This window comes from Pseudoalteromonas sp. PAST1 (genome assembly GCF_021532515.1).
Classification (GTDB): domain Bacteria; phylum Pseudomonadota; class Gammaproteobacteria; order Enterobacterales; family Alteromonadaceae; genus Pseudoalteromonas; species Pseudoalteromonas simplex.
This window is the reverse complement of the sequence record NZ_JAKGBH010000003.1, coordinates 57,672-170,715: the sequence shown is the minus strand read 5'-3', so window position 1 is coordinate 170,715 and position 113,044 is coordinate 57,672. Positions and strand designations below refer to the sequence as shown.

At 41.8% G+C, this 113,044-nt stretch carries 111 protein-coding genes, 2 rRNA genes and 1 riboswitch (1 of these 114 running past the window's edge); of the genes, 71 read left to right on the top strand and 42 right to left on the bottom strand.

Features of this window, described 5'->3' with window-relative positions; genetic code table 11:
* Window positions 1-5: 5 nt before the first annotated feature.
* From rrf (L1272_RS02555) to ung, 13 genes are all read left to right on the top strand, one after another.
* Window positions 6-120 (top strand): 5S ribosomal RNA (rrf, locus tag L1272_RS02555).
* A gap of 76 nt (window positions 121-196) precedes the next feature.
* Window positions 197-311, top strand: a 5S ribosomal RNA gene (gene rrf, locus L1272_RS02550).
* A gap of 558 nt (window positions 312-869) precedes the next feature.
* A complete protein-coding gene (locus L1272_RS02545; protein ID WP_062566688.1) occupies window positions 870-1,298 on the top strand; it encodes an FKBP-type peptidyl-prolyl cis-trans isomerase in 429 nt (142 codons plus the stop codon).
* A gap of 84 nt (window positions 1,299-1,382) precedes the next feature.
* Window positions 1,383-2,000: a histidine phosphatase family protein gene (locus L1272_RS02540; RefSeq protein WP_235372653.1), complete on the top strand. Its 618-nt coding sequence runs from the start codon at window positions 1,383-1,385 to the stop codon at window positions 1,998-2,000.
* A gap of 60 nt (window positions 2,001-2,060) precedes the next feature.
* A riboswitch (cobalamin riboswitch) is annotated at window positions 2,061-2,128 on the top strand.
* A gap of 103 nt (window positions 2,129-2,231) precedes the next feature.
* Complete coding sequence (locus L1272_RS02535; protein ID WP_235372652.1) at window positions 2,232-3,062, top strand: ABC transporter ATP-binding protein; 831 nt, start codon at window positions 2,232-2,234, stop codon at window positions 3,060-3,062.
* A complete protein-coding gene (locus L1272_RS02530; protein WP_152967167.1) occupies window positions 3,055-4,044 on the top strand; it encodes a FecCD family ABC transporter permease in 990 nt (329 codons plus the stop codon). The genes L1272_RS02535 and L1272_RS02530 overlap by 8 nt, the downstream gene beginning before the upstream one ends.
* A gap of 3 nt (window positions 4,045-4,047) precedes the next feature.
* Window positions 4,048-5,109 carry a nicotinate-nucleotide--dimethylbenzimidazole phosphoribosyltransferase gene (gene cobT, locus L1272_RS02525; RefSeq protein WP_054554240.1) on the top strand — a complete coding sequence of 354 codons (1,062 nt, stop codon included), beginning with the start codon at window positions 4,048-4,050 and terminating at the stop codon, window positions 5,107-5,109.
* A complete protein-coding gene (locus L1272_RS02520) occupies window positions 5,063-5,917 on the top strand; it encodes an adenosylcobinamide-GDP ribazoletransferase (RefSeq protein ID WP_235372651.1) in 855 nt (284 codons plus the stop codon). The genes cobT and L1272_RS02520 overlap by 47 nt, the downstream gene beginning before the upstream one ends.
* Window positions 5,914-6,441, top strand: a complete 528-nt coding sequence (cobU, locus tag L1272_RS02515; RefSeq protein ID WP_054554242.1) for a bifunctional adenosylcobinamide kinase/adenosylcobinamide-phosphate guanylyltransferase — start codon at window positions 5,914-5,916, stop codon at window positions 6,439-6,441. Before L1272_RS02520 ends, cobU begins: the two co-directional genes overlap by 4 nt.
* Window positions 6,441-7,925, top strand: a complete 1,485-nt coding sequence (locus L1272_RS02510) for a cobyric acid synthase (RefSeq protein ID WP_235372657.1) — start codon at window positions 6,441-6,443, stop codon at window positions 7,923-7,925. Before cobU ends, L1272_RS02510 begins: the two co-directional genes overlap by 1 nt.
* 9 nt (window positions 7,926-7,934) lie before the next feature.
* Entirely contained in the window at window positions 7,935-8,534 is a 600-nt protein-coding gene (cobO, locus tag L1272_RS02505; RefSeq protein ID WP_054554244.1) for a cob(I)yrinic acid a,c-diamide adenosyltransferase, read from the top strand.
* A gap of 1 nt (window position 8,535) precedes the next feature.
* A complete protein-coding gene (locus L1272_RS02500) occupies window positions 8,536-9,393 on the top strand; it encodes a cobalamin-binding protein (protein ID WP_054554245.1) in 858 nt (285 codons plus the stop codon).
* Window positions 9,390-10,082 (top strand): uracil-DNA glycosylase, encoded by a 693-nt coding sequence (ung, locus tag L1272_RS02495; protein WP_054554246.1) that lies wholly within the window; start codon window positions 9,390-9,392, stop codon window positions 10,080-10,082. The genes L1272_RS02500 and ung overlap by 4 nt, the downstream gene beginning before the upstream one ends.
* On the opposite strand, the gene L1272_RS02490 is transcribed toward ung, so the two are convergent.
* Together L1272_RS02490 and tal are read right to left on the bottom strand one after the other, a co-directional pair.
* Window positions 10,083-10,271, bottom strand: coding sequence for a DUF3545 family protein (locus L1272_RS02490; protein ID WP_054554247.1), 189 nt, complete (start codon window positions 10,269-10,271; stop codon window positions 10,083-10,085). It abuts the gene before it with no gap.
* A 186-nt stretch (window positions 10,272-10,457) separates the two neighbouring features.
* Window positions 10,458-11,408: a transaldolase gene (gene tal / locus L1272_RS02485; protein ID WP_054554248.1), complete on the bottom strand. Its 951-nt coding sequence runs from the start codon at window positions 11,406-11,408 to the stop codon at window positions 10,458-10,460.
* 222 nt (window positions 11,409-11,630) lie between these two features.
* On the opposite strand from tal, the gene yaaA reads away from it, so the two are divergent.
* Together yaaA and L1272_RS02475 are read left to right on the top strand one after the other, a co-directional pair.
* Entirely contained in the window at window positions 11,631-12,410 is a 780-nt protein-coding gene (gene yaaA / locus L1272_RS02480; RefSeq protein WP_054554249.1) for a peroxide stress protein YaaA, read from the top strand.
* A 117-nt stretch (window positions 12,411-12,527) separates the two neighbouring features.
* Complete coding sequence (locus tag L1272_RS02475; RefSeq protein ID WP_054554250.1) at window positions 12,528-13,463, top strand: mechanosensitive ion channel family protein; 936 nt, start codon at window positions 12,528-12,530, stop codon at window positions 13,461-13,463.
* A gap of 91 nt (window positions 13,464-13,554) precedes the next feature.
* Here the strand turns inward: L1272_RS02475 and L1272_RS02470 are convergent, their stop codons facing one another.
* Window positions 13,555-14,349 (bottom strand): DUF3800 domain-containing protein, encoded by a 795-nt coding sequence (locus tag L1272_RS02470; protein WP_054554251.1) that lies wholly within the window; start codon window positions 14,347-14,349, stop codon window positions 13,555-13,557.
* Window positions 14,350-14,661: 312 nt separating this feature from the next.
* Between L1272_RS02470 and L1272_RS02465 the strand changes: the two genes are divergently transcribed.
* Together L1272_RS02465 and L1272_RS02460 are read left to right on the top strand one after the other, a co-directional pair.
* A complete protein-coding gene (locus L1272_RS02465; RefSeq protein ID WP_054554252.1) occupies window positions 14,662-14,940 on the top strand; it encodes a type II toxin-antitoxin system RelE/ParE family toxin in 279 nt (92 codons plus the stop codon).
* Window positions 14,940-15,233 (top strand): HigA family addiction module antitoxin, encoded by a 294-nt coding sequence (locus tag L1272_RS02460; protein WP_054554253.1) that lies wholly within the window; start codon window positions 14,940-14,942, stop codon window positions 15,231-15,233. Before L1272_RS02465 ends, L1272_RS02460 begins: the two co-directional genes overlap by 1 nt.
* Window positions 15,234-15,497: 264 nt before the next feature.
* Here L1272_RS02460 and serA read toward each other — a convergent pair whose 3' ends face one another.
* From serA to L1272_RS02435, 5 genes are all read right to left on the bottom strand, one after another.
* Window positions 15,498-16,727 carry a phosphoglycerate dehydrogenase gene (gene serA / locus L1272_RS02455; RefSeq protein ID WP_054554254.1) on the bottom strand — a complete coding sequence of 410 codons (1,230 nt, stop codon included), beginning with the start codon at window positions 16,725-16,727 and terminating at the stop codon, window positions 15,498-15,500.
* A gap of 14 nt (window positions 16,728-16,741) precedes the next feature.
* Window positions 16,742-17,395, bottom strand: a complete 654-nt coding sequence (gene rpiA, locus L1272_RS02450; RefSeq protein WP_054554255.1) for a ribose-5-phosphate isomerase RpiA — start codon at window positions 17,393-17,395, stop codon at window positions 16,742-16,744.
* A 54-nt stretch (window positions 17,396-17,449) separates the two neighbouring features.
* Window positions 17,450-18,046, bottom strand: coding sequence for a 5-formyltetrahydrofolate cyclo-ligase (locus L1272_RS02445; protein ID WP_235372650.1), 597 nt, complete (start codon window positions 18,044-18,046; stop codon window positions 17,450-17,452).
* Window positions 18,047-18,059: 13 nt separating this feature from the next.
* Window positions 18,060-18,626: a hypothetical protein gene (locus tag L1272_RS02440; protein ID WP_235372649.1), complete on the bottom strand. Its 567-nt coding sequence runs from the start codon at window positions 18,624-18,626 to the stop codon at window positions 18,060-18,062.
* A gap of 118 nt (window positions 18,627-18,744) precedes the next feature.
* The gene (locus tag L1272_RS02435; protein ID WP_235372648.1) at window positions 18,745-20,262 is read right to left on the bottom strand and encodes a S10 family peptidase; all 1,518 of its coding nucleotides are present in this window, start codon (window positions 20,260-20,262) and stop codon (window positions 18,745-18,747) included.
* Window positions 20,263-20,762: 500 nt separating this feature from the next.
* Here L1272_RS02435 and L1272_RS02430 point away from each other — a divergent pair, with 500 nt between their 5' ends.
* The 5 genes from L1272_RS02430 to mrcB all read left to right on the top strand — a co-directional run bounded on the left by L1272_RS02430 (window position 20,763) and on the right by mrcB (window position 26,489).
* Window positions 20,763-21,992 carry a diguanylate cyclase gene (locus tag L1272_RS02430; protein WP_166341859.1) on the top strand — a complete coding sequence of 410 codons (1,230 nt, stop codon included), beginning with the start codon at window positions 20,763-20,765 and terminating at the stop codon, window positions 21,990-21,992.
* Between the two features lie 181 nt (window positions 21,993-22,173).
* The gene (locus L1272_RS02425; protein WP_054554260.1) at window positions 22,174-22,512 is read left to right on the top strand and encodes a P-II family nitrogen regulator; all 339 of its coding nucleotides are present in this window, start codon (window positions 22,174-22,176) and stop codon (window positions 22,510-22,512) included.
* A 9-nt stretch (window positions 22,513-22,521) separates the two neighbouring features.
* Entirely contained in the window at window positions 22,522-23,751 is a 1,230-nt protein-coding gene (locus tag L1272_RS02420) for an ammonium transporter (protein WP_054554261.1), read from the top strand.
* A 157-nt stretch (window positions 23,752-23,908) separates the two neighbouring features.
* Window positions 23,909-24,073, top strand: coding sequence for a YqaE/Pmp3 family membrane protein (locus L1272_RS02415; RefSeq protein WP_082389315.1), 165 nt, complete (start codon window positions 23,909-23,911; stop codon window positions 24,071-24,073).
* Window positions 24,074-24,164: 91 nt separating this feature from the next.
* Window positions 24,165-26,489, top strand: coding sequence for a penicillin-binding protein 1B (mrcB, locus tag L1272_RS02410; RefSeq protein WP_235372647.1), 2,325 nt, complete (start codon window positions 24,165-24,167; stop codon window positions 26,487-26,489).
* On the opposite strand, the gene L1272_RS23190 is transcribed toward mrcB, so the two are convergent.
* The 6 genes from L1272_RS23190 to L1272_RS02380 all read right to left on the bottom strand — a co-directional run bounded on the left by L1272_RS23190 (window position 26,473) and on the right by L1272_RS02380 (window position 35,547).
* Window positions 26,473-28,311: a methyl-accepting chemotaxis protein gene (locus L1272_RS23190; RefSeq protein ID WP_235372646.1), complete on the bottom strand. Its 1,839-nt coding sequence runs from the start codon at window positions 28,309-28,311 to the stop codon at window positions 26,473-26,475. The genes mrcB and L1272_RS23190 overlap by 17 nt on opposite strands.
* A 118-nt stretch (window positions 28,312-28,429) precedes the next feature.
* On the bottom strand, window positions 28,430-29,710 hold the full coding sequence (gene hemL, locus L1272_RS02400) for a glutamate-1-semialdehyde 2,1-aminomutase (RefSeq protein ID WP_138601779.1): 1,281 nt from the start codon (window positions 29,708-29,710) through the stop codon (window positions 28,430-28,432).
* A 72-nt stretch (window positions 29,711-29,782) separates the two neighbouring features.
* Window positions 29,783-30,799, bottom strand: a complete 1,017-nt coding sequence (locus tag L1272_RS02395; RefSeq protein ID WP_054554265.1) for an aspartate carbamoyltransferase — start codon at window positions 30,797-30,799, stop codon at window positions 29,783-29,785.
* A 104-nt stretch (window positions 30,800-30,903) separates the two neighbouring features.
* A complete protein-coding gene (locus L1272_RS02390) occupies window positions 30,904-31,338 on the bottom strand; it encodes a CopD family protein (protein WP_235372645.1) in 435 nt (144 codons plus the stop codon).
* Between the two features lie 20 nt (window positions 31,339-31,358).
* Window positions 31,359-33,041, bottom strand: coding sequence for a chloride channel protein (locus L1272_RS02385; protein ID WP_138601775.1), 1,683 nt, complete (start codon window positions 33,039-33,041; stop codon window positions 31,359-31,361).
* 130 nt (window positions 33,042-33,171) lie between these two features.
* A complete protein-coding gene (locus L1272_RS02380) occupies window positions 33,172-35,547 on the bottom strand; it encodes a diguanylate cyclase domain-containing protein (protein ID WP_199529508.1) in 2,376 nt (791 codons plus the stop codon).
* 179 nt (window positions 35,548-35,726) lie between these two features.
* Here L1272_RS02380 and erpA point away from each other — a divergent pair, with 179 nt between their 5' ends.
* The 3 genes from erpA (at window position 35,727) to L1272_RS02365 (ending at window position 40,334) form a co-directional block, all read left to right on the top strand.
* Window positions 35,727-36,065 (top strand): iron-sulfur cluster insertion protein ErpA, encoded by a 339-nt coding sequence (erpA, locus tag L1272_RS02375; protein WP_036966451.1) that lies wholly within the window; start codon window positions 35,727-35,729, stop codon window positions 36,063-36,065.
* Between the two features lie 100 nt (window positions 36,066-36,165).
* Window positions 36,166-37,257, top strand: coding sequence for an efflux RND transporter periplasmic adaptor subunit (locus L1272_RS02370; protein ID WP_235372644.1), 1,092 nt, complete (start codon window positions 36,166-36,168; stop codon window positions 37,255-37,257).
* Between the two features lie 2 nt (window positions 37,258-37,259).
* Window positions 37,260-40,334: an efflux RND transporter permease subunit gene (locus L1272_RS02365; RefSeq protein ID WP_235372643.1), complete on the top strand. Its 3,075-nt coding sequence runs from the start codon at window positions 37,260-37,262 to the stop codon at window positions 40,332-40,334.
* A 42-nt stretch (window positions 40,335-40,376) separates the two neighbouring features.
* Here L1272_RS02365 and L1272_RS02360 read toward each other — a convergent pair whose 3' ends face one another.
* Complete coding sequence (locus L1272_RS02360) at window positions 40,377-40,550, bottom strand: hypothetical protein (RefSeq protein WP_171043836.1); 174 nt, start codon at window positions 40,548-40,550, stop codon at window positions 40,377-40,379.
* A 320-nt stretch (window positions 40,551-40,870) separates the two neighbouring features.
* On the opposite strand from L1272_RS02360, the gene L1272_RS02355 reads away from it, so the two are divergent.
* On the top strand, window positions 40,871-41,110 hold the full coding sequence (locus L1272_RS02355) for a helix-turn-helix domain-containing protein (RefSeq protein ID WP_054554271.1): 240 nt from the start codon (window positions 40,871-40,873) through the stop codon (window positions 41,108-41,110).
* Between the two features lie 108 nt (window positions 41,111-41,218).
* On the opposite strand, the gene L1272_RS02350 is transcribed toward L1272_RS02355, so the two are convergent.
* From L1272_RS02350 to L1272_RS02335, 4 genes are read right to left on the bottom strand one after another with little or no spacing between them, the layout of a single operon-like run.
* Window positions 41,219-42,607 (bottom strand): AmpG family muropeptide MFS transporter, encoded by a 1,389-nt coding sequence (locus L1272_RS02350; RefSeq protein WP_235372642.1) that lies wholly within the window; start codon window positions 42,605-42,607, stop codon window positions 41,219-41,221.
* A 36-nt stretch (window positions 42,608-42,643) separates the two neighbouring features.
* Entirely contained in the window at window positions 42,644-43,261 is a 618-nt protein-coding gene (locus L1272_RS02345; RefSeq protein ID WP_054554273.1) for a peptidylprolyl isomerase, read from the bottom strand.
* 2 nt (window positions 43,262-43,263) lie between these two features.
* Window positions 43,264-43,815 (bottom strand): YajG family lipoprotein, encoded by a 552-nt coding sequence (locus L1272_RS02340; protein ID WP_054554274.1) that lies wholly within the window; start codon window positions 43,813-43,815, stop codon window positions 43,264-43,266.
* A gap of 13 nt (window positions 43,816-43,828) precedes the next feature.
* Window positions 43,829-44,962: a methyltransferase gene (locus L1272_RS02335; protein ID WP_235372656.1), complete on the bottom strand. Its 1,134-nt coding sequence runs from the start codon at window positions 44,960-44,962 to the stop codon at window positions 43,829-43,831.
* A 41-nt stretch (window positions 44,963-45,003) separates the two neighbouring features.
* On the opposite strand from L1272_RS02335, the gene L1272_RS02330 reads away from it, so the two are divergent.
* The 12 genes from L1272_RS02330 to L1272_RS02275 all read left to right on the top strand — a co-directional run bounded on the left by L1272_RS02330 (window position 45,004) and on the right by L1272_RS02275 (window position 56,592).
* On the top strand, window positions 45,004-45,591 hold the full coding sequence (locus L1272_RS02330; protein ID WP_138601767.1) for an alpha-ketoglutarate-dependent dioxygenase AlkB family protein: 588 nt from the start codon (window positions 45,004-45,006) through the stop codon (window positions 45,589-45,591).
* A 73-nt stretch (window positions 45,592-45,664) separates the two neighbouring features.
* Window positions 45,665-45,976 carry a BolA family protein gene (locus L1272_RS02325; protein ID WP_054554277.1) on the top strand — a complete coding sequence of 104 codons (312 nt, stop codon included), beginning with the start codon at window positions 45,665-45,667 and terminating at the stop codon, window positions 45,974-45,976.
* A gap of 420 nt (window positions 45,977-46,396) precedes the next feature.
* Entirely contained in the window at window positions 46,397-47,590 is a 1,194-nt protein-coding gene (gene fabV, locus L1272_RS02320) for an enoyl-ACP reductase FabV (RefSeq protein ID WP_054554278.1), read from the top strand.
* Window positions 47,591-47,938: 348 nt separating this feature from the next.
* The gene (locus L1272_RS02315) at window positions 47,939-49,282 is read left to right on the top strand and encodes a Na(+)-translocating NADH-quinone reductase subunit A (protein ID WP_235372655.1); all 1,344 of its coding nucleotides are present in this window, start codon (window positions 47,939-47,941) and stop codon (window positions 49,280-49,282) included.
* A gap of 4 nt (window positions 49,283-49,286) precedes the next feature.
* Window positions 49,287-50,489: an NADH:ubiquinone reductase (Na(+)-transporting) subunit B gene (locus L1272_RS02310; RefSeq protein ID WP_062566711.1), complete on the top strand. Its 1,203-nt coding sequence runs from the start codon at window positions 49,287-49,289 to the stop codon at window positions 50,487-50,489.
* Window positions 50,482-51,234 (top strand): Na(+)-translocating NADH-quinone reductase subunit C, encoded by a 753-nt coding sequence (locus tag L1272_RS02305; RefSeq protein ID WP_054554280.1) that lies wholly within the window; start codon window positions 50,482-50,484, stop codon window positions 51,232-51,234. Before L1272_RS02310 ends, L1272_RS02305 begins: the two co-directional genes overlap by 8 nt.
* Entirely contained in the window at window positions 51,234-51,866 is a 633-nt protein-coding gene (locus tag L1272_RS02300) for an NADH:ubiquinone reductase (Na(+)-transporting) subunit D (protein WP_054554281.1), read from the top strand. The genes L1272_RS02305 and L1272_RS02300 overlap by 1 nt, the downstream gene beginning before the upstream one ends.
* Before the next feature lie 10 nt (window positions 51,867-51,876).
* On the top strand, window positions 51,877-52,485 hold the full coding sequence (gene nqrE / locus L1272_RS02295; RefSeq protein ID WP_016708692.1) for an NADH:ubiquinone reductase (Na(+)-transporting) subunit E: 609 nt from the start codon (window positions 51,877-51,879) through the stop codon (window positions 52,483-52,485).
* Between the two features lie 19 nt (window positions 52,486-52,504).
* On the top strand, window positions 52,505-53,731 hold the full coding sequence (gene nqrF / locus L1272_RS02290) for an NADH:ubiquinone reductase (Na(+)-transporting) subunit F (protein ID WP_054554282.1): 1,227 nt from the start codon (window positions 52,505-52,507) through the stop codon (window positions 53,729-53,731).
* A gap of 112 nt (window positions 53,732-53,843) precedes the next feature.
* On the top strand, window positions 53,844-54,875 hold the full coding sequence (locus L1272_RS02285) for an FAD:protein FMN transferase (RefSeq protein ID WP_235372641.1): 1,032 nt from the start codon (window positions 53,844-53,846) through the stop codon (window positions 54,873-54,875).
* Window positions 54,876-55,211: 336 nt separating this feature from the next.
* A complete protein-coding gene (gene nqrM, locus L1272_RS02280; RefSeq protein WP_055020649.1) occupies window positions 55,212-55,424 on the top strand; it encodes a (Na+)-NQR maturation NqrM in 213 nt (70 codons plus the stop codon).
* A gap of 190 nt (window positions 55,425-55,614) precedes the next feature.
* A complete protein-coding gene (locus L1272_RS02275) occupies window positions 55,615-56,592 on the top strand; it encodes a transposase (RefSeq protein WP_235372640.1) in 978 nt (325 codons plus the stop codon).
* A 214-nt stretch (window positions 56,593-56,806) separates the two neighbouring features.
* Here the strand turns inward: L1272_RS02275 and L1272_RS02270 are convergent, their stop codons facing one another.
* On the bottom strand, window positions 56,807-58,162 hold the full coding sequence (locus tag L1272_RS02270; protein ID WP_235372639.1) for a M14 family zinc carboxypeptidase: 1,356 nt from the start codon (window positions 58,160-58,162) through the stop codon (window positions 56,807-56,809).
* Window positions 58,163-58,577: 415 nt separating this feature from the next.
* On the opposite strand from L1272_RS02270, the gene L1272_RS02265 reads away from it, so the two are divergent.
* The 6 genes from L1272_RS02265 to cyoE all read left to right on the top strand — a co-directional run bounded on the left by L1272_RS02265 (window position 58,578) and on the right by cyoE (window position 64,156).
* The gene (locus L1272_RS02265; protein ID WP_054554287.1) at window positions 58,578-58,997 is read left to right on the top strand and encodes a hypothetical protein; all 420 of its coding nucleotides are present in this window, start codon (window positions 58,578-58,580) and stop codon (window positions 58,995-58,997) included.
* 236 nt (window positions 58,998-59,233) lie between these two features.
* Window positions 59,234-60,148, top strand: coding sequence for a ubiquinol oxidase subunit II (gene cyoA, locus L1272_RS02260; RefSeq protein ID WP_054562298.1), 915 nt, complete (start codon window positions 59,234-59,236; stop codon window positions 60,146-60,148).
* A 2-nt stretch (window positions 60,149-60,150) separates the two neighbouring features.
* The gene (gene cyoB / locus L1272_RS02255; RefSeq protein ID WP_054554289.1) at window positions 60,151-62,139 is read left to right on the top strand and encodes a cytochrome o ubiquinol oxidase subunit I; all 1,989 of its coding nucleotides are present in this window, start codon (window positions 60,151-60,153) and stop codon (window positions 62,137-62,139) included.
* On the top strand, window positions 62,136-62,771 hold the full coding sequence (cyoC, locus tag L1272_RS02250) for a cytochrome o ubiquinol oxidase subunit III (RefSeq protein WP_054554290.1): 636 nt from the start codon (window positions 62,136-62,138) through the stop codon (window positions 62,769-62,771). The genes cyoB and cyoC overlap by 4 nt, the downstream gene beginning before the upstream one ends.
* Window positions 62,771-63,130: a cytochrome o ubiquinol oxidase subunit IV gene (gene cyoD, locus L1272_RS02245; protein ID WP_138600215.1), complete on the top strand. Its 360-nt coding sequence runs from the start codon at window positions 62,771-62,773 to the stop codon at window positions 63,128-63,130. The genes cyoC and cyoD overlap by 1 nt, the downstream gene beginning before the upstream one ends.
* A gap of 141 nt (window positions 63,131-63,271) precedes the next feature.
* Complete coding sequence (gene cyoE, locus L1272_RS02240; protein ID WP_054554292.1) at window positions 63,272-64,156, top strand: heme o synthase; 885 nt, start codon at window positions 63,272-63,274, stop codon at window positions 64,154-64,156.
* 81 nt (window positions 64,157-64,237) lie between these two features.
* On the opposite strand, the gene L1272_RS02235 is transcribed toward cyoE, so the two are convergent.
* The 3 genes from L1272_RS02235 to ettA all read right to left on the bottom strand — a co-directional run bounded on the left by L1272_RS02235 (window position 64,238) and on the right by ettA (window position 67,353).
* The gene (locus tag L1272_RS02235; protein WP_235372638.1) at window positions 64,238-65,146 is read right to left on the bottom strand and encodes a histone deacetylase family protein; all 909 of its coding nucleotides are present in this window, start codon (window positions 65,144-65,146) and stop codon (window positions 64,238-64,240) included.
* Between the two features lie 53 nt (window positions 65,147-65,199).
* The gene (locus L1272_RS02230) at window positions 65,200-65,565 is read right to left on the bottom strand and encodes a PilZ domain-containing protein (RefSeq protein ID WP_138600217.1); all 366 of its coding nucleotides are present in this window, start codon (window positions 65,563-65,565) and stop codon (window positions 65,200-65,202) included.
* 114 nt (window positions 65,566-65,679) lie between these two features.
* Window positions 65,680-67,353 carry an energy-dependent translational throttle protein EttA gene (ettA, locus tag L1272_RS02225; protein WP_054562291.1) on the bottom strand — a complete coding sequence of 558 codons (1,674 nt, stop codon included), beginning with the start codon at window positions 67,351-67,353 and terminating at the stop codon, window positions 65,680-65,682.
* A gap of 246 nt (window positions 67,354-67,599) precedes the next feature.
* Here ettA and L1272_RS02220 point away from each other — a divergent pair, with 246 nt between their 5' ends.
* The 4 genes from L1272_RS02220 (at window position 67,600) to L1272_RS23185 (ending at window position 73,627) form a co-directional block, all read left to right on the top strand.
* Complete coding sequence (locus L1272_RS02220) at window positions 67,600-68,547, top strand: homoserine O-succinyltransferase (RefSeq protein WP_235372637.1); 948 nt, start codon at window positions 67,600-67,602, stop codon at window positions 68,545-68,547.
* Complete coding sequence (locus tag L1272_RS02215; RefSeq protein ID WP_187491235.1) at window positions 68,537-69,604, top strand: homocysteine S-methyltransferase family protein; 1,068 nt, start codon at window positions 68,537-68,539, stop codon at window positions 69,602-69,604. Before L1272_RS02220 ends, L1272_RS02215 begins: the two co-directional genes overlap by 11 nt.
* Before the next feature lie 9 nt (window positions 69,605-69,613).
* Entirely contained in the window at window positions 69,614-72,244 is a 2,631-nt protein-coding gene (gene metH, locus L1272_RS02210) for a methionine synthase (protein WP_199530086.1), read from the top strand.
* 342 nt (window positions 72,245-72,586) lie between these two features.
* Window positions 72,587-73,627 carry a GGDEF domain-containing protein gene (locus L1272_RS23185; RefSeq protein WP_199530087.1) on the top strand — a complete coding sequence of 347 codons (1,041 nt, stop codon included), beginning with the start codon at window positions 72,587-72,589 and terminating at the stop codon, window positions 73,625-73,627.
* Between the two features lie 40 nt (window positions 73,628-73,667).
* Here L1272_RS23185 and L1272_RS02200 read toward each other — a convergent pair whose 3' ends face one another.
* Both L1272_RS02200 and L1272_RS02195 read right to left on the bottom strand, forming a co-directional pair.
* The gene (locus L1272_RS02200) at window positions 73,668-73,865 is read right to left on the bottom strand and encodes a CsbD family protein (protein ID WP_054554301.1); all 198 of its coding nucleotides are present in this window, start codon (window positions 73,863-73,865) and stop codon (window positions 73,668-73,670) included.
* Window positions 73,866-74,060: 195 nt separating this feature from the next.
* Window positions 74,061-74,828, bottom strand: coding sequence for a substrate-binding periplasmic protein (locus tag L1272_RS02195; protein WP_235372636.1), 768 nt, complete (start codon window positions 74,826-74,828; stop codon window positions 74,061-74,063).
* Window positions 74,829-74,997: 169 nt separating this feature from the next.
* Between L1272_RS02195 and hrpB the strand changes: the two genes are divergently transcribed.
* Window positions 74,998-77,418 (top strand): ATP-dependent helicase HrpB, encoded by a 2,421-nt coding sequence (gene hrpB / locus L1272_RS02190; RefSeq protein WP_235372635.1) that lies wholly within the window; start codon window positions 74,998-75,000, stop codon window positions 77,416-77,418.
* Between the two features lie 46 nt (window positions 77,419-77,464).
* Here the strand turns inward: hrpB and L1272_RS02185 are convergent, their stop codons facing one another.
* Both L1272_RS02185 and L1272_RS02180 read right to left on the bottom strand, forming a co-directional pair.
* Window positions 77,465-77,767, bottom strand: coding sequence for a helix-turn-helix domain-containing protein (locus L1272_RS02185; protein WP_138600233.1), 303 nt, complete (start codon window positions 77,765-77,767; stop codon window positions 77,465-77,467).
* Complete coding sequence (locus L1272_RS02180) at window positions 77,760-78,134, bottom strand: type II toxin-antitoxin system RelE/ParE family toxin (RefSeq protein ID WP_235372634.1); 375 nt, start codon at window positions 78,132-78,134, stop codon at window positions 77,760-77,762. Before L1272_RS02180 ends, L1272_RS02185 begins: the two co-directional genes overlap by 8 nt.
* A gap of 239 nt (window positions 78,135-78,373) precedes the next feature.
* Here L1272_RS02180 and L1272_RS02175 point away from each other — a divergent pair, with 239 nt between their 5' ends.
* Complete coding sequence (locus tag L1272_RS02175) at window positions 78,374-78,811, top strand: acyltransferase (RefSeq protein ID WP_138600237.1); 438 nt, start codon at window positions 78,374-78,376, stop codon at window positions 78,809-78,811.
* 4 nt (window positions 78,812-78,815) lie between these two features.
* On the opposite strand, the gene L1272_RS02170 is transcribed toward L1272_RS02175, so the two are convergent.
* A complete protein-coding gene (locus L1272_RS02170; RefSeq protein ID WP_235372633.1) occupies window positions 78,816-79,907 on the bottom strand; it encodes an alkene reductase in 1,092 nt (363 codons plus the stop codon).
* Between the two features lie 100 nt (window positions 79,908-80,007).
* Window positions 80,008-80,895 (bottom strand): LysR substrate-binding domain-containing protein, encoded by an 888-nt coding sequence (locus tag L1272_RS02165; RefSeq protein WP_194442603.1) that lies wholly within the window; start codon window positions 80,893-80,895, stop codon window positions 80,008-80,010.
* 110 nt (window positions 80,896-81,005) lie between these two features.
* Between L1272_RS02165 and L1272_RS02160 the strand changes: the two genes are divergently transcribed.
* The 7 genes from L1272_RS02160 to L1272_RS02130 all read left to right on the top strand — a co-directional run bounded on the left by L1272_RS02160 (window position 81,006) and on the right by L1272_RS02130 (window position 88,828).
* The gene (locus tag L1272_RS02160; protein WP_054554305.1) at window positions 81,006-82,187 is read left to right on the top strand and encodes an MFS transporter; all 1,182 of its coding nucleotides are present in this window, start codon (window positions 81,006-81,008) and stop codon (window positions 82,185-82,187) included.
* An 88-nt stretch (window positions 82,188-82,275) separates the two neighbouring features.
* Window positions 82,276-82,743, top strand: a complete 468-nt coding sequence (locus tag L1272_RS02155; protein WP_054554306.1) for a nuclear transport factor 2 family protein — start codon at window positions 82,276-82,278, stop codon at window positions 82,741-82,743.
* A gap of 293 nt (window positions 82,744-83,036) precedes the next feature.
* Window positions 83,037-83,627, top strand: coding sequence for a transcriptional regulator BetI (gene betI, locus L1272_RS02150; RefSeq protein ID WP_235372632.1), 591 nt, complete (start codon window positions 83,037-83,039; stop codon window positions 83,625-83,627).
* 1 nt (window position 83,628) lies between these two features.
* Window positions 83,629-85,092, top strand: coding sequence for a betaine-aldehyde dehydrogenase (betB, locus tag L1272_RS02145; protein WP_054554308.1), 1,464 nt, complete (start codon window positions 83,629-83,631; stop codon window positions 85,090-85,092).
* Window positions 85,092-86,762: a choline dehydrogenase gene (gene betA / locus L1272_RS02140; RefSeq protein ID WP_194442601.1), complete on the top strand. Its 1,671-nt coding sequence runs from the start codon at window positions 85,092-85,094 to the stop codon at window positions 86,760-86,762. The genes betB and betA overlap by 1 nt, the downstream gene beginning before the upstream one ends.
* 129 nt (window positions 86,763-86,891) lie before the next feature.
* Window positions 86,892-88,109 carry a choline transporter gene (locus L1272_RS02135; RefSeq protein WP_054554310.1) on the top strand — a complete coding sequence of 406 codons (1,218 nt, stop codon included), beginning with the start codon at window positions 86,892-86,894 and terminating at the stop codon, window positions 88,107-88,109.
* Window positions 88,110-88,120: 11 nt separating this feature from the next.
* Window positions 88,121-88,828: a TorF family putative porin gene (locus tag L1272_RS02130; RefSeq protein WP_138600250.1), complete on the top strand. Its 708-nt coding sequence runs from the start codon at window positions 88,121-88,123 to the stop codon at window positions 88,826-88,828.
* Between the two features lie 75 nt (window positions 88,829-88,903).
* Here the strand turns inward: L1272_RS02130 and L1272_RS02125 are convergent, their stop codons facing one another.
* The 3 genes from L1272_RS02125 to L1272_RS02115 are packed head-to-tail and all read right to left on the bottom strand — an operon-like array spanning window position 88,904 to window position 91,258.
* On the bottom strand, window positions 88,904-89,119 hold the full coding sequence (locus L1272_RS02125; protein ID WP_054554312.1) for a hypothetical protein: 216 nt from the start codon (window positions 89,117-89,119) through the stop codon (window positions 88,904-88,906).
* 48 nt (window positions 89,120-89,167) lie between these two features.
* On the bottom strand, window positions 89,168-90,058 hold the full coding sequence (locus L1272_RS02120) for a dienelactone hydrolase family protein (RefSeq protein WP_199530093.1): 891 nt from the start codon (window positions 90,056-90,058) through the stop codon (window positions 89,168-89,170).
* Between the two features lie 48 nt (window positions 90,059-90,106).
* Window positions 90,107-91,258 (bottom strand): hypothetical protein, encoded by a 1,152-nt coding sequence (locus L1272_RS02115; protein ID WP_199530094.1) that lies wholly within the window; start codon window positions 91,256-91,258, stop codon window positions 90,107-90,109.
* Window positions 91,259-91,385: 127 nt separating this feature from the next.
* On the opposite strand from L1272_RS02115, the gene L1272_RS02110 reads away from it, so the two are divergent.
* Together L1272_RS02110 and L1272_RS02105 are read left to right on the top strand one after the other, a co-directional pair.
* Window positions 91,386-91,850: a MarR family winged helix-turn-helix transcriptional regulator gene (locus tag L1272_RS02110; protein ID WP_054554315.1), complete on the top strand. Its 465-nt coding sequence runs from the start codon at window positions 91,386-91,388 to the stop codon at window positions 91,848-91,850.
* Window positions 91,851-91,936: 86 nt separating this feature from the next.
* The gene (locus L1272_RS02105; RefSeq protein ID WP_054554316.1) at window positions 91,937-92,686 is read left to right on the top strand and encodes an RIO1 family regulatory kinase/ATPase domain-containing protein; all 750 of its coding nucleotides are present in this window, start codon (window positions 91,937-91,939) and stop codon (window positions 92,684-92,686) included.
* A 32-nt stretch (window positions 92,687-92,718) separates the two neighbouring features.
* Here L1272_RS02105 and L1272_RS23180 read toward each other — a convergent pair whose 3' ends face one another.
* The 7 genes from L1272_RS23180 to L1272_RS02065 all read right to left on the bottom strand — a co-directional run bounded on the left by L1272_RS23180 (window position 92,719) and on the right by L1272_RS02065 (window position 98,891).
* Window positions 92,719-94,131 (bottom strand): family 43 glycosylhydrolase, encoded by a 1,413-nt coding sequence (locus L1272_RS23180; protein WP_054554317.1) that lies wholly within the window; start codon window positions 94,129-94,131, stop codon window positions 92,719-92,721.
* A gap of 250 nt (window positions 94,132-94,381) precedes the next feature.
* Window positions 94,382-94,852, bottom strand: coding sequence for a hypothetical protein (locus L1272_RS02090; protein WP_054554318.1), 471 nt, complete (start codon window positions 94,850-94,852; stop codon window positions 94,382-94,384).
* Window positions 94,852-96,003 carry a PepSY-associated TM helix domain-containing protein gene (locus L1272_RS02085; RefSeq protein WP_235372654.1) on the bottom strand — a complete coding sequence of 384 codons (1,152 nt, stop codon included), beginning with the start codon at window positions 96,001-96,003 and terminating at the stop codon, window positions 94,852-94,854. The genes L1272_RS02090 and L1272_RS02085 overlap by 1 nt, the downstream gene beginning before the upstream one ends.
* A gap of 100 nt (window positions 96,004-96,103) precedes the next feature.
* Window positions 96,104-96,943, bottom strand: coding sequence for a mechanosensitive ion channel family protein (locus L1272_RS02080; RefSeq protein ID WP_054554320.1), 840 nt, complete (start codon window positions 96,941-96,943; stop codon window positions 96,104-96,106).
* 33 nt (window positions 96,944-96,976) lie between these two features.
* Window positions 96,977-97,687, bottom strand: a complete 711-nt coding sequence (locus L1272_RS02075) for an LrgB family protein (protein WP_054554321.1) — start codon at window positions 97,685-97,687, stop codon at window positions 96,977-96,979.
* Window positions 97,677-98,030, bottom strand: coding sequence for a CidA/LrgA family protein (locus L1272_RS02070; RefSeq protein WP_054554322.1), 354 nt, complete (start codon window positions 98,028-98,030; stop codon window positions 97,677-97,679). The genes L1272_RS02075 and L1272_RS02070 overlap by 11 nt, the downstream gene beginning before the upstream one ends.
* Window positions 98,031-98,099: 69 nt before the next feature.
* The gene (locus L1272_RS02065; protein WP_138600264.1) at window positions 98,100-98,891 is read right to left on the bottom strand and encodes a crotonase/enoyl-CoA hydratase family protein; all 792 of its coding nucleotides are present in this window, start codon (window positions 98,889-98,891) and stop codon (window positions 98,100-98,102) included.
* Between the two features lie 258 nt (window positions 98,892-99,149).
* Here L1272_RS02065 and L1272_RS02060 point away from each other — a divergent pair, with 258 nt between their 5' ends.
* The 5 genes from L1272_RS02060 to L1272_RS02040 all read left to right on the top strand — a co-directional run bounded on the left by L1272_RS02060 (window position 99,150) and on the right by L1272_RS02040 (window position 105,247).
* Window positions 99,150-100,352, top strand: a complete 1,203-nt coding sequence (locus tag L1272_RS02060; protein WP_228482648.1) for an efflux RND transporter periplasmic adaptor subunit — start codon at window positions 99,150-99,152, stop codon at window positions 100,350-100,352.
* Between the two features lie 9 nt (window positions 100,353-100,361).
* Complete coding sequence (locus L1272_RS02055; protein ID WP_054554324.1) at window positions 100,362-103,475, top strand: efflux RND transporter permease subunit; 3,114 nt, start codon at window positions 100,362-100,364, stop codon at window positions 103,473-103,475.
* 118 nt (window positions 103,476-103,593) lie between these two features.
* Window positions 103,594-103,914 (top strand): HI1450 family dsDNA-mimic protein, encoded by a 321-nt coding sequence (locus tag L1272_RS02050; RefSeq protein WP_054554325.1) that lies wholly within the window; start codon window positions 103,594-103,596, stop codon window positions 103,912-103,914.
* A gap of 59 nt (window positions 103,915-103,973) precedes the next feature.
* Window positions 103,974-104,768 (top strand): DUF481 domain-containing protein, encoded by a 795-nt coding sequence (locus L1272_RS02045; RefSeq protein ID WP_370316364.1) that lies wholly within the window; start codon window positions 103,974-103,976, stop codon window positions 104,766-104,768.
* 14 nt (window positions 104,769-104,782) lie between these two features.
* Window positions 104,783-105,247 (top strand): hypothetical protein, encoded by a 465-nt coding sequence (locus L1272_RS02040; RefSeq protein ID WP_235372631.1) that lies wholly within the window; start codon window positions 104,783-104,785, stop codon window positions 105,245-105,247.
* Between the two features lie 54 nt (window positions 105,248-105,301).
* Here the strand turns inward: L1272_RS02040 and L1272_RS02035 are convergent, their stop codons facing one another.
* Window positions 105,302-105,787, bottom strand: a complete 486-nt coding sequence (locus L1272_RS02035) for an FKBP-type peptidyl-prolyl cis-trans isomerase (protein WP_054554327.1) — start codon at window positions 105,785-105,787, stop codon at window positions 105,302-105,304.
* A 12-nt stretch (window positions 105,788-105,799) separates the two neighbouring features.
* Window positions 105,800-106,711 (bottom strand): tRNA-modifying protein YgfZ, encoded by a 912-nt coding sequence (ygfZ, locus tag L1272_RS02030; RefSeq protein ID WP_138619377.1) that lies wholly within the window; start codon window positions 106,709-106,711, stop codon window positions 105,800-105,802.
* Window positions 106,712-106,831: 120 nt separating this feature from the next.
* Between ygfZ and L1272_RS02025 the strand changes: the two genes are divergently transcribed.
* Window positions 106,832-107,083 (top strand): FAD assembly factor SdhE, encoded by a 252-nt coding sequence (locus L1272_RS02025; protein WP_054562257.1) that lies wholly within the window; start codon window positions 106,832-106,834, stop codon window positions 107,081-107,083.
* Window positions 107,076-107,483 (top strand): protein YgfX, encoded by a 408-nt coding sequence (locus L1272_RS02020; protein WP_235372630.1) that lies wholly within the window; start codon window positions 107,076-107,078, stop codon window positions 107,481-107,483. Before L1272_RS02025 ends, L1272_RS02020 begins: the two co-directional genes overlap by 8 nt.
* On the opposite strand, the gene nadB is transcribed toward L1272_RS02020, so the two are convergent.
* Complete coding sequence (nadB, locus tag L1272_RS02015; protein WP_054554331.1) at window positions 107,458-109,080, bottom strand: L-aspartate oxidase; 1,623 nt, start codon at window positions 109,078-109,080, stop codon at window positions 107,458-107,460. The genes L1272_RS02020 and nadB overlap by 26 nt on opposite strands.
* A gap of 393 nt (window positions 109,081-109,473) precedes the next feature.
* Between nadB and rpoE the strand changes: the two genes are divergently transcribed.
* The 5 genes from rpoE to lepA all read left to right on the top strand — a co-directional run.
* Entirely contained in the window at window positions 109,474-110,055 is a 582-nt protein-coding gene (rpoE, locus tag L1272_RS02010) for an RNA polymerase sigma factor RpoE (protein WP_036969086.1), read from the top strand.
* Between the two features lies 1 nt (window position 110,056).
* Window positions 110,057-110,683 carry a sigma-E factor negative regulatory protein gene (locus L1272_RS02005; RefSeq protein ID WP_138600274.1) on the top strand — a complete coding sequence of 209 codons (627 nt, stop codon included), beginning with the start codon at window positions 110,057-110,059 and terminating at the stop codon, window positions 110,681-110,683.
* Window positions 110,684-110,687: 4 nt separating this feature from the next.
* Window positions 110,688-111,641, top strand: a complete 954-nt coding sequence (locus L1272_RS02000; protein WP_054554333.1) for a MucB/RseB C-terminal domain-containing protein — start codon at window positions 110,688-110,690, stop codon at window positions 111,639-111,641.
* 3 nt (window positions 111,642-111,644) lie between these two features.
* Window positions 111,645-112,094 (top strand): SoxR reducing system RseC family protein, encoded by a 450-nt coding sequence (locus tag L1272_RS01995; protein WP_054554334.1) that lies wholly within the window; start codon window positions 111,645-111,647, stop codon window positions 112,092-112,094.
* Window positions 112,095-112,164: 70 nt separating this feature from the next.
* A protein-coding gene (lepA, locus tag L1272_RS01990; protein WP_054554335.1) for a translation elongation factor 4 crosses the window boundary here: on the top strand, window positions 112,165-113,044 show its 5' end (the start). It continues 908 nt past the right edge of the window; the window shows 880 of its 1,788 coding nt (coding positions 1-880); the start codon lies at window positions 112,165-112,167; its stop codon lies off the right edge, out of view.

The window sequence follows — 113,044 nt, the reverse complement described above, 5'->3', positions numbered from 1 at the left end:
ATTTGCTTGGTGACAATAGCGTTTTGGACCCACCTGACCCCATGCCGAACTCAGTAGTGAAACGAAACAGCGCCGATGATAGTGTAGCAGCTGCTATGTGAAAGTAGGTCATCGCCAGGCTCCAAATTCAGTCGCAAGACTTTAAATTAAGTCGAAAGACTATAAATAAAATAATAAGAAAATTGAAAAGAATTTTCTTGGTGACAATAGCGTTTTGGACCCACCTGACCCCATGCCGAACTCAGTAGTGAAACGAAACAGCGCCGATGATAGTGTAGCAGCTTCTATGTGAAAGTAGGTCATCGCCAGGATCCTATTAAAGAAAGCCCGATTCGAAAGAATCGGGCTTTTTTGCGTCTGGGAGCTGTCAGCTTTCAGCCGTTAGACGTCAGCTGAAATACAGAGATATCAGAGGTTAGATGTCAGTTGAACTGTGTGGTTGTTTAGTACCGAGACTCCCTCAGCATTCACTCTGTTCATTCTCCAGGTAGGTTGGGTAGAGCGTAGCGAAACCCAACACGAGTTAGCGAGTTGCTAGTTAGCAAGGATAAAGTTTAAATTTCAAGGTCAAGTCTGGCGTAAGAATGGCTTCAGCAATGAATATTTTTTTTATTATTTCGGCACTGAAGTGCCTCCAACAAGATTTTATTACTTAAAGAGACTCTGCCCCAAATACCCACACCGCGCGGCTGATCGCTGACGGCTGAAAGCTGATAGCTCTGTGTTGGGTTTCGCTGTGCTCTACCCAACCTACGCCAGATCCTCAAACTTTTCCCTTTCTAACTTGCAACTTTACTCTCGCAAACTTGCTTCCCCTACCTTGTTATGCGATAAAGCGTTTTATATTTGTAATACAATTAAGGTTTACTGTGTCTCGTAAGAAAACGACCAAGTCAAAAGGTTCTTCAGGTTTAAATCGTAAAAATAGTGAAGCATTTATTGCTAAGTTCTCATCGCATCCAGATACACATCTATGTCCGTCGGGCTTAATGTATAAAGTGATTGATGAAGTTGAAGGGGAGCGAGTAACAGAGTTTGATACAGTGGTTATTAATCAACGTATTATGCTTGCTGATGGCAATGTGATTGCCGACAGTTATAAAGCGGGTATGCCTGAGGTGTTCGCTTTATCTGAAGCTATAGAAGGGTTAAGAGAAGGTTTGCTATTAATGAATATTGGCTCTCGTTATGAATTTGTGATCCCTCCAGAGCTTGCTTGGGGTAAAAAAGGTAACGGTGGCAAAATTGGCGCAAATGCAGTGCTGCATTTTGATGTTCGTTTAATGCGTTTAGCTTAACTCTCTGAGCATAACAGCCTTAGCATAAGTCGACAGAGTATTTAAAACGCGTTAACGTTCACTAATGGTTTACTGAGGAACATTATGGACGCATTTACTTCACGAGTTTACTTTCTTCGCCATGGCGAAATAGCTACGCCTGGAATTCTTTCTGGGCAAATCGATGTCGATTTATCAGAGCTTGGTCATAAGCAAATGCGCCAAGCCTCTGCTGAGCTCATAAATTTAAATGCCATATATAGCTCACCACTAAAGCGTTGCTCAGTCCACGCTGATTATTTAGCAAATCAGCACTCACTACATATACAGTATTATAACGCGCTGAAAGAGTTTAATTTTGGTGATTGGGATGGCCAAGATTACCAACAGCTTTGGCAGCAAACAAGTAAGCCTCATATTGGTGATTTTTGGCAGCACCCATGGCAAGTAAAAGTACCCAATGGTGAATCTATGGCAGACTTTTACGCCCGGGTAGAGGCATGGTGGCAAACATTTTTACAATCACTATGTGAATCTAAGCATGAACAGTCATTGGTAATTAGTCATGCTGGAGTGATCAAACAAATTCTCGCTATTGTTTGTCAGATGCCAAAACAATCAGCCACGCATTTAAATGTTTTTCATCTTCCTTATGCGGGGCTTATTACACTCGATGTATATATAGATGAACAAGGACAGGCTTGGCCTAAAATTGTTTTTTAGCCATCTAGAGCGATATTCATTGAATTATTTACTTAGCCCGCCATAATACTCATATGCTATGGAATGGAGTGAAATTCTCCAGCTGTTCCCGCAACTGTAATCCATCTAAATAATGGTCAGCCAGATACTTAGCACTAACAATTAATCATCGAGCGGGTCAACTCACGTCATTTTCTGGTACTTACCAGTGCTTTCTTGTGCGTTGCGATTGCTCGTCAAGAGAGAATAAGCTTGCAACAAAATAGCCATAGCGCTGCACCATTAATATCAGTGTCTGATTTAAGTTGGGGTACTGCGAATAAAACCATACTTGAATCAATTAACCTTGAGTTAAAAGCAGGGCAGTTTATCGGTCTACTTGGCCCTAATGGGGCTGGTAAATCAAGCTTGCTGCGTTGTCTTTATCGTTACTTGAAACCTCAGCAAGGGGTTGTTTTGCTGAGCGGTCAAGATATCTGGCAAATCAGTGCTGATGAATTTGCAAAGCAGGTTGCTGTGGTTTTACAAGAGTCTCCATCGCAGTTTAATTTGTCTTTGTTCGATGTAGTGAGTTTAGGCTTAACACCTCATAAGCGACTTTTCAGCACCACGTCTGCCAATGATAAACAGCGAATATATCAAGCGATAGAGCAGGTTGGTTTATCTCATCATAGTGAACAAGCATTTGATTCGCTCTCAGGTGGCGAAAAGCAAAGAGCGCTTATTGCACGCTCTATCGTACAACAACCTAAGTTGCTCATCATGGATGAGCCTACCAGTCACCTTGATGTTAAATACCAAATTCAAATAATGGAATTAGCAAAGTCCCTCGATGTGACTGTTCTTGCTTCTTTCCATGATTTAAATCTCGCAGCGAGTTTATGTGATGAATTATTGGTGATTGATGAAGGGCGTTTGGTTTGTCAGGGGCAACCAAAAGCGGTACTTACTGAGCAGCTGTTGAGTGATGTATTTGGTGTCTGCGCAGCGGTATCTGCTCACCCGCAATCAAGTACTGATAAGTTTATTCCGCACATCACTTATTTTTATGGCTATCAGACACAGGAGCATCAACATGACTGATGCAATGCGTTTAAGTATCTGTGTTGTCGTAGGGCTTATTAGTTGTTTTTTAGCATTGAGCTTTGGTGCTGCAAATACGCCACTGAGTGATGTTTTTAATGGTTTGTTTAGCCAAGGTAGCGATGAATTTGTGCAGCGTATTATTTGGCAGTTACGTATGCCCAGAACAATGCTGGCATTTTTAGCAGGCTCAGGGCTGGCTCTTGCAGGATTAATTTTGCAGACCGTAACCCGAAACCCGCTTGCTGACCCTTACTTGTTTGGTATTTCTTCTGGGGCTTCATTTGGTGTGGTGTGCTTTATAGCCCTAACCGGTGTGAGTTTTGGCTTTAGTATGTCAGTTGCAGCATTTGCCGGAAGCTTACTTTCTATGCTGTTGCTTATTGCTATTGCAGGGCGTCGCCATGTTGGCCAAGTTGAAGCCATGTTACTCGCTGGTGTTGCTTTATCTTTCTTATTTAGTGCTCTGACTAGTCTGCTGCTTTATTTTAGCGATCCACAAGCCATCACCGCTATCTTGTTTTGGACGATGGGCAGTTTTTCTCGTGCTCAGTGGGACACTCTTTGGCTGCCGTTTGCCGTTATTATTGCCTGTATGACTTTGATGATTGCATTTCGTCGTCAGCTAAATGCGATGCTGCTTGGTGATGAAAGTGCAGCGACTTTGGGGATTCATGTACAACGCTTTCGGATCATGATGCTACTGCTAAGTTCATTAATAACAGCGGTGCTTGTTGCTATGTGTGGTGGCGTTGGTTTTGTCGGCCTGATGATCCCACATATTGTGCGCTACTTTTCGCCGCAAGGCAGCAGCCATAACTTAGTTATGACATCCTTGGTCGGTGGCATTTTTATGGTGTGGGTCGATGTGTTATGCCGAACCCTATTGAATAACCAAGAACTACCTGTTGGTGTGATCACAGCCGCTATCGGTAGTGTGTTCTTTTTATTCTTACTTTATTTTCGTAAACAGAGCAGGTAGCTAATGTTTAATATCATGCCTATTGATCAGCAATTTTCAGCTGTAATTCAACAAAAAATAGACCTTAAAACAAAGCCGCTAGGCGCTTTAGGTCAGCTTGAAAGTTGTGCCAAACAATTAACGCTTATTTTTTCAAAGCAGCTTGATAGTGAGCAGGCGCTAGTTGCCTTTAAACCGGTTATTTCAAACCCTTCTCTAGTTGTATTTGCAGGCGATCATGGTGTGGCAAGCCAAGGCGTGTCAATTGCTCCTAGCAGCGTTACATCACAAATGGTGGCAAACTTTGCAGCAGGAGGCGCAGCGATTAATGTATTTTGTCGCCAGCTTGGCTGGCAGCTGGAAGTTGTGGATGCAGGAACTCTCAATACTTCACACGATAAAAGAGTGCATAACCAGCGTTTAGGTGAAATCACTGCACCACTGAATACTGAAATGGCCATGTCACTTAGCCAGGTCGAAAAAGGGTTTGCATTAGCCAAACAGCGAGTTCATTCACTCTATGAGCAAGGTTGTAATACCATCGCCTTTGGTGAGATGGGTATTGGCAATACCACAAGTGCTGCGGCATTAATGGCTGCCATTTTGTCTTTACCTGCCAGCCAATGTGTTGGTAAAGGCACAGGTGTGAGCGACGAGGTTATAGCTAAAAAAATTAAAGTTGTTGAGCAAGCACTTCAATTACACCAAGCTCATTTTGATGACCCACTAATGACACTCGCTGCATTAGGTGGTTTTGAAATTGTTCAGATCACCGGTGCCATTTTAGCTGCTGCGGAACTTGGTATGGCGGTGATCGTGGATGGCTTTATTTGTACTGCAGCGGCGCTTGTTGCAACTCGCATTAATGCAAACGCTCGCGATTATATGTTATTTGCTCATGCTTCTGATGAGCAAGGGCACAAAGCAATGCTCAATGCCTTGCACGCAACACCTTTATTGCAGCTTGATTTAAGATTAGGAGAGGGCACTGGGGCTGCGCTTGCCTTACCTTTACTGCAAGCATCTTTGGCGTTTTACAATGACATGGCAAGTTTTGCCGATGCCAATGTTGAGCAAGTTGTCTGATATGAGCGCTGAACAACACACTTCTGACTCTACCCCAAGTCAGCTTCAACTATTTTTACTGGCACTTAGTTTTTTAACGCGTATACCCGTTAAGTTAAACTTTGCAGTATCGAGTCAGGCACTCAATCAGGCCAGCCGCTATTTTGCATTGGTCGGTGTGATATTAGGTGTACTTTTAGCGCTGAGCTTTTTGCTGCTAAGTTGGTTATTCCCTGCAGCCATTGCAGTTGCCTTAGTTATGGCGTTTAGCTTGATAATTACAGGGGCATTTCATGAAGATGGCCTTGCAGATGTCTGGGATGGCTTTGGTGGTGGTTGGCACGTTGCAGATAAGCTGAGCATTATGAAAGATAGTCGCTTAGGTACCTATGGTGCTGCGGCGCTTGTGATGGCCTTATTAATTAAGTACCAAACACTCGTCGCACTTAGTGAAGTAACCAGTACTGTGATTATTGCACTTGTTTTAGGGCAAAGCTTAAGTCGGGTTGTAGCAACAAGTTTAATTGCAGACATGGACTATGTAAGTCAGGACGCCACATCTAAAGTAAAACCCATTGCGATGCATTTAAGCACGCAGAGTTATCAAATACTGCTAGCAACTGGCGGTGCGGTGTTAGCAATTGCATGGTTGTTTTTTGGCTTCACTCTAGGGCAATTATTAATACTCATCAGTGTGCTTTGTGTTACTCGCTTACTATTAAAGCGCTGGTTTGAAAAACAGTTATCTGGCTACACCGGCGATTGCTTAGGGGCAGCCCAGCAAGTATCTGAGCTTGTTACTTACCTTTGCTTGGTGAGTTTATTATGAGCCAACAACATACTTTAATTTTAGGCGGTGCTCGCAGCGGTAAAAGCCGTTTTGCTGAGCAGCTGGCAACAGATTCAAACAAGCCGCTTATCTATATTGCCACAGCCAATGCGGGTGATGAAGAAATGACAGCCCGAATTAATAGGCATCAAGCAGAGCGCGCTAAGCATTGGCAGCTTGTCGAAGAGCCTTTGTATTTGGCTAAAGCACTACAACAATATAGCCATGCTGAAAACTGTATTTTAGTGGACTGTTTAACCCTATGGTTGAGTAATTGCTTATGCCAGCAGGGTGAAGCATTTTGGCTTGAGCAAAAAGCGGCCTTACTCGATGTGCTATCGCAATTGCCGGGTGAGGTGATTTTTGTCAGCAATGAAGTGGGTCATGGTATTGTGCCGCTCGGTGAATTAAGCCGTCAGTTTGTTGATCATTCAGGTTGGTTACATCAAGCCTTAGCACAGCAAGTTGCACGTGTTGAGTTTGTGATTGCAGGTCTTGCACAAACCTTAAAAAGAGAACAATGATGAAAACATTAATGGTGCAAGGCACGACCTCAGATGCAGGTAAAAGTACTCTTGTAGCAGCACTTTGCCGGATCTTTGCTAATCGAGGCATTAAGGTTGCGCCTTTTAAGCCACAAAATATGGCGTTAAATAGCGCCGTAACCGAAGATGGTGGCGAAATAGGTCGCGCACAAGCTTTGCAAGCAGTAGCGGCAAAAGTCCCCGCAGAAGTCGATTTTAACCCTATCTTATTAAAACCTAACAGCGATACCGGGGCGCAGGTAATCGTTCATGGTAAAGCGCTGTCGAATATGGAAGCGGGCAGTTATCACGACTACAAAAAAGTGGCGATGGATGCAGTTCTTACTTCGCAGCAGCGTTTAAGTGAACGTTTTGAATTACTGGTTGTTGAAGGTGCAGGGAGCCCAGCAGAAATTAACCTGCGTGAAAACGACATTGCTAATATGGGTTACGCTGAGGCGGTTGATTGCCCGGTGATCATCATTGCCGATATCGATAAAGGCGGCGTGTTTGCTCATTTAGTCGGAACGTTAGCCTTGTTGTCTGAGTCGGAGCAAGCGCGCGTTAAAGGCTTTGTGATTAACCGTTTTCGTGGTGATATTGCGTTATTGCAAGGAGGCCTTGATTGGTTAGAGCAATACACCAATAAGCCAGTGCTTGGGGTGTTACCTTATTTACATGACTTAGCACTCGATGCAGAAGATGCCGTTGCTATAACTAATCAGGTAGATAAACCGCAATTACGCATAGCCGTGTTGCTACTTCCTCATATTAGTAATCACACAGACTTCGATGCACTGCGATTACAACCAGAAATTGATTTACAGTATGTACGTCATACCCAGGCTATTCCAAGTGTTGATCTGATTATTATTCCGGGCAGTAAAAATGTACTGAGCGATTTAGCGTTTTTAAAAAATGAAGGTTGGCATAAACAAATAACACGTCATTTACGCTATGGCGGTAAAGTGCTGGGAGTATGTGGTGGGCTGCAGATGCTAGGCAACTACCTTGCTGATCCACATGCAGTGGAGTCTAATTTAGGCAGCGCTGAAGGACTCGGACTTGCTGACTTTGAAACGCAATTAGGGCAACAAAAAGTACTAAGCCAAGTCTCTGGCATTCTTCATTTAAACAATCGCGATAAAGCAATTTCAGGTTATGAAATTCACGCCGGGATTAGTCAAGGGCCGGCACTTGATAAGCCATTTTTGAGTTTTAATGAACACCCAAGTGGATTCAAAGTAGATGGTTTTATTAGTGATGATAACCAAGTAGCAGGTACTTACTTACATGGCTTGTTCGATACCCCTGAAGGCGTATCTGAGCTAATAACTTGGCTTGCACCAAATAGCCAAATTAAGCCGATTGATATTAACTTAAACCGTGAACAGCAGTTAAACCGTTTAGCTAGTGTAGTAGCAGAGAATCTCGATATTGAACAAATCATCAATATTTATGAGAACTTCAATTTAGAGACATAAGGAACAACAATGAGCGAACAGAATCAAGATAAGCACCAACAACGCCAGCAAAAAGTAAAACAAAAAGTCGACGAACGGATTGCTGCTGCACAAAAAGAGCAGGGTATTTTTCAGGTTATAACTGGCAACGGTAAAGGGAAATCGACTTCTGGGTTTGGTACTGTTGCACGTGCGGTAGGTCACGGAATGAAAGCAGCTGTATGTCAGTTTATTAAAGGCACATGGGAGTGTGGTGAGCGTAACCTACTCGAAAAAGCGGGGGTTGAATTTGTTATTATGAACACCGGTTTTACTTGGGAAACACAAAACAAAGAGTCAGATACCGTTGCTGCGCAAGTGACATGGCAAGAAGCAAAAAGAATGCTGAAGGATGAGTCAATTAACCTCGTTATGCTAGATGAAATAACCTATATGATCACCTACGGCTATATTGATTTAGACGACGTGCTGGAGGCAGTTAGCTCTCGCCCTGCTATGCAATCGGTGATTATTACAGGTCGTGGTGCGCACCGAAAACTAACCGACTTAGCTGATACAGTCAGTGAAGTCAGAAACGTAAAACACGCTTTTGATGCAGGAATAAAAGCACAAAAAGGGTTCGATTATTAACATGAGAACCATCAAGTTTGCACTCGTAAGTGTTTTATTTTATTTACCAACATTGGCTCAGGCTAATGAAATAAAAGAGCCTCAACGTATTGTTGCCTTAGCCCCACATATCGTTGAAAACCTGTTTGCGATTGGTGCTGGAGAGCGCATTGTGGGTACTGTTGACTATGCAGACTTTCCTCAGCAAGCGAATGATATCGAACGGGTAGGTGGCTATTACGGGATTAACATGGAAAAACTGTTGTCGTTAAAACCAGACCTAGTTCTGGCTTGGAAAACGGGTAACAAAGCCGAAGATCTCGCTTACATTGAAAAGTTAGGTATTCCGGTAGCGTACAGCAATCCAAATCAGGTTGATAATGTGGCAGATGAACTACGTAAACTAGGCACGCTTACGCATTTGCAAACCAAGGCAAATAAAGTAGCCAAACAGTTTGAAACTAAACTCAATGCTATTCGCAGAGCGCAAGAAGGCAAACCGAAAGTGTCGGTGTTTTATCAATTATGGCCTGAGCCAATGATGACAGTTGGCGGAAATACTTGGATCAATCAGCTATTAACTATTTGTCATGCGGATAATGTGTTTGCTAATAGTGATACAGACTACCCGCGCATTAGTATTGAAAATGTATTGGTTGCCAATCCAGAGGTCGTGATTATTCCAGATGAAAAATCAAAAAAGCCTCAGCCTAAAATTGATTGGCGACAATGGCCTGAATTGCCAGCAGTGCAACATAACCAGTTTATTAGTGTAAACGCAGACTTATTGCACCGTTTTACAATCCGTATGCTTGATGGTTTGACCGACATGTGTGGTAAAATAGACGTTTCTCGTCAGCAAATACAGGCTTCAAAATGAACGATTGGCAAACATTTCTAGATACTGAGCTTGCTAAGCCCTACATGCAAGAAACCTTACAATATGTGGCCGATAGACGCGCAGCAGGCGTTACCGTTTATCCCAAAGACGAACAGGTATTCTCAGCTTTTGATGCTACCCCTTTGAATGAAGTTAAGGTGGTTATTTTAGGGCAAGATCCTTACCACGGAGAAGGGCAAGCCCATGGCTTGTGCTTTTCGGTATTACCAGAAGTTAAAAAGCTGCCCCCGTCTTTGAAAAATATGTACAAAGAGTTGGCTACTGATATAGAAGGTTTTGAGATACCTCATCATGGCTATTTGCAAAGCTGGGCCGAACAAGGCGTGTTCTTACTCAACACAGTATTAACGGTTGAGCAAGGGCAAGCTCATTCTCATAAGCATCTTGGCTGGGAAAAGTTTACTGATGCAGTAATTGCGCTTATCAATCAGCACTGTGACGGTGTGGTGTTTGTGTTATGGGGCGCACATGCTCAGAAAAAAGGTAAACACATTGATACCTCGCGTCATCATGTGATCCAAGGCCCGCATCCATCACCGCTTTCTGCACATCGTGGCTTTTTTGGTTGTCAGCATTTTTCAAAGACAAACCAGCTGCTTACTGATCAAAATAAAGCACCAGTAAATTGGTCTTTGCCGCAAATGCAAAAGGCCCTTGCGGGCCTTTAATTAAAAGTCTAATTCATCAAGCTCAACGCTGTCTGTGAAATAGTCTAACTCCTGTAGTTCTTTGCGAAGTCTATGCTTGTCTTTCAACGCTTCGATTTCGCGCCATTTTCTCTTTTTATTTTTTGTAGAGGTCTTTTTTGTTGTACTAGGACCTTCTAATATTTCTAAAATATCGTCTAGGCTATCCATGAACTTCTCCTATTGATTTTTTGAACCTCGGAAATACCTATACCACAGGCTGCTCAAAAATAGAATAAAAAAGTGACAATACTGTTACAGAACTGTGATTGATAGATGAATAGATCAAAGAAGGTGGTTTTTTAGAAACAAAAACGCCACCTAGCGGTGGCGTTTTAAAAAATACTGTAATCTAAATTACATTGCTTTAAAGCGTGCTTCTAATTCAAGCTGTGCTTGAGCAAAAGAACGAATACCCTCAGCAAGTTTTTCTGTTGCCATAGCATCTTGGTTATGTAACCAGCGGAACTGGCCTTCAGTTAGTGGTGCTGGTTTTTCTTCAACAGTAAAGTCGCTCTCTAGTAGGTACTCTTGTGCATCCGTTAATTGGCCTAACTCTTCTAAAAGAGCAGGGCTAATCGTTAACTTATCACAGCCAGTAAGTGCGATGATCTCGCCTGTGTTACGGAAGCTTGCGCCCATAACAACCGTTTTGTAATCGTGGCGTTTGTAAAATTCGTAAATGCTACGTACAGATTGCACACCTGGATCGTTTAGCGGATCTGTTGGTTTTTCCATGCCGTTAGCAACGTGCCAGTCTAAGATACGGCCAACGAATGGTGAAATTAAAAATACGTTCGCATCGGCACATGCGCGAGCTTGTGCTTCAGAGAATAACAGCGTTAAGTTACACTTAGTGCCTTCTTTTTCAAGCTGTTCTGCAGCTTTGATGCCTTCCCAAGTTGATGCAACTTTGATTAGGATTTTATCTTTGCTAACGCCTTCTTTTTCGTAAAGGCTCAGTAACGTATGTGCTTTGTCGATAGTCGCTTGGGTATCAAATGATAAACGTGCGTCTACCTCTGTAGAGATATAGCCCGGTACGATTTCGCTAATTTCTTTACCAATTAATACAGCAAAGTAATCACATGCTAACTCAAGTTGTTTAGCTGCATCTTGCTCGGTTTCTTTGGCATATTGCCACGCTTTATCTAAATAAGGCTTATACGCTTCAATTTCACTGGCTTTTAAAAGTAGAGATGGGTTTGTTGTTGCATCTTCTGGTTGGTGCTTTTTGATAGCTTCAATATCACCTGTATCTGCAACAATAGATGAATGCTGTTTAAGCCTTTGTAGTGCTGAAGTCATTTGCTTTCCTCATTCCAAGCAAGTTAAAAGAAAATCCATTATAGCGGCCTTTATGCTGCAACACTATGACAGTGTTTAATAGGTCAAATGTCCTTAATACAGAAAACTAGAACATTATGTATGAAAAGAACAGCGGATAAAGGCAGGACGAAACAAAACGTGCATTTTGATTCAATTAATGTTGAAATTGACATCAAACAAATTACAAGTCAATAGCTAAGTATGATCACTGTTATTTCACCTGCAAAAAATTTAGATTACGAAACACCAGCCACGACCGATAAATTCACTCAACCTGAATTACTCGAGCACAGCGAAGAGTTAATGTCAGTTTGCCGTGATTTAACACCAGCGCAAATTGGTAGCCTAATGAAAATCAGCGATAAACTAGCTGGTTTGAATGCGGCGCGTTTCGCCGAGTGGTCACAGCCATTTACGCAAGACAATGCAAAACAAGCCGTGCTAGCCTTTAATGGTGATGTATACGGTGGCTTAGATGCGCAAACTCTAAGCGATGCTGATTTTGATTACGCACAGTCGCACTTACGTATTTTGTCTGGTCTTTATGGTGTGCTTAAACCATTAGATTTAATGCAAGCTTACCGCCTTGAAATGGGTACTAAGTTAGAAAACCCACGCGGTAAAAACTTATATGAGTTTTGGGGCAGTGTTATCGCCGAAAAGCTAAATACAGTGCTTGTTGAGCAAGATAGCAAATACTTGGTAAACCTTGCTTCGAATGAGTATTTTAAAGCGGTTGATAAAAAAGCATTAAATGCACAAATCATCACTCCACATTTTAAAGACTGTAAAAACGGCCAATATAAAGTGATCAGCTTTTATGCGAAAAAAGCCCGCGGCATGATGGCACGTTACATCATTGAAAATAAAATCACCCAATTAAGTGATTTAAAAGATTTCACCGTTGCAGGTTATTACTTTAGCAGCGATGCTACGGCAAAAGAATTAGAGCCTGTTTTCTTACGGGAAGAGCAGAACTAAACTTTTAGTAAAATGAATTAAAACAGCCGTGCTAAGCACGGCTTTTTTGTGCTTGTATGAAACTGGCGCTTATTTTGCAAAACAGCAGTTATGTTTCTTAATGTATCAGGTAGTCGCATGTTAAAAATACCAACCGTCGGTGAAGCCGAAAAGCTTATAGAAGAAAAGCTCGGTGGCTGGGTTGATATCATCATAAGCCATATCCCTAACTTTATTGTTGCAGTAATCATTACTATCGTGTTTTCACTGCTGGCACGTATCGTTGGTTCAATGCTTAGAAAGCTATTACGCCGTTCGTTAGAGTCTTCACAAATAGCAGACTTAATGTCATCGATAGTAAAAGTCATCGTATTATGTGTAGGCTTATTTGTAGCCCTTGATTTCTTGGGCCTCAGAGGCACGGTCACCTCATTACTAGCTGGTGCGGGTATCGTAGGCCTCGCTATTGGTTTTGCCTTTCAGGACATGACAGAGAACCTTATAGCGGGTATTGCCATGGGTATTCGCAAACCATTCAAAACGGGTGATGTGATTCGCACCGAAAGCGTGTTTGGTACCGTTAAGGCGATTAACCTTAGAAACACCCTCATTGAGAACTTTTATGGGCAACTTATCTTAGTGCCTAACAAGATTCTATTTAGAAATATACTCAGTAACTACAGCACCTTAGGTGTGCGTCGTATCGAGGTACCAGTAGGTATTTCGTATGCCGATGACCCCGAGCAAGCCGCTGAGGTGATTGTTAAAAAAATCAATGAGTTTGATTTTGTGATTAAACAAGAAGAAACCGCCGTTTATGCCGAAAGCTTTGGCGATAGCAGCGTTAACTTACTAGTTTGGTTTTGGATTAAATACCCCGGCGAAGCAGATTTCATGACCGTTCGTCACAAGGCTGTTGTGGCAGTTAGAAACGCCCTAAGCGAAGCTGATATGACCATCCCATTCCCAATCCGCACGTTAGATTTTGGCATCAAAGGCGGCGAGAAATTAAATGCCATGATAAGCGAAAAACAGCAAGATAAAGACGCTGAGGCACCGCAAACCGATAAGTAAAATTTACTGACTCATCGGCGTGATTTACACAGGGAAGTGTGTTTGAGGTGGAGTTCATTCGCAAAGAAAGTGATTAGTAATTAAAGTAAAGTTATTTGTTATTTCTCATATAATACTCAAACTCCTCTCTACTTATATTAGCTATTGAAAAGTTTGGTATAACTTGCTTTGTTGCAGGTATAGCTCTCGTTTCCGGAGGGAAATGCCAAATATTAAAGTCATTGTTCGGCATTGTATCGTATGCAAGAGAATCCCAACCTAGAATACTTGCCATTTTACTTATAGCTATTTTCTTAGCTAGCTGCATTTGTGCCGAAGGATTAAAAAACAATTGATAACTACTGTTAACTGCGCCAGTTAATATGTCTACTGTTTGTAAGCCCCAGTGATATTTAGAATCTTCCATTGCAACATGATGTACTTTTGAAGATGTTGGCAGCTTCGCTAACATATGATTTGTTACTATCTGCATTACTTCATTTTGTTTTGAATAAGAGCTAGATTTTTGATCTGCAAAAACAGTTATTTTTGCATTTTTCGAACGGCTACTCTCACGGATGAGGAAATCATAAGTCGTGTAAAAAGCTGTCTCCTCATTGCTATGCCACTTTCTATATGGTTGCTTATATACTGCTATAGCATGAAATGAAACAGGACTGGTTAATATGAATCTCAGTATATCTATACATAAATTTATCTGACCAGCACTTTTCCTAACTTTTTCCCATTTTATTTCACCTTGTAGACCACTTTTATCGTAAATGTCAGAAATTTTTTGATTGAATTCAGCGAAGTAGTGCTTGGGAATGGCAATTATACCTATCGTGTAGCAGGGACATCCTTTTGAGGTTCCACTTTCATCGGCAAATGCAAATATTTCATCCATGACTCAAATTCCTTTTGACTCTCAATAATTTGGTTGTTTATAAATTGTACAAATGAATAATAAAAACATTTTTAACAAATTAACTAAGGAATTACTACCGGAAAGTTATCTTCGTAGCTGATGTTCGCGCGAAATGAATTTTACGCCTACGGTGAGCCGTATCTGACTTAGCGCTTAAAATTTACGGCTTAAAGCTTTTAATTAATGCGGTGGTTTTTGCTCCGCTTCAAGTTTTAGTCCACGATTATTCCCCTAAGCGAGGGGATTATAATTAAAGTAGACACCTGTTGCGCAGCACGCTACACTTTAGCAATGATCAAGACATTCAAACATAAAGGCTTGAAAAAGTTCTTCGAGACTGGAAGCAAAGCAGGGATTCAAGCCAAACACGAGCGCCGTTTGAGAATGCAACTAGCCGCTATAGATACCGCTTCGATTATTGAAGATATCGATTTACCTGGGTTTAAGTTGCATCCATTAAAAGGCAATCGTGATGGTGTTTGGTCAATAACTGTAAATGGTAATTGGCGAGTAACATTTGAATTTAAAGATGGTAACGCCTACATATTAAACTACGAGGATTATCACTAATGACTATGCATAATCCACCGCATCCGGGTGAATTTATTTCCGATGTATATATGGAGCCTTTCGGTTACAGCTGTAGATTTGTCGCGAAACAGTTGGATGTCTCACCTTCAACTCTTAACAGAGTCCTTAAGGGGCAGAGCTCTATTACTCCTGAAATGGCATTAAGATTATCTAAGGCTTTGGGTAGAAGCCCTGAAAGTTGGCTATCGATGCAGGATAATTACAATCTTTGGCAAGCTAAACAAAACGTTAACCTAACCAAGGTACACCCTATTAGTTTTGCTGTAGCGTAATGAGAATAATCACAAGCTTGCTGCTACTTTGGCTGTTCACCTGAAATTTCTTGTGTGTTATTTATAAGAAATAAGACATCGCGCAAAATAAATTTCACGCCTACGGTAAGCTATTTATGGCTTAGAGCTTGAAATTTACGGTTTAAAGCTGGGTTCCCGTGTTGGGTTTCGCTGCGCTCAAACCAACCTACCTTAAAGTTTTGTCCTACAAAAAAAAGCGCAAGCAGTTTAACTGTTTGCGCTTTTTATTTGTTATACCAACGATTAGTGAAGGATACGTGCTCTGATAGTCCCTTCAACAGCACTTAGCTCTTTAAGAGCGACTTCTGATTGGTCTGTATCTACATCAATTACTACGTAACCAATTGATTCGTCAGTTTGTAAGTACTGGGCTGCGATATTAATGCCGTGCTGTGCAAACGCTTGGTTAATTTGCGTTAGAACACCTGGGCGGTTGTGGTGTACGTGTAATAAGCGGCTGCGGTTTGCAAGTTCAGGCAGTGATACTTCAGGGAAGTTAACCGCCGTAATGGTTGAACCATTATCTGAGTACTTAGCAAGTTTGCCCGCTACTTCAATACCGATATTTTCTTGTGCTTCTTGAGTTGAACCACCAATATGCGGAGTCAAAATCACGTTATCGAACTCGCGTAGCGGTGATACGAACTCTTCATCATTTGATTTTGGTTCTACAGGGAACACGTCGATTGCAGCGCCGCTCAGCTTTTTATCACGCAGTGATTCTGCTAGAGCGTCAATATCAACAACAGTGCCGCGAGAAGCATTGATCAAGATCGCGCCTTGCTTCATTACTTCAAGCTCAGCCATACCAATTAGGTTCTTCGTTTGTGGTGTTTCTGGTACGTGTAAGCTAATAACGTCAGCACGTTGTAGTAACTGAGTTAGGTTATGAACTTGCGTTGCATTACCCAGTGTTAGCTTGTCTTCGATATCGTAAAACTCAACGTTCATGCCGATATTTTCAGCCATGATACCTAGCTGTGTACCAATGTGGCCGTAACCAATAATACCTAAGGTTTTACCACGAGCTTCAAATGAGCCGTTGGCTGATTTTAACCAACCTCCGCGGTGCGCTAGGGCATTACGTTCTGGAATACCACGAAGTAATAATAAGATTTCACCAAGCACTAATTCTGCAACAGAGCGGGTGTTTGAGAATGGTGCGTTAAATACCGCAATACCACGCTCACGAGCACCTTGCAGGTCTACTTGGTTAGTACCGATACAGAAGCAGCCGATTGCGACTAGCTTTTCAGCTGCTTCTAATACCGCTTCATTAATATGAGTGCGAGAACGAAGGCCTACAAAGTGCACATCTTTAATGCGCTCAATGAGCTCGTCTTCAGGTAAGGATGTTTTTACGTAATCAATATTACTGTAGCCATTACGCTTAAGCGTTTCTACAGCACTTTGGTGCACGCCTTCCAGCAAGAGAATTTTAATTTTGTCTTTTGCTAACGATACCTTACTCATATCCTCATTCCTATTTACTTTATTTGCGGCCCGTTTTTGGTGCCGATAATGACTTTATCTGCACCGCGATGGGCAAATAAGCCGTTTGTTACTACACCAACAATCTGGTTGATTGTTAGTTCTAATTCTTTGGCGTTGCTGATATCTAAATTGTGCACGTCTAAAATGACGTTACCGTTATCTGTTACAACACCTTCACGGTAAACAGGGTCACCGCCTAGTTTTACTAGTTCACGCGCTACATAGCTGCGTGCCATTGGGATCACTTCAACAGGAAGTGGAAATGCGCCTAATGTTGTAACTTCTTTAGATTCATCAACAATACAAACAAATTGTTTTGCTACCGCTGAAACGATTTTCTCGCGTGTCAGGGCTGCACCACCGCCTTTGATCATCTCATTGTGTGGGTTGATTTCGTCTGCGCCATCAACATACACATCAAGGCTTGATACATCGTTTAGTTCGAATACTTCAATACCCAGTGCTTTTAACTTTTCAGTTGAAGCCTCAGAGCTTGAAACCGCACCAGTAATGGTGTCTTTTACTGTATCAAGTGCATCAATAAAGTGATTCACTGTAGAGCCTGTACCTACGCCAACAATGGTATTTTCATTTACAAACTCTAGGGCTGCCCAGGCAGCGGCTTTTTTTAATTCATCTTGCGTCATAATTATGTGCTCAGTTAGCTGTCAGAGAGGGCCTATAGTATACAAACAGTTTGCTTACCATTGGTAGATTTTCTCTGGGGTTATAATGTGTTTTAACGGTACATCCCACGATTCAATTGGCAATGCTGAAACATGCTGACATTGATGGGCAAGGCCTATCAAAATCGGTTTTTGCCAGTTTTCTTGGTAATACCGAGCCAACGTTTTGTCATAAAACCCACCGCCCATTCCTAAACGGTTACCTTGATCATCAAATGCCACTAATGGCATAAGTAAAATATCAAGCTTATCTAAAGGACATATTTGACTGCAATTTAACTTGGGCTCCAAGATACCATAGCGGTTTGCAGTCATGGGTGAATTTTCTTCATATCTCTGAAAGTATAAAGTTGTGCCATTGAAGGGGTGGATTATAGGCAGATATAAATGCTGCTCTTGCTTCCATAATTCTTTAATTAACAATGAGGTGTCTAATTCTCCATCATTGCTGAAATAAATGCCAATATGGGCGTCTTTAGGTGTTTTTAGTGATTTTAAGTGTTGAGTAAAATTCACTTTAAGCGCAATCGCTGCATTTTTTTGTTGCTCAACAGTCAGTGAATTGCGCTTTTTTCGAATGGATTGTCTGATTTCTGCTCGTGCGTTGCTCATGTCAATATTAGTGTTAACTTTCTAAAAAGGAGAAAAGTTCAGGAAAAAGCTCCACTACACCCAAAATGATCAATAACACTATGACCATGGCAATAAGCGAATAGAGTAGGGTGTTTGAGCGTTTTTTAACGGGCTCTGTTAATTCGTCTTCAAGTAGCAAGTCATCTTCTTGCCAGCTATCGTCACTATCAGCAACGCTGTTATTTTCAAGCTCAGGTAAGCGTTGCTCTAAGTCATCAAGTTTTTCTTCTAGGCGAATAAGGCTACTGGTGATGTAATCGAGGGCATCAAAAATACGTTCTTCACGCTCTTTGGTCTGTGCATCTGTATTGCTTGATTGGTTGCTGGTGGCTGCTTGGTTTATCGGTTGGAGCTTGGCTTTAATGCCAACACTTGCGAGTAATTTTGCTTGTTTTAGTGCTTTATCTTGCTCGCTTGGTGCAAATAATGGCTTATGCTCAAACAGGGTTGCAACTTTGTCTGTTGTTGTTTTTAGTTTTGCAGCTAATTGTTCTGTTGCTTGTGCTTGGTCGACACCGGCTTCAAACCCTGCAAACATTACGCGAAATTTTTCTGCCATTTGCTGATTATCCAAATCCTTAAATCAATGACTTGAGTATATACCCAAAAAGATTAGTGGAAAAACAAAAGCCCGTATAAAACGGGCTTTTTCTATTATGGATTTGCAAATACGCTGTTTAGTATTTTGCTGCTTTGCCTTCGGCTGGTAGTGATTTAAGGATGAAATCACGTAAGTCGTTATTTGATGACTCTAAATCAGCATGACGTAAATACATCATGTGACCACTGCGATAGCCTTTAAAGCTTAAGCGCTCTTTCATTTTGCCGCTTGGATCTAACTGCCACATTGTGTATTTAGCATCAAAGTAGTTTGTTGCACCGTCGTAGTAGCCAGATTGAATCATCACGTTTAAGTATGGGTTTTGTGCCATTGCTAAACGTAAGTTTTCACCTGTGTTGTTGCCTGAGCGATCCCAAGGGTGAACATTACCAAATAGGTTATATTTGATATCGGTTTTGTAGTTAAGCTCTTCACGTAGGTAATAGTTAATCGCTGGCGTGAATGAGTGTAACCATGAAGTAAGCTCAGCCCAGTAATCAGGTGACTCACCTGCATCACGTTTGTCGATACCTAAATAGCGAGAATCTAAACGGCCTACAGTTTGGCCGCGCTCGCGCAATAGCTCTTTCCAGAAGAAGTTATTTGGGATATCAAGGTTATTTTGCTCAACAAACTTTTCAGATAAACCTGCGTATTTTGCCGCTTGCTTGATAATGGCACGCTTTTCATCAGCAGGTAAGAAACCACCTTTAGCAATTGCAGGTAAGAACTTATTCACGGTGAACTGTTCAACTTCAGGGAGTAACTCGTCTAAGTCTTTTGCTTGTAAGTCTTCGCTAAGTGCTTTGTGATACCAAGCGGTTGCAGCAAAGTAAGGTAGGCGGTTAGCAGCTTCTACAGGGCCTTCGCGCTTAATACCAATCTCAGTTGGTGATACTAAGATAACACCGTTGATGTACATCCATTGGCGATTTTGTAATTCGTGAGCAAGGCCAGATACACGAGTCGTACCATAGCTCTCACCAATTAAAAATTTAGGAGAGCGCCAGCGCTCGTTGCGAGAAACAAAGGTATTTAGCCACTCTGCTAAGTATTTGATGTCCGCGTTAACACCAAAGAACATTTTTTGTTGATCTGATTTACTTGGTAGCTCACCTTTTTCGTTTTCAAGAACACGTGAATAACCGGTGTTAACAGGGTTGATATAAACAATATCAGCCACGTCTAAAATTGAGTAAGGATTATCTTTTACGCCATAAGGTTGAACAGGGTAGCCTTCGTCATCAATTTTTAATACACGCGGTCCAGTATAGGCAAGGTGCATCCATACTGACGCAGAACCTGGGCCACCATTGAACGAAAAGACTAAAGGGCGTTTTGTTCTATCGTCTACTTTGTCGCGGGTATAATAAGTATATTGTAGCGTTGCAACCGCATCGCCTTGCTCATTCCAAACTGGTTGTGTCCCTGTGGTTGCGGTATATGAAAAGCGCTCACCATTAATGCGGGCTTTGTGTTCTGTCACCACTTTACTGTCAACGTCAATACGACGTCCATTATCAGCAAAGCTTGGAGTACTGAAGGCCAGTGTTAATGCTGTCACTGACAAGCCAATAAAACTAACAAGTTTCATGTTGATTCCTTATTATTCGAATTGCAGCTATTAAAAAGTAAAGCCAACTCGATGACAAACTAATGAGACTAGTCACCAATATTAGCTGTTAAATAAAAGAAGAAATGCAGGGTGAGTTACAAAAAAGTGCACTTTTTAGTAAAGATAGCTTGGTTAAATATTTAGCTAGATTAAAAAATGGCGTATATTGAGCAAGTTTATAAATGGTATACCCAAACCACCTCAAAATGCAGAATTCAGCGTTTCACAGGTGCTTAATATCAAGGCGTTACTTTGCAACAATGGCAGTCCCTTTTAAAAAGTAACAACGATGAGAGTAAGTGCCTGTGAAACGCCCAACGGGTTGGTTTAAAAGCGATTTATACTGCGTTATTGATTTTAACAATAGAACCACTATTACTTGCAATCAATGCCTTGCCTAAATCGCTTTTAATTCCAACTGAAACTCGCACCTTGAGGTGGTTTGGGTATATACACGAGCTTAAGAAAGAGAAGTTGCAATGCAAAGAGTGTTAGTTGTAGAAGACAGTAAAGTAGTACAGCAAGTGTTACGGCATTTAGCAGCTCACTACCTTGATGTAGCTGTTGACTTTGCGTGGTCCTTAAAAGAGGGCGTAAACTATATCGCTAAGCATGACTACACATTAGCTTTGGTTGATTTAACATTACCTGATGCGATGAACGGCGAAGTGGCCAGATATACCCTCTCAAAAGATATTCCTACCGTGGTGCTAACATCTAAAATTGATGAATACATTCGTCAGCAAATGTTAGAACTAGGTGTGGTTGATTACGTAGTTAAAGACAACCGTGATTCATATCACTACGCGATTAAACTTGTTGCGCAATTGCTTAGAAATCATGGTTGTAAAGCGCTAGTGGCTGATGATTCGGTGTTAAGTCGTACTTTGATGAAGCAAATGCTTGAAAAGCAGCTTTTCAAAGTAAGTGATGCGCAAGATGGTGAGCAAGCACTACAAATGCTTAAAGACGACCCAGAAATTAAGTTATTGCTAACGGATTATGCGATGCCAACAATGGACGGCTTTGAGCTTGTTAAAGCGGTACGTAACTTTCGTGGCCGCGATGACCTAGCAATAATTGGCCTATCAGGTGCGGGTAAGCATGGTTTATCTGCGCGGTTCATAAAATATGGAGCTAATGACTTTTTAACTAAGCCATTTATGAACGAAGAGTTTCATTGCCGTGTGATGCAAACTATGGAGCAGTTGTCATTAATAGCCGATATAAAAGAAAGTGCATACCGCGATCATCTAACTGGTTTGTATAATCGACGTTATTTTTATCAATATGCTGAAAGAGTATTAAAAAATGTAGAGCAAGATAACGTGCTTGCCCTGCTTGATATCGACTTTTTTAAGAATATCAATGATCAGTTTGGTCACGAGGCGGGTGATCAGGCATTAAAGCAAGTAGCTTCATTTTTGAAAAGAAAGTTTGATGATTTTACAGTTGCTCGTATTGGTGGTGAAGAGTTCGCTGTAGTATTAAACAATATGGATCTCGAAAAGGCTCAGCCTAAGCTAAATACGTTTCGTGAACAGTTAGCTGAGCACGCCTTTTCAATTAATGGTGAACCTTACTCACTAACGATGAGTATTGGTATAACAAAATTCCATAAAGTATCCCTCACAGCTGCAATGCGCACCGCAGATAAAGCCCTTTATCAAGCCAAGCAGCAATCGCGAAATTGCTTAGTTCAACTATAGTTGTGTTAATTGCACCAGCGCAGGTTAATTGTTAAAAAAATGCACCATTAGGGTGCATTTTTTTTGTTCAAAAACGCAGTTTTGTTTTTAACTTATTGAAAGGATTAAATAAAAAATAGTGGCATAAAGGTTGGATTGTATAAGTCAACAGGATAACAATAAGCGTCCGAAGGGGGCCACTATGAAAATGATTAGTGCAATAATAAAGCCATTCAAACTTGATGATGTGCGTGAAGCATTGGCTGATTTAGGCATTGAGGGGATGACAGTTGTCGACGTTAAAGGCTTTGGCCGTCAACGTGGTCATACTGAGCTATATCGTGGAGCTGAATACCAAGTCGATTTTATTCCAAAGATCAAACTTGAAATTGCAACTCGTAGCGAAAATTGTCAACGCGTTGTTGAAACCATCACAAAAATTGCTTCAACAGGCAAAATTGGTGACGGCAAAATTTTTGTTTACGACTTAGACCAAATCGTTCGTATCCGTACGGGCGAACTTGATGAAGAAGCAATTTAAGGGGGAATTATGGAAAACACTATCGTAGAGTTGAAGTTCTCACTCGACACTTTTTACTTTTTGATGTCGGGTGTTTTAGTAATGTGGATGGCGGCTGGTTTCGCTATGCTTGAAGCAGGTTTAGTTCGTGCAAAAAATACAACAGAAATTCTAACTAAAAACGTTGCACTATTTTCTATTGCTTGCACTATGTTTTTATTAGTGGGTTACAACATCATGTATGTTGATAACGCAGAAGGTGGTTTCATCCCTTCATTTGGCGCATTAATCGGCACGCAAGCTGCTGATGCTGATCACTCTTTAGAGTCTGATTTCTTCTTCCAAGTTGTGTTTGTAGCAACAGCTATGTCAATCGTATCTGGTGCGGTTGCTGAGCGTATGAAGTTATGGGCATTCTTAATTTTTACTGTTATTTTAACCGGTTTCATCTACCCAATCGAAGGTTACTGGACTTGGGGCGCGGGCTTTTTATCAGAAATGGGCTTTGTTGACTTCGCTGGTTCTGCAATCGTTCACGGTGCAGGTGCTGCGGCAGCGCTAGCAGGTGTGCTTTTCTTAGGTGCTCGTAAAGGTAAATACGGTAAAAATGGTGAAATCTACCCAATTCCTGGTTCTAACTTACCGTTAGCAACATTGGGTACATTAATTCTTTGGATGGGTTGGTTCGGCTTCAACGGTGGTTCGCAACTACTTGTTTCTGATGCTGAAAACGCAACAGCAGTTGGCAAAATCTTTTTAAACACTAACGCAGCAGCAGCGTGTGGCGCAATCGCAGCACTATTTGTATGTAAAGTGTTATGGGGTAAAGCTGACTTAACAATGGTTCTAAATGGTGCATTAGCAGGTCTGGTAACGATTACTGCTGAGCCAGCATCACCAACACCATTACTTGCTTGTTTACTTGGTCTATTAGGTGGCTCACTGGTTGTATTTAGCATCGTTGCACTTGATAAAGCGAAAATCGATGACCCTGTAGGTGCTATCTCTGTACACGGTGTGTGTGGTGCATTAGGTATTATGCTAGTGCCACTTTCAAACTCTGATGCAACCTTTGTTAATCAATTAATTGGCTTAGTATGTATCTTAGGATTTGTATTCATCGCGTCATCAATCGTATGGGCAATCCTGAAAAATACCATGGGTATCCGTGTTACCGAAGAAGAAGAACTAAACGGTATGGATCAACATGACTGTGGTATTGATGCTTACCCTGAGTTTGTTTCAGTTCGCAGTAACTAATCTTAGTGCGTGCAATAGCACGCACATAAAAATATCATTGTGTGTTCAAATCGAAGCTCTACTTAGGTAGGGCTTTTTTGCGTTTAAATAAGTCTTTTCTGATAGGCGAAATAGTCGTTTTTTGACTATGCTTTTAATTCTGAATCAATAAGGAAAAATGATGGATAACAAACTCTTGCTTATAATTATTTCGCTGTTTTTACCGCCTGTAGCGGTATTTTTGAAAGCGGGTGCTGGTAAAGACTTAGTAATTAACATTATTTTATGCTTTATCTTTTTTATACCTGCAGTGATCCACTCTCTTTGGTTGTGTACACGCTAGTCGAGTTTAAGTGACTGTTAATTTTACAGGTGTTAATATTGCGCTATTTAGGGCTTAATCCTGTAAAATTAACTGACCAATAGCGAACTCAATGGCTGATAAAAAAACTCCTGCAAAAAAGTCGTCTAGCAAACCTAAAGCGGCATCAAAAAAAACTACTGCTAAGTGCTCACGCACATCTCAAGTGCCTGCTAAAACAAGTTTATTGAGAAAACTTTGGTCAATTTTTTGGAAGCTTTCACTCGCAGTAATAGTTGCCATGGTGCTGTATCTAATTTATTTAGATGCAAAAATCACTCGCCAATTTGAAGGCAATAAATGGCAGTTACCTGCACAAGTATATGCCCGCGCAATGAGCTTTTATCCCGGGCAGTATTTGTCTCAGCAAGAGGTTATTTGGGAGTTAAACCGTTTAAATTACTCATCTGTAAACAAGCTAAGCCGTACAGGTCAGTATGTTAAATCGGCTAACAGTATTAAAGTGTACCGCCGCGAGTTTGAGTTTTATGATGGCCTTGAAGATGCACACGTTATTGAGCTGCGTTTTTCAGGGCAGAAATTAGCAACTATCAAAGATAAGTTTGGCCGCCGTTTAAACAATGCTCGATTAGAGCCGGTTCAAATAGCTCGCATTGGTAATGATTCAAAACAAGACCGCGAGTTTGTACCGCTTGATAAATTTCCGCCGATGCTAAAAGATACCTTGCTGGTGGTTGAAGATCGCAATTTCTATCAACACCATGGTGTATCTGTGTGGTCAATTATGCGCGCTTTATACAGCAATATTAAAGCCGGACGTACAGTACAAGGGGGCAGTACTTTAACCCAGCAATTAGCAAAGAATATATACCTTACCCGTGAGCGTTCACTGGTGCGTAAGTTTAATGAAGCGCTTATTGCCTTGATATTAGATTACCGCTACAGCAAAGATGAAATTTTAGAAGCCTATCTGAATGAAGTGTATTTGGGTCAGTCTTACAATCAAGGCGTGCATGGTATGGGCCTTGCCGCTGAGTTTTATTTTTCAAAGCCTGTGGATGAGCTTGAATACGACCAAATCGCGCTATTAGTCGCTATGGTAAAAGGGCCATCGTACTATAATCCGCGCCGTTATAGTGAGCGCGCAATGGAGCGCCGTGATTTAGTGCTGCGCTTAATGGTTGAAAACAAGCTAATTGATACCCGTGAGTACCGCGCAGCATTAAAGCGCCCTATTGATATTGCACCAATGAAAGACAGCTTGCAAAAGTCGTATCCGGGTTACTTAGAATTAGTTAACCGAGAATTAAAGCGCCTGCTACCTGATCAGCAGGTGTTAGATGCTGGGGTGCGTGTATTCACTTATTTTGACTTACAAAAGCAAACGGCCATGGAAGAGTCTGTTGAGGCAAGTCTACCTTATCTAGAAAAACGCCCTAAAACAGAAGAGCTTGAGGCAGCGATGATTTCTGTTAATGTCGAAAAAGGTGGAGTGTCGGCGCTAGTTGCAGGCCGTGACGTACGTTATTTTGGTTTTAACCGTGTGCTTGATACCAAACGTAATATTGGCTCATTAGTTAAGCCAGCAGTTTATTTATCGGCATTTGAAAGTGGTCAGTTTAATGTTGCCACGCTGGTGGATGACTCACCGCTGCAAGTGACTAATGAGCAGGGTAAAGTGTGGCAACCTGAGAACTTCGACAAGCAGTTCCGCGGCCCTATGCCTCTTTATAAAGCATTTAGTAACAGTATAAACATTCCCGCCGTTAACACGGGTCTTGATGTCGGTGTAGATAAAGTCGCTGATACCTTGAAGCGTTTAGGTGTAGAAGGGCGTATTGATCAATATCCGTCGTTACTTTTAGGTGCACTTGAGCTTTCTAGTTTTGAAGTAGCGCAGCTTTATACAACGCTTGCTGCTGATGGTCAGTACCGTGAATTAACGTCTATCTCAGCCCTTACAGACTCAGTAGGTAAAGTGCTTTACAAGCATGATGTCAGCTCACAAAAACGCTTTGATGACGCATCAATCTACATGACTAAGTATGCAATGAAGCGCGTGACTAAAGATGGCACGGCTAAACGCCTAAATGCTCATTTCCCATCAATTCAGCTTGCCGGTAAAACAGGCACCAGTAACGAATTACGCGATAGCTGGTTTGCTGGTTTTGATCAAAACACCGTTACTGTTGCATGGATTGGTCGCGACGATAACAAGAGCACGGGTCTGACAGGCAGTGTTGGCGCACTAGAGGCCTACATTCGCTACCTTAAACCACTCAACCCTGAAGCCATAGCGGATACTCGTCCTGCATCAATCCGTTGGGCCTTTATTAATGAAGAAACTGGTCTGCAAGCGCCTCCGGGTTGCGGCAAAGTGGTGCAGCTCCCCATTCGTGCAAGCGAGTTTGAGCCTAGACCTAATTGTCAGCGCTAAACTTGGCCATTGAATCATTTAGCTCAACACACAGTTGAGCTAAATTTTGTACGCTATTCATTGCCATAAGTGCACTTTTCTCTGTGTCTCTGGCAAGTTCACTGACATCTTCAGCGTGGTGTAAAGCGTTTTGAATTGCAGTGCCTTGCTGACTGACTTGAACTGCTATTTGCTTTCCTTGCATGCCAATATCAGACATTGATGCTGCGACAGCTAATAAATTATTTTTAGTGTGCTCTGCACTTTGTGAACCTTGTTCCATCTTCTCTACGCTTGCTTGCATTTTATCTTGTGTTAGCTTTGTTGCGGATTGAAGTGAATTAATAATTTGGTGGATCTCATGTGTTTGTTGTTGAGTGCGTTTTGCAAGGGTTCTTACTTCATCTGCAACAACCGCAAAGCCTCGGCCTTGTTCACCAGCTCTAGCTGCTTCAATCGCAGCATTCAAAGCTAGTAGGTTGGTTTGCTCGGCAATTTCATTTATACCATTACTCACGCTACTAATCGCTTGGCTGTCTTTAGCAAGTAACTCTAAGGCAGCAAGACCCTCGTTGAACTCTTGTTGTAAATGACTCATGTGCGTGGCTAAATGTGCGCTTTCATCAGCACCTTTTTGTACTTTTTTGGCTGCAGATGAAGCTAAATCAACGGCTTGAGAGGCAGACACCTCAACATGTTCGGCAGCTTGGCTCATTTCTGATAAAGCTTGGCTAATAGTTGACACACTTTGTTGCTGAACTTGTACATCTTGACTGGTTTTTTCAGAGTGACTCGTCACTGTATCTGTGGTTGTTATGACACTGTTCGTAGTGTGCTTGACTTCATTTACCATCAAAGAAAATGATGCCAATACATGATTAAACTCTTTTCCTATTGAGGTTAACTCATCTTTACCTGTTAACTTTAAACGCGCAGAGATATTACCTTGCGCGGCACTGTTAGCGGTTTCTGAAAAAAGCTTCAGGGTATCAACTACTAAACGATAAAATCCAAGCATCAAGTAACTGGCTATTATTAAAGATAATAGAGCCGCAGCGATAACAAGGTACAAAATGAATTGTTCATTGTTTAGCTTATAACTAATGATACTCGTAAGGGCAGGCTCAGTGTCAGCAATGTACTCATCTATACTTTGGTTTAAATTCGCTTTAAGGCTCAAAAATTGTGCTTTGCTTAATTCTATCGTATCAGGCTCCAACAGCCTTTGGTTAACTTGTTGCGAAAACTGAGATATGTTTTCTAGTAATGTTTCAGCACTAGGAGATAGTTGCTCTTTTATTTTATTGTCTTGTTGGAAGGCGATGGATAACGCATCTTTAAATTGCCCAGATAACTGGGGCATCGCTTTAATTTTGTTTGATAAAGCAATAAAGCTTTCTGGCGTAAACTTACCTTGATTTAATACTTTTTCAGCACTTTGGTAGGTGCTATTAAGATGGTAAATCAAGTTAGGCAAATGGGTGACTAAAGTACGATTTAAGTAATTAATAGTGAGGTTTTGACTAACAGCTAATTGCGACTCAATTGATACTGTTTCAAGTATGTTTTCTTCACTCGATGCATTGTGAGCATAACCTAAAGTTTGGGCGGAATTCAGCATGGCTTGTTGCTTGTTATCGACAAGATACGATAACAGCAAGCGGTAACTACTGATGCCTTTGTATTGTTGTTTTGAAACTTGGATATTTTCATTTAACAGACTTATTAGAAAAAATAAGCTCAGACACAGAGGAAAAACTAATAAACTAAACAATAAAGTAATTTTATGTTTGTACTTAAGTTGTGCCATTAAATTAACAGCAGGTGTTATGAGTCTATTCACAGTTTTCTCGCTAAACAATACTAGTATAAAAAGAATAGACCGAAAAATAAGATATTTTCATTCAAATAAAAAAAGCCCTCACACTTTCATGTGAGGGCTTTTTCAAAATAATAGCTTTTTACAGCTTCGCGAATGCGCGCTCTGCGGCTGCAATGGTGTCGTTGATCTCTTTTTCAGAGTGTTCAGCGCACACAAAGCCTGCTTCAAACGCCGAAGGAGCGAGATAAACACCTTCTTCTAGCATTAAGTGGAAGAACTTTTTGAAGCGTTCTAAATCACACTCAGTCGCTTGTTGGTAGCTAGTTACTTTTTCTTTATCAGTAAAGAAGAAACCGTACATACCACCTGCGTAGTTTGTTGTAAGTGCAATACCTGCTTTTTTCGCAGCGGCTTCAAAGCCTTCACAAATTGCTTTGCTCTTTGCTTCAAGCTCGTCGTGCAGGCCGTCAGCACTTAAAAGTTCTAAAGATTTTAAACCGGCAGCCATGGCAATTGGGTTACCTGATAATGTGCCCGCTTGATAAACTGGACCAACAGGTGCGATGTAATCCATGATTTCTTTCTTACCGCCAAATGCACCCACAGGCATACCGCCACCGATCACTTTACCTAAACAGGTTAGGTCTGGTTTGATGTTGTAGTAAGCTTGTGCGCCACCTAAAGCAACACGGAAACCTGTCATTACTTCATCAAAAATAAGCACAGATTTGTATTCATCACACACCTCACGCAGACCTTCTAAGAAGCCTGGTACAGGTGGAATACAGTTCATGTTGCCAGCAACTGGCTCAACGATGATACAAGCGATGTCGTCAGCATATTTTGCGAAAATTGCTTTTACTTCATCAAGGTTATTAAACGACACAGTTAATGTGTGCTTAGCAAAGTCTTCAGGAATACCTGGTGAGTTTGGTACACCCATAGTCAGTGCGCCTGAGCCTGCTTTTACTAGTAGTGAGTCTGCATGACCGTGGTAACAGCCTTCAAACTTTAAGATTTTGTCACGGCCAGTGAAACCACGTGCTAAGCGAATTGCACTCATTGTTGCCTCAGTACCTGAGCTTACCATACGTACTTTTTCGATTGATGGTACTAGCTCTTTTACTTTTTCGGCCATTAAGATTTCAGTTTCGGTTGGCGCACCATAGCTTAAGCCATTTTCTACGGCTTCTAATACCGCTTGCTTAATAGCTGGGTGGTTATGGCCCATGATCATGGGTCCCCATGAACCAACGTAATCGATATAACGGTTACCATCAGCATCAAAGGTAAAAGGGCCTTCAGCTTTAGTGATGAATAAAGGAGTACCGCCAACGCCATTGAAGGCACGAACTGGTGAGTTAACACCGCCTGGGATTGATTCTTGCGCGCGATTAAAAAGATCTTGGCTAATTGTCATGAATAGTCCTATTGGGTTGTCACGTTAAATGAGTTGGTTTGCGAGGGCTCAAAGAGCCCAAAACGAAGCAAGTTAGCTATTACGTTTACGGCTAAACCAAGGCACGTCGACTTCATATTGCTCAACTTTGTCGGCAACATCTAAGGTTAGAGCAAACAACGCCATGCGAATTAACACGCCATTTTGCACTTGGCGGAAAATTGCTAGGTTGTCGTTGCTATTTAAATCGTTATCTAGCTCGTTTGCCTCTAAACGGCTGTCACGAGGGAGTGGGTGCATCAATACTGAGTTTGGCTTACAGTGTGCGTTGTAAATTGCTTGGCTGATACGGAAACCACCACGGTATTTGTTAGCTTCTTCTTGTGAAGGGAAGCGCTCTTCTTGGATACGGGTTTGATACACAATATCGGCCGCCAAGTTGCCTTCCATCTTATCGACTACTTGAATTTTATGACCTGCGTTATCTACAGCATCTAAAATGTAGTCTGGCATTTGTAAGCCATCAGGTGCCACCATAGAGAACTTAACGTCTTTATAATGACAAAGTAATTTAGATAAAGAGTGCACAGTACGGCCATATTTTAAATCACCTACTAGGGCAATGTGCATACCGTCGATGCTTTGGTTGAAGCGACCTAGTTCACGCTCAATTGTTAGTAAGTCCAGTAGGGCTTGTGTTGGGTGCTCATTTGGGCCGTCACCGCCATTAATCACTGGCACGTCACACCCAGTGGCAAACTCAGCAACAGAGCCTGCGTCAGGGTGGCGCATTGCGACTGCATCTGCATACGCTGAGATAACGCGAGCGGTATCATATAACGATTCACCTTTTGCAAGCGCCGAGCTTTGCATACCTGTTGTTTCACGAACCAAACCACCTAGTAAGTTAAATGCTGTACCAAAACTTACGCGAGTACGCGTGCTTGGTTCAAAGAACAAGTTCGCTAAAATTGCGCCCTCTAAAACATTGGTGCGCTTTTGCTTTTTAGCATAAGGCTCCATTTTCTTAGCAACTGCAAAAATACGTTCAATACAATCTCGATCAAGCTGATTGACCGACAGGATATTTTCACCTTGGAAACTTAGCATGGGGTTTGTTCCTAATCATATTTATAGGGCGCTGGCACTCGGTATGGGAGGCCGCATAAATTTGCGCAGTACTATAGCAAATTTTTAGCGTTCACAGCAGCAAATTATAAGTTAGGTTTAATAATTGCCAGTGCCACTATAGCTAAAAGGATGAGTACCGGAACTTCATTAAAAATTCGATAAAAGCGAACGCTACGAGTATTGCGATCATGCTTAAAGTCAGCCAGTAATTTAAAGCAATAGCCATGATAAATATAAAGGATAATTACTAACACCAGTTTGTAGTGCAGCCACATGCTGTATCTAAACCAATCACGACCATATTCAAAAATGGTCAGTAAGCCAAATACCAATGTTAAAACGGCAAACGGCGTCACAAAAAACAGTAAGCGGCGTTCCATTACTTTCAGCATTGAGTTACAGGCTTTTTCTTCACTCATTGCGTGGTAAACAAAAAGACGTGGTAGGTAAAAAATACCGGCAAACCAAGCAATCATAAAAAATACGTGGAAGGTTTTATAAACTAATAGCGCAGTCATTTAAGCATCCATTTTAATTGTTATAACAAACTATTGCGTATGGTAAGAATATGTCTGATTTGGTCCCAACGCAAAAGGCCCATAATCTGTTGGTTATCAAGTAGGTTGTAAATATACACCGCACCGCTGCGTTTATCTTTTAGTAAGTCAAAAGCATCGGCTAATGTTGCTTGGCTACTAAGGCCGGCAAGGCTGACATATTTGATGTTACTTTCTTGGTCAGACATCAAACTTAAATCATATTCAGCAAGACGATAGCCATTCTCTTCATCATGAACAATCAGCGGGGTTTGGCTATCAAGGGCATCAAGCGATTCTTTAATTTGTTGTTTGTCGTCACTGTAAAGCAGTTTGAACTGCTCATCCATTTCATCCATCACGCCTACTTTTTGTAATGCTTCTGTGGCAGGCGATATTTGATACTCAAGCCCTTGGAAGTCAAGTTGCTGCATAAAAATAGAGCGGTTACCAAAAAACTGTAATGCTGTGACATAAGCCGTTGAGATCACCAACATGGCTGGCACAATGATCTCGGGGCTTGAGGTTAACTCCATAACCGTAGTGAGTGCAGCAAGTGGTGCGTGTAATGTAGCGGCCAATAACCCTGCCATGCCAAGCATGCTGTAGGTACCTGTGATATCTACTCCTGGGCTAATAAACTGCGCAAAGAAGGCCATTAAGGTGCCCATTAATACCCCAAGCCCAATAACAGGGCCGATGATCCCACCTGGAATACCTAAACCAATGGCAAATAAGGTGGCGAGTAATTTGGCAATCAAGATGGTTGTTAAAAACTGCACATCATCTGGTGATTCAATAGCAATAGTGATGGCGCTCATACCTGAACCCATTGCATGAGGAACCATATAAGCAATTAACCCTGCAATTAACCCTGCCAGTAATAGGCGAGGAAACATGCTAAGCGGTTTAAAAGTGCGGATTATAAGCATCAAGTTTTGGTTAAACGCATAGGCAACAGCCCCTAGTGCCATACCAAATATGATTAAAAATGGGTAATGCCAGCCACTCAATGGGTTCATGGTGATAAGCGCAAGCTCTGAAGCATCACCAAATACAAACTGAGTGGCTAAAGCACCAGTAACCGCAGCGAGCATAATGGGCACAAAAATATGCACTTTATATTCCCTAAGCACCACCTCCATAACAAAGATAACGGCTGCAAGTGGGGTGTTAAATGAGGCTGCAATTCCGGCTGCAACGCCACAACCGGTGAGGGTACGCATTGCATTGTGTGGAAGGTGTAGTTTATCGGCCAGTAAACTGGCACCTGTTGCACCCATATGCACTGACGGGCCTTCTCGGCCCACCGAAAAACCACTGATCAAGGCTAAAGCACCACCAACAAATTGGTTAACCGTGTTATAGAGTGGCATATGACCGTAGTATTTTTTTATTCGATGAATGACAAATGGAATACCAAGTCGATAATGTTTAAATCCAGTTGAAGCTGCAAAAAGGGCAATTAATAAGGCTGCGCCGACTGGTAATAAAACACGTTCAAGAGTAGGAAGCGTAGAAAAGTCATCAGGCTTTTCTAAGAATAAGCTCTGGAAAAACATGATTGTAAGGCGAAAGAATATGATCAGCACTGCCGCAATTAACCCTGCACTCACACCAAGTAAGCACAATTGCACAGATGTTTTAGGCTTTGCTAGTCGACGTCTTAGTCTCTCAAGCCACACGCATATTTCCTCACAGCACTTTTGAGCCGCAGTTTACCAAATCAAACTCACTAAGTCGTTGGCATTTTATATTTTTATCTTTTTTTTGGGAAAATCGAGCTGATTATAATATTTAATGACTGAGCCAAGGTTATGGTTGCATACTTATCACTGTCATAGGAGAGTTATGTTTTTGCTTGTACATGCGCTCATCAGCTTTATTTAATAAGTCGTCAAGTGATTTTGCATCATCAGGATATAAAGCATAACCAACACTTGCGCCTACATTTAAATAACCCACCTCAGATGCAATTGGCGTTGATATTGAGTTAATAAAACGTGTTAGAGCTCGCTCAATCTGATTTTGATTTTCTATATCAGTAATGACTATGACAAATTCATCCCCCCCAATGCGTGCAACACAATCTGTTTTTCGGGCTGTTTCAAGTAACCGTTTAGCAATTTCAACAAGCACGAAATCACCAACTAAATGACCATGGGTGTCATTGATGGGCTTAAATTTGTCAAGGTCAAAGTATAAACAACCAACCTTACCACCTGTGCGTTCAACACGGTCAAACTCATGATTAATAAACTTACTTAAAGCGCTTCTATTTGCAAGACCGGTAAGATGATCTGTTTGTGCCAACATTCGTATCTGTTGTTCAGCCAAAACCCGCTTGGTAATATCAAAATTGACGCCGATCATCCGTTTTCCGTAGATTCTTCCGTCGGCATTGATATAGCGAGTTCTGCCAGAAGATAAAACGATACGAAACTCAGCATGAAATTCTTCATTGTTTAGTATCGAAAGCTTGAGCTTATTTGTAACGTCCTCATAATCATCTGGGTGTAAGGTGCTCGCCCATGTTGAGTAATTGCCTTTAAAAGATGTTTTTGGAATTTCGAACAAGGTATGCATCCAGTCATCCCAGATTAATTCATTGGTTTCAAAGTTCCACTCCCAAATTCCAATGTGTGCTGCATCTGCAGCCATTGACATCCGTTGATGTAAGTTCTCAAGATCTGTTTTTGCTTGTTTTAATTCAGTAACATCTTCAGATACATCCAGTAAGTAGCGAGCTTTTCCTTGAGCGTCTCTAATTGCGAGCTTTCTGGTTCGAAGATAATGCGTTCGACCATTTATGGTCATAGGCTTCTCAGTTACAAAAAGTGTTTCGTTACTTTTTAGTACATCCCTATCTGTTTGAATAAAATTCACGGCGTCCTCATCGCTAAAAATATCAAAGTCATTTAAGCCAATGAGTTGCTCTTTAGTTTTACCTAAAAGTTGCTCACCTGCTTTATTGACATGGCTAAATGTTAGATGCTCGGCCTCTTTTACGAACAGCATAATAGGTAAGTTATCGAAAATTGTTTGTGTAAACGCTTCTTGGTTTTGAATGTCGCTTAGGTCTTTAATAGTTGCAACGTAAGAGCCTGCTTCTTTTTTGCCAATGGAGCTAATTGTGAGAGTGATAGGAAAGTAGCATTTATCCTTACGTAACCCCTTTAATAGGCGGCTCTTATTTGTACTCACGTTTTCTTTTTTTTGCTGTGGGTCGCAGAATATCTCATCTAACTGCGATGATTGTTTTGGGATTAAAGTGTGGATATGTTTACCGATTAGGTGGGTTGGTTCATAGCCAAAAACAGGAAGAACTGCTGGGTTAGCGAATTCAATTACTCCTACATTATTAAAGCTAATAACGACATCTTGAACTGTATTCAGCACGGCTTCAAGTTTGGCTGATAGTAAACTTCGTGCTCTAAGTTCGACAATTCCTAATACAAACAGACTTAGGGCTAATAAGACGGATATAATTAATTTTGCAAGCGCAGCGTTATCATGGCCAGATGTATAAATGGTATAATCAGTCTCAAATACAGTCATTGAAATCATACCAATGTAGTGCATGCTTGAAATAGCACTCCCCATAATGACTGCAACGAGAATGTTTATACGTGTTTGGTTTACCTCACGCTCATTTCTAAAATCATTAATCCATAGTGCAATGCCAGAAAGAACAATTGCGACTAAAATCGATAATGAAAATAACCAAGGTTCATAGGCCATGTGGGCTGGCATCATCATTGCCATCATGCCAATAAAGTGCATACAACCAATACCAGCCCCCATAAGTACACTTCGAAAAACTAGCCCTTTGCCACGCCCAATAGTGGGGGAAAGAACAATATAACTTGCAAAAACGCTTGGCAAAATAGAGATCAAAGTGACCGTGATGTTGTATTCAACAGCGATAGGAAGTTTATAGGCGAGCATACCTACAAAATGCATACCCCAGATACCAATACCTAAAAAGCACGATGCTAACAAAGTCCATACAAGGCTTTCATTTTTTAATTGAGAGCTTTTAATTTTTGCTGATAGTAAAAATGAAATGTAAGAAGCAAAGACCGCAGTAAGTACGGATAAGCAAACGAGTAAACTATCGTACTGCGCAGGGATTGTTTGCGAGCTAGTTAAGCTTGGACTAATGAAATGCAGCTTTAAATGATCTATCACTGTGATGGTCCCTCATCGCATAACTTTTACATGGGTAAAAAGTACTACAATTAAATGTTAGTTCAATGCGAATATGTTAGCCAATCCTATACTAAAATATTTTCAATGGGAGGCGATACTTGATTAAAATACTCGGGTATTAGATAATTGCGACCATTATAGGTTTTGAGGGTTTTGGTATGTCAGATGAGTTGCCAATCAAGTTCAGCGATGCAGCAGCTGTTCGCGTTAAACAGTTAATCGAGGAAGAAGAAAATCCTGATCTAAAGCTACGTGTATACGTTACAGGTGGTGGTTGCTCAGGTTTCCAATATGGTTTTACTTTTGATGAAAAAGCTAACCCTGGCGATTTAGAAATTGTTAAAAATGGTGTAACGCTAGTTGTTGACCCTATGAGTATTCAATACCTAGTTGATGGTACCGTTGATTACACAGAAGGCCTTGAAGGGGCTCGCTTTTTTGTGAATAACCCGAACGCAACTACAACCTGTGGTTGCGGAGCCAGCTTCAGCGTTTAATTATTTATGAAAGCCACTTGATGTGGCTTTTTTATTGCTTTAACTTCTCATAATATCCTGCCTCTGCTAAATTTTACGCATTATTAGAAGGAATTTTGCGTTGCCAAATATAACTACAACAATAGAAAAGAAACCCTATATTTTAGCTATCGCCATTGTTTTGGTGATTATATTGTGGATGCTATCCGGCGATAGCAAAGCAGATCAAAACGCGCAGCAAAGTAAAGAACAAGCCCAAGAGCGCTTGCCTAAAGTGCAGGCGATGTCATTAGTTGCTAAGAAAATAAATAAAAACCTGACCTTTTACGGTAAATCAGAGCCTGACAAAATCGCAAATATTAGCGCTAGGCAAGCAGGACAAGTACTCGAAATCTTGGTTGAAGAAGGTCAGTTTGTAAAACAAGAACAGGTTATTTTACGCCTCGATAAGTCTGATTTAGCCGCCCAAATTACATCAGCAGAAGCCTTAGTGGCACAGTATCAAACTGAATACGAAGGCGCCCTTAAGCTAAATCAGCAAGGTTTACAGAACAAAGTATTAACCATGCAAGCGCAAGCTATGTTGCAACAGGCTAAAGCAACCTTAGTTAGCCTTGAATTAAAACTAGAGCGCACTGAAGTACGCGCTGCTTTTGATGGCGTTATTAACAAACGTTTAGTCGAAATTGGTGATTATGTTGGCATAGGCGACCCTATTTTACAGCTCGCTGATTTAGACCCGTTAATTGTTAGAGCCGATGCAACCCAAAAAGAAGTGCAAGGCTTAGAAGTCGGGCAAGCTACTTTTGCTCATGTTTTAAATGACAAAACCTATCCTGGTCGTATTCGTTATATTGCATCTGTTGCTGATGACAGCACGAATACATTTCGCATCGAAGCGGCGTTTGAAAACCCAGGAATGAAATATAAAGCAGGTTTTTCGACTCAGCTTAATATTGAGTTGCCAACTGAGCCTGCAATGTTATTAAGCCCAGCTTTTATGGCCCTTGATGAGCAAGGTAATATCGGCGTAAAAGTCGTGAATGACGATAATATTGTTGAGTTTAAATCGGTGAATCTGGCTAAAAGTACCGAGCAGGGGGTTTGGCTTTGGGGTTTAGGCGAACAAGCAAATGTCATTACCCTTGGTCAAGGTTTTGTGCGTGCCGGTGATAAAGTTGAGCCCGTGTTTACTGAAGCTACGAGCAACTAAGTATGAAAAACTTAATCGAAGCGTCGTTGACTCACACGCGTACAGTTTTATCTATTTTCATCTTGTTGCTGATCTCGGGCTGGGTGACATATCAAACCATCCCTAAAGAAGCGAATCCTGATGTCACCATTCCTTTTATTTATGTGTCGATTATTCATGACGGTATTTCCCCTGAAGATGCTGAGCGGCTATTAGTTAGGCCAATGGAGATTGAGCTCCGCTCGATTGAAGGCGTAAAAGAAATGTCAGCGGTGGCAAGTGAAGGGCATGCCTCTGTGACCCTTGAATTTATCGCGGGTATGGATCCCAAAGAAGCCTTAGCTGATGTACGAGATAAAGTCAGCTTAGCTAAGGCGAAACTGCCTTCTGAATCAGAAGAACCAGAAGTTCATGAAATTTTGATGGAAGACGAGCAACCGACTATTACATTAACTTTGTCCGGTGATGCGCCAGAACGAGGTTTGTTAACCCTTGCTCGTAATCTTAAAGATGAACTAGAAAGCATTTCTAGCGTATTAGAAGTTGATGTAGGTGGTGATCGCGAGGACATGGTCGAAATTGAGGTCGATCCACTGGCGATGATTTCTTATGGCTTAGAACCGAGTGACATCATTCAACTGCTATCAAATAACAACCGCTTAGTTGCTGCCGGTACACTTGATACTGGTAAAGGACGCTTTGCTGTAAAAATCCCATCCGTGTTTGAGACGATTCAGGATGTCATGGAGCAACCCGTGAAAGTCGTTGGCGATAGGGTGGTACGTTTTATGGACGTAGCAAAAATTCGTCGAGCGTATAAAGACCCAACCTCAATCGCACGTATTAATGGCCGCCATGCGGTTTCGCTGGAAGTAAAAAAACGTGCTGGTGAAAATATTATTGATACGGTCGAACAAGTGAAGCAAGTGGTCAATGAGGCCAAGAAAATATGGCCTGATCATATACGCGTTGATTACACCGGCGACATGTCAAAAGACGTAAAGATGATGCTTTCTGATCTGCAAAATAATGTGCTGTCTGCCGTATTATTGGTGGTTATCGTTATTGTGGCGGTACTTGGTGCGCGCACGGCATTTTTAGTGGGTATTGCCATTCCCGGTTCATTCTTAACGGGGATTTTAGTGATCTCTGTGTTTGGTTTAACGGTGAATATCGTGGTGCTCTTTGCGCTCATCATGGCTGTCGGTATGCTGGTGGATGGCGCAATTGTTGTTAGTGAGTTTGCAGACAGAGCAATGAGTGAAGGCAAACCGCGCAAGGTTGCATATAAACTGGCTGCAGAACGAATGGCATGGCCAATTATCGCCTCTACGGCAACAACATTAGCGGCCTTTGCCCCGCTGATATTTTGGCCGGGAATGATGGGCGAGTTTATGAAATACTTGCCGATTACACTTATTGCTACTTTGTCTGCGTCATTACTTATGGCACTGGTGTTTGTACCAACTATTGGTGGACTAATAGGTAAATCAAGGCCGCTTTCTGAGCAGAAAAAACATGATTTAGAGTTAGCAGAGTCTGGCGATTTAACACAAATTAAAGGAATGCTTGGGCGTTATATTCGAGTGCTTGATTATGCAACAGAGCGCCCTTGGTGGAGCCTTGCTGCTGCAATTGTGTTTTCTATTATGGTGTTTTTTGCCTTTGCTATTTCTAAGCTTGGCGTTGAGTTCTTTCCTGATGTTGAGCCAAATGGCGTCAATATCAAAGTACGTTCTTACAGTGACTTATCCATCTTTGAAAAAGACGTGATCATGAAAGATATTGAGTCGCGCATCCTAAAAGTGGAAGGTATAAAAACTTTGTACGCCCGTACTGGTGGTAAAGATCAAGTAGGCACGTTTAGAATGAATCTAAAAGATTGGGATGAGCGTCCGCCCGCAGAAGATATTATCAGCCAAGTTAACGAAATCACGGCAAGTTATGCCGGTGTAGAAATTGAACTTCGTAAAGATGAAAACGGCCCGGGTGGTGGTAAAGCGTTAAGCATTGAGCTGAGCTCTCGGTTTGTTGATGTGCTTAACAGTGAAGCTAAACGAGTAAGGCAAGCTATCGAGAATGATGGCGCGTTTCGAAATGTTGATGACAGTGCTTCAAAACCAGGTATTGAATGGCAACTTAAATTGAACCGTTCGGATGCGGCTCGTTTTGGTGCCGATGCCAGTATGTTAGGGGCAAATGTTCAGCTTATTACCAATGGCTTGAAATTAGGGGAATACCGTCCAGATGATGTGGATGACGAGATTGATATTCGCGTACGTTTCCCCCATGACAAACGTGATTTAGGGCGTCTTGAAACGCTGCGTGTAAAAACCATACACGGGCAAGTGCCCATTAGTCACTTTGTTGAGCGTCAAGCAGCGCCTAAAGTCGATACTATCCGTCGTGTAGATTCTCAGCGCGTTGTTACCGTTAATGCAGACATGAAGCCGGGTGAACAACTTGCCAAGGCATTGCCGCGCTTACAAGCGCAATTAGAAGAGCAAGGATTAGACCCTCGCGTGAAAATTAAAGTGCGTGGTGAAACTGAAGATCAAGATGAATCAGAAGCCTTTCTTGAGCAGGCTTTTGTGGTTGCTCTATTTGTGATGGGTATCATTTTGGTGACGCAATTTAATAGCTTTTATCAAGCATTTTTGATTTTAAGTGCTGTGCTATTTTCAACTGTGGGTGTGTTCTTAGGTTTAATCGTATTACAGCAACCGTTTGGTATTGTGATGTCAGGTATTGGGGTTATTTCGCTTGCAGGTATTGTGGTTAATAACAATATAGTATTGATTGATACCTATAATGTTTTACGAAGCCAAGGTCTGGCTGCCAAAGATGCGATTTTGCGAACCGGTGCACAGCGTTTGCGTCCGGTATTGCTAACGACTGTTACCACCATTTTGGGATTGATGCCAATGGTACTCCAAGTGAATATTGATTTATTTAACCGTCACATTGATTTTGGTGCGCCATCTACTCAGTGGTGGGTGCAATTGGCAACAGCCGTTGCGGGTGGTTTAACATTTGCCACGGTGTTGACACTTGTGCTTACACCGTGTTTGTTAATGCTGCGAGATCGTCGTAGATAGTAATAGGTAAATTCGTTACCGATTAATTAAAAATGAGTGACCCTAGTGTTGGGTCACTTTAATCATCAGTAAAAAGAAGCCTAAAACTAACGCTGATGCGACCAAAATGTATACAAAGCCATTTTTACCTTGCTTAATTGGTACTCGATTGTGTTTTAAAAATAGGTACCATGCTACACACAGTACAATTGGCAACAAAAATAATATACGAAACATTTCTTAGCCTTTTTCAGTATTTACGTACACTTTAAGCATAAATATGCAGAATTTAAAGCGATACTTTCATCTTGTTTGACTTCCAATTGATCAATTTTTTGGTACAGTTAACCAGTTAACCAGTTAACTATAGAGCACATGCTTTAATTTTAGCTACACTAAGACATGTATACTAATAAGGTCCATACCTAAAAGGTGGACATTTGTATAATTAATAATTCAAAGTGAAAATTATTAGTATATAATGTATCCAAGAGTGAGACGGGCAAATTTCACTCTTAAGTTTATTAATTTAAATCATCTAGTAGGAGATGTATTTTATGATGGGTAAAACAGTTTCTTCTGAAGAAAACTCGAAATTAACGAAATGGCTTAAAACTAAACGCCACGAGAAAGGTCACACAATGCGTAGCCTTGCGCAGGTTTTAGGTACGCCGCATTCTTTTATCGGTAAAATTGAAAACCAAGAACGTCGACTAGATGTTATTGAATTCATACGTTATTGTGATGCTTTGGAAGTTGACCCGTACGAAGGTCTTAATTTGCTAAAAGACGCATAATTTTTTAGTGCTTTGTGGTGAAATAACACTACTAAAGTAATACAAATAGTGCAGGGAGGCGCTATTAAAATTTCACCATTTATCTCTCCTCTAAAATTACTTTCGTATCTAACTTGTTAAATCCCTTTGATGATAGTTGTTTTCTAGTGCATAAAGCTTATGCCTAATTAAAAATAAGAAAATTAATGAAGGTAAAACCATAAGTGCTGTCAGTACAAAGAACATCGCCCAATTTCCTCCTAACCAGTCATCAATGACCACGCCGCTATAACTTGAAAGTAAAGTTCTACCTAAATTACCTAATGAAGCAAGTAGCGCATAGTGAGTGGCACTAAATGCTCTGTCGCAAAGCATAGATATAAACGCCACCATGGCAACGAGAGACCAAGCCTGTGTAAAACCATCAATAATGATTGCAAACGCGTAAAGGCTCAATTTAGGGCCTGCTATAGCAATCCAAGCGAAGGCGAGATTTGAGGCTGCCATCGCAATACCACTAATAAATAAGCCTTTAACAATGCCATATCGTTGGTTAAACAAACTACCTAGAAAGGTGAAAGCGATAGTAAGTACTGCCGTACCTACTTTTGAGAAGGTAGCAATATCGCTATTCGAGAAGCCCACTTCTTTATAAAACACGATAGACATTCGCCCTAAGAAGGCCTCGCCGATTTTAAATAAGAAAATAAAAGCTAATAAAGCCAATGCTGTTTTTACCCCGTTACGGGCGAAGAAGGTTCTAAAAGGATCAAAAACGGTTACAGCAAGCCATGCAATAACTTTAGCAAAGCGAGTTTGCGTACTACCAGCCAGCTTTTGTTGATAGGTTTGCTCAAGCTCTGCTTGAACTGCATCGCGATTTGATTCTGGTTCTTTCGCCCAAAATACGCTGCTCATTAATAGCAGCATCACTACAGATAGGAAAAAGTAAACTTGTGGCCAATCAATTGAAGGAATGTCGGCCATATAAAACGGTAGGGCGCCTAATAGAGCATAGCCGCTCCACCAACCTGAGGTTGCCATTGCTGCCGCTGCGGTGGCTTTATGGCTCTCATTTTCTGCCAAAGTGTCGATACGAAATGCATCAATAGCAATGTCTTGAGTTGCAGATGCTATTGCAATCACTAAACACAGTGCGGCAGCAAACCAAAGGTTGGCTTTGATATCGAGCCCTGCAAGCGAAAAGGTACCAATAAAAATGACTGACTGACAGAGTAAAATCCAGCTACGGCGCTGGCCTAGCCAGTTAAATAAAAAAGGTAACTTTACACGGTCAACGAGCGGTGACCATAAAAAGTTAATGCTATATGCACCAAACACGATGCCAAACAACCCAATCATGCTGCGGCTTAGGCCTTCATCTTTTAGCCAGGCCGACATGACAGAGCCAATCAATACCCACGGAAAGCCGCTGCTAATACCAAAAATAAAAATATTAATTAAACGTTTATCTTTGAAGTATGAGAAATACTCTGAAAAAGAAAGGGTTTTTGTCATAGTGTTGCCAGTTTAAGGGGCGTGCGCCCCTATTTATTATTGATTAGCGTCAAGCACTTTTACGTTTAAGATAACAACAGGATCTTTGGGTACAAAGCTGTAACCAATTTTTTCATTGAAAGCAGTTTCGACACGCATGATTTTGTCTAGAGTTTCGTAGCCATCCATGACCATACCAAATACAGCAAAGCCCCAATCACGACCTGGATTAAGATGGTCGTTGTCGTCCATATTAAAGAAGAATTGACGCGTACCTGAGTGTGGTTTACGGTCTTGATATGCCATTGCGATACTATACATATCGTTTTTTAACCCGTTGCCACTTTCATTGAAAATAGGGTCACCTTCGTACAGACCATCGTAGTCTTTATCGTAACCACCGCCTTGAATTACAAAATCACGTTCGTTGTCTTCATCACGTTCAACACGGTGAAATACACTACCTTGATAGCTACCATCGGCAACGTAAGTTAGAAAGTTATTTACTGTAATTGGTGCCCGTGAACGATCCATTTCGACCACAATACTGCCAAGCGTAGTAACAATTTCTACGCGCGGAAACATATTGTCTTTTTGAATAAACTTACCTTCAGTCGCTGCGAATGAACTGTGAGCAAAAAACAATAAAAAACTAAGTAATAAAATGCGTTTCATGGTTAACCTTCTAAATAGGCGATTAATTCTGGGTCAGATACAATGCGTGTTATAACCTGTTCAGTCAACTTATTAAGTTGACCTTCTATTTTTGCACGGTCATGACTGAGTGGTCCTTCAAGATTTGCGTTGCCGCGGTATATCTTACTAAAGTTACTTGTACTTTTAATCACTCTTAAACCAAACTCCACATTTGCAGCACTACTGTGCGTCATCATCTTTTCGGTGACAGTTGCTTGCAACTTATGAATATCTAATTCAAAACGCGTAGTTGCTAAGTTTGAAATGTTAGCACCATTTCGGCTCAGAGCACTGTCTAAGGCACTTTTCACAGAATCAGCTATTCCAGGGCTTGCAAGCGTTTTAACTTTGTCTGAACCAATGATTTTAAGGGTCACATTGTCACCACGTAAGTCAATTACGCTGGTGCTAACATTACTGTTAATAGTTGAAATTTTCCCGCCTTGATAAACGGGGTTCAAAATTAACTGATTTGGCTGATTGCTACACGCAGATAGGGCGGCTAGCAAGCATAAAGGAAGTATTTTTTTCATTTAGTTAGCTCCATTAATTATTCTTTGTAGCACTTAGTACGACAAACTTTTTATTAGATCCTAATAGCTTACAATTGCCGAACATGCGTTTTAACTTTTCATGATAGTCTAGATGACGATTACCAATAATTCTTAATTCACCACCGTGCTTTAATGTTTGTTTTGCTTGTTTGAACATTTGCCAAGCAATGTGGTCGGTCACCGCTTGCGCTTGGTGGAATGGCGGGTTACATAAAACAAGGTCAACACTGTTAGGTTGAAAATCGGTTAAGCAATCGTTTTGGACAAACTCACACTGGTCTAATTGCTCTGGTAGATTGTTAGCGACGTTTAATTTAGCTGATTCAACGGCCATAAAGGACTCATCAACGAAGGTTACATGGGCTTTAGGGCAACGCTTTAAAGTCATCAACCCAACAACGCCATTACCACAGCCTAAATCAATGATGCTGCGAGCTTTGCTCGTTTGTGGCAAATAGTTAAAGAAAAAACGCGCGCCAATATCTAATGAGTCTCGTGAAAAAACATTGGCATGGTTTTGAATTTCAAATTCACTGCCTTCAAGTGGCCAGTTAACAGGAAAGGGGGCTACTTTATTAAGACCACTGGTTTTACTGATAATTAAGCGGGACTTTTTAACCGCTAAGCTGGTTGATGTTTCACCGATATACTGACTAAAAGCCTTTATAGTTGAGTTATGAATGTCTTTCGTTTTTCCAGCTGCAATAACATCAATGTCAGCAGGTAAAGCTGCACTGATTGCGGCAAGTTGATGCTGAAGATAGCCTAAATTGCGTGGCACTTTTAATATCACTAAATCAACCTGATTAGGTAATGCTGCTAATGAGTCCAGTTGCGTTAAAGAATCTGTTGATAACTCATTGGTTTGTAAATTATAGCGGGTAGCTTGATGACCAATATACGAGTCGTTAACTGAATAAACTGTTAACGTATTAAAGGCACAGGCTAAAGCGCCAAAACTGTCATTGAGTATCAGGATTGAATTTGCATCTGGGTAGTGCTCTTGTACATAATTGACAAGGTACTCATCGCCTGAGTCCCATGCTTGAAGACTGCGATTTTTTTGATCTAACGGAAAGCGTTCTAGGGTATAGGTGTTATCACCGAGCTGTGCTTGGGTGGTCATCATGATTTTACGAAAGTATTAATGTATAGGTAAATTCTAACATGCAACAGCCAAACGCCAACCCTAATCATCTACCTGATGGGTTTTCTTACCAAGCCAATACATTGAGTGCGCAAAAAAGCCTCGAATTATTTTACTTTCTTCAGCAGCAGCTCAATTGGCAGCAACCGGCTATAAAAGTGTACGGAAAAAGCCATGTGATCCCGCGTTTGCAATGCTTTATTGCTGATCAGAACGTAAATTATGGTTACTCGGGTTCAAAATTAATCGTTGAGCCTTGGCCAGAGGTACTTGATGCTATGCGTGTACGCTTATCAAGAACTTTGCAGATACCATTTAATGCGCTTTTAGTTAATTTGTATCGAGATGGTCATGATTGTATGGGCTGGCATAGTGACGATGAGAAAGAACTTGGTGAGCAACCAACAATCGCGTCTGTATCACTAGGGGCCGAACGTGTATTTAAAATAAAGCACAAATATAAAAATGAACAATATAGCATTGTGCTGCAAAGTGGTAGCTGTTTAATCATGAATGGTTTTAGCCAGCGCGATTACCAGCATAGTTTGCCGAAGCAGCAAAGACTCAAACACCCTCGAATTAATCTTACCTTTCGTTCAATTATATAAAATCATTGGTAAATTGAGCCATGCCCTTGATATAGTAGCTGGCAAATATTTTCTTATGAAAGGTCTATGACACATGTCAATGCAACAACAAATTGAGCAAAAGCTTGCTGCGGGTATCGAATGTAAACACCTGAATGTTGTCAATGAAAGCCATATGCATAGTCGTGGAACTGAGTCGCATTTTAAAGTGGTGGTTGTGAGTGAAGAATTTGCAGGTAAACGTTTACTTGCCCGTCACCGTCAAATTAATGAGCTATTAAAAGATGAATTAGCAAATCACATTCATGCATTAGCGATTCACACATTTACTCCCGAAGAGTTCAGTGAACAACATGGACAGGCACCTGAATCACCAAAGTGCTTAGGCGGCTCAAAGTTCGACTAAATTAGCAGGACAGTCACTCAAAGTTAGAAGGACAGTCACCTAAAGTTAGAAGGACAGTCACCTAAAGTTAGAAAGACAGTCACTCAAAGTTAGAAAGACAGTCACTCAAAGTTAGAAAGACAGTCACTCAAAGTTAGAAAGACAGTCACTCAAAGTTAGAAAGACAGTCACTCAAAGTTAGAAAGACAGTCACTCAAAGTTAGCAGGACAGTCACTCAAAGTTAGCAGGACAGTCACTCAAAGTTAGAAGGACAGTCACTCAAAGTTAGAAGGACAGTCACTCTAGACTGCTGGTTACTTGGGTGTTTTAAGCTCGAAAAATTTACGTGGGTCTGAAAAGTTTTACTGATCAGACCTGTATTTTAACTATTAGCCTTTAAACTAGCGCTAATTTTTATTGTGATAGATATAGGATGATCAATGGTCATTAAGCCGAAAATTCGTGGATTTATCTGCACTAACGCGCATCCAGTAGGGTGTGCTGAGCACGTACAAGAACAAATTAATTATGTGAAAGCGCAAGGACCACTGAGCAATGCACCTAAGAATGTATTAGTGATAGGTGCGTCTACAGGTTACGGCCTAGCATCACGTATCACGGCTGCATTTGGTGGCGGTGCTAAAACGTTAGGTATTTTCTTTGAAAAAGAAGGTAGCGAACGCAAAACGGGTTCTGCAGGTTGGTACAACACAGCAGCATTCCAAGCAGCCGCTGAAGAAGCAGGTTTATGGTCTAAAAATATCAATGGCGACGCGTTTTCTAACGAAATTAAGCAAAAAGCAATTGATACTATCAAAGCTGATCTAGGTAAAATTGATTTAGTTGTTTACAGCCTTGCTTCACCTCGTCGTACTGATCCAAATACAGGTGAGACTTACTCATCTACGCTTAAGCCTATTGGCTCAGATATCACTACGAAGAACCTAAACACTTCAAAGCGTGTGATTGATGAAGTAACGGTTGAAGCAGCAAGCCAAGAAGACATCGACAATACAATTAAAGTAATGGGCGGTGAAGATTGGGAAATGTGGATTGACGCATTAAAAGAAGCAGATGTACTTGCTGATAACTTCAAAACGACTGCTTACACTTATATAGGTAAAGAGTTAACGTGGCCAATTTACGGTCATGCGACAATTGGTAAAGCGAAAGAAGATCTTGACCGTGCAACTCAAGCAATCAAAGAGTCTACAAAAGACTTAAATGGTGAAGCGTATGTTTCTTCATTAAATGCGGTTGTGACACAAGCAAGCTCGGCAATTCCAATTATGCCTTTATATATCTCTGCTTTATTCAAAGTAATGAAAGCAGATGGTACTTACGAAGGTACCATTGAGCAAATTCATTCACTATTTACTGAAAACCTTTACGGTGAAACACCACGTTTTGACGAAGGTGGTCATTTATTCCAAAACTACAAAGAGTTAGAAGATGATGTTCAAGCTCGTGTACAACATGTTTGGGATACAGTGGATACAGATACAATTGACGAATTAACGGATTACGTGGGTTACCATAATGAGTTTTTACGTTTATTCGGTTTTGGTATCGACAGTGTAGATTACGAGCAAGATGTGAATCCTGATGTTGCGATTTCACAGCTGATCGATTAATCGCTGAACAAACTTGATTTTGTAAAGTCGCTTTTTTAAGCGACTTTTTTGTTTCTGGATGAAAATAAAACTTCATCAATAGCACTTTGGTCTATATTGAATTTTATTCAAAAGGTTTTTGTAGTCTAAATAACCGTATCTGTCGTATAAATTTCATATTTGCTCTCGCATAGTCACCCTGATTGATGTTAAAATTCGGGCAATATATGTGAGGAGTTTACTGCGTTGCTTGTTTGGGGTGTTAAACAGGCTATTCTTTGATACTTAGAGTTTAACTTGAGCATATCAAATGGCGACGTGGTTGGTACGATTTTTCAGTTTCTTTCCGTTAATGTAATGCAAGTGCGTATGATCAACATAAAAAAAGGTCTGGATTTACCGATAGAGGGCGCACCTCAGCAAGTTATTCACGATGGTTCTGCCGTCAAACGTGTAGCTGTGCTAGGTGAAGAATATATTGGTATGCGTCCAACCATGCATGTTCGCGTGGATGACCAAGTCAAAAAAGGCCAGGTACTTTTTGAAGACAAAAAGAACCCAGGCGTCTTATTTACTGCACCAGCTTCTGGGGTAGTTAAAGAAATCAATCGTGGTGCTAAACGTGTGCTGCAATCTGTTGTTATTGAAGTTAATGGCAGTGAGCAAATCACCTTTGACTCTTTCAAGGCCGACGAGCTTTCGGGCTTAGACAGTGAAAAAGTGAAAGAAGTACTAGTTCAGTCAGGTCAATGGACAGCACTACGTGCTCGCCCATTCAGCAGAGTAGCTGCTTTGGATGCAAATCCTAGCTCTATCTTTGTAACGGCTATCGACACTAACCCGCTAGCTGCAGATCCTGCAGTAATCATTGCTGAGAACACTCAAGCATTTGAAGCTGGTTTAGCTGTGGTATCTCGTTTAACTGACGGCAAAGTATTTGTTTGTAAACAAGCTGGTAGCCAAGTGCCTAGTTCATCAATCCCTCAAGTAGAAGTACATGAGTTTGGTGGTAAGCACCCGGCAGGTCTTGTTGGTACACACATTCATAACTTAGACCCAGTTTCTGCAAGCAAGCAGGTTTGGCACTTAGGTTACCAAGACGTAATCGCGTTTGGTAATTTATTCCTAACAGGTGAAATCTTCACAGACCGTGTTGTTTCGCTTGCTGGTCCACGTGTTAAAAACCCACGCTTAGTAAAAACTCAGCTAGGTGCATCTTTAGATGATTTAGTTGCTGGTGAATTAGAAGACGGTGATAACCGTGTAATTTCTGGTTCTGTATTATCAGGCGCTATCTCTCAAGGTCCACACGCGTTCTTAGGTCGTTACCATGTTCAAGTATCAGTATTACTTGAAGGTCGCGAAAAAGAGCTATTCGGTTGGATCGCACCAGGTGCTAACAAGTTCTCAGTAACACGTACCTTCTTATCTCACCTTGCTCCTAGCCGTCTATTTAACATGACGACTTCAACAGGTGGTTCGAAGCGTGCCATGGTTCCAATTGGCAGCTATGAGCGTGTTATGCCTTTAGACATCCTACCTACACTATTATTACGTGATTTAATCGCACGTGATCTTGATGGTGCTATTTCGTTAGGTGCGCTAGAGCTTGATGAAGAAGATTTAGCATTATGTACCTTCGTTTGTCCAGGTAAATACGAGTACGGTTCAATCCTACGCGATTGCTTGACTACGATCGAGAAGGAAGGCTAGAGAGATGGGTTTAAAGAAATTTCTAGAAGATATTGAGCCGCATTTTGAACCGGGTGGTAAACACGAAAAATGGTATGCGCTTTACGAAGCTGCAGCGACTATTTTCTACACGCCTGGTTATGTAAATAAAGGCAAAACACACGTTCGCGATAACATCGACCTAAAACGTATGATGATTTTAGTGTGGATGGCGACGTTCCCTGCAATGTTCTTTGGTATGTTCAACATCGGTCATCAGGCCGCTGGTGCTTTAGCGCAAGGTTTTGAACTAGCAAACACATGGCAAGTTGGTCTGTTCCAATTATTCGGTGGTGAATTAACTGCTGACTCTGGTTGGGGCGCGAAAATGTTTTACGGTGCCTGCTTCTTCCTACCAATATACGCAGTAACATTTGCTGTGGGTGGTTTCTGGGAAGTGCTATTTGCTTCAGTGCGTAAGCATGAAGTAAATGAAGGTTTCTTCGTAACATCTGTATTATTCGCACTAATCCTGCCTGCAACGATTCCTTTATGGCAAGTTGCACTAGGTATTACGTTTGGTGTTGTAATCGCTAAAGAAATCTTTGGTGGTACAGGTCGTAACTTCCTTAACCCTGCTCTTGCCGGTCGTGCATTCTTATTTTTCGCATACCCAGCACAAATTTCAGGTGACACAGTATGGACTGCAGTAGATTCATTCTCTGGTGCGACTATGCTTGGCCAAGCTGTTGTTGGTTCACTTGATTACAGCAACATGGAGCTATGGTGGAATGCGTTCTACGGTTTCATTCAAGGTTCTGTAGGTGAAACGTCAACACTAGCACTATTAATCGGTGGTTTATTCCTAATTTATGTGCGTATCGCTTCATGGCGTATCGTACTAGGTGTATTCCTAGGTATGGTTGCAACGGCATTCTTACTAAATACAATTGGTTCAGAAACTAACGCTGTATTTGCTATGCCTTGGCACTGGCACTTAGTTCTTGGTGGTTTTGCATTTGGTATGTTCTTCATGGCAACAGACCCTGTATCTGCATCATTCACAGACAAAGGTAAGTTCGCTTACGGTGCGTTAATCGGCTTTATGGTTGTAATGATCCGTGTTGTTAACCCGGCATTCCCAGAAGGTATGATGCTAGCAATCTTATTTGCTAACTTATTTGCACCATTATTCGATCACTTTGTAGTGCAAGCTAATATCAAGCGGAGGTTGGCACGTAATGTCTAGTAATAACGAATCAATCGGCAAAACGCTAACCGTTGTTGTTGCACTATGTTTAGTGTGTGCAATTATCGTATCGTTTGCTTCAGTTCAGCTTCGTCCTTTACAGCAAGCTAACAAAACACAAGATATCCAACGTAATATCTTAGCGGCTGCAGGCATTGAAGTATCAGGTACTGTGTCAGATACCTTTAACTCAAAAATTGAAGCACGTGTTGTAGACATGAACACAGGTGAGTTTGTTGAAGGTGCTGATCCTAACTCATTTGACTTCGAGAAAACAAAATTCGACCAAGCTCGTAGCTTTGCGTTGAAAGCAGAAGGAATTAAAGACATCGCTGGTATTCAGCGTATGACAAAAAATTCACCTGTATATATTTCGAAGAAATCTGATGGTTCTACAGACGCAATCATTCTACCAATCCAAGGTTATGGCCTTTGGGGTGTAATGTACGGCTTCTTAGCGCTTGAAAGCGATGGTGAAACAGTTAAAAACATCAACTTCTTCAAGCACAACGAAACGCCAGGTCTAGGTGGTGAAATCCAAAATCCACAATGGACTGCTAAATGGCAAGGTAAAGAGTTACCAATCAATATCATGAAGAGCGGTGCGAAGAACGAACATCAAATCGATGGTCTTTCTGGTGCAACATTAACTTCAAACGGTGTTGATCACACAGTTGACTTCTGGACTGGCGAGCATGGCTTTGGTCCATTCCTTGCGAAAGTACGTGAAGGAGCGTTGAAATAATGGCTGATACTAAAGAAATGAAGTCGGTCCTATTTGGCCCGGTATTCGCAAATAACCCGATCGCATTACAAGTACTAGGTATTTGTTCTGCGCTAGCGGTAACATCAAGCTTAAAAAATGCACTAATCATGTCAATCGCATTGACACTAGTAACTGCGTTTTCTAGCTTGTTTATTTCGTCAATTCGTAACCACATCCCATCATCTGTACGTATTATCGTGCAAATGACGATCATCGCATCACTTGTAATCGTTGTTGACCAAGTACTGCAAGCATTCTCTTATGCAACTGCTAAAGAGCTTTCAGTATTCGTTGGTCTAATCATTACAAACTGTATCGTAATGGGTCGTGCTGAAGCATACGCAATGAAGTCACCACCGTTAATGTCTTTCTTAGATGGTATCGGTAACGGTTTAGGCTACTCAGTAGTACTACTAACTGTTGGTTTCATCCGTGAGTTATTCGGTAAAGGTTCACTATTCGGTGTTGATATTATCCCATTAGTACAAAATGGTGGCTGGTATCAACCAATGGGTCTATTGATTTTACCACCGAGTGCATTCTTCATTATTGGTTTATTCATCTGGGTACTTCGTACCTTCAAGAAAGACCAAGTAGAAGCAAAAGCGTAAGGGGCGAGCAGTGGAACATTATATTAGTTTATTTGTAAAAGCGGTTTTCATTGAAAACTTAGCTTTAGCCTTCTTCCTAGGTATGTGTACTTTCCTTGCTGTATCAAAGAAAGTAACAACGTCAATCGGCCTAGGTGTGGCAGTTATCGTGGTACTAGGTATCTCAGTACCTGTAAATAACTTGGTTTATCACGCTGTTCTTGCACCAGGTGCATTAGAGTGGCTTGGCTACCCAGAAGCAGACCTTAGCTTCTTACGTTTCTTGACTTTCATCGGTGTTATTGCAGCACTTGTACAAATTCTTGAAATGGCATTAGATAAGTTCTTCCCTGCACTTTACAACGCGTTAGGTATCTTCTTACCACTGATCACAGTTAACTGTGCGATCTTCGGTGCGGTATCTTTCATGGTTGAGCGTAACTATAACTTCGGCGAGTCTGTTGTTTATGGTATCGGTTCAGGTGTGGGCTGGGCACTAGCAATTACTTTACTTGCTGGTATCCGTGAAAAAATGAAGTACTCAGACGTTCCTGATGGCTTACGTGGTTTAGGTATTACTTTCATCACTGTTGGTCTTATGGGTCTTGGCTTTATGTCATTCTCTGGTATTTCACTTTAATAGGTAGCGAGGATAAATCATGAATGAGATTTTCTTAGGCGTTGGTGTTTTCATCGCTATCGTTGTTATTTTAGTTTTAGTTATCATTGGTGCTAAATCTAAATTAGTAGCAAGCGGCGATATCATCATCGGAATTAATGGCGACCCAGAAAAAGCTATTAAAACATCTGCAGGTAGCAAGCTATTAGGCGCGCTAGCTGATTCAGGTATCTTCGTTTCATCTGCATGTGGTGGCGGTGGCTCTTGTGGTCAGTGTCGTGTACACATCAAAGAAGGTGGCGGCGATATCTTACCGACAGAACTTGATCACATCTCTAAAGGTGAAGCTCGTGAAGGCTGCCGTTTAGCGTGTCAGGTAAATGTTAAGAACGACATGGAAATTGAACTTGAAGAGTCAATTTTCGGTGTTAAGAAGTGGGAATGTACTGTTATCTCTAACGATAACAAGGCAACGTTCATCAAGGAACTTAAGTTACAAATTCCTGATGGCGAGTCAGTACCTTTCCGTGCCGGTGGTTATATTCAAATTGAAGCACCAGCTCACCACGTTAAATACGCTGATTTCGATATTCCAGAAGAGTATCGTGGCGACTGGAACCACTTCGGTTTCTTCGATCTGGAGTCTAAAGTAGACGACGAAACAATTCGTGCATACTCAATGGCTAACTACCCAGAAGAAGAAGGCATCATCATGCTTAACGTGCGTATCGCTACGCCGCCGCCAAGAGACCTAAGCCTTCCATGTGGTAAAATGTCTTCGTACATTTGGTCATTAAAAGAAGGTGATAAAGTGACTATTTCTGGCCCATTCGGTGAGTTCTTCGCGAAAGACACTGATGCAGAAATGGTATTCGTAGGTGGTGGTGCAGGTATGGCGCCAATGCGTTCACATATCTTTGACCAACTTAAGCGTTTACAATCTAAGCGTAAGATGAGCTTCTGGTATGGTGCGCGTTCTAAGCGTGAAATGTTCTACGTAGAAGATTTCGACGGCTTAGCAGCAGAAAACGATAACTTCGTATGGCACACAGCACTGTCTGATCCACAACCAGAAGATAACTGGGAAGGTTACACAGGCTTCATTCATAATGTACTTTATGAAAACTACTTGAAAGATCATGAAGCGCCTGAAGATTGTGAGTTCTACATGTGTGGTCCTCCAATGATGAACGCGGCTGTTATCAACATGCTTAAAGATCTAGGTGTAGAAGACGAAAACATCTTATTAGATGACTTCGGTGGCTAACACCATACACAAAACAATAAGTTTTGGTTAGAATACAGGCCTCGTAGCACTTAGTGTTACGAGGCTTTTTTATTTCTATACCGAACTCCGTGGTATCTAAAAGGTGAATGCTATGAATAGAGTGTTTTATCGCCAAGGCTTGATGGCCTTTTTTCTATTAACTATGACTTTACTCATGGCTGGCTGCAGCCAAGTTGATAAGGCTGAAGAGCTTTACTTTGAAGGTAAGACAATGGGCACCACTTATCACATTAAGGTATTTGCAGAGTCTTCAAAGGTTGCAGGTGTTGATTTACACCCGGAAATTAAGCAAGTGCTTAAAGATGTAAATCAATCTATGTCGACTTACATTCCTGATTCAGAAATTAACCAGTTCAACCAGTTACCAGCAGGGCAGGTAATGCCAATAAGCGCTGATTTTAGAAACGTGGTAGCTGAATCAATTCGCCTTGGCGAATCAACAAAAACGTTAGATGTGACCATGGGGCCACTTATTGACTTGTGGGGCTTTGGTCCAGATAAAAAGCCGACTAAACGCCCAAGCGATGAAGCCTTGGCCGCAATGGTTGCCAAAATTGGTGTTGATAAGCTTGAACTTACAGATGCTGGTCTTATGAAGACGATTGATGGTTTAGAGCTGTCGTTTTCTGCTACAGCAAAAGGCTATGGTATTGATAAAGTAGCACAAGTGATAGAAAGCCATGGTTTCACTAATTATATGGTTGAGATTGGTGGTGAGCTTCGTGTGTCGGGTATTAAGCCAAACAACATCACTTGGAAAATAGCTATTGAGCAGCCTGATGCTGAGCCTGGCGTGCGTAAAGTACATAAAGTAATTGAGCCGGGTACTAATGGTATTGCGACATCAGGTGATTACCGAATTTTTTACGAAATGGATGGTGTTACCTATAGCCACTTAATTGACCCTGTAACAGGTATGCCTAGCCGTCATGATTTGGTATCAGTTACTGTTTTACACCCATCAGCGATGACTGCAGATGGCTTAGCGACGGCAATTACAGTAATGGGCATGGAAAAGGCGCAGAAATACGCCGAAGAGCACGATTTGCCGGTGTACTTAATTGGTAAGTCAGAGAATGGCTTAGTGACATATTCTAGCCCCGCTTTTAAACCTTATTTGTAGCAGGGCAAGAAGCCGTGTATACCCAAGCAGCCTCAAGATGCAGAATTCAGCGTTCCACAGGAGCTTAATATCAAGGCGTTACTTTGCAACAATGGCAGTCCCAGAACTAACAACGATGAGAGTAAGCGCCTGTGAAGCGACCAAAGGATTGGTTTAAAAGCGATTTATACCGCGTTATTGATTTTAACAATAGAACCACTATTGCTTGTAATCAATGCCTTGCCTAAATCGCTTTTAATTCTAACTGAAACTCGCACCTTGAGGTCGTTTAGGTATATAATACATGCAGCCTAATTAGTTGGGCTCGATTTAATTGCTGACGATAGGGGCAAAGCAATGTCACTTTTTCTTCTTACATTTGGTCTACTTATTTTAATTGTGGCGGCGATGGCTGTCGGCATGATTGTGCAAAAGAAATCTATGGCCAGTAGTTGTGGTGGCCTAGGCGCTGTTGGTATCGACAAAGCCTGCGACTGCGACGACCCATGTGACAAGCGTAAAAAGCGCATGGCAAAAGAACAAGTCTGGAAAGAGAATCAAATTCTTTAACCACAAAAAAAGCGCCCAAAGGCGCTTTTTTAATACCTAAATTTTACAGGGACAGTCACTTTAAAACTATTTTGAATATTTACAAAGACAGTCACTTTTATCCATGAACTCATTCTTGCAGTAAATAAGATATTGTCTAAACTTTGATTACATTTAATGCATTTCAAATTATCAGTTCAAGGAATGAACGATGGCTTTAGCAAGGAAGCGGCAAATCTGTTTGTCAAACACCAAATATTATCATTGTGTATCTCGTTGCGTCAGACGCGCTTACCTTTGTGGAGAAGACGCACTCACAGGCAAATCATATGAACACCGCAGAGGGTGGGTTGAACAGCGTCTGCTTGCTCTTGCAAAGGTATTTTGCATTGATGTGTGTGCTTATGCGGTGATGAGTAACCATACACATGTTGTGCTTTATGTTGATGATAAAAAAGCAAATAGGTTATCGGATAAGGCCATCCTTTTACGCTGGTATAAGCTCAGTAAAATGACGCCTTTAGGTCAAAAAGCCCTTCATGGTGAGCCGTTAAGTGATGGTCAACAAGTCTTCTTAAATAAAGAGGTTGCAGAATACAGAACGCGCCTTTCGAGCATTAGTTGGTTCATGCGAATGCTCAATGAGTATATCGCCAGACGTGCAAATAAAGAAGACGAGTGTACAGGGCATTTTTGGGAAGGGCGCTTTAAAAGCCAAGCTCTCCTTGATGAATCAGCGCTTTTAGCCTGCATGGCCTATGTTGATTTAAACCCTGTTCGTGCTAAAGCTGCGAGCACGCCGGAACAATCGGACTATACCAGTTTTAAAAAGCGATGCGAAAGCGCGAAGGAGTCAAAGCAACCTAAGTTACTAGCTCGTTTTATTGGTGGCATGAGCAAGTATAAATCAAAGGGAATACCTTTTGAGTTAAAGTCATACCTGCTACTTGTGGAGCAAACTGGGCGTTGTATCAGCGCGGATAAGCTGGGATATATAGAGCATCATTTACCTCCTATTCTTGAAAGGCTGAATTTGGAAGCTAAAAACTGGTTAACATTAACAACTCAATTTGAAAACTTATTTCATGGAGCTGCAGGTCGAGTAGGTACTATCGAAAGTTATTGCAGTAAAACTGCGCGTAAGCGACGAAGTAACATTACAAGCTGTAAGTTATTACTTGCCAGTTAATCTTAAATTTCTCTCAATTTTTATTTTTTGCAAACACTTGCAGCTAACTTGTGCTTTCAATTCTCATAAAGCTAAATCTTTTGTCTTGGTTGTTATTGTTAGATTAAGCTAATAGGCTAGCTTGCCTACGCAACTATTATTTTAGGTTAACAAATTTAAGGAATTTGGAGATTTAACAGGCACTTTTAACAGTGCCTGTCTTTTTAAATCGTGTTTATTCTAAATTAATTAACTTAGCTCCTAAAACAGCGTACTTATTTTTACCGTTTGCTTGTAAGAAAAAGGCGGCAGGTGCATGAAGTGAAGGTATTGATGTAAATACACTTTTGCATGCGTAAACTGGCCAATTTGTGGAGTTTTCTAGCATATTAATATCGCCAGAAAAGCAACTATACCCTTGTATTAAAAGCTCTTTATATTTATTTTCGGTAAGCGTTAACGACTCATTTAAAACAAAACTGTTACCGGTTCTAAAGTTCAGGTTGCTTGCATCTAAACTGGTGTAACCTTGGCGGATACTGCTTATATCACCCAATTCTTTAATTATGGGTGACTGTCCTTTATTGTTTATTGCAATATCTATCTGGTAATCACCTAGCTCACTCTTTACAGTTACATCATCTATTAGTAAGTCTACCCAATTGTCTTTAGTGTTAAATGGAATGGCGTGGTACTGGGCTATTTTAGCGCTTTGCCACTCTCCCGAAGTTATTGAATCAATGGTCTTTTTATATAAAACACGGTTAACTTTACGGGCTATTTGGCGATTTGGGTCGTTTGGGTAAGCACCTGATTCAATTAATATAGTTCGGATACCTTTTTCTGAAAAAGTATCTCCAAAACTGCGGTAAGAGTAACTGTCGTTGTACTTCCCCAAGTGCCCTGGGATCATGGTTTCAACCGTTTTGGCTAAATGAGCAATAAATTGCATAGCCTCACCACGAATTTTATTCACTTCTCTTGCTTCATTATAGGCGGGTGCTAGCACTGAAATAGTGGCTTGTTCTCCCATTTTTCCGGCACCGTAATAGGCATTCTGATCATGTAAGTTAAAGCCAAAGTCAGGTTTGAATTCATCAGCCGCAGTCATGAGTATTTGTCCTTCTTTTGTGCGAAGGGCTTTTGCATCACGATTTAAATCAATACCTTGTGCATTATGGCGAGTTTGAGCTGCCGCGCCGTCTGGGTTCACCATAGGGATAATGAGAAGAGTTACTTTTTGTTGCCAGCTTTCTAGCCATTGTGCGTTTTCATCTGCGGTTATAAAGCTTAAAAAATCCATTAGTGCGGCAGTAGCTGTGTTTTCGTCGCCGTGCATTTGGCTCCACATCATCACTTTGATTGGGCCGGTGCCGATTTTTAGAGAATTAAGTGCCTGTCCTTGGAAAGAGGTGCCGATTTGTTTTAGTGTGACGCTTGGATGTTTTGCTGCGCTTTTTAAGTGTGGCTCTATATCGGCGTAGTAAATCGCAGGTTTATCTAAGCCAGCTACAGCGGTGTCTTCAATCGTATTTGCAAGTGTACTGGTACTTAGTGCTAAAAGGGCTGTGGCGAGTACATATAGGCGCATAATTATCTCTTTTATTCTTTATTTTAATATTATGTAGAATATTATATTTTTAATGGTTTGGCTAATCCTTGTTCAGTATTAAAGCTTCGATTGCTACTGACTAAGTATGCTTTAAATCGCTATTTTTATGCTATTTTCTTTTTCTTCATTGCTTTTCGCTATATAAAATACAGTATTACTTTTAACTACTTAGCTTCAATAGGTTTGTTTTTTTACAGTTTATTATCAAATTGATAAACAATACTTAACCGTGTGCTGTAAAATTCTGCTTGTACCGTCTGTTGACTTTGTTATACTCCACATCGAAATTTCAGTAATTACTGAAACTTTATTGATGAAGATCATGTTACCGCATTAAAAAATAGGGTAAGCCATTTACCTAAAATGCAGTAAAAGCGATAAAAAGGCGTGAGTTTTGCGAGCAATTAATCAGTCACAAGGTGTCAAACAGTCTAGCTTAGCTAGGTTGCAATTGGCTGCGCGTGCGCTTTTTGCTGGTAAAGAGCTAATGTCAGTTTTAGCCTTGTTGCTGATTAATTCAGCCATGCTAATCAACGGCACATTAGAAGATGCTCACGGGCTAAGAAGTTTATTAAGTGAAGGTGCTTTATACGAAACACCGTTGCTTAATGTTTTGAGTTTTTTAGCTTACCCTGTGGTGTCTTGCCAATTACTTATTGGTTTATGCTGGTTGGTCTTCCATTTCTTCCCTGCGCGTCGTGCAGGTGTCATTTTACGTAAAGCGGCCTTCGCTGCGCGTGAAACGATAAAGTCTTTAGTAGTACACAGCGCTCATGGCTGTCGTGCTCCTCCTCGTGTAAGTGGTTGTCTGTAAATAAGCTTTGTTGCTTAAGTTCAGCCATTTTAGTCGTTTTCTAAGTTGTCTTTACTAAGCACCTAGTGGGTTTTTTACGCCCAAATTTCAGTCAGCCAACCTAAACTCCCTCACTTCTTAGCGTGCCGATTTGTCGTGCTCGTTAGTCAGCCGAGGGATATCTGTAGCATCTGTTGCAGAAAAGCGTCGTGTTCTTATTTCGACAAGTGTTAACTTTTAGGTTGTAGGATATTCCTTTGTCAATTCGAAACCTTTGTAATATTGCTCTAGCGTCTTTAGTGCTGGCCTTGTCTGGCTGTAAAGGCGGGGTACTCGATCCAAAAGGTCAAATTGGTGTCGACGAGAAGTATTTAATTATCGTAGCTACGGTGTTAATGCTGATTGTTGTAATTCCAGTTATTGCCATGACAATTTATTTTGCATGGAAATACCGTGATGGACGAGATCAAGAAATTTACGCTCCAAAGTGGGCGCACTCAAACAAGATTGAAGCTGTAGTTTGGACCATTCCTATCATCATCGTTGCGATTTTAGGTGTGATCACGTGGCAGTCAACGCAACAACTTGACCCATATAAACCACTTGAGGGTAAAGGTAAGCACCTTACTGTTGAGGTTGTTTCTTTGAACTGGAAATGGCTATTCATTTATCCAGAGCAAGGCATCGCCACAGTGAATGAGCTTGTTTTTCCTGCCAATGTGCCAGTGCAGTACAAGATCACCTCAGAAAGCACCATGAACTCGTTTTTCATTCCACAGCTTGGTAGCCAAATTTATTCAATGGCAGGCATGGAAACAAAGCTTCATTTAATTGCTGATGAGCCGGGTACTTTTAAAGGCTTCTCTGCTAACTACAGTGGTGCAGGTTTCACAGGTATGAAGTTCGATGCCATTGCAACAGCCACAGAAGCTGATTTCGATGCTTGGGTAAACAAAGTAAAAAATACTGGTTCTGCATTGACTAAGCAAAGCTATGTTGAACTTGCAAAACCAAGTGAATACGACCCAGTTAAATACTATGCCAGCGTAGATAAAGATATGTTCCATTCAATCGTAATGAAATATATGCAAGCGCATGGCTCTCACGGTGCAATGCAACACGCTATGCCAGAGCACTCAGCTCATAAGAAGCACAGCGAGGACGAGGAATAATCATGTCGTTGTTAGGTAAATTAACATTAGACGCAATCCCGTTTCATGAACCAATTATCATGGTTACCATGACGGTTGTTGCTGTCTTAGGTCTGTTAGTGGCAGGCTTAGTAACAAAATATAAAAAGTGGGGCGTGATTTGGCACGACTGGATCACCTCAATTGACCATAAGCGTTTAGGTGTTATGTACATCATTCTTGCGCTTATCATGCTTTTCCGTGGTTTCGCGGATGCCATTATGATGCGACTGCAATTAGCAATGGCTACTGGCGGTGCAAGTGGTTACTTACCACCAGAGCACTATGACCAAATATTTACGGCACACGGGGTGATCATGATCATCTTTATGGCGATGCCGTTTATGATTGGTTTAATGAACATCATTTTACCTCTGCAAATTGGTGCCCGTGATGTTGCATTCCCATTCTTAAATAACCTTAGCTTTTGGTTAACTGCTGGCGGTGCAATCCTAATCAATATCTCATTATTCTTTGGTGAGTTTGCGAAAACGGGTTGGGTGGCATATCCACCGTTGTCAGAGTTGTCATTCAGTCCAGGTGTCGGGGTCGATTATTATATATGGGCCTTGCAGATATCCGGCTTGGGTACCTTATTAACATCGGTAAACTTCTTAGCGACTGTATTTAAAATGCGTGCACCAGGCATGACATTAATGAAAATGCCTATTTTTACTTGGGCATGCACGTGGGCGAATATCTTAATTGCAGCATCGTTCCCAATTTTAACTGCTGTACTGGCTATGTTAACGCTTGATCGTTATCTCGATTTCCACTTCTTCACGAATGAATTAGGTGGTAACGCGATGATGTACATCAACTTATTCTGGGCATGGGGTCACCCTGAAGTTTACATTCTGATCTTACCTGCGTTCGGTATTTTCTCAGAAGTTATCTCAACGTTTGCTGGTAAACGCCTGTTTGGTTATAAGTCGATGGTTTATGCAAGCGGTGCAATTTCGATTTTAGGTTTTATCGTTTGGCTTCATCACTTCTTTACTATGGGCTCAAGCGCTAACGTTAATGCCTTCTTTGGTGTTATGACCATGGTTATTGCGGTACCGACCGGGGTTAAGTTATTTAACTGGTTATTCACTATGTATCGTGGTCGTTTACGTATTACTGTGCCTGTCCTTTGGACTTTAGGTTTTATGGTGACGTTCACTATCGGTGGTATGACCGGTGTGTTACTTGCTATTCCTGGTGCTGACTACGTATTACACAACAGCTTATTCTTAATCGCTCACTTCCATAACACCATCATTGGTGGTGCGGTATTTGGTTATTTAGCTGGTTTTGCGTTTTGGTTCCCTAAAGCAATGGGATTCAAACTTGACGAGAGCTGGGGCAGACGATCTTTCTGGTGCTGGTTAATTGGTTTCTTCGTGGCATTTATGCCGTTATACGTACTTGGTTTCTTAGGTATGACACGTCGCTTAAACCACACGAACAACCCTGATTGGAACATTTGGTTATACATTGCAGCTGGCGGTGCGGTGATCATTATGTTCGGTATCTTGTTCCAAGTTGTACAACTTGTAGTGAGCTTCAAAAACCGCGAGCAACTTGATGATACAACGGGCGATCCGTGGAATGGTCATACTCTTGAGTGGGCATCTGCTTCACCTCCGCAGTACTACAACTTTGCGAAAATCCCTCATGTTGATGACATCGATGCGTGGACAGACATGAAAGAGAAAGGCTTAGCTTACAAGCAAGAAGCCTCTTATAGCCCAATTCATATGCCAAAGAATACATCGGCAGGTGTATTAATGAGCGCAGCTTTAACAACCTTCTGTTTTGCCATGATCTGGCACATTTGGTGGCTTGCAGCCTTTGGTTTACTGGGTGCTATCGTGGTGTTCATCAAACGTTGTTACACCAGCGATGTTGATTACTACGTGCAACCAGATGAAATTGTTGAACTAGAAACGGCTCACAATACAGCCGCTACGAAGGAGGTGAATGCATGAGTAGCATTTCTGCAGGACTCGACACCTTAAACGGCGCACACGGTCATGTCGATGCACATGACCATGAGCACCACGATACAGGTGGTAACACCGTATTTGGTTTCTGGCTTTATCTTATGACTGACTGTTTGTTGTTTGCATCATTTTTTGCAACCTACGCAGTATTGTTTATGAACACTGCTGGCGGTGTGTCGGGTAAAGATATTTTTGAACTTGATTTTGTTGCGGTTGAAACCGCAGCTCTACTACTTAGTAGTATCACTTTTGGTTTTGCGATGATCTCTGCTCATGGGCAGAAAAAGGCGGCTACGTTAACTTGGTTGCTGGTTACCTTTGCCTTTGGTGCAGTGTTTATTGGTATGGAAGTGTACGAATTTCATCACCTAATTGCGCACGGTAATGGCCCTCAGCAAAGTGCCTTTTTAACATCGTTCTTCTCTTTAGTGGGCTTACATGGTCTTCACGTTACAGCGGGTCTTATTTGGATGACTGTCCTGATGATTGAAGTTGTGCGCCGTGGTTTAAACCCACAAACAGTGACACGCCTAAGTTGTTTAAGCTTATTCTGGCACTTCTTAGATGTGGTGTGGATTTGTGTATTTACCGTTGTTTATTTAATGGGAGCAATGTAATGAGTCACAGTGAATCACATGTAATTAATAACTTAGAAGTTCATGCACATAATGATCAATCACATGGCAGCGTTAAAGACTATTTAATTGGTTTTCTACTGTCAGTGGTTTTAACGGCTATTCCATTTTGGGCTGTGATGAGTGGTTCGTTTTCTAAAACGACCACTGCATGGTGCATCGTGAGCATGGCGATTGTGCAAATTTGGGTGCATTTGAAATATTTCTTACACCTAAACTTCAAAACTGAAGACGGCAAGGCAAGTTCATTGTCGTTTATCTTTAGTGCTTTAATCATTGTAATGGTGGTTGGTTTGTCGGTGTGGATCATCTACGAATCGAACGCCATGATGATGTACTAATAACAATTACTTTGTAATTGGTAAAAGATTTACGAAAGGAGCTGGTTAGTCTGAGGTTGTGTCTCCAGTTCTTACAGTCTGTTACTAGCTAGTTTCTTTCGTAATATTGCGTTTGTGCTGAAAATTAGAGGAGTCGAGGAAGTGTTTCGACGTTATTTAAATGTCACTAAACCTGGCATTATCATGGGCAATTTGATCTCTGTCGCGGGGGGATTCTTGCTAGCCTCTCGCGGTGATATTGACCCATGGTTAATGATCGCAACCTTACTAGGGTTATCTTTAGTAGTGGCATCAGGATGCGCGATCAATAACGTGATTGATCGTGATATTGATGTTGCTATGGCGCGCACTCGCAAACGCGTCACAGTAACTGGCGAAATGTCAGCAAAGGCGGCTATGGCACATGGCATCGTGCTTGGTGTTATTGGTTTCGGGTTATTAGCTGTGTATACCAACGTAGTGGCACTCTTATTTGCTACTTTTGGTTACGTCATCTACGTAGGTGTGTACAGCTTATATATGAAACGTCGTTCTGTGTACGGCACCTTTGTAGGAAGTTTATCTGGCGCAGTACCGCCTGTAGTGGGTTATTGTGCCGTAACTGGGCAGTTTGATGCTGGTGCTGTGATTTTATTGGTCATGTTTAGTCTATGGCAAATGCCTCATTCATATGCAATTGCAATCTTTCGTTATAACGACTACCAAGCGGCCAGAATTCCTGTGTTACCAGTAGCGCAGGGGATCGAGAAGGCAAAGCATCACATTGTTTTATATATCGCCGTGTATGCGTTGGTTGTGATGTTATTAACCATTAGTGGTTATACAGGTTTAGCCTTTATGGCTGTAGCTTGTACAACGAGTTTTTGGTGGTTGCTAATGGCGCTTCGTGGCTATCGTCGCAATATTGATGTAAGCGGCTGGGCGCGCCAAGTGTTTGCTTTTTCAATTGTAAACATCACGGTTTTGAGCATAGCGATGGCTTTAGATTACCATTCGGTAGCTCCACAGCTACTTGTTTTAACTTAGAAAAAAGTTGCTAACATATCCCAATGTTACAGTAGCAAAGGCCCGGTTTTTTCTCCACCGGGCCTTTTTTCTTTGTTGTTTTTAAAATCGAGCAGCTTGCTCTACTACAATGCCATGACGAGCCGCTAAACGGCGATGGTCTTTATCATAACCACCACCAATCACGGTTGCGACAGGTACATTGTGCTCAAGGCAGCGTTTGAGAACTAAATGGTCGCGTTGTGCTATCCCTTGCCAGCTTATATCAAGTTTTCCTAAGCCATCTTGCTGCCATACATCTACACCTGCATCATAAAGTACTAAGTCTGGGTTTAGGGTGTTTAATAAATAACTCAGCGTATCGTCAACAACGCCTAGGTATTCACTATCAGCGACATTCGGTGCTAAACCTATATCTAAATCGCTGGCTGATTTTCGAAACGGAAAATTCTTTTCACAGTGAATAGAGCAGGTATAAGCATAGGGCTGATGCGCCAGCATTGCTGCGGTACCATCACCTTGATGAACATCTAAATCAAAAATAAGTATATTGGTTACTTCACCACTTTTTATCAGGGTTTCGCTGGTGAAAGCGAGGTCGTTTACCATGCAATAGCCTGAGCCAAAATCAGTATGAGCATGGTGAGTGCCTCCCGCTAAGTGGCAAGCAATGCCATGTTTAAGAGCTAAGCGTGCTGTTTGTAAGGTGCCCAGAGGCGCAGTAAAGGTACGTGCCATCAGCTCTTTTGACCAAGGTAAGCCAATACGGCGCATCGCTTTTTCATCTAAGTGGTTGTGCCAAAGGTCGTGGATATAATTTTCGCAGTGCACTAACTCAAGGGGCTCAGGGCTGCCAAGCATCGGTTGAGTTAGGTTGTCATTTATTAATCCAAGACTTTGTACATGCTCATATAAATAAGCAAACTTACTCATCACAAAGCGATGGTTAGGATCGAAACTAAACGAGTAATTTGGATGATACACCAAGGGTAAGTGGGGATTTAACTGCATAGCTTATTACATAGCTGAATTTGCTACAGCATAACGAATCTAACGGCAAATGTTTACTCTGGCGCGTGAATTAAATGAGCTAACTCGCGATGTAATAATGCCTCATCACCCAGATTTAGCTCAATCAATCGTTTTAAGTGAGTAATACTATCAATATCGATATGATCGCAGCGAAGGCCTGCATGCTGATGCTCAACATGGCACAGCTCCACTTGCATTTTAATCTCGATAGTTGACTCTGGCAGGGTAAAGATTAAGTCAGCTTTACTATGAATAGGCACTAAAAATGAATCACTTTTAGTAATGAGCGCACCTTGCAAAGATAGATCAAGTAACTGACAGTGATAGTCGTTATCTTCGATACGAAGGACCGCAGGGCAAGAAAATAATACCCGCGAAAACTCTCTGCGTTCATTCATAGCTGTATCTCCAACTTTAGTTACTTAATAGTATAGATCATAATGGAGTGAGTGATAGCAAAGCTTAATACAACAAAAAAGCCCCTGAGTAGGGGCTTTTTGAGTATCAGCTAATTAGCCAATTTTTTTGTATTTAATACGCTTAGGTTGTGCCGCTTCTGCGCCTAAGGTTTTCTTCAACCATTCTTCATACTCTGTGTAGTTACCATCGAAGAAGTTAATTTGGCCTTCGTCACGGTAATCAAGAATATGTGTAGCAATACGGTCAAGGAACCAACGGTCATGCGAGATACACATTACACAGCCAGGGAACTCTAAAATAGCGTTCTCAAGTGCACGTAGTGTTTCAACGTCTAGGTCATTGGTTGGCTCATCCAGTAGTAATACGTTGCCACCTGCTTTTAATAGCTTAGCTAGGTGTAAACGGTTGCGCTCACCACCTGATAGGTCTTTAACGAATTTTTGTTGGTCGTTACCTTTGAAGTTAAAGCGGCCAACATAGGCACGGCTTGGGAATTCAAAGTTACCAATTTTTAATACGTCTTGGCCGTTAGAGATTTCTTGGAAAACAGTGTTGCTTTCGTCCATGTCGCCACGGAACTGATCAACCGTTGCAAGCTCAACAGTGTCACCAACAATGATCTCACCACTATCTGGCGTTTCTTCACCACTTAGCATTTTGAATAGCGTTGATTTACCCGCACCATTGGCACCGATAATACCTACGATAGCGCCTTTCGGCATTGCAAAGTTTAGGTCATCGATTAATACGCGGTCGCCAAAGCTCTTCTTCAGGCCTTTCACTTCGATAACTTGATCACCTAAGCGTGGACCCGGTGGAATGAATAGTTCATTCGTTTCGTTACGCTTTTGGTAATCGTTTTGCTGAAGCTCAGAGAACTGTGCCATACGTGCTTTAGACTTAGCTTGACGGCCTTTCGGGTTTGAACGAACCCATTCAAGTTCTTGCGCGATTGATTTTTGACGTGCTTTTTCAGATTTCTGTTCTTGTTGTAAACGTAAATCTTTTTGCTCAAGCCACGATGAGTAGTTACCTTCCCAAGGAATACCTTCACCACGGTCAAGCTCTAAAATCCAACCTGCTACGTTATCTAAGAAGTAACGGTCGTGGGTTACAGCAACCACGGTACCTTCGTAGTCGTGTAAGAAACGCTCTAACCAAGCAACTGACTCAGCGTCTAAGTGGTTGGTAGGTTCGTCAAGAATAAGCATATCTGGTTTTTCAAGTAGTAAACGACAGATCGCAACACGGCGACGCTCACCACCCGAAAGGTGTTCAATTTTTGCATCCCAAGGTGGAAGGCGTAATGCATCAGCTGCACGTTCTAACACGTTGTCGATATTGTGACCGTCGTGCGCTTGGATGATAGCTTCAAGTTCGCCTTGCTCTTTAGCAAGCGCATCGAAGTCAGCACCGTCCATTGCATACTCGTTGTATACTTCATCAAGGCGGTTTAGTGCATTTTTAACTTCGCTTACTGCTTCTTCTACTGTTTCGCGAACTGTTTTGCTTTCGTCTAGTACAGGTTCTTGCGGTAAGTAACCGATTTTAGTGCCTGGTTGAGGGCGAGCTTCACCTTCAAAGTCTTGGTCAACACCAGCCATAATGCGAAGTAACGTTGATTTACCTGCACCGTTTAGACCTAGCACACCAATTTTTGCGCCTGGGAAAAAGTGTAAAGAAATATCTTTTAAGATAGTGCGCTTAGGTGGCACAACCTTAGAAACTCGACTCATCGAGAATATAAACTTATCTGGTAACACCATGAAAGGAGCCTTCAATTTATAAGAAAAATTAACAGCAAGTATTGTATACCCAAACTACCTCAAAATACAGAATTCAGCGTTTATGATAGGCTTATCATCAAGGTGTTATTTACTCAAAGAGTCATACATTTTAATTAATGACCACTCAGAAATACTACTTCATTTGGACATCTAAACATCTAGAGGTTGAAATTTCTAACTATCCGTTCATAATTAGCAGTCAGATAAGTATGCTCGGAGCCAGCTATGCCCATTACAGTAAAAGATGAATTGCCTGCCATTGCAAAGTTACGTCAAGAAAACGTGTTTGTTATGCCAAAAAGTCGCGCTAAAACGCAAGAAATTCGCCCAATGCGTTTGGCCATCTTAAACTTAATGCCAAACAAAGTTGAAACCGAAGTGCAGTTTATTCGCTTGTTAGCAAACTCACCGCTGCAAGTTAATGTTGAGCTGTTGCGCTTAGATACCCATCGCACCAGTAGTAACTCTGAGCAGCACATGGATACGTTTTATCGTTATTTTTCAGAAGTGAAAGATAATAACTACGATGCCATGATCATAACAGGCGCGCCGCTTGCTCATTTAGAGTATGACGAAGTTGCCTACTGGGACGAACTAAAAATTATTTTAGATTGGGCTGAGCAGCATGTGACGTCTACGCTGTTTTCGTGTTGGGCGGCCCATGCGGGGCTTTATCATCACTATGGTCTTAAACGTGATCTGAAACCAAACAAATTAAGCGGTGTTTTCACCCATAAAAGTTATTTTGACCATGCAGCGCTAACGCGTGGCTTTGATGATACCTTTTTAGTGCCACACTCTCGTTATGGTCATATTGATATAGATAAGATCACTGCCTGCGAAGAGCTGGTGGTGTTAGCCGGATCAGAGCGAGTTGGTGCTTACTTAATTAAAAATAAATCAGGCAGCCAAGTGTATATTACTGGCCATCCAGAGTACGATGCTCATACTTTAAAAGGGGAGTATTTACGCGACCAAGAAAAATCAGCGGATGCGCCTAAGCCAGAAAACTACTTCCCTGACGATAACCCAGACAACGAACCGTCGAAAACGTGGCAAAGCCATGCCTTTTTATTGTTTTCGAATTGGTTAAACTATTATGTGTACCAAACTACACCGTATGATATTAACTTAGTTAGCCAAGATGTAAGGACTAACAACTATGCCGAGTAATGCAGTGAATAAACGCGAACAATTAACCGAGGCGCTAAAACAGCGAATTTTAATCCTCGATGGCGCGATGGGCACCATGATCCAAGAATATAAATTAGAAGAACAGGATTATCGCGGTGAGCGCTTTAAAGACTGGCATGTACTTATTAAAGGCAATAACGATTTATTAAGCCTAACTCAGCCAAAAATCATTGCTGATATTCACCGTGCTTACTTAGAAGCCGGTGCCGATATCATCGAAACGAATACCTTTAATGCCACGACTATTTCGATGGAAGATTACGACATGGCGAGCCTTAGCCGCGAAATCAACTTCGAGTCAGCGAAGCTTGCACGCAGCGTGTGTGATGAACTTGAAGCAAAAGATCCTAGCAAACCGCGTTATGTAGCCGGTGTACTTGGGCCAACGTCAAAAACCTGTTCTATTTCACCAGATGTAAATGACCCAGGTTATCGTAATATCAACTTTGATAAGCTGGTGGCGGCGTACGTTGAGTCAACACTGGCACTGATGGAAGGTGGTGCTGATCTTATTTTAATAGAAACCATCTTTGATACCCTTAATGCAAAAGCGGCTTCGTTTGCCGTAGAAGAAGCATTCGAGCAAGCTGGTCGTAGTTTACCTGTGATGATCTCAGGCACCATTACCGATGCCTCAGGCCGTACTTTATCAGGGCAAACCACAGAAGCATTTTATAACTCAATTCGCCATATTAAACCGTTATCAATCGGCCTTAACTGTGCCCTTGGCCCTGATTTACTGCGTCAATATGTTGAAGAGTTATCGCGCGTTTGTGAAACCTTTACCTCGGTGCATCCCAATGCAGGTTTACCGAACGAGTTTGGCGAATATGATTTAGAAGCTCCTGAAATGGCAAAAGAAATTATCGACTGGGGCAAGTCTGGCTTTATCAATATTGTAGGTGGTTGTTGTGGCACCACTCCGGCTCATATTAAGGCGTTTGCGAAAGGCCTTGAAGGTGTTAAACCTCGCCAATTACCTGAGCTTGAAGTGCGTATGCGCTTATCGGGCCTTGAAGCGTGTAACTTAAACTAGGAAACCGACATGACTGACCAAATTGCTGTATTTACTAACGTCGGTGAGCGTACCAATGTAACAGGCTCGGCTAAGTTTAAGCGCTTGATCATGGAAGAAGATTACGAGACCGCTCTCGATGTTGCCCGTGAACAAGTAGAAAATGGCGCGCAAGTAATTGATATCAACATGGATGAAGCCATGTTGGACTCGAAAGCGGCGATGGTAAAGTTTTTAAACTTAATTGCCTCAGAGCCTGATATCTCAAAAGTACCTATCATGGTCGACTCGTCTAAATGGGAAGTGATTGAAGCAGGCTTAAAGTGTATTCAAGGTAAGGCCATTGTTAACTCAATTTCACTTAAAGAAGGTGAAGAGCCGTTCATCCGCCAAGCTAAGCTAATTAAACGCTTTGGTGCTGCTGCGGTTGTAATGGCGTTTGATGAAACAGGGCAAGCAGAAACCGCTGATCGTAAGTTCGAGATTTGTCAGCGCAGTTACAAAATACTCGTTGAAGATATTGGCTTTCCGCCAGAAGATATTATTTTTGACCCGAACATTTTTGCCGTCGCAACGGGCATTGAAGAGCACGATAACTACGCGGTTGAGTTTATTGAAGGTACGCGCCGAATTAAGCAAGGCCTACCGCACTGTAAAGTGTCGGGTGGTGTATCGAATGTGTCGTTTTCGTTTCGAGGTAATAACCCAGTACGTGAAGCTATTCACTCTGTGTTTTTATACCACGCGATTAAAGCGGGTATGGACATGGGCATTGTAAATGCAGGTCAATTAGCGGTTTACGATGATATTCCCGACGAGCTGCGCAAAGCTGTAGAAGATGTGATCCTCAATACCGACCCAGGTGCCGGTGAGCGACTTGTTGAACTTGCACCAAAATACTCAGGTATGGCGCAAGCAGAGAAAGTTGAAGACTTAGAATGGCGCACTTGGCCTGTCGAAAAGCGCCTTGAACATGCGCTAGTAAAAGGCATTACCGAGTACATCGACGAAGATACCGAAGAGTGCCGCAAGAGCAAAGCTAAGCCTATCGAAGTGATCGAAGGCCCGCTTATGGACGGCATGAACGTAGTAGGTGACTTATTCGGTGCGGGTAAAATGTTCTTACCTCAGGTTGTTAAGTCAGCTCGTGTGATGAAGCGCGCCGTTGCCTATCTTGACCCTTTCATTGAAGCTGAAAAAGAAGAGGGCGCAACCAACGGTAAAGTGGTTATGGCAACCGTTAAGGGCGACGTACACGACATTGGTAAGAATATTGTAGGCGTGGTACTGCAATGTAATAACTACGAAGTTATCGACCTTGGTGTGATGGTGCCGGCAGAGAAAATCTTGCAAACCGCCATTGACGAAAAAGCCGACATTATTGGTTTATCAGGGCTTATTACCCCATCACTTGATGAAATGGTGCATGTTGCCAAAGAAATGACCCGTCGTGGTTTTGAATTACCGTTACTGATTGGTGGTGCAACAACCTCTAAAGCGCATACTGCGGTTAAAATTGAGCCTCAGTATGATAAAGGTGTGGTTTATGTCAATAACGCCAGCCGCGCTGTAGGTGTGGTTTCTAATTTATTGTCGAAAGAGTTAAAGCCAGCATTTTTAGAGAAAACCAAGGCTGAGTATGAAAAAGTACGTGAACAACAAGCACGTAAAAAGCCGCGCTCAAAACCCGTTACTTTACAGCGTGCTCGCGACAACGCTGTAAAACTTGATTGGGACAACTACACACCACCTGTGCCGAAAAAACTGGGTGTGACTGAGTTTAAAGATGTTTCGATTGCGACGTTAAGACAGTACATCGACTGGACTCCTTATTTCATGACGTGGTCAATTGCTGGTAAGTACCCACGTATTCTTGAAGATGAAATTGTAGGTGAACAAGCTAAAAGCTTATTCGCTGATGCTAATGCAATGCTTGATGAGCTTGAGCAATCAGGTGCGCTGCAACCTCTAGGTGTCATTGGTTTATTCCCTGCAAACCGAGTAGGGGATGACATTGAGATTTACACCGATGAGTCGCGTACAACGCTTTTAACTACATCGTGTCATTTACGTCAGCAAACGGAAAAAACCGACTTTGCTAACTACTGTTTAGCTGATTATATTGCGCCAAAAGGCACTCCTGATTACTTTGGTGCGTTTGCGGTTACTGGTGGTCTTGAAGAAGACGACCTTGCCGATGCCTTCGATGCGAAGCAAGATGATTATAATAAGATCATGGTTAAAGCCGTTGCAGACCGTTTGGCTGAGGCATTTGCAGAGTACTTACATGAGCAAGTGCGTAAAGAGTATTGGGGCTATGCGGTAGATGAAAATCTATCGAACGATGAACTTATTCGTGAAAACTACCAAGGTATTCGCCCAGCGCCAGGTTATCCTGCTTGTCCTGAACATACAGAGAAGAAGAAAATCTGGCAGTTACTTGATACCGAGCAACGTATCGGCATGAAGCTAACCAGTTCATATGCAATGTGGCCGGGTGCGGCGGTTTCCGGTTGGTATTTCTCTCACCCTGAAGCTAAGTACTACGCAGTGGCGCAAATTCAACAAGATCAGGTAGAAGATTACGCTAAGCGTACCAACATGACTCTTGCAGAAGCCGAGCGTTGGTTGTCGCCTAATTTGGGCTATGAACCAGAATAATAACCTTTAGTTATTAGCTTTTGTTTAAATTAAAAACGAGTCCCAAATGGCTCGTTTTTTTATGCTCATTTTTTATCATACTTTTATCTTTTTAATTGCTTTAATACTGGCAAATTCCTTCTATTTTAAATATTTGTGTTAAAGTGATACCAATTCGCTTAATAAAGTGGTCTATTTTGAGGCAATGAAACCTCGTTGATAACAAGGCAAAAATTTCGTTATTTAGTTGTTCTAAATCAGAAATTTTTAACGCAGGTAGCGACAGGTTTAATCCCTCAAAATGATTAAGTATTATTGCGGATTGGTATTGTTGAGATTGATCAAAAAATCTAAGGTGAAATTGTGATTGATACAGTGAATGCAAGTGACAAAGATAAAGCACGATTTTTACGTGTTTTTGCATTTATTGGTTCAATCACCTCGTTTTTAATGGCGATCACCAGCTATCAAGATGGTTACCATGCCCTTAGCTATTTATTAATTATTGGCGGCTTTGTGTTTGCCTCACCTTTTGTCATTAAAAATCGTGACGAAACCATCGCAGTACTTATGCTTTACGCTCTCTATTCGATGATGTGTTTTTTAATTGTCTCTGGGGGTAGTAATGGCACTGGGCCATTGTGGTTGTTTATTGTATCTCCTGTGACCTTTTTTATTCGTGGTTTAAAGCGCGGAGCGTTTGATCTTATCTTGCTTGCCATTATTATCTCGGTGCTTTTCTACTTTACCGATCGATTTGGTTACTACAGCTATCCGAGTCATTATTTTCCTACACGGGTCATGCTGTGCTTCTCTATTTTATGTATTTTGGCTGGCTTCTACGAATATTATCGCAACAAATACAGTTTGCAGTTAATGGAGCAACTTAAACTTAATCAAAAGCTGGCTCGCACTGACGCGATGACAGAACTCGCTAACCGTCGCTACGCAACCGAATGTTTGCAAGATAAGCACTTTGGCGAAGGAGCTGTGTTCTTGCTGATGGATGTTGATAACTTTAAGCAAATCAACGACACCTACGGTCATCAAGTGGGCGATGAGGTGCTAATATTTTTCGCTGATGTATTTAAAAACGTGTGCACAGAAGAAGATGTTATTTCCCGTTGGGGCGGCGAAGAGTTTTTAATTGTGATCCCAACAGGGCATGAGCTTAGAGCCAGAAAAGTCGCTGAAAAAATCCATAAGAAGCTCGCTGAAAAGCCATTTACGAGTGACCAGCATCGGTTTCATGTCACCTTAAGTATTGGCCTGTACGTGCGCGTCGCTGATGAGAGCATGGATCATTGCTTAAACATTGCTGATAAACGACTTTACCGCGCTAAATCACAAGGTAAAAATCAAACGGTTGCTGAAGTAGATTTAGCAAAGCATGAGCCAGCTTGATAAATAAAGCCGCAATTAGCGGCTTTATTGATTGCTCAAATTAATGGCTTTTTTCAAAGTCGTTGACTTCACGCTCAGCTTCTTCCTTTGATTTACCGTATTTTTGCTGAAGTTTACCAACCAGCTCTTTACGGCTACCTTCAATTTTATCTAAATCATCATTGGTAAGGTCACCCCATTTACGTTGTGCTTTACCTTTAAGCTCTTTCCAATTGCCTTCTAAACGATCGCTGTTCATCATAATCTCCTTACTCTGTTAAACATTCACCTTAGTAAGAGCAATCGCTGTACCAATTTGGTGAAACTCATTAAGTGGTTGATTTGTAATTGTTTTGTGTTTTTGAATCTAATGAGTGGAATTTAAAAGTTTGCAATTACTACGTAGTTTTTAGAATCAGCCTGTAATATTTTCTGTTGCGCTAGTTTTAGATACTTAGTGGCTCTTAGATGTATAGCGATTGATTATCCGCGTGTATTCTTCAGTTGATTTTAGTTTACGTAAACTCTCGTTAAACCGGTCTCTTAAGGCTTCATCATGAAACAAAAAACCATTGGGGCTTTTGCCGAACAAAGCAAACCGCTGCACCGGTTCAGACACATCAACCTCCCCATGTTTTGTAATTAACGCTCGGTAGTAGTCAAAAATTTTTCCGTCCATTTGGATCACTTCATACCGTTCACGATATAAAAGCCGTACTTGGGTTGATTGGTCGTATGTTTCTGAATAATTAGGGTTTTCTTTTGCCATGTCGCGATATTCAGGTGAAAGTCGCGCTTTAGCACCTTGCCAAGATAGCACGGTATGATGTTTTAGTTGGGCGATGGACTTGAGGTCGAAATTTCGCTTGGCTAGGCTAAACGCAAAGTTCTCATAGTTGTAAGCAATATCTGAAAAGTAACCGCTCATTTGATTAGCTTCAATAACTTTATTGTTTATATCAGATACTACATCAACTAAGTTTTCATTATATAAAAGGATCCGTCTTGCATAAGGCACGTAGACGAATTGTAGTTGATAACCTTGAGCACCCAGTGTCGCGCGAAGTAAGTCAGGAATAATGCCTGTGTTGTCTTCAGCCATCACCCAAGGTGGAAGTGTATTGCCAAGTGCAACCGTAATCTTTTGCTGGCTATATGCTTTTTGAAGCGGTAAAGCTAAAAATAGCAAGGTGATTAAAATACGGGTGTAAATCCTGAACAAGTTTATTCCTTATTCTGACTTTTGTGCGGTCGTTTAATCAAGAATAAATCTAAACTGGCAGAATGCAATGTTTTCACTTTTAAAGCCCGAAATAGAAAATAAGCCTATAGCCATCGCAATTTTTAGTTTTTTGATACAATGCGTGAAAAGAAAGTAAGAGATACCTAACGTGCTGCCAGTTCAAGATATTTATCAATCCCTGTTAACCACATTACAGAGTAACCCAATGGCCTTATTACAAGCGCCACCGGGAGCGGGTAAATCAACATGGCTGCCTCTAACCTTAATGCGCGAAGGGCACTTTAAACGCATTGTTATGTTAGAGCCAAGACGACTGGCCGCACGCAATATTGCCCAGTATTTGGCAAGTCAGCAGAATGAAATAGTCGGTGACAGTGTCGGCTTACGCATTCGTGGCGAATCAAAAGTAAGTTCTACAACTAAACTCGAAATTGTCACTGAAGGCATGCTGACGCGTATGTTGCAAAATGACCCAGAGCTTAGTGATGTAGACTTACTTATTTTTGATGAGTTTCACGAGCGCTCAATTGCCGCAGATACGGCTTTGGCATTTGCCCTCGAAACACAGGCGGCACTTCGCGATGATTTAAAAATCTTACTGATGTCGGCAACCTTAGACGGCGAACGTTACAGTGAGTTTTTCAGCTGTCCTATTATCTCATCACAAGGACGAAGCTACCCTATTGATGAAGTGTATATTCCACTTAAAGACGAAAGCCGTTGGCTCGATGACATACCTGCACTAATAAAACAGGCGCTTAGTGAGCAATCGGGCAGTGCTTTAGTGTTCTTACCTGGGCAGCGTGAAATCATGCGCGTTCAGCAGTCTTTAAATGATTTAAATGATAGCGTTGAAGTATTTAGCCTGTATGGTGAGCAAAATAAAAAAGAGCAACAAGCTGCTATTGCGCCCGCTAAAAATGGCAAACGCAAAGTGGTACTAACCACCAATGTCGCTGAAACCAGTTTGACCATTGAAGGAATACGTATTGTGGTTGATAGCGGCAAACGCCGTGCTGCCAATTTCAATTTAAAAACCGGTGTTACAGAGCTTGTTACGCAAAGTATCTCTCGTTCTTCAGCTATACAGCGCGCAGGTCGTGCTGGGCGAATTGAGCCGGGGGTTGTGTATCGTTTAGGCTCTAAGCAAACCTTTGAGCGCCGTAACAGTCATGATGCGCCAGAAATTCTGACCAGTGATATTAGTCAGTTGTTATTAGAGGCAAAGCAGTGGGGGGCATCACTTGCTGAGCTTAGCTTACTCGACCCACCTAGTAACCAGCAAATTAAACAGGCAACGGCACTTTTGAAAATGCTCGAAGCCATTGATAAAAATGAAAAGCTAACACCCCTTGGCAGTCAAATGCTGAGTTATGGAGCCGATATTCGTCTCTCACACATGCTCATTAAGGCAAAGCAACTGGATCAGCGCATGCCTGGTATTTATATATTAGCGGGGTATTTAACGGCGCTGCTTGAAAGCCGCATTAGTATGCCAGCTGATCTTAATTTGGCATTACATAGTCAGCACAGTAAACCGCACCCAGTATTTAAGCAGCAATTAAATTATTGGCTATCGCGCTTACAGCTCAAGCCGGTTAATGAGCTTAAAACAGAGTACTTGTCGCTGCTGGTGGCACTTGCCTTTCCTGACCGTTTAGCCAAAAAGCGCGGTAATGGTTATTTACTTGCCAATGGTGCGGGCGCCGACTTAAGTGAGGAGTTTTGGCATAACGATGACTATATTGCCATTGCGCATATGGGCGGTCATAAGGGAAACCGGGTTTTTGCTGCTGTTGCCTTTATGCCAAGTGAGCTAGAAGATGATCTTTCGCATTTATTTACTGAGCAAACTCGCTGCGAATACGATGAAAAAGCAGGGCGTTTTATCCATCAAGATGAGCTCAAGCTCGGTGCTATCACCATAGCGAGTCAACCAAGTAAACAGCCCCTAGATAAGAGCGAGCGCACTAAAGCGTGGTTAAATTTATTTAGTAAGCAGGGCTTTTCGTTATTTAATGAACAACCCGACAGTGAGCAGTTACTCACTCGAATGAGCTTGGCAAGTAAGCTGTTACCAGAGTCATTCCCGCTTTTAAATCACGATGAATTAATTGCCGATAACCAATGGCTTGCACCTTATTTGGATGATATTAAAAACCTTGAGCAATTAAAAAAGTTCAATTACAGCGAAGCAATTAAAAGCTGTTTTGATTGGCAGCAGCAAAGTTTATTGAATGAATTGCTGCCTTTGCGATTAACAGTGCCAAGTGGTTCAAATGTAAAAGTGACCTATCAGCTTGATGGCCCTGCGAAGCTCAGTGTGCGCATGCAAGAAGTGTATGGCATGACCAGCACGCCTTTGCTGGCACAAGGTAAATTGCCATTATTAATGGAGCTATTATCACCAGCGCGGCGACCACTGCAGTTAACTCAAGACTTAGCTAACTTTTGGCAAACAAGTTACCGCGATGTGCAAAAAGAAATGAAAGGGCGTTATCCAAAACATTTTTGGCCAGACAACCCCGCCACCAGCCAAGCAACTAATAAAGTAAAAAGTAAGATGTGATTTTAATGAAGCTGAATGCTCAAAATTACAACACTTTGGATTAGGCTTAAGCGATTACTTCTAACCCTTTTTGCTCTGCCAGAGTGAGCATTTTCAATGCTGCTCCTCTTGGTGAGCTATCACCTTGCTCCCATTTTTTAACTAACTTGTCACTGACATTTAAGTATTGAGCAAAAACCGGTTGTGAAAGATTGTATTTCAGTCTTAAGTTACGAACTTGTTCGGGGGTAAATTCATGAACACTTGTAAGGCATAATGCGTCAAATTTACGCATCGTCGTTTTGTCTATAACTCCTGACTTTTTTAATCCACTCACTGTTTTGTGAACTGACTTTAATATGTCACTCATGATCATCACCTACAATTAAAAGTTCGCCATCATCGACTAGTTGTTCAAGTTCACTTTGGGAAAATCGAATAAACTCTTTTGCTAACTCTTTTAATGCTAACTTTTCTTTAGCATTTATATTAGCTCTAGCGTTTTTAGCAAACGCATAGAGAAAGAAATATTTATCACCAATTACAGCTCCAACGATAGTTCTGTAATCAGCTCTTTTTCCTTTACTGCCCATGGCTACGCGCTTTTTATAAACATTACCACCTAGGTCTGCATCGAAAAGGCCTGCTGACATCTCTATGCAAGCGTTTATTAAATCAATATCAGACAAACTTTCTTTTTTCGTGCGCGAAACAAAATCCTTTGTTTTATAAATCATAGTATACTCCATTAGGGTACACTTTCAATGTTTCACTCAGTAGCCAATCAATGATAATGAGGTTTTCATTGGTGTCCCTCTAATGTTGATAGCAGAGGTAATGGGTGATTACCAGCTATCTATCTGCGCAAAACCAATACGAATAAAATAAACCGTTACAATTTCTAACCCTGTTTTGGTTTCTCTTTTATTGGCTGTTTAGTAGTCTAATTGAGTCATTAGTAAAAAAGAGAAAGTTGGTGTCAGCAGCTATTACCCTTACTCAATACGTTAAAAAACGTACAGGTGTGCCTCTGGGGCATAAAGATTCGCTGCGCAATATGCTGACACGCTCGCTGGGTGCGAGTTCGTTTTATCTATTTTGGCGATATTGGAATCCGGTGTGGAGCTATTACTTATCTCGGTATGTCATGAAGCCTTGCAATGACATTATGCCGGTTTGGTGTGCGGTTGTTGTTACTTTTGCCGTCAGTGGGGCGCTGCACGATTTAGCGGTGAGTTTAGTGAAGTTAAAGCCACTATTCTTTTTTACTCCTTGGTTTACTGTGATGGGCGCTTTGGTATTAGTAAGCAAGTATAGCCAAATACAGTTTAGCTCTGCTCCTTGGTGGTTAAGAGCGCTCGCCAACATCAGCTTTATTGTATTGAGCTATTGGTTGACGAGCCACTTTTTTTAGTGCGTTACTGCGTTGCTAAAGGGTAGTCAGTGTAGCCTTTAGCACCGCCTCCAAATAGGGTATCTGGATCATGCTGAGCCAGTTCAATGCCTTGTTCAATGCGCGCTGGCAGATCTGGGTTGGCAACAAACGGGCGACCAAAACCAATTAAATCAGCCCAGCCTGCGGCTAATGCTTGCTCTGCTTTATCGCCAGTGTATTTGCCCGCATAAATCATTAATCCAGCATAGTTTTCACGTAGCGCTTGCTTAAAACTTTGCTCCATTAAAGGTGCATCATCCCAATCAGCTTCGGCAATGTGCAGGTAAGCAACGTTAAGGTCATTGAGTACTTTTGCTGCGCCAATATAGGTTTCAAACGGGTTATCATCGACCGTCCCATTGAGGGTTGTGAGTGGAGCAAGGCGTACGCCAACTCGCTCAGCGCCAATTTCATCACATACCGCTTGTGTCACTTGTTGTAAAAAGCGTAAGCGGTTTTCTAAACTGCCGCCGTATTCATCAGTGCGTTGGTTCGACTCTGAATCAATAAATTGATTAATTAAGTAACCATTGGCAGCGTGAAGTTCAATACCATCAAACCCTGCATCAACTGCATTACGGGCAGCTTGGCGATATTCGCTTATAACCTGTTTGATGTCGTCATGGCTCATTGCGCGTGGCTGTGCAGTGGCAACAAAGTCGGGTTTGTCATCTTCATCAATAAAAACTTTTACGTCTTTAGCTGCAATCGCAGATGGCGCAATTGGTTGCTCGCCACCTGTGTTACTTGGGTGAGATACGCGGCCAACATGCCAAAGCTGAGCGAACATAATGCCACCAGCTTGATGAACTTTGTCGGTTACTTTTTTCCAGCCGGCAATTTGCTCGGCAGTGTAAATACCCGGTGTCCAAGCATAACCCTTACCTAGGGCTGATATTTGTGTACCTTCGCTAATAATTAAGCCAGCACTGGCACGTTGTGCATAGTAGTCGGCCATTAATTCATTGGCGATATCACCTGGTTGTGATGAGCGAGAGCGAGTCATCGGTGGCATGACAATACGGTTTTTTAAAGTATGACCGGCAAGTTGTATAGTATCGAATAATTTGTTCATTACGGCTCCTTGAAAGCGAATATGCTTTCAGCATAACGAAAATTATTTATGAAATTAATGCCGGTAATCACAAAACACTTTTGTTAAAAGTGCAAAAAAACTACAGCGTTAACCTGGGTGCTATAAAGTCTAAAAACGCTAATACTCGTGATGACACACCGCTGTTTTGATAATACACCGCATGCACTTTTTCGCGACGATTAGGGCTCAGTACTTCGCCTTCGAGCACTTTAACTAAACGGCCTGCTTTTAAATCTTCGTTGATCATAAATTCCGACAACAAGGAAATGCCATGACCTTGAATACAAAGTTGGCGCACAGTTTCACCGCTTGATGCACTGATTGAAAATTTAAGGTCTAAAGGTGTGGTTAGCGGCCAGTGATTTAAATGCGGCGCGTCGGTAAAACCAATAAGCTGGTGTGAGGCTAAGTCGGTTAGCTCATTTAATGGCGGTGCTGCTTTTAAATAATTAGGGCTGGCAACGAGCTGTAATTTACTGACTCCCAAAGTGCGCGCATGCAAGTTTGAGTCAGCAAGCTCACCAATACGAATAGCAATATCGGTTTTATGCTCAAGCAAATCGATAATGTTGTCGTGGCTGGTGATCTCAAGTTTTATGTCAGGATAAGCTTGGTTAAAGGCTTTTAAATGTGGTGCTAATTGGTGAAACACAAAAGGACTTGCGGCATCGACTCTTAATTTTCCTGAAGGGGCGCAGTGTAGAAGCTTTAAGGCTTCTTCGCCTTGTGCTAGCTGACTGAGTGCTTCTCTAGCATAGCCTAAAAATAACTGACCTTCTTCGGTCAGCTCAATACGTCTTGTGGTGCGGTTGAATAAGGTAACGTTTAATGATTTTTCAAGCCGAGTTACCGCCCGTGATATTTTTGCTACTTGCTCATCTAAGGCATTGGCTGCACTTGAGAAGCCGCCGGTATCAACCACGCTAATAAATGCTTCTAAATCTTGGGTGTTGAAGATCACGCTCATGGTTTTACCTTTTCATTTTTGACAAAAGTATTTTGTCACTACTGCTATTTTTTGCAAATTTAATTTTAGCCACAATAGCTGCACTTTCAAAATTAAATAGAGGATATGTGATGCCAATAGCATTACTTGCATTAACTCTCAGTGCGTTTGCCATAGGCACCACTGAGTTTGTGATTGTCGGCTTAGTGCCAACCATCGCTGATGATTTAGCGGTTTCGTTACCGAGTGCCGGGCTACTTGTTAGCTTGTACGCATTAGGGGTTGCGGTGGGGGCGCCAGTATTAACTGCGCTTACCGGACGCTGGAATCGAAAACATGTATTACTTAGCTTAATGAGCCTATTTGTAATCGGTAATTTACTGGCTTGGCAAGCACCTAGTTATGGTAGCTTGATCACCGCAAGGATTCTAACAGGCCTTGCCCATGGGGTGTTTTTCTCAATTGGTTCAACCATCGCTACTGGGCTTGTCAGTAAAGATAAAGAAGCTAGTGCCATTGCGATTATGTTTACCGGTTTAACGGTTGCATTAGTAACCGGTGTGCCATTAGGAACGTGGATTGGTCAGCACTTTGGTTGGCGAGCGACCTTTTTAGTGGTGTCTTTACTGGGTTTAATTGCACTGATTGGTAGCGCGTTTTTAATTCCGAGCAACTTAAAGCAAAGTAAACCAGCTACTTTGAGTGAGCAGCTAAAAGTAATGGTGCAACCTAGGCTTTTACTGGTGTACTTGATGACCATACTTGGTTATGGCGGCACATTTACTGCCTTTACTTATTTAGCGCCAATTTTAGAGCAGCAAACTGGATTTGCATCAGCCACCATTAGCTTAATTATGCTGGTATATGGGGTATCGGTTGCTGTTGGCAATATCTACGGCGGTAAGTTAGCTGATAAAAAAGGCCCGATTAGTGCGCTGACCATTATCTTTAGTGCTTTGAGTATTGTGCTGTTAGTGCTGACCTTTACCATGCAATCTAAAGTCGCTGCGGTACTGACCATACTTGTATGGGGGGCATTTGCGTTTGGTAATGTGCCTGGGCTGCAAGTCTATGTGGTTAAACTTGCCGAAAAGTTCACACCGAATGCTGTCGATGTTGCCTCAGGGTTAAACATTGCAGCGTTTAATATCGGTATTGCGCTGGGCTCAGTGTTAGGTGGTGTTGTTGTTGAAAACTACTCATTGCAAGACACTGCTTGGATTGGTGCTATCATTAGTCTAGCGGCGTTAATTGCAACACGATACAGCGGTTATTTAGATAAACGCGAGACCCCAAGGCCACAAACAGCTTAAACTAATATATTGATAGTTCGGGGCTTTGTCGTTATTTTAGGTGCGTAGTTTGATTATTAGTCAATAACTAAAACCACAAGGAATAACGATGAAGCACCTTTATTTTCTAGCTATTTGCCTGTTAAGCACATTTACTAGCCAAGCAAAGCAAGCTAACCCAGAGCTCACAGCATTAGCACAGCAGTACTTTAATACCATGGTTGCAACACAAGCACCTAATGCTACCAACAAAGAGCTAGAAGCTTTTTTAGCTTTATTAACTGATGATGTAGCAAACCAACATTTACCTTATCAAACAGATGATTCAAGAGAGCCAGATGGCAAAGCGATGATGCGCAAAGGCATGACTTTTTACCTTGGTGCGCACACTGAATACCAAGCAAACTTACTCGATACCTTTATTTTTAATGATTCTGCCATTGCCTTGCGTTATACCCATCATGCTAAAGGTATACACCCGCAAAACCAGCAAGAAATTGAATACACGCAAACCATTATGGATGTGCTCGAAATCGAAGATGGCAAGATAGCGGTTATTCGTAAATACCACGAATGAGCCTCGCTTAACTTTTAGCCTAATATGAGCGCTTTTATAAGCGCTTTTTTATTAAAAATACGCCTGCAATAAATTTTCTCTTTTTTCCGCATTTTAGCCTAAATTCATACTTTTTAGGCTTTATTTTGAATAAATTTAAAACTTTTTTATATATCGGATAATAAACGTAAGAACAGTGGGTTAGCTTAACTTACGAGTGTAGCTTTGCGGTTGTTTACAATTTGTCAACCTTGAATTGCCATGCTCATTACCTTAATCTTTATTTTAATTGAACGTTCAATCAATAAAAAATTATGCCGAAAGTTGGAATGGAACCTGTTCGTCGTCAGCAGTTAATTGACGCCACAATAGAGTCGGTTGCAGAGCTTGGTTTGCAAGGCACCACCATAAATAGCATTAGTAAAAAGGCGGGCTTATCGTCTGGCATTATCAGTCATTATTTTGGTGGTAAGCAGGGCTTAATTGAAGCCACTGTGCGTTATTTATTGACCAGCTTAAAGCAAGCTCTGATGAACCAAGTAACGCCGCAGACCAGCCCAGAGCAACGATTAATGTTTATCGTTGAAGCAAACTTTTCGCGCATTCAGCAGCAAAGCAATAACACCAAAACTTGGTTGAGCTTTTGGGCGCATTCAATGCACGACGTCCAGTTGCATCGCTTACAAAACGTAAATAGTAAACGTTTATTTAGTAACTTATTAAGCTCATTCAAACAGTTAATGAGCGATAGTGATGCCAACTTAGCCGCTGAGTTAAGTGCAGCCATGATCGATGGTTTATGGCTAAGAGCTGTATTAAGTAAGTCAGACCAAGATCAATTCGAACATTGTGAGCAATTAGCTAAAGACTACATTCGTTCACTGATAAAACAGTATGGAGCCTAAAATGACCACACCTGTTTACGAAAATTTTATTAATGGCCATTTTTTAAAGAATCAAACTGGCGATACCTTTGCGGTTAAGAACCCTGCAACGGATGAAGTGATTTATCACGTTGAAATCGCTGATGAGTTTATTCAAAACGCGGCAATCGAAAGCGCAAAACAAGGGTTTGCAGCATGGTCTGCAATGACGCCAATTGAGCGTAGCCGTATTTTATTAAAAGCCGTGGCAATCTTACGCGAACGTAACGATGAACTGGCAAAAGTAGAAGTACTTGATACGGGGAAGCCTTGGCAAGAAGCCGAGTGTGTCGATGTTGAAACAGGCGCCGATGTTATCGAATATTTTGCTGGTCTTGCGCCTGCACAAGTGGGTCAGCAACAAATGGTTGGCAATGACTTTTACTACACACGTAAAGAGCCTTTAGGTATTTGTGCAGGTATTGGTGCATGGAACTATCCACTGCAAATTGCGTGTTGGAAATCAGGCCCAGCACTGGCTGCGGGTAATGCGGTTATTTTCAAACCTTCTGAAGAAACACCTCTTGGTGCAATTAAACTTGCAGAGATTTTCATCGAAGCGGGTGTACCTGCTGGCGTATTCAACGTTGTGCAAGGCGCTGCTGAAGTAGGGCAATGGTTAACAGCAAACCCAAATATTGAAAAAGTGTCTTTCACTGGTGAAGTAGGCACAGGCAAAAAAGTAATGGCAAGCGCTGCTGGTTCACTTAAAGATGTGACCATGGAGCTTGGTGGTAAGTCACCGTTATTAGTATTTGATGATGCCGATGTATCACAAGCTGTTAGTGCGGCAATGTTAGGTAATTTTTATACGCAAGGCGAAATTTGCACTAACTGTACGCGCATTTATGTGCATAAAAATGTTTATCAGCAGTTTATTGATGAGCTGAAAACACGCACTGAGCAAAATATTATTGCTGGCGACCCAATGGATCCGGAGGTGAATTTAGGGGCGCTTATCTCTAAAAAACACCAAGAGCTTGTACTTGGCTATATCGATAAAGGTATTCAAGAAGGCGCAACCTTGCTAACAGGTGGTAAGGCTCTGTCACCTGCATCTGCACCAAACGGTTACTTTGTTGAACCGACCGTTTTTGTCGACTGTAAAGACGACATGACCATAGTTAAAGAAGAGATCTTTGGCCCGGTAATGAGCGTGTTGGTGTTTGATGATGAAGATGACGTTATTCAGCGTGCAAACGATACCCACCTTGGCTTAGCCGCAGGCGTGTTCACTAAAGATATTCAGCGTGCACACCGCGTGATCCATCAATTACAAGCCGGTATTTGTTGGATAAACAGCTATGGTAATTCACCTGCAGAAATGCCAGTAGGTGGTTATAAGCAATCAGGAATCGGCCGTGAAAACGGTATCGAAACCTTAGATCACTATACCCAAACTAAATCGATTTATGTGGGTATGAGCAATATAGAGAGTCCATTTTAATGAGTACACAGAACTATGATTACATCATAGTCGGTGCTGGCTCAGCAGGCTGCGTGTTGGCAAACCGACTATCAGCAGACCCTTCTAATAAGGTGTTATTACTTGAAACGGGCGGTAGTGATAAAAGCATTTTTATAAAGATGCCTACCGCGCTATCAATCCCAATGAATACTGACAAATATGCATGGCAATTTCATACCGAGCCAGAGCCGTATTTAGATAACCGTCAAATGCACTGCCCACGAGGTAAGGTGTTAGGTGGCTCATCATCGATTAACGGCATGGTGTATGTACGTGGTCATGCCAAAGATTTTGATGAATGGCAGCAACACGGCGCTAAGGGCTGGGATTACCAAGCATGCTTACCGTACTTTAAACGTGCTGAATCATTCTACTTAGGTGGTAACAGTTACCGTGGCGATAACGGCCCATTAGGGGTTAATAACGGTAATGAAATGGCTAACCCGCTTTATAAAGCCTTTATCAAAGCGGGCCAACAAGCAGGTTATGCGCAAACTGATGACTACAATGCAGCCCAGCAAGAAGGTTTTGGGCCAATGCATATGACAGTTAAAGATGGCGTAAGAAGCTCTGCTAGCCGTGAGTATTTAGACCCAGTTAAGTCACGTAAAAACCTAACGCTAATCACCGGTGCTTTAGCTGAAAAAGTATTGCTCGAAGGCAAAAAAGCCGTTGGTGTTGAGTTTTCAGTGTCTGGCTCTAAGCAGCAGGCATTTGCAGCAAAAGACGTTATTTTAAGTGCGGGCCCAATTGGTTCACCGCATATTCTGCAATTATCAGGTATTGGTGATAAAGACATCCTGAGCGAAGCGGGGGTTGAGGTTAAACATCACTTACCAGGTGTTGGCCAAAACTTACAAGATCACTTGGAGTTTTACTTCCAATATAAGTGTAAGCAACCAATTACTTTAAACGGAAAATTAGGCCTTGTTTCAAAAGGGCTAATTGGTGCTCGTTGGTTATTAAATCGCTCAGGTTTAGGGGCGACGAACCATTTTGAATCATGTGCATTTATTCGCTCAAAACCGGGTGTTGAATGGCCAGATATTCAGTATCACTTTTTACCAGCTGCCATTCGTTATGACGGTAAAAGTGCCTTTGATGGTCATGGCTTCCAAGTTCATGTTGGGCATAACAAACCAAAAAGCCGTGGTGCAGTAACGATTAAGTCGGCGGATCCTCAGGTTGCGCCAAAGATCCAATTTAACTACTTACAGCATCAAGATGACATTGAAGGCTTTAGAGCTTGTGTACGTCTAACTCGCGAGATTATTGAGCAAAGTGCGTTTGATGAGTATCGCGATGGTGAAATTCAACCCGGTAAAGATGTTCAAAGCGATGAAGAAATAGATGCGTTTGTTCGTCAAGCGGTTGAGAGTGCTTACCATCCGTCATGTTCGTGCAAGATGGGTGAAGACGAGATGGCCGTGGTTAACTCGCAAACTCAAGTGCACGGTATCGAAGGTTTACGGGTTGTAGATTCATCTATTTTCCCAACCGTTCCAAACGGTAATTTAAATGCGCCAACCATTATGGTGGCAGAAAAAGCGGCGGACCACATCTTAGGTAAGCCTGTGTTATCGGCATCAACTGCAGATGTTGCTATGGAAAAACAATGGCAATCAACGCAGCGTAGTTCGGAGATCTAATAAGGCCACCCGCAGTTTCGGCTGTGGGGCTTGCAGTGGCGCGCATCACGAGTTGTTTGTGATGCGTTAATGCGAGGAATAAAACTGGAGAAACAATGAAGTATTATTACTTATTTTGGGGGGGTAACTATGACCTTTTGGCTTAGTGCTGGCATCATTTTTACCCTGTTAGCAATTGCGGTTATTTTATTTAAATGGGGTACGGTAAGGTGTGTTGGCGTCACACCGGTTAGAACGTTTACGTTCATTGCAATTTTATTTACATCGGGCCTAGATGTTGGCTTGATTATGTTTCCACTGACAGAGTTTGCAGGTTATGCAGACATAAAAGCAAGCCCAGAGTATGCGTTTGCCAATCCATTAGCCATCGAGTTTGGTTTTTGGGGCTTCTTGATCTGGGGATTTTATTTCCTTACGTGCTTTTATTTCTGTGTAATAGAACCCAAAGTAAAATTTTTTGAAATTGCTTGGGTAAAACTAATAAATAACATCGTTATTATTGGTACATGCGCATTTACTGCATTTTTACTGCTGTCGAATTTACCTTGGTATTTGCCGTCGCTTGGTGATGGTGAGTCAATTATTCCGACATTCTACTTAATGGTGTTTGCAGCGATTTGTTTTGCTGTGTATTCGAGCACAGACATTAAGTATGTACGCTTTTTAAGTATTTCTACTACTTGGTTGTTTATCGCTTTAATCGCATTTATGTGGTTCGGTGCCTTTGTGGGTTCTGATGCACAAACATCAGCATTTGTTGATAATCTTGCGTTAATTGGCAGCTACTTTGGCAACATTAATGAGTTTGTATTACCACTAAATGATTACCATGCCTTCTACCTGTTTTGGTGGTTTGCTTGGAGCATTATGATTGGTCAATTTACTTCGCGCTTTGTGGGTGGTTTAAAAACTTACCAAGTGCTGGCAGCTATGTTGATTTTCCCGTCTATTCCAATCGCTATCTGGTTTAGTGTTTTGTATCAATACCATGAAGCGGGTATTGCAACAGCAGGCCTGAAAAACATCGCTATGGTGTTTGTTGGTGTGGTGTTTGTGATCAACTCACTTGATTCTTTGATCCGTTTATACACAGATAACCTAAACTTAACGGTGAAACGTTTAGGTAAATTTAATTATATTGCCTTAAATGTGGTGGCGCTTTCATTGTTAACCCTGCTGTTTAAGTTCGACTTTTTACAGATCCAATGGGTTGGTGCGCTCGTTATTGCATTATTTTTCGGCTGTGCTGCGTTTATTGGCTACAGCAAGTTAAAAACAGTGAAAAATATCGAAGGCTCACCAAAAGACAATAAATTAGATTACACAAAAATAGAAACAGTTAGCTAGGGGAAACCAACATGACAACAAGACAAACAGTATTAGCAGCAGCGTTGCCATTGGCATTACTATCGACATCAGCCATGGCTGACTTATCGACTACGGTTACATTGGCATCAGATTACACCTTCAATGGTGTAAGCCAGACTCAGAATGATCCTGCAATTCAAGGTAGTTTAGATTACGCCTTTGCCGATTCAGGCATGTATGTAGGTACTTGGGCTTCAAATGTAGATTTTGGTGAAGGTACTGACATTGAGTGGGATGCTTATTTTGGTAATTATGTTGAGATAAACGATGCCCTTAGTGTTGATTATGGTATTGCTTATTACTCTTACCATGGTGAAGATTACTCAAGCGACGGTAATTATTTTGAGACTTATGCAAAGTTTGGTTACACCAATAGTCTGGGTTTCACAGAACTTAACTTTTGGTACGCTTGGGATTATTTCGGTACCGATGCTGGACATGTAATTTCTATGCTTGCGCATACCTTTGAAATTGCCCCAAATCATGCAATTCGTGCCAGTTTTGATGTATCTAACTCATTAGATGGCAATAAGTTTGCTTGGGATGGTAATGACAAGTCATACAACCATTATCGTTTAGCCTATCAAACAAGCTTTGCAGGTTTTGATTTTGAGCTTGCTGGCGAAAATACCAGCCTAGACTGGGATACCGCAGACGAGCGTATTGTCGCGTCTATTTCACGTAGCTTTGATTTATAAGTAGCGTTTTATAGTACGGCTTTAATAAAACGGCTAACCTTTGTTAGCCGTTTTTTTATGCTTAGAATATGGGTATTAAATCTCTTCGCCTTCGTGTTGCATCGCTAAATCATCAAGCTCTGCAAGGGTGTAATCAAAGCCACTATTATCGACTTCGTAACGTATTTTCACGCCATAACCACCTTGGCAAAGACTCGCAGTGACCTTAGCCACTGACCAATGCTTAAGCTTGTTTAAAAACCGATTGGCGGTTTGCTGTGAGTCAAAGCGATAACTGACTTGCGATTCCATCTCTTTTCTAGCCTAAAATTTTTTCGAGAGTGTATGAAATTGCTCTGTTTAAATCAATTGCTCATTGAAAAACGCCAATGTGCGCTGCCACGACAGCTCCGCCTGTTTTTCATCATAACGAGAGGTAGAGTCGTTATGAAAACCATGATTTGCCTGTTCATGCATATGCATAGTGTAAGGCACTTGATGTGCTTTTAAGTCGCTCTCGTATTCTGGCCACGTTGCATTAACGCGTTTATCAAATTCAGCTAAGTGTACAAGTAGCGGGGCTTTGATATTTTGTCTGAGTTCTTTAACGGCTGGAGTGCCGTAATAGGGCACGCCCGCATTGATTAGTTTGCTATCAACGGCTGCTAGGTAGTTAACCATATAACCACCAAAGCAAAAGCCTACCGCACCGAGTTTGCCATTACTATTTGGGTGTCTTTTTATGTATTCAGCTGCGGCAATAAAGTCTTGTTGGATTTTTTCTTTATCCATAGAGCGCTGCATGGCGCGACCTTCATCGTCATTGCCAGGGTAGCCACCAAGAGGGTGTAATGCATCTGGCGCAAAGGCAATAAATCCAGCTTTGGCAAGGCGACGAGCAACATCTTTAATATAAGGGTTTAAGCCTCTGTTTTCGTGGATCACTAACACTAATGGGTGCTTACCCGTTAAATTAGCAGGTTCGACTAAATAACCTTTACCTTCGCCGTGACCTTTAAACGAGTCAAAGGTTTTATAGCTGGCTTTGATATCAGGGTCATTAAAGGACACTTGCTCAGCTAATGCGTAGTTTGGCAGTAAAGCGCTACTTAGCATTGCCATTGAATAACCAAGGGCGACTAAGCCACCTAGCTTTTTCATAAAGGTACGGCGGTCCATCAAGCCATGGGCGTATTCATCGTACCAATCGAAAGCTTCTTGGGGAATGTGATTGTGGCGTTGCTCAGTCATACTTATATCCTTTAAAAACGAGTTAGGTTTATAACTTTAGCTGAAATATCAGCGATTAACAGCCAGTTGCTTTGTTTGTATTACCATATCCATAAAGCGGCGCTGCCAAATAGCCTTAAAGGCTTTGTTAAATAGGTATAAAAATATTAGCGGCATTAATAACAGCTTTAAAATTAGTAGAGACAAGATATTCAAAAAGTCGATGAATAAGTCTTCGACGGCTGCCACCATGTTGCTAATGCCAGAGGTGACGGTATCGATAATTTTGCTCACTTGCGATGATTGGTCTTGGTTAAGTGATGCATTTAAGTTTTCTAGTTGTTCGTTTAAGGCGTCTTTGTCTAGGTTCAGCTGTCTTTGCTGGTTTAGTACCGCATTAAACTGCGCTGTTAATTGCTGCTTTTTATCAAGTAATGGCTTGGCTTGTTCAAGCTCAGTAAAGGTCAGTCGCTCAGACAAGCTGCGAGTTGCTTGAATCGCTTCTATTTGGGTATCGACCTCTGTTAGCTTAACTTTGAGTTCTGTCGCTTGCTGGTGGTTCTTAATCTGCTGCTCATTTAATATAGAGAGCTTGTCGAAGATGGTTTGTTTTTCACTATCGACCTCGGCCTTTAGCTTGGCAGATAAGGCCGAGGTATTATTTGCACTGCTATTCACTGTCTCGACTTTCTCGCTCACCAGCTCACTTTGCTGGTTAATTTGCTCATCTAAGAATATCTGGCTGACGAGGCCTGTTGTCAGCACCACCGCAGGCACTAAAAAGCGAATTAAAATCAGGCTTGCCATAATCTTATGACGTAAGTTAGGTAAATAGTTACGCCATTCACAGATAAAGTAAGCGACGACCGAAACAGTAAAAACACCACTAAAAATAACCCCAGAAGAAATGGTGTATAAAATGCGCTGTAAAAATAACGAGCCTATTGCAAGGCGCATAGCATCCGACATGTATTCAGCTAGGTCATTTACTGGGTCGAGTAGTTGTGCAGGTTGAATACTGGCAATACCAATGCCCACTTCGGCTGATTGCAATAGCGATATAGCAGCATTAACTGTACGAGATGAAGCATACACTAGGGTTGATTGTACAAGGGCGCTGTCGATAAAGCGCATAATGAAATGGTTATAATGCTCTAGCCAACAAAGAAGTAGCAGTATTGTAAGAGATAAATACTTGATAATATGTTGTTTAGTTAGCATAACGCCCCCGACAGTTAGTACGTTTCTTCACGCTACACTATTCATAGCCGTTGAAGCAATCTAATAGGATTGAATTATTTTGCCGATTAACTGTCTATGAATTGCTATTCATCGCTTTAGAGGAAATATGAAAGAACCTGCATCAATTGGCCAGTGCTGTATTGAAGATTTAGATCCCGTGCAAGACTTAGGTCGCTTAGTCTCTTATTTACGTTCAAATCTGGTGACTCATCTTGATAATGCGTTAGAGGATAAAGAGCTAACCTCGGCTCAGTACATCGTGGTTGTGCTACTTGCACGCGGTAAAGTAAATACCTTGGCTGAGCTTTGTGAGCACATGGTGTATGACCGTGGTGCCATGAGTCGATTACTTTCTCGTTTAGAAGACAAGGGCTTAGTTGCTAAGAAGCAGTCAGTTGAAGATCGCCGTTCAACTCTTTTATGCCTCACAGAAAAAGGCCAACAGCTCTACCCGGAAATTTTACCCACTGTAAATGATATCTATCGCAAAGCACTCACAGGCTTCTCTGATGATGAGCAAAAGCAACTCGCAAGCTTACTATTTAGAGCAATTCATAATTTAAAAGCATAAATTTCTCTAAGCGGTACATTGTCGCTGTAGATGCATTTTGATAATATAGTTGCCTAGGCATTTAATTTTAACAAGTCCGGGTTGTTATGTTTGAATCATCTTTGCTTGCGCAGCTTCACGCTCAATTTCCAGCTCATCAATTTAGCCCAGAAGGTTTGTCGGTTGTTCACACAGGCCGCTTTGCCAATGCCATTGTTTATCGTTATAAAGACGCGCAATTTGATCTAATTATTAAAGACTTTCAGCACAGCCCGTGGTGGGTGAGAAAAACCATCGCGCCGCTATTTATCAATCAAGAGTACAAGGGGCTGGCACGCCTGCAAGACGTAGACGGAGTGGTCGATAACTTTTGTCGTTTGTCATCAATTGCCATCGCTTATGATTTTATTGAAGGCACGCCACTTCGCCAGCTTGCCTTGCAACAGCAGCATTTACCGGGTGATTTCTTTAAAGAGTTTGAGCGTTTGGTAGCAAAAATGCATCGCCGCGGGGTGGTGCATCTGGATTTACGTAATTTGGGAAATGTGATTTGTTCAAAAGATGGCAAGCCTTATATTATTGATTTTCAGTCAGCGATTCGCTTTGCACGCTTTCCGCGCTGGTTACAGCGTTTTATGCGTGGTGCCGATATGAGTGGGGTTTATAAGGCGTGGCAGAAGTTAGCCAAAGACTCGTTACCGCAAGCAAAGGCGGATTATTTGCATGACTTTAATCATGTGCGTAAGCGTTGGATTTTTAAAGGTTATCCGATTCAACGTGCCTATTTGTGGTGTAGCGGAGCAGTTACTCAGATTCTTAATTCTGAATTTGTTCGCAGTATATTAGATAGATTGTAAAAAGCGCGCTTGCACGCGCTTAGTGGGGAGAACTAGTATTTAGGCCAACCGTTTGCATCCCAATTCAGGGTGCTGATGAGCAATTTAGGGGTGCCATTGTCACCTGCATCATAGGCATGACGAACAATCACATCGGTATTTAAAATGTCTTGTCCCCCTGGACCTACCCATTGGCTGTTACCCGCATCTAGAATGCTACCGCCGCTAGCTAGCATGTCGGTGCCATTTTTATCTAGGTATGGGCCGCGAATGTCACTAGAGCGACCATATGCAATACGGTAAGTACTATTCGTGCCATCACAGCATTTGCCAACTGAAACAAACAAATAGTAATAGCCTTGGCGATACACTATGGTAGGCGCTTCGATGCCACCAGAGCGACTTGCTAAAGAGTAGATTTGACCAAATGGTTTCATGGTCATTGGGTTAATACGCGTTAGTTTAATACCCGAATTCCATGAACCAAAGGCAAGCCAAGGTGCACCATCTTTTGCCACCACAAGATCAGGGTCAATGGCGTTATAATTATTGCTATTGGTCGTGTTAATGACTAAACCATCATCACGCCAATCACCGGCTGCTACACTGCTTGCTGATGTAAGGCCAATAGCGCTAACACGTGAACCAAAGGTCGAAATCGAATAATAAAGCCAGCTACGACCATTGTAGCTTTTTAATTCAGGCGCCCAGACATCAATTCCATCATGATCTGGCACATAGTTGCTCCACCAGCTTAAACCATTTGAGAAAATCGGTTGCGCATCATTCCAATCTACACCGTTACTTGAATATTTACCGTAGATACCAGGGCCTGTTTGAAAAACCCACCAAGTGCCATTTTCATAGCCAAGGGTAGGATCGTGGGTGACTAAATTACCAGTAAGTGGCCAGTGATCTGCTGCGCCATTGGTTGTGGATGGATCCCAAGGGGTTGATTCAACATTAGCAAGCTTGGTTAGCTGCCACTGCTGTGCATCGCTGCCGTTGTAGCTCCACTGGCTAATATTTGCGCCATCGTTGCCATCAAAAGCATAAAGGTCGAGTGCCTTACCACTGTGATCGTTAATGAAGCTGTAATAGCCGCTACCTTCATCATTAATTTGCCAGTGTTGGCTGGCAACATCAGCATACTCATATTGCACCACATTACCGCCATCAGCAGTCGAGAAGTCAAACACTTCGAGGGCTTTACCACTGTTTAAGTTAATAACCGAATAGTTGCTGCCACCTATGTTAGTGATTAACCAGCGCTGGGTGTCGTGATTAGTGTCAGCCCACTGACTAACATTCGCACCATCGTTGGTTTGCGCGCTGGCTACTTCAACAAATTTAGCACTGTACTTTGATTTAATGGTGTATACGCCATTATCAATCGCATAAGCATTGGGCAGTATGAGTGTTGCTGCCAAGCTGAGTGCAGCTAGGGCTTTTTTTGAAAGTATCATTTTGTCTCCAAATCATTGTTATTGAGCTTTCCTTGTGTGTTCTGCTCCTTGGATGAGTTTTGATCAACACCAATTAATTAAGAGTAATGGTGCAAATGAAAACCATTTATAATACTTTATTATATTATTACCTTTGTGAAGGTTAATGGTAAAAATAATTAACAAAAATTTTACCTTCAACTGTTTTGGAAGGGACTTTAGTGTTTAGCTGAGATACAAAAAAGCCACTCAGTGAGTGGCTTTTCGGATGTTATTGAGTAATAAACTGGCTGGGAATATCCCATTTGAGGGTATGCAGTTGGCCTTGCCAAGTTTGGATGGTGATCCACAGTTTATCATCTGCTGATATGGTTTTAGGAGCTATTGCGTGGGCGTGCTGACCATGATTGGTGCCATGCATTATGCCTTCTTCATCTTTAGCAAACTCCGTTAGTGCTAAAGGCGCTTGGCCAATATTTAAATACGCCTGTCGAACATTGCTTATGTCACCTTGATTAAAGGCGATAAAGAAATCCTTCACATACTCATTGTGGTGTGAGTACGGGGCATCTTCATTTAGCGGCATCGGGGCGATTTTAAATTCGCCCGCTTGTTGCTCTTGCCAAAGTGCAGGAAACTGAGGGTTTAATGACTGATAAATAAACCATACAGGTAAAGCCAGTACCACAGCATGTAAAACATACTTTTTACGTTGCCACCAAGTTGCTTGTAAACGAGCCATTAGTTTGCCTCCTGAACGTTATTCACTGGCGCTGATTGGCGCGCTTTTACAGGTTTGTTATTTACTAATTTTGCGGCGTACATCATAAAACCAGTGATCGACATACCACTTAAAATCAAACCAAAGATAAACCAAATAACCTTTGTCCACAGACCGCCAATATTACCGTAATGCAGCGGATCGGCGATATGCGAAAGGGTGAGTAATCCCGACATGGTTTCTGGGCTTTTACTTGCTGCAATTTCACCCGTCCAAGGATTGATTGAAGTTGAGTAAGCGTAGTTATCGTAGAAAATAGTATCGCCACCGCCCATGATATTAAACATGCCGCGGTTATGCTCTGGCAGCATCACATAACTAGGTTTGAAATCTGGGAATTTCTCTTTGGTAATAGCCAGTGCCGCTTTTAAATCGGTTGGCGGTGTTTGTTTATTCGCAGGCAAAGTTGAAACCGCCACGAGCGGTGCATGCTCTTCTATGTCTATTTCGTTATGCCACATGATGGCTTGCACTAAATACCACAGGCCTGTGAGTGCCATTACTGCCATAAACCAAATTGACCAAACGCCACTTAGGGTATGTAAATCTTTTAGGAAGGTTTTTTTGCCTTGGTTAAAACGTAGTTTTGGCTGACTAAATGCACGCCAAAAGTTTTTATAAATCACTAAGCCTGTTACTAGTGCACCTAAAATAACAAAAGCCATGGCGCTGACAAGATAGTAACCTACGCTGTAACCCTCTTGCCAAGGGAAGAATAGCCAGCCGTGCAGGGTACGCATAAATTCAATGAATGAGATCGTTTCATTAACCGCTTGTACTTCGCCAGTGTATTGATTGACGTAAGCCACAGCGTAAGGTTTGTCGGTATCAGTGAAAATAACCGCATTTACCAAGTAAGGCTCATAATTGAGTACACTCATTACATCGGCAGTCGGGTAGGCTTTTTCAACGCTATTAATAACTTGATCAACACCAAGTGCTGGTAAATCATTTGGGTTGTTTGCACGTGCTTCACTGTTGGTCAGCCAAGTAAGCTCATGGCTTATCACAGATACAGTGCCTGTGACGCAAATAAAGCAAAATAGCACCCATACTGGGAGCGAAAACCAACCATGTAGTTGGAACCAAAGACGTTTACTCATGGTAAAAATAGCCCGACGTTAATTGATGATAGTAATTGTTATCATTTAAATTGTACTACAATCTTTTGAGTAAACACAATCTCTGTCGACGAGCTGCAAAAAAGGCGCTTTAAGCGCCTTTATCATTAGTTTGGTTGAGGGTAACAATTCGTTGTGGGAAAGGTATTTCGATATCCGCCTCTTGAATTACTTTAAATACATTGCGGTTCACCGCTAATTTAGTCTCAATAATTTTGGTGGTTGGCACCCAAAAGCGATAGCTCAAGGTAACACCGCTCTCAGCAAAGCGCTCGATACCGACTTGTGCATGAGGAGAATCACTAACTAGCTCATGATCGTTTAGCACCTTTTCGATAAGCTCAATTGCAAGGTCTGCATTGGCATCATAAGCGATGTCTATTTCACCTTTAACTAACGAATAGCTAAACGAGTTATGTATAATTTCGCCAACAATATGTTTGTTAGGAATGGTGATTTCGACTTTTTCTTCGTTAATCAGAATAGTGTGACCAAGTTCAATGGTTTTAACTTGCCCACTGACGCCTTTTACTTCGATGGTATCGCCAACAACAAATGGCCTTGTTGCAATGATAGCAAGGCCCGCACCGTAGTTTGAAAGCATGCCTTGCATTGCTAAACCAGCACCTAAAGATGCGGCACCAATGGCAGCGACAAATGGGGTCACGCTAATGCCAATTTTGCCAAGGGCAATAACTAAGAACATAATGATCAGCAATACTTTGATGACATTGCTGACAAAGTTGGTGAGGGTAATATCGATATTGTGACGCTGCATGAGGCCAGCAACCATGTTCGATACTTTTTGCGCAATCCATAGGCCAATAAATAGAATTAAGATAGCACCTAAAATTTGCATACTGTAGGTGACCAAATATTCCATAATCAGATTGTAGTATTTTTCGACTTGCTGAATTTCTGAGTCAATCATGTGTTTTCCTAACAAGGTTACTGCGAATTATGACTATACCAGAACATGCTGAATAACAGGATAGAGTATCGGCACTATTATCGCGCTGAGAAGCGCACTTAATGCCATCGCCACAGAGGCAAAGGCACCGGCTTTTGGCTGATCACTAATCAGTGATGCTGTGCCAATGGCATGGCAAGCAGTACCAATAGCAACACCTTTTGCTTGGGCATTGCGAATATTTATCAGCGAGAAAATCAAATTACCAAATATTGCCCCAAGTACGCCAATAAAAATCACCATGGCTGCCGCTAAAGAAGGTATGCCGCCTAGCGACTCTGTTACTAACAAGGTGATGGGGGTTGTTACAGATAAACTTGCTAAAGATGCGCTTAACTGTGCTGGGGCTGCAAAAAAATAACAAATAAGCGACGCGACAAAGGTGGCATTGATCACCCCTAAACTACAACTTATGAGAATTAGCAGCAGGTTCTTTTTGACATGGATAAATTGCTGATAAAGCGGTAAAGCCAATGCCACAATGGCAGGCTCAAGCAACCAGCTTAGAACTTTACTGTGCTCGGCAAAAGGCTCATAGGGGAGCTTCAGTGCCACTAACAACGCTGCAATTAACACAATTGCCCAGCACACAGGGTTACTAAGCGCTTTAACAGTGGCGTGCTGGGTTTTCGTGTTTAAAAATCGCAGTACTAAGAAAAGTACAATAATAAGCGGGACGCTGAGCCACCATAAACTAACTGTCATTTTCACGGCCCTTAAAATAGGCGATAACAGCGCCTATGATTAAAACACTACTCAGTGGCACGACTATAAAAATAGTCAGTAATAAAGGCCAGTTCTGTGAAATTAAACCCAGATGTTCAATAATACCAACCCCTGCAGGGATGAAGAACAACGGCATGTAATTAAGTAAAGGGCTGGCTGTTGGTTTTAAATGCTGTTCTTTAACGAGGCCTGTTAACAGTAGCACGAGCAGTAACACCATACCGAGTAATGGAGCAGGGAATGAGCTTTGAAGCAAAGTCGTTAAAAACTTGGCAACGGCTAAGCAGGTAAGAATAATAACGCTACTGATAAGGTATTTCATAAGTCAGGATAATTGTGAATAAAGTACAATTACATCATACCCTTGTCAGTTGTACTATGCGACTTTAGCTTACCATGATTTGGCATTATTAAACTTGATATCCTCTGCGCCTTTCGCTTTTGCTATCGCTTTTTTAGTATTTGGATTCATCAGTAAGCGAATTTGACTCCAGGTTTCTTTAGCGAGAATCTTGCGCTGCTGTGAGCGAAAGCTTTGCTGTGTGATTCGTTTAATTGCAGCAAGGGTATCCGGCGAGCGCGCCATGAGGGTTTCTAGTACGGCATTGGTTTGTTTATCAACGTCATCAGTAAGTTGTGTAACTAAGCCATATTCTTTAGCGTCTTCAGCCGAGACAGGCCCTGCATGACTTGCCAACCAAAGTGCTTGGTCACGCTTCATTAAACCAGCAAGCACCACGTTAGCCCCCATATCAGGGCACAAGCCCCACCGGGCTTCCATGATCGCTAATTTAGCGTTTTTATCGACGATGCGATAATCAGCGCCGAGTGCGATTTGCATACCGCCACCAAAGCAGTGTCCGGTTACTTTTGCAATCACCGGAATACTTAAGTCTTGCCAACCTAGCACCACTTTTTGCGCTAGATTTTGGTTTCCTGGTAACCATTTGAATAAAAGTTTAATGATATTACTCGGCTTTTTCATCACCGCAGCAACATCCAGTCCAGAGCAAAAGTGTTCGCCTTCGCCAGAGATAACCACCGCACGTAAGCTGCGATCACGTTTAATTTTTTTGATTACGTTTGAAAGCTCGACAAACATGGCAAAACTCAGCGCATTTTGTTTCTCTGGACGAGCAAGGCTAACCCATGCGACTTGTTGTTTTATTTCTAGTTTTATCATGGTAACTCCTCTGACCTGTTTGCTAGAGCTTACGAGTTAATTACAACTAAGTAAAGAATTGCTGATGTGTCGCAAGGAATCATTAAATTTTCCAAAAATGGGTAACCTTGTCATATATTTAGTTACAAATTGGTGTATATTTTTAAAACAAAGGTGCTAGTTCGCAGCTAGCTTTGTTTTGTGATTAGTTAGATACTTTCGCAAAATCTCATGACACGACTAGACTTAGTTTTAAGTCGCGCTACTAGGAGTAAATATATGCTGATGGGCAAAACAGCTCGCATAACTAAACAATCATCTCGTTCCTTGGCTTTTGCTGCAATTTCTGTCGCATTAACAACTACATTAGTTGGCTGTTCAGATGATAAAGCACAACAACAAACTACGCCGCCACCGGCCGTATCAGTATTTAATGTCGTCACACAGGAAGTTGGTAATTACCGAGAGTTTGTCGCGCGTACTGAAGCATTCCAAGAGGTTGCGATTAGAGCCCGAGTTGAGGGGGAACTCATTGAACGCCACTTTAATGAAGGCTCATCGGTTGAGAAAGATCAGCTTTTATTACGTATTGACCCATCTGAGTATCGCTCAACTGTTGCAGAAGTTGAAGCTGATTTAAAAAGTAAAATTGCCGCAGCGGGCGCCGCTGAAAGAGATTTAAAACGTGGTAAAGATGTGGCTGCGCAAGGTTTTATTTCACAATCAGACCTCGATAAACTCACCACAAATTTTGAACAGGCTACAGCAGCTGTAAAAGCCGCGGAAGCTGAGCTTGAAAAAGCAAAACTTAATTTAAGCTATACTGAGATACGCGCACCGTTTGCAGGGCGCATCGGTAAAGTGAACTATGATGTGGGTAATATTGTTGGGCCATCATCCAATGAGCTTGCAGAGCTGACCGATGTTGACCCAATTTATGTAAGTTTTCAGGTTGAAGAAGCTGACTACATCTCTTATCGCCAAAATAATCAAGCACCTTCAGATAAAGACCCTCGTGATGTGCCTATCGACTTAACTTTGCGTTTACCAAACAACTCAACTTTTGCTGATAAAGGCGAACTTGATTTTGCAGATACCAAAATTAACCGCAATACAGGCACGGTTGAGCTAAGAGCCGCTTTTGATAACCCTGATGGCATCGTTATGCCGGGTCTATTCGTCACTTTAATCGTTGAAAGTACGAATAAACAAGACTTGGCACTCATTCCTCAAGTTGCAGTGCAAGAAAACCAGCAAGGAAAGTTTGTACTCGTTGTTGATGACGAAAATAAAGTGGCTATGCGGATTGTTAAGCTGGGTCGTCGTATTAATGCAATGTGGGTGGTTGAATCTGGTTTAGAGGCGGGTGAAAAAGTCATTATTGAAGGTTTACAAAAGGTACGCCAAGGCGCTGAAGTGAAAGCTGTTGAAAAAAATGTCGATGAAACAACCGGCACTATTTCTAGCAAAGCTAACTCTTAGGAGTGAGATATGATCAGTAAAACCTTTATATCTCGCCCAAAATTTGCCTTGGTAATTTCGATTGTTATTACCATAGCGGGTTTAATTTCAATGGCCTTGCTGCCTGTGAATATGTACCCGCAAATAACCCCTCCGCAAGTACAAATTAGTGCCAATTACCCGGGGGCAAGTGCGCAAATTGTTGAAGAGTCGGTGATCCGGCCCATAGAAGAGCAAGTTAATGGCGTTGAAGATATGATGTATATCGAATCAACATCGTCGAATAACGGCACGGCCAACATAACTGTTTACTTTAAAGTCGGTACAGACACGGATATAGCCCAAGTTAACGTACAAAACCGTGTGGCACTTGCTGAAGCAGGGTTACCTGAAGAAGTTAAACGCCAAGGTGTATCGGTTAAGAAAAAGTCGAGTTCGATGCTTCTCGGTATCAACCTGTACTCTAATCAAGAAAATATCGACGCTATTTTCTTAAGTAACTATGCAACCAATTACTTAACCGAGCCACTTGGCCGTATTAATGGGGTTGCCTCTGCTGAAGTAATGGGGGAGCAAACCTATTCAATGCGCTTGTGGTTACGCCCAGATCGAATGGCATCATTAGGTTTAACTGTGTCAGAAGTTCAAGCGGCACTGCAAGAGCAAAATACCATCGTAGCCGCGGGTAAGCTGGGTGCTGCACCCTCAGCACCGAGTCAGCAATTTGAGTATTCGATTCAGGCTAAAGGGCGCTTAAAAACCCCTGAAGAGTTTGGCCAAACCATTATCCGCTCGAGCAAAGATGGTAACTTTGTGCGCTTGAATGATATTGCCCGTATTGAATTAGGTGCAGCAAGCTACAGCACAACAGCAAAGTTAAACCAGCAAGACACTGCATTCATCGTTATTTATCAGCTAACAGAAGCGAATGCGACGCAAGTAGCTGCTGATGTAAAAGCCCGTATGGCAGAGCTGGCTAAACAGCTACCTGATGGTGTTGAGTACTCAATTCCTTATGACACCACAGAGTTCATCAATCGCTCGATTGATGAAGTGGTCGTCACCCTTGTCCAAGCGGTTGGCTTGGTTATTTTAGTGGTATTTTTATTCTTACAAAATTGGCGCGCTACGCTCATTCCAACGGTGGCTATTCCGGTATCCTTGGTGGGGACTTTCGCGTTTATGATGATGATGGATTACTCCATCAACTTAATCACCTTGTTTGGTTTAGTACTTGCAATAGGTATCGTGGTCGATGATGCCATTATCGTTATTGAAAACGTTGAGCGAATACTAAAAGAAGAAAAGCTGCCAATTAAAGAAGCGGTTACCAAAGCGATGGAGCAGGTATCGGGGCCAATCGTGGCAACGACCTTAGTATTGCTTGCGGTGTTTGTGCCAGTAGGCTTTATGCCGGGAATAACCGGGGAGCTTTATAAACAGTTCTCGGTGACGATTTCATTTGCGGTACTCATTTCTTCTTTAAACGCACTGACATTAAGCCCTGCATTGTGTGCTTTATTGTTAAATGAAAAAGCCATGAAGCCGATTAAATGGTTAGCCCCATTCGAAAATATCATTACTCGTTCGACCAATGGCTACAGTAAAGTTATTAACTTTATCCTCAAACGTACCGCGAGAATGGCATTGTTTGCGGTGGTTATTTTTGCAGCTGCAGGTTGGCTAGTAAAAACAGTGCCTACAGGCTTTGTACCAGCAGAAGATCAAGGCTTTCTTTTTGTTGATGTGCAATTACCAGATGCGGCAGCTAGTGGTCGTACCCAAGATGTAATGCATAAGCTGGGCGAGATTGTAAAAAATGAACCAGCGGCAACTGACTTTATTGCGGTTTCTGGCTTTTCATTACTCGGTGGTGCGGGTTCTAATAATGCGCTTGGTATTGTGGTACTCAAGGATTGGGAAGAGCGTACCAGCCCAGAGCTTGGCTTACGTGCAGTACTAACGCGCCTGATGGGGCAGTTCTGGGCGATGCCAGATGCGCAAATCATGGCCTTTAATCCGCCTTCAATACCTGGACTTGGCACAAGCGCAGGCTTTGAGTTTAGGTTACAAGACAGTGAAGGACGCGAGCCTGCTGAACTTGCACAAGTGTTAAATGGCTTAATTTATGAAGCGAACCAGCGTCCAGAGCTGTCAAATGTTTACAGTACATTTAGAGCAAATGTGCCACAGTATTTCCTTGAAATTGACCGTAATAAGGCAAAAGCTCAAGGGGTGGCGCTTAGCGATATTTTCTTAACCTTGCAGGCGCAACTTGGCTCGTTATACATAAATGACTTTAACCAATTTAGCCGTACTTACCGCGTTATCATGCAGGCGGAAAGCCGTTTTCGTCAAAACCCAGCAGACTTACAGTACTACTATGTACGTAATGATGAGGGAGCAATGGTGCCGCTCACTACATTGGCTAAGCTGGAGCCAATTTTAGGCCCTACAAGCTTAACGCACTTTAACTTATATCGTAGTGCAAGCATTAGCGGACAACCTGCAGCGGGTTATGCCAGTGGTGATGCCATTAAAGCAATGCAAGAGCTAGCTGAGCAATTACCTACAGGCTATGTGTATGAGTGGGCTGGGCAGTCTAAACAAGAGATTGAAGCGGGTAATATGGCGCCAATCTTATTTGGCTTAGCGGTGGTATTTGTGTATCTATTCTTGGTTGCGCAATACGAAAGCTGGACAATTCCGTTTTCGGTCATTGCAGCGGTACCGTTGGCGTTATTTGGTGCCATGCTTGCGCTGTATGTGATTGGTATGGAAAACAACATCTATGCGCAGGTTGGTTTAGTGCTACTGATTGGCCTATCCACCAAAACCGCTATTTTGATTGTTGAATTTGCTATGGAAGAGCGTGCGGCAGGTAAAGGTATTTTTGAAGCGGCTCTTAATGCGGCAAGATTACGCTTTAGGGCCGTATTGATGACGGCATTGTCGTTTGTACTTGGCGTATTACCGCTGGTGTTTGCAAGTGGCGCAGGGGCTGGCAGTCGAATATCGCTCGGTATTACCGTGTTATTCGGGATGTTAGCTGCAACCATTTTTGGCACCTTACTTGTTCCGCTATTTTATACGCTCGTGCAATCAATGCGCGAAAAGATAAAAGGCACAGCAAGTGCTGAGTAAAATCTGTTATTAATTACAAAAAAGTCAGGGCAACCTGGCTTTTTTTTTGGTAAAACTCAAAAGAGGTTTGTTATCATAGCCAGATTCAAAGCGATACACATGTGCAGAGGTTTAAGGAATGGCTGGTCCACGCTTATACAGTGAAGAAGAAGTAACTCATCAGGCTTATGATATCTTTTTAGAATTAGCGCCTGATAATTTAAGCGAGCAAGATATTGCTGATTTTAACGAGCACAGAGAAGAGCTTGGCTTTATTGAAGAAGGTGAGCCTGACGAGCAGTGGCAAGATTTTGTTGCACTAGAAATTGAACCTGAGCTATTTGTGCAAGTCTTAGTAGGACTTGAATTCGACAATCAAGATATCTTGTTTGCGAAAATTTTAATTAGCCGAGACAAAGATGCACCGTTTTGCCACATTCTTTGGAAAGATAGCGAATAACTCTCCAGCCGATGTTTGACTCTACTTTTAGTTGTTTTAATTCAATAAAACGAATTATTTTGCCCGCCCTGCTAGTTTGCAGTTGGCAGGCTTTTGCTGTTGATCCGTTTGAAGACTTTCATGAGTACGGGCAATTATCAGAAGAAGAAATCCATAAAATTCATAAAGGCGAGTTGCTGTACGGAGATATGGAGTTTGGTTTTATGGTAAGCCGCGGTAATACCAACTCAACTAGTTTCAAACTTAAAGGTAACCTTTACCAAGATTTCGAAAAGTGGCGTAACCAATTTAAGCTCGATACTTTATACAAACGTGACCGTAATGAAGAAACCGGTGATGAAGAAGTTTCTGCTGACCGTATTTTTGTATCAGGCCAAGGTAACTATAAGCTAAATGTGAAAAATGAGTCATTTTTCATTTACGGTGACTACGAGCGAGATAAGTTTAGTGGTCTTGAGTTTAAGAGCACCATAGCGACGGGTTACGGTAACCGCATTTACCAAGGCAGTAAGAATAAAGTCGATATCGATGTGGGCCCTGGTTTATACCGCTCGGTGGCTGATCAAGAGACTGCAACAGAAGAAGATGAAACAAAAACCGGTTACCTGCTTCGTCTAGCGCTGCAGTGGGAGCGTACGGTTTCTGCTCGTACTCGCTTTAATCAAGATGTCAGTTATGAACAATCATTGTCAGGGTTAAACTCGCGTTTAAAATCAGAAACATCCCTGATCAGCAAAATTATGGGTGATGTATCACTCAAATTTACCTACATGTATCGCTATAACTCAAAACCAGAGGAAGATAAGCTCAAGTACGATTCTGAGCTGAGTGCAACCTTTGTTTATAGCTTTTAAGAGAATACTTCAGAATGTATCGACATAAACAGTACGCTATTTTTATTTTTGTTATTTTAGGCTGGATTGGCGCCTTCATTGCCTTAGCTTGGAACTTAATTGGTGCAGATATTCCTCTTATGGTGTTTAGCGCTATCTTAGTGCTGGTGGCCTTTTTGTTTCATGGCTTAACGATTAAGGTGAGCGATAAAACACTAAGCTGGGCATTCGGTCCGGGTGTATTTGGAAAAACCGTGACTTTTGATGAGATTGAATCTGTTCGAGCGGTAAGTAATTCATTTCGTCATGGTATTGGTCTGCGTATCACCCATGATGGCTGGGTTTACAGTGTATCTGGATTTAGTGCTGTTGAATTGGCGATGAAAGACGGTACGCACTATCGCTTAGGAACCAATGACCAAGAAGGTTTACTTGCTGCGCTTAGAGAGCATATTGCTGAACCAGAGCCTGCTCTAGATGCTCAGAAAACTGTTGCATAAGCACAAATTTGAGATATAAAAAAGCGCCAGTGGCGCTTTTTTTATAGTAATAGTTTAGTGGCTGTGACCACAACCACCTTCACCGTGCACATGACCATGTGCTAATTCTTCTTCAGTTGCATCGCGTACTTCAAGTACTTCAACATCAAAATGAAGGGTAATACCTGAAAGTGGGTGGTTACCATCTACAATAACGTCTTCGTCTTGAATTTCGATGATCATCACTGATTGGTCGCCAGCGTCAGTCGTAGCGCGGAACTGCATACCCACTTCAATTTCCATACCTTCAAACATTGATTTTGGTACTGCTTGCATTAGGTCATCGTGACGCTCACCATAGCCTTGCTCAGGCTCAACTGTTACGCTGAATGTGTCGCCCGCTTCTTTACCTAATAGCGCATTTTCGAGGCCTGGAATTAAGAAACCCGTGCCAACGATAAACACTAGTGGCTCGCCATCGAAAGAGTTGTCGATGGTGTTTTTGTTATTATCCAATACTGAATAATGCATTTTTACCACTTTGTTTGCTGCTACGATCATAGTCATTCCTATTTATTCATCTTCGAGAGAGTAAGGCAGAGCTTGAATAGATAACTCTACCTGAGGGAGGTGTTTTGCTCGCAAAATTTGGCCTGCTTCATTATCGTTCGGAAGCACAACAAGGCCCATTAAGGTTTGCGTTTGTTGATTATAACTTTGGCTAATAAGCTTGCCTGCTCGGCGCCAGTTTTCGCCCAGTTGGGTTTCAAGTTCTAGCTCATCAAGCAAGCCTTCAGCTTTGCCCGAAACTATATACATAGCACGTTTATTTTTGCCTAGGTATTTCATACGGGCGACGGTTTCTTGCCCTGTGTAGCAACCTTTTCTGAAACTGATACCACCAAGCGCTTGCAAGTTAACCATTTGCGGTACATATTCGCCAATAGCGTCGCTGTTTAATGACGGCTCGCCTGCGGCAATAGCTGCCTGTTGCCATAACGCGTCATCATCAAGGGCTGTTATGTCATCAGGTAAGCTAAATTCTTCGTTGACCATAAGCAATACGCGGTTATCTGCAAGCTTTAACGCTTTACCGCCAGCAAAATCGACAGCGTTGTGCTCGTCGTCAAAATTAATTGCTAAGGTTTCTAGTGTCGCTGTTAGGTCATCACCTAGTAAGCCAATTAGCGGTTTTTCAGATTGCTGAATTTCTACTTGCGAAAAAACGGCGTATTTTTTTAACTCGACTAGCGATTGCTCTACCTCAGGTTTTGAGCCCGCAAGGTAATAGCTATCAAGGTGTGAAAACAACCTAAATACACCCCAAAGCTTGCCTTTTGCATTACAGTGGCCAGCCCAAAGGAAGTTATCATCAGTTAATTTGTTGATATCTTGCGTAATTTGTCCGTGAAGGTAAGACAACTTATCTTTGCCAGTTAGGCTGATAAGTGAATAAGATAAAGGACATGCGTAAACAGTCGACATAAAAACCTTCTTTACGATATGAATGAGCGCTAATGATAACTTAGTTAGGGTAGCAATTTAAATAGCTGTTTATTCGATAGCAATTTGGTAAACTGCAGACAAATAAGTACGAGGTTTAAAATGACTGAAATTCACAGTAAAGAACGTATTCGTTGGGCATGCCGTCGCGGTATGTTAGAACTAGATGTTTTATTTATGCCATTCGTTGAAGAAGCGTTTGACTCACTATCAAAAGAACAGCAAGCCGTTTTTCAACGCTTACTTGAGTGCGATGATCCTGATTTATTTGCCTGGTTCATGGGTCATGAAGAGTGTAAAGACCCAGAGCTTAACGGTATGGTCGCGTTAATTTTAGACCGAGTTCGTGTATAGATTTACCGTTACAAATAACACCCCCGACCACAAACCCTTTGTGGTCTTTTTTTGCTTAACAGCCATCACTTTATGCTTTGTTTACCAGCATGTTTTCGCTCAGCTGTTGGCTTGTTTAGCGTGCTTCTTCTTAGCCATTCTTAGTTTTAAAAAAGTCCAACAAGCACAGCCTGAAAAGGGTTTTATAATTTTAGAGCAAGCAGAGCTTAGATTTGTAAACGACAAACTTAAAATTCAAGGCCAGATAACAGCTAAAAGTTATGTGTTTGCTAATTTTGTAGTGCTGAGGTTGGCTGGGTTTTATCAATCACACTGGCTGATTATAAGCTCAGCCAGTGTTGATGAAGAAAGTTTCTCGCGCTTAAAGCGTGCAATTATTGCAGTGCAGCAACCGACTTAGGCGTTAAAATTGTCGGTGTTGGATTTTCGTTTTGCTCTGGGTAATCAATCGTGTAATGAAGACCACGACTTTCTTTACGCTCAAGGGCGCTGCGAATAATAAGCTCTGCAACCTGTACTAGGTTTCGAAGTTCTAATAAGTTATTTGTCACCCTAAAGTTTGCGTAATAGTCGTGAATTTCTTGCTGCAGTAATTCAACGCGGTGAAGCGCACGTTCTAAACGTTTTGTTGAGCGTACAATACCCACGTAATCCCACATAAATAACCTTAGCTCATGCCAGTTGTGGGTAATAACGATTTCTTCGTCTGAGTTAGTTACGCGACTTTCATCCCATAATGGTAAGGCTTCAAGGGCAGGGCTTGCATCGATTTTGCTCAGAATATCTTTCGCGGCAGCATGGGCAAATACAATGCACTCAAGTAGTGAGTTGCTCGCCATACGATTAGCACCGTGTAAGCCTGTGTAAGCTACTTCGCCAACCGCATATAAGTTATCTAAATCTGTACGGCCATTAAAGTCGGTCATAACACCGCCGCAGGTATAGTGTGCAGCAGGCACCACAGGAATGGCTTCTTTGGTAATGTCGAGGCCAACACTTAAGCATTTTGCGTAGATAGTTGGGAAGTGCTCAATGATAAAATCTTTATCTTTGTGGCTAATATCAAGGTACACACAATTCGCACCAAGGCGTTTCATTTCAAAATCGATGGCACGAGCAACAATATCGCGAGGGGCAAGTTCTTCGCGCTCATCAAAGTCTTTCATAAAGCGAGTGCCATCAGGGCGTTTTAAATACGCACCTTCACCGCGCATAGCTTCTGTGATCAAAAAGTTTTGCAGCTCTGGGTGATACAAACTTGTTGGGTGGAATTGGTTAAATTCCATATTGGCTACACGGCACCCCGCACGCCATGCCATTGCGATACCATCGCCACTTGATACATCTGGGTTAGAAGTATATAAGTACACTTTACTTGCGCCGCCTGTTGCCAGTGATACGAACTTAGCTGCGATAGTTTCAACTTTTTTATCTACACAATTCCAAACATACAAGCCGTGAACATGCTTGCCTTTTTTAGCTAAGCTTTTATCTGTGATTAAATCAATGGCATTGTAATTTTCTAACAGGGTGATGTTAGGGTGTGCTTGTACTTGGCTAATTAAGGTTGTTTGCACTGCTCGGCCAGTTGCATCGGCAGCATGTAAAATACGACGATGACTATGACCACCTTCGCGAGTTAAATGAAAACGTTCTTTACCTTTTGAATCGAACTCCATATCAAAAGGTACGCCTTGCTCAATTAGCCACTTTAAACATTTTTTAGCATTGCTTGCTGTGTAGTGAACCGCATCACGGTCACATAATCCGCCGCCTGCATCGAGAGTATCTTCAACATGAGATTCAATGCTGTCATTCTTTTTATCAAATACTGCTGCAATACCACCTTGAGCATATAAGGTAGAACCCTCAGTTAATGCGCCTTTACTAAGTACTGTCACCTTACAGTGATTAGCAAGCGATAAGGCAAGAGATAGGCCAGCGGCGCCGCTGCCAATGATAGCGACATCAGTAATGTGATGTTTATTTTGGTTCATGTCTGTGGTCTTTGCGGTTACAATGCTCGGCTAGTAGTGCCAAAAGTTTGAGCAAATAAATTTTTATGTGGTATACGTATATGTACCATATTTGCTTTAACACTATTAGTCATTTTAATACGTTATACCAATCTTATTAGTTTTATCGTCACATAAACAGTTTATTGTTAGCTGTTTTAAATTGTGAGTTTAATTTAGATAACCGTTGATTTTTAAGCAGTTATTGAGGTTGTCGTGTAATAAGATTGGTATGACTCAATTTATTTGCGTGCTATTTTATAAAAAAATCATTTTAAACTGAACTTTTATATTCATGGTGCAGTCAGAGTTTGTGTAAACAATGGCGAGTATATGAATAGCAAGCAAGAATCAAACAGAGGAGTACCGGCTCGAATGAGCGAGCAGGATTTGGATTTAGCGCTAGTTAAAAGGGTCCAGCAAGGAGATAAAAACGCCTTCAACCTATTAGTTAGAAAATATCAGAATAAAATTGCAGGTTTGATTTCACGTTATGTATCGAACCAAGGTGATGTTGCTGATGTCGCACAAGAAGCTTTTATTAAAGCCTACCGTGCTTTACCTAACTTTAGAGGTGATAGCGCCTTTTATACTTGGTTGTACCGTATCGCCGTAAATTGTGCTAAAAATTACTTAGTTGCGCAGGGTCGCAAACCCCCAGCTAACGATGTTGATGCCGAAGAAGCAGAATTTTATGACAGTGCAGATGCAATGCGTTCAAACGCATCGCCAGAAAACCTGTTATTAAGTGACGAAGTACGTGCTGTAATTTTTAATACGATTGATAGTTTGCCTGAAGATCTAAAAACCGCGATTACCCTTCGTGAAATTGAAGGTATGAGCTATGAAGAAATAGCCGTGGTTATGGATTGCCCTGTGGGAACGGTGCGTTCACGTATTTTCCGTGCCCGTGAGGCGATTGATAATAAATTGAATCCATTAATAGGTGAGTCTTAGTATGACAAAAGCAGACGTTAACAAGTTGGATAATGAGCAGTTGTCCGCGTTACTTGACGGCGAGCAGCAGTTAACTGATCAAGCGATCACAAACGACGATGTGTCTACATTTGGTCGTTACGCAATGATTGGTGATGTAATGCGTGCTGAGGCAAATAACAACGCTTTTAATTTTGACATTGCTGATGCAGTGGCTGAATCACTAGAGCAAGAACCTGTTTACGCAGATTTCGCGAATAAAACAACGGCACCAAAAAGCGAAGAAATCGTGGCGGCAACAGGCACTGATAACGTAGTAGCATTTAATTGGCGTCGTCCATTTGCCCAAGTGGCCATTGCTGCTAGTGTTGCCATGTTTGCTATTGTGGGCGTACAAACTTTGCCACAAAACAGTGAAGTGCCACAAAATGACATCCCAACATTACAAACTGTACCATTAACCGGTATGGCCTCTCCTGTTAGTTACTCATCTGAGCAACCTGCATTAGAAAATGCAGAGCAAGGTTTACGTGAGTTACAACAACAGCGTATTGGTGCATTAGTGCTTGAGCACCAACGTCAAGCACGTGTTGCATATTCGCTAGAAAAATCGCAAACTGCAGAAAATGCAGACGAGGAAAAAAACTAATTAAATGAAAGTTTTTACTTTTATTTTGTCGCTGGTATTAACGGCTCCAGCCATTGCCAGCGACGAAAATCCCGCCAAGACTTTATTAAATGATATGGCTATGGCCGTTCATACTCGCAACTTTGACGCATCATTTGTGGTTGTAAAAGGCCAAGCCATGGAACCCTATCGCTGGTTACATGCAAAACAAGGCGATATTGAGCTTGAGCATTTAAGTTTACTCAACGGCGCTGGCCTAGAAATGGTGCGCGTTGATGATCAAGTGACCTATTTTGAGCCTCATTCTGAGCCTTATTCAGTGAAAACAGACTCTATAGCCGGGCCAATTCCTGAAGTGCTTTTTAAAGATATCAATCGGCTAAGCGCTCACTATGATTTTGTGCTTGGCGGAAAAGGCCGTATTGCAGGGCGCTCAGCACAGTTAGTGCGTATCGAATCAAAAGATGAATACAAATATAACTATTGGATTTGGCTAGATACTGAGTCATCGTTGTTGCTTAAATCTGCCTATGTGAATCACAAAGGTGAAATGCTTGAGCAGTTACAGTTAACTCATATCAGCGTAACAGAGCAGCCAGCACCTATGTTAGTTGAAATGCAAAACCGTGACTTTCCTGCGGTGTTGGCGACTAACGATTTAGCCAGCGATGGTGACGGCGCAGCGAATGATTGGAAAATTGGTTGGCTCCCTGATGGCTTTAAGTTATTAAAGTCAGATCGCCATAAACTTGATTTAAATAATGAACTTGCTGACTATTATTTATATTCAGATGGGTTTGTTGAAGTGTCTGTTTTTATTCAAAGACCGTTACCTGGAAAGCGTGCAAGCGGCGCTTTAACCTCAGGTGCAACGACTGTGTATGTGCACAATGGTGGTAGCTTTGATGTATCGGTTGTTGGTAATATCCCAGCTATGACAGCCAAAGCTATAGCTGAGTCGGTAGCGCGACCTCTTTAAATCATGATTGAACAAACACTCACTGTCGTGTCAGTTAAAGGCACGACAGCGAATTTAGAAGCAGAACAAAAGCAAGCCTGTGCCGGCTGTAATGGTCGTTGTGGTTCGCAAGTTTTTGCAAAGCTGTTTGGAACAGCTAAAAAAACCTTTCCTTATACCTTCGAAAAAGAGCTCCAAGTAGGGCAAAAAGTAACTTTAGCACTCGATGATAGCCACTTAGTTAAACACGCTATGGCTGTTTACATGCTACCCCTTTTGTTTAGTTTAGGGTTTGCTTTAATCGCATTTTCGGCTTTTTCGCTTGCCGAAGGCTGGCAAATTTTAGCCGCCGTGATTGGTGGTTTGACGGGCTATGCGATAGCAAAATCAAGGGTTAAGAGCCTGAAGCATGATATTAAAGTAATAAAAATTCACCCAATTACTATTCCTTTCACTCAAATAGATGGTGATTAAAGCCAATTAAATGTAAAATTGTCGCTTTATACACTTAGTCCATTTTATATAGAAGTTTAGAATCCAGTTTATGAAGCATATCCGTAATTTTTCGATCATCGCCCATATTGACCATGGTAAATCGACTCTCTCTGACCGTCTTATCCAAGTTTGTGGTGGTTTAACAGACCGTGAAATGCAGCAGCAGGTGTTAGACTCAATGGACATAGAGCGTGAGCGTGGTATTACCATCAAAGCGCAAAGTGTAACGCTAAATTATAAAGCTAAAGACGGCGAAACATACCAGTTAAACTTTATCGACACGCCAGGACACGTTGACTTCACATACGAAGTATCACGTTCACTTGCAGCCTGTGAAGGTGCACTTTTAGTTGTTGATGCGGGTCAAGGTGTAGAAGCTCAAACTTTAGCTAACTGCTACACAGCAATCGAAATGGACTTAGAAGTTATTCCAGTTCTAAATAAAATCGACTTACCACAAGCCGATCCACTTCGTGTAGCAGAAGAAATTGAAGACATCATTGGTATCGATGCCCTAGATGCAGTGCAATGTAGTGCTAAAACGGGTATTGGTATTGAAGAAGTACTCGAAATTATTGTTAAAGATATTCCGCCGCCAGAAGGTGACAAAGACAAGCCACTACAAGCGCTTATTATTGATTCATGGTTTGACCCATACCAAGGCGTTGTATCATTAGTACGTATTAAGCACGGTGAATTGCGCTCGGGCGATAAAATTAAGATCATGTCGAATGATCAAGTTCATATCGCAGATAAAGTGGGTATTTTCACACCAAAACAAACCAACACGGGTATCCTAAAAACCGGTGAGGTAGGCTTTGTTATTGCGGGTATTAAAGAAATCCATGGTGCACCTGTAGGTGATACCATCACTTTACAACGTAACTCTGCGCCAGAGCGTTTACCGGGCTTCCAACGCATTAAACCGC

Bases quoted from the DNA above. Each gene is read 5' to 3' on its own strand.
- L1272_RS02200 (WP_054554301.1), bottom strand. From the start codon at position 73,865: ATGAACAGCGATCGTTTAGAAGGCAATTGGAAAGAGCTTAAAGGTAAA.
- rpiA (WP_054554255.1), bottom strand. From the start codon at position 17,395: ATGACGCAAGATGAATTAAAAAAAGCCGCTGCCTGGGCAGCCCTAGAG.
- cobO (WP_054554244.1), top strand. From the start codon at position 7,935: ATGAGCGAACAGAATCAAGATAAGCACCAACAACGCCAGCAAAAAGTA.
- L1272_RS02530 (WP_152967167.1), top strand. From the start codon at position 3,055: ATGACTGATGCAATGCGTTTAAGTATCTGTGTTGTCGTAGGGCTTATT.
- cyoB (WP_054554289.1), top strand. From the start codon at position 60,151: ATGTCGTTGTTAGGTAAATTAACATTAGACGCAATCCCGTTTCATGAA.
- L1272_RS02025 (WP_054562257.1), top strand. From the start codon at position 106,832: ATGACTGAAATTCACAGTAAAGAACGTATTCGTTGGGCATGCCGTCGC.
- L1272_RS02090 (WP_054554318.1), bottom strand. From the start codon at position 94,852: ATGGCTCGTTTACAAGCAACTTGGTGGCAACGTAAAAAGTATGTTTTA.
- L1272_RS02460 (WP_054554253.1), top strand. From the start codon at position 14,940: ATGACTATGCATAATCCACCGCATCCGGGTGAATTTATTTCCGATGTA.
- L1272_RS02430 (WP_166341859.1), top strand. From the start codon at position 20,763: ATGCAAAGAGTGTTAGTTGTAGAAGACAGTAAAGTAGTACAGCAAGTG.
- L1272_RS02300 (WP_054554281.1), top strand. From the start codon at position 51,234: ATGGCTGATACTAAAGAAATGAAGTCGGTCCTATTTGGCCCGGTATTC.
- L1272_RS02520 (WP_235372651.1), top strand. From the start codon at position 5,063: ATGACATGGCAAGTTTTGCCGATGCCAATGTTGAGCAAGTTGTCTGAT.
- L1272_RS02055 (WP_054554324.1), top strand. From the start codon at position 100,362: ATGATCAGTAAAACCTTTATATCTCGCCCAAAATTTGCCTTGGTAATT.
- nqrM (WP_055020649.1), top strand. From the start codon at position 55,212: ATGTCACTTTTTCTTCTTACATTTGGTCTACTTATTTTAATTGTGGCG.
- L1272_RS02155 (WP_054554306.1), top strand. From the start codon at position 82,276: ATGAAGCACCTTTATTTTCTAGCTATTTGCCTGTTAAGCACATTTACT.
- L1272_RS02105 (WP_054554316.1), top strand. From the start codon at position 91,937: ATGTTTGAATCATCTTTGCTTGCGCAGCTTCACGCTCAATTTCCAGCT.
- L1272_RS02510 (WP_235372657.1), top strand. From the start codon at position 6,441: ATGAAAACATTAATGGTGCAAGGCACGACCTCAGATGCAGGTAAAAGT.
- L1272_RS02065 (WP_138600264.1), bottom strand. From the start codon at position 98,891: ATGATAAAACTAGAAATAAAACAACAAGTCGCATGGGTTAGCCTTGCT.
- L1272_RS02220 (WP_235372637.1), top strand. From the start codon at position 67,600: ATGCCCATTACAGTAAAAGATGAATTGCCTGCCATTGCAAAGTTACGT.
- L1272_RS02165 (WP_194442603.1), bottom strand. From the start codon at position 80,895: ATGAGCGTGATCTTCAACACCCAAGATTTAGAAGCATTTATTAGCGTG.
- L1272_RS02470 (WP_054554251.1), bottom strand. From the start codon at position 14,349: ATGGATGAAATATTTGCATTTGCCGATGAAAGTGGAACCTCAAAAGGA.
- L1272_RS02060 (WP_228482648.1), top strand. From the start codon at position 99,150: ATGCTGATGGGCAAAACAGCTCGCATAACTAAACAATCATCTCGTTCC.
- L1272_RS02180 (WP_235372634.1), bottom strand. From the start codon at position 78,134: ATGATTTATAAAACAAAGGATTTTGTTTCGCGCACGAAAAAAGAAAGT.
- cobU (WP_054554242.1), top strand. From the start codon at position 5,914: ATGAGCCAACAACATACTTTAATTTTAGGCGGTGCTCGCAGCGGTAAA.
- betI (WP_235372632.1), top strand. From the start codon at position 83,037: ATGCCGAAAGTTGGAATGGAACCTGTTCGTCGTCAGCAGTTAATTGAC.
- L1272_RS02360 (WP_171043836.1), bottom strand. From the start codon at position 40,550: ATGTTTCGTATATTATTTTTGTTGCCAATTGTACTGTGTGTAGCATGG.
- L1272_RS02500 (WP_054554245.1), top strand. From the start codon at position 8,536: ATGAGAACCATCAAGTTTGCACTCGTAAGTGTTTTATTTTATTTACCA.
- L1272_RS02355 (WP_054554271.1), top strand. From the start codon at position 40,871: ATGATGGGTAAAACAGTTTCTTCTGAAGAAAACTCGAAATTAACGAAA.
- nqrF (WP_054554282.1), top strand. From the start codon at position 52,505: ATGAATGAGATTTTCTTAGGCGTTGGTGTTTTCATCGCTATCGTTGTT.
- L1272_RS02125 (WP_054554312.1), bottom strand. From the start codon at position 89,119: ATGGAATCGCAAGTCAGTTATCGCTTTGACTCACAGCAAACCGCCAAT.
- L1272_RS02330 (WP_138601767.1), top strand. From the start codon at position 45,004: ATGCAACAGCCAAACGCCAACCCTAATCATCTACCTGATGGGTTTTCT.
- cyoD (WP_138600215.1), top strand. From the start codon at position 62,771: ATGAGTCACAGTGAATCACATGTAATTAATAACTTAGAAGTTCATGCA.
- L1272_RS02440 (WP_235372649.1), bottom strand. From the start codon at position 18,626: ATGGCAGAAAAATTTCGCGTAATGTTTGCAGGGTTTGAAGCCGGTGTC.
- L1272_RS02230 (WP_138600217.1), bottom strand. From the start codon at position 65,565: ATGAATGAACGCAGAGAGTTTTCGCGGGTATTATTTTCTTGCCCTGCG.
- rpoE (WP_036969086.1), top strand. From the start codon at position 109,474: ATGAGCGAGCAGGATTTGGATTTAGCGCTAGTTAAAAGGGTCCAGCAA.
- L1272_RS02420 (WP_054554261.1), top strand. From the start codon at position 22,522: ATGGAAAACACTATCGTAGAGTTGAAGTTCTCACTCGACACTTTTTAC.
- L1272_RS02365 (WP_235372643.1), top strand. From the start codon at position 37,260: ATGAAAAACTTAATCGAAGCGTCGTTGACTCACACGCGTACAGTTTTA.
- L1272_RS23180 (WP_054554317.1), bottom strand. From the start codon at position 94,131: ATGATACTTTCAAAAAAAGCCCTAGCTGCACTCAGCTTGGCAGCAACA.
- L1272_RS02185 (WP_138600233.1), bottom strand. From the start codon at position 77,767: ATGAGTGACATATTAAAGTCAGTTCACAAAACAGTGAGTGGATTAAAA.
- L1272_RS02050 (WP_054554325.1), top strand. From the start codon at position 103,594: ATGGCTGGTCCACGCTTATACAGTGAAGAAGAAGTAACTCATCAGGCT.
- L1272_RS02135 (WP_054554310.1), top strand. From the start codon at position 86,892: ATGACCTTTTGGCTTAGTGCTGGCATCATTTTTACCCTGTTAGCAATT.
- L1272_RS02390 (WP_235372645.1), bottom strand. From the start codon at position 31,338: ATGACTGCGCTATTAGTTTATAAAACCTTCCACGTATTTTTTATGATT.
- L1272_RS02345 (WP_054554273.1), bottom strand. From the start codon at position 43,261: ATGAAACGCATTTTATTACTTAGTTTTTTATTGTTTTTTGCTCACAGT.
- L1272_RS02395 (WP_054554265.1), bottom strand. From the start codon at position 30,799: ATGCTAAGTTTCCAAGGTGAAAATATCCTGTCGGTCAATCAGCTTGAT.
- serA (WP_054554254.1), bottom strand. From the start codon at position 16,727: ATGAGTAAGGTATCGTTAGCAAAAGACAAAATTAAAATTCTCTTGCTG.
- L1272_RS02465 (WP_054554252.1), top strand. From the start codon at position 14,662: ATGATCAAGACATTCAAACATAAAGGCTTGAAAAAGTTCTTCGAGACT.
- mrcB (WP_235372647.1), top strand. From the start codon at position 24,165: ATGGCTGATAAAAAAACTCCTGCAAAAAAGTCGTCTAGCAAACCTAAA.
- L1272_RS02005 (WP_138600274.1), top strand. From the start codon at position 110,057: ATGACAAAAGCAGACGTTAACAAGTTGGATAATGAGCAGTTGTCCGCG.
- L1272_RS02115 (WP_199530094.1), bottom strand. From the start codon at position 91,258: ATGCTAACTAAACAACATATTATCAAGTATTTATCTCTTACAATACTG.
- L1272_RS02445 (WP_235372650.1), bottom strand. From the start codon at position 18,046: ATGAGCAACGCACGAGCAGAAATCAGACAATCCATTCGAAAAAAGCGC.
- L1272_RS02305 (WP_054554280.1), top strand. From the start codon at position 50,482: ATGTCTAGTAATAACGAATCAATCGGCAAAACGCTAACCGTTGTTGTT.
- L1272_RS02490 (WP_054554247.1), bottom strand. From the start codon at position 10,271: ATGGATAGCCTAGACGATATTTTAGAAATATTAGAAGGTCCTAGTACA.
- L1272_RS02325 (WP_054554277.1), top strand. From the start codon at position 45,665: ATGTCAATGCAACAACAAATTGAGCAAAAGCTTGCTGCGGGTATCGAA.
- L1272_RS02425 (WP_054554260.1), top strand. From the start codon at position 22,174: ATGAAAATGATTAGTGCAATAATAAAGCCATTCAAACTTGATGATGTG.
- L1272_RS02080 (WP_054554320.1), bottom strand. From the start codon at position 96,943: ATGATTGACTCAGAAATTCAGCAAGTCGAAAAATACTACAATCTGATT.
- cyoC (WP_054554290.1), top strand. From the start codon at position 62,136: ATGAGTAGCATTTCTGCAGGACTCGACACCTTAAACGGCGCACACGGT.
- L1272_RS02035 (WP_054554327.1), bottom strand. From the start codon at position 105,787: ATGATCGTAGCAGCAAACAAAGTGGTAAAAATGCATTATTCAGTATTG.
- ung (WP_054554246.1), top strand. From the start codon at position 9,390: ATGAACGATTGGCAAACATTTCTAGATACTGAGCTTGCTAAGCCCTAC.
- L1272_RS02415 (WP_082389315.1), top strand. From the start codon at position 23,909: ATGATGGATAACAAACTCTTGCTTATAATTATTTCGCTGTTTTTACCG.
- L1272_RS02315 (WP_235372655.1), top strand. From the start codon at position 47,939: ATGATCAACATAAAAAAAGGTCTGGATTTACCGATAGAGGGCGCACCT.
- L1272_RS02335 (WP_235372656.1), bottom strand. From the start codon at position 44,962: ATGACCACCCAAGCACAGCTCGGTGATAACACCTATACCCTAGAACGC.
- L1272_RS02435 (WP_235372648.1), bottom strand. From the start codon at position 20,262: ATGAAACTTGTTAGTTTTATTGGCTTGTCAGTGACAGCATTAACACTG.
- L1272_RS02215 (WP_187491235.1), top strand. From the start codon at position 68,537: ATGCCGAGTAATGCAGTGAATAAACGCGAACAATTAACCGAGGCGCTA.
- ettA (WP_054562291.1), bottom strand. From the start codon at position 67,353: ATGGTGTTACCAGATAAGTTTATATTCTCGATGAGTCGAGTTTCTAAG.
- L1272_RS02075 (WP_054554321.1), bottom strand. From the start codon at position 97,687: ATGACAGTTAGTTTATGGTGGCTCAGCGTCCCGCTTATTATTGTACTT.
- yaaA (WP_054554249.1), top strand. From the start codon at position 11,631: ATGATCACTGTTATTTCACCTGCAAAAAATTTAGATTACGAAACACCA.
- fabV (WP_054554278.1), top strand. From the start codon at position 46,397: ATGGTCATTAAGCCGAAAATTCGTGGATTTATCTGCACTAACGCGCAT.
- L1272_RS02340 (WP_054554274.1), bottom strand. From the start codon at position 43,815: ATGAAAAAAATACTTCCTTTATGCTTGCTAGCCGCCCTATCTGCGTGT.
- L1272_RS02350 (WP_235372642.1), bottom strand. From the start codon at position 42,607: ATGACAAAAACCCTTTCTTTTTCAGAGTATTTCTCATACTTCAAAGAT.
- L1272_RS02235 (WP_235372638.1), bottom strand. From the start codon at position 65,146: ATGCAGTTAAATCCCCACTTACCCTTGGTGTATCATCCAAATTACTCG.
- L1272_RS02285 (WP_235372641.1), top strand. From the start codon at position 53,844: ATGAATAGAGTGTTTTATCGCCAAGGCTTGATGGCCTTTTTTCTATTA.
- betB (WP_054554308.1), top strand. From the start codon at position 83,629: ATGACCACACCTGTTTACGAAAATTTTATTAATGGCCATTTTTTAAAG.
- L1272_RS02110 (WP_054554315.1), top strand. From the start codon at position 91,386: ATGAAAGAACCTGCATCAATTGGCCAGTGCTGTATTGAAGATTTAGAT.
- L1272_RS02160 (WP_054554305.1), top strand. From the start codon at position 81,006: ATGCCAATAGCATTACTTGCATTAACTCTCAGTGCGTTTGCCATAGGC.
- L1272_RS02270 (WP_235372639.1), bottom strand. From the start codon at position 58,162: ATGCGCCTATATGTACTCGCCACAGCCCTTTTAGCACTAAGTACCAGT.
- L1272_RS02070 (WP_054554322.1), bottom strand. From the start codon at position 98,030: ATGAAATACCTTATCAGTAGCGTTATTATTCTTACCTGCTTAGCCGTT.
- erpA (WP_036966451.1), top strand. From the start codon at position 35,727: ATGTCAGATGAGTTGCCAATCAAGTTCAGCGATGCAGCAGCTGTTCGC.
- L1272_RS02000 (WP_054554333.1), top strand. From the start codon at position 110,688: ATGAAAGTTTTTACTTTTATTTTGTCGCTGGTATTAACGGCTCCAGCC.
- ygfZ (WP_138619377.1), bottom strand. From the start codon at position 106,711: ATGTCGACTGTTTACGCATGTCCTTTATCTTATTCACTTATCAGCCTA.
- L1272_RS02475 (WP_054554250.1), top strand. From the start codon at position 12,528: ATGTTAAAAATACCAACCGTCGGTGAAGCCGAAAAGCTTATAGAAGAA.
- hemL (WP_138601779.1), bottom strand. From the start codon at position 29,710: ATGACAATTAGCCAAGATCTTTTTAATCGCGCGCAAGAATCAATCCCA.
- metH (WP_199530086.1), top strand. From the start codon at position 69,614: ATGACTGACCAAATTGCTGTATTTACTAACGTCGGTGAGCGTACCAAT.
- nadB (WP_054554331.1), bottom strand. From the start codon at position 109,080: ATGAACCAAAATAAACATCACATTACTGATGTCGCTATCATTGGCAGC.
- L1272_RS02310 (WP_062566711.1), top strand. From the start codon at position 49,287: ATGGGTTTAAAGAAATTTCTAGAAGATATTGAGCCGCATTTTGAACCG.
- L1272_RS02120 (WP_199530093.1), bottom strand. From the start codon at position 90,058: ATGACTGAGCAACGCCACAATCACATTCCCCAAGAAGCTTTCGATTGG.
- cobT (WP_054554240.1), top strand. From the start codon at position 4,048: ATGTTTAATATCATGCCTATTGATCAGCAATTTTCAGCTGTAATTCAA.
- L1272_RS02275 (WP_235372640.1), top strand. From the start codon at position 55,615: ATGGCTTTAGCAAGGAAGCGGCAAATCTGTTTGTCAAACACCAAATAT.
- L1272_RS01995 (WP_054554334.1), top strand. From the start codon at position 111,645: ATGATTGAACAAACACTCACTGTCGTGTCAGTTAAAGGCACGACAGCG.
- betA (WP_194442601.1), top strand. From the start codon at position 85,092: ATGAGTACACAGAACTATGATTACATCATAGTCGGTGCTGGCTCAGCA.
- L1272_RS02170 (WP_235372633.1), bottom strand. From the start codon at position 79,907: ATGAACAAATTATTCGATACTATACAACTTGCCGGTCATACTTTAAAA.
- L1272_RS02540 (WP_235372653.1), top strand. From the start codon at position 1,383: ATGGACGCATTTACTTCACGAGTTTACTTTCTTCGCCATGGCGAAATA.
- L1272_RS02130 (WP_138600250.1), top strand. From the start codon at position 88,121: ATGACAACAAGACAAACAGTATTAGCAGCAGCGTTGCCATTGGCATTA.
- tal (WP_054554248.1), bottom strand. From the start codon at position 11,408: ATGACTTCAGCACTACAAAGGCTTAAACAGCATTCATCTATTGTTGCA.
- L1272_RS02040 (WP_235372631.1), top strand. From the start codon at position 104,783: ATGTATCGACATAAACAGTACGCTATTTTTATTTTTGTTATTTTAGGC.